The organism is Pseudomonas sp. C5pp, assembly GCF_000814065.1.
GTDB lineage: Bacteria > Pseudomonadota > Gammaproteobacteria > Pseudomonadales > Pseudomonadaceae > Aquipseudomonas > Aquipseudomonas asiatica.
This window is the reverse complement of record NZ_JWLN01000024.1, coordinates 1-98986: the sequence shown is the minus strand read 5'-3', so window position 1 is coordinate 98986 and position 98986 is coordinate 1. Positions and strand designations below refer to the sequence as shown.

The window sequence follows — 98986 nt, the reverse complement described above, 5'->3', positions numbered from 1 at the left end:
AAGCAACAGACAGGCTTTGTCAGTACCGGCCTCTTCGCAGCACAAGGCTGCTCCTACAGAACCTCACCAAACCAATGAGTCATGTGTTGTTCTATGAGAGCGGCCTTGTGTCGCGAAAGGGCCGCAGAGCGGCCCCGGAATTCAGCATCTAAGCTGTGATTCAGCACCCTCCCCTGGACGCACGCCCCATGCCCGAAGAACCCCGCCTCGACTGGCAACGCTGGCTCCCCGGCCTGGTCACCCTGCTCCACTACCAACCCGCCTGGCTGCCCAGGGACATCGCCGCCGGCCTGGTGCTCACCACCATGCTGGTGCCGGTGGGCATCGCCTATGCCGAGGCATCTGGCGTACCCGGCATCTACGGCCTGTACGCCACCATCATCCCGCTGCTGGCCTACGCCCTGTTCGGCCCCAGCCGCATCCTGGTGCTGGGCCCGGACTCGGCGCTGGCCGCGCCGATCCTGGCAGTGGTGGTGCAGTACGCCGCCAGCGACCCGCAACGGGCAATCGCCATCGCCAGCATGATGGCCCTGGTCGCCGGGGCGTTCTGTGTGATCGCCGGTTTGCTGCGCCTGGGCTTCATCACCGAACTGCTGTCCAAGCCGATCCGCTATGGCTACATGAACGGCATCGCCCTCACGGTGCTGATCAGCCAGTTGCCCAAACTGTTCGGCCTGTCGGTCGACAGCCAGGGCCCGCTGCGGGATACCTGGAACCTGATCCAGGCATTGCTCGCCGGCCAGGGCCATTGGCCAAGCTTCGTGGTCGGTGGCGGTAGCCTGGCGCTGATCCTGCTGCTCAAGCCGTTCAAGCGTTTGCCGGGCATTCTCATTGCTGTGGTGCTGGCCACGCTGGCGGTGAGCCTGCTGGGGCTCGACCAGCAAGGCGTGAAAGTGCTCGGCGAACTGCCACAGGGGCTACCCAGCTTCGTGTTCCCCTGGGTCAGCGATATCGATCTGGTGGAGGTGCTGCTCGGCGGCATCGCAGTAGCGTTGGTGTCGTTCGCCGATACCAGTGTGCTGTCACGTTCATACGCCGCGCGCATGAAGGCCCCGGTCAACCCCAACCAGGAAATGTTCGGCCTGGGTGTGGCCAACCTGGCCTCGGGGCTGTTCCAGGGCATCCCCATCAGCAGCAGCTCATCGCGCACCCCCGTGGCCGAAGCGGCCGGCTCGCAGACTCAGCTCACCGGTATTATCGGCGCGCTGGCGGTGACCCTGTTGCTGCTGGTGGCGCCCAACCTGATGCAACACCTGCCCAACAGCGCCCTGGCGGCAGTGGTGATTGCCGCAGCATTGGGCCTGTTCGAGTTCGCCGACCTCAAGCGCATCTTCCGCATGCAGCAATGGGAATTCTGGCTGTCGTTCACTTGCTTCGTCGGCGTAGCGGTATTCGGGGCCATTCCCGGTATCTGCATTGCCGTGGCTATATCGGTGATCGAATTCCTGTGGGACGGCTGGCGGCCGCATCATGCGGTGCTGGGACGGGTGGATGGCACCCGCGGTTACCATGATGTGCAGCGTTATCCACAGGCCCGACGCATTCCGGGGCTGGTGCTGCTGCGTTGGGATGCCCCGCTGTTCTTTGCCAATGCCGAAGAGTTCCAGAGCACGGTGATGGCGGCGGTGGATGCATCGCCTACCCCGGTACAACGGCTGGTGATCGCGGCAGAGCCGGTGACCAGCATCGATATCACCTCGGCGGACATGCTGGCCGAGCTGGACCGGGCGCTGGAGGCGCGGGGGGTGGAGTTGCAGTTTGCCGAGATGAAGGACCCGGTAAAGGACAAGATGCGGCAGTTCGAGTTGTTCGAGCATATGGGGGAGTCGGCATTTCATCCCACTGTTGGGGCAGCGGTGGACGCCTACCTGGAAGAGAGTGGGGTTGACTGGAAGCCCTAGGTTTTCCTGTACTGGCCTCTTCGCGGGTAAACCCGCTCCCACAAGAATTGCGTGATCCCATGGGCAACGCGATACCTGTGGGAGCGGGTTCACCCGCGAAGAAGCCCACGCCGCATCCGAAGCCGGTCAATCCAGATCAGCATGGCACTGGCATACACCGACACCGCCAGAAACAGCGCCATGCGCACGGCAAAGGCGCGGTACACATCCTGCCCGCCCGCGCTGTCCTGCACCGACTGCCCCAGCAAGATCAGCATGGTCGTCAGGCAACTCACCCAGTACGCCGGGCTTTGCCTGGTATCCACCGCCCGGTAAAGCCTGCGCCCCTGCCAAAGGACGAACAGCAGCACCCACAGGAAAAACATCCACAGGTGCACGAACAGGCTCAACGCGCCCCACATCAATATCGCCAGCAACCCGGCCAGCAAGGTCGAGCCGATCAGCTCGCGGCTGGCATGCCGCGCGCGGGTCTCACCGGCCTGCTGCCCAAGGCTCACTGCCTTCATGATCAGCGGCATGTACTGGTCCGGGGCGATCAGCGCCAGCAGGAAGGCCGGCATGACGATCAGGGTGGCACGCAAGGCAACCCAGCTCACCTGGTCACTGTCGAGCAGAGGCGGTGCCGGTTGCGCCGGCGCATCGGCCGGCTCGGGAAACAACACATGCGCCGCTGCCGTGCCCAGCACCGCCAGCAGCATGCCTTTGGCCAGCGCTTCGACCACCGACAGCGCCAGGCTGAAGTCGCTGGTGCCGGCGGCAGCGATCATGGTCAGGCCGATAACCAGCAAATTGGCCAACAGGCCATTGCCGCCTTTCAGTGCATAACGCAAGGTAAGGAAAACCCCCACGCTCACCAGCAACACCCCACTTACCGGGGCATGGCGCAGCAGCGGAATCAGCAGCAGCCCGCTGCCGCAGGCAAGCAGCACCAGCACCGCCAAGGCCGGTGCCGCACGCAGGGGCAAGGGCTGGCTGCGCATGGCCAGCAACAACACCGCGAACACCGGCGCCAGGATCGGTACCGGCAAGCCGATGCCGAAACTCACCGCCAGGCAAAGCGCCACGCCCCAGGCCAGGCGCAGGGCACGCAGGCGGCGTAGTTCAATAGGCATACGACAGCCAGCTCATCAGCCACATGAACAGCCGGCCCAGCAGGTTCAATGGGTTGCCCTCGCTTGGCAGGGCCATGACTTCGGCCTGGCCACCGACCCGCAATACGGTCTTGTCCTGCAACTGGTCACGCTCCAGTTCGACGATAACCGGGAAGCGCTGTGCGGAGCGCAGCCACTCGCGGCTGTTCTGTACGGTCGGCAACGTACCTGGCGGGGCACTCTGGCCTACGCTCACGCCGTAGCCGATGCTGCGAATGCGCCCCTTCAACACCGTGCCGGGCAGCGCATCGAGCACTACCAGCACCGGGGTTTCAGGGCGCAGCCGACCTAGGTTGTTCTCGGTCATGTCGGCACTTATCCACACGTCATGGATAGCGATCAGGGTCATCATCGGGCTGCCGGCGCCAACATAGTGGCCAACGTCGGTGCGCAGGTCGGTGATCAACCCGTCTGCATCGGCGCGTACCATGGTGCGCGCCAGGTCCAGCCGGGCTTTTTCCACATTGGCCGCCGCGCTGCGCAGTTGGGCGTTGTCGTCCTGCGCCCCACCCTGCTGCTCACGGGCCCGCTCAACTTCGGCACGGGCTGCGGCCACCTGGCTGATGGCCTGGTCGCGGGTGGCCTGGGCGCCCTCCAGGCGGCGCACCGACACCGTGCCTGGGTCTTCATCGATCAGGCGCTTGAGCCGCTCGGCGTCCTGCCGGGCCTTGCGCTCGTTGGCCTGGGCCGCCACCAGCGCCGCCTGGGCCGAGTCGATGCCAGCGGTGTGGGCGCCGATCTGCCGGCGTACCGTGTCCAGGTCGGCTTCGGCTCGGGCCAGGGCGATGCGATATTGCTCCTGGTCCAGTTCGAACAACACATCGCCCTTGCGCACTTCCTGGTTGTTGCCCACCGCCACACGCTTCACCTGCCCAGCCACCTCGGCACTCACCGGCACCACGTAGGCCTGCAGGCGGGCTTGCTGGGTATAGGGCGTGAAGCGATCGGCCAGCAGGTACCACAGCAGGCTCACGACAATCAGCAGCAGCACCCAGCGCATGCCGCGATCGGGGGCTGGCGGGGATGGCGTCGGCGTGGTGTCGCTCATTTCGTTTCACCTTGTGCATGTGCGCTGGGGCCTGGCTCGTCAAGCAGTTCACCCCAGTCGGTGCGTTGCTGCATCTGCTGGCGGGTGGCCGGGTCGATCGGTGCGCGGCTGGCGTCCCAGCCGCCGCCCAGGGCCTTGTACAGCGTCACCAGGCTGCTGACCGCATTGCCGCGACTGACCAGATAGCCGTCCTGTTGCTGCAGCAGCAGTTGCTGGGCGTCGAGCACGCGCTGGAAGTCGGCAAAGCCTTCGCGGTACTGCGAGCTGGCCAGGTTCAGGGAGCGCTGCGCGGCCTGCGAGGCCTGGTCGCGGATACTTGCGCTCTGCAGCGAGCGCACCAGCCCGCTGGCGGCATCGTCGGCCTCACGGGCGGCTTCGCGCACATCCTGGTGATACAGCTCGATCAGTTGCTGCAAGCGGGCATCTTCCACGCGCACAGCGTTCTTGCGTCGGCCGTAGTCGAACGGGTTCCAGATCAGGCTGGGCCCGGCGGCGATGTCGAAGGTATCGGGCAAATGATTGGCCGTGACGAAACTCCAGCCGATGCTGCCCAACAGGCTCAGTTGTGGATAAAGGTCGGCCTCGGCTACCCCGACCAGCGCCGACTGCGCCGCTACCGCCTGCTCGGCGGCACGGATGTCCGGGCGGCGCTGCAGCAGGCGGGCGGGCACATCCTGCAGCACGGCACGGTCCGGCAACGGCAACTGGCCGTGACCGGCATCCAGCTGTGGCAGCGGCCCGGGCGCGCGGCCCAGCAGCGAGCACAGCACGTTGCGCAGGGCATTGAGCTGGTTCTGGAACTCGGGGATGGTGGCCTGGGTAGCCAGATACTGGGTGCGCGCCTGTTGCCAGTCAAGTTCGTCGTTTTCGCCATGACGGAACAGCCGCTCGGTTATCTCCAGGCTGCGCGCCTGGCGGCGGGCGTTTTCTTCGGCGATGTCCAGCCGCGCCTCGGCGGTGCGCAGGGCAAAGTAGGTGTCGGCCACCTGCGCACGCAACAGCAGCATGGCATCGGCGTAATTGGCCTGGGAGGCGAAGTAGACGGCGTCGGCGCTTTCGATGGCGCGGCTGAAGCGCCCCCAGAAGTCGATTTCCCAGCCGATGTCGAAGCCCGCGCTGGATTGCCAGAACACCGAGTCGCGAGCGGTGGCTGTGCCGGACTGATCCTGCTTCAGGTAAAGGCTCTGCGCGCGCAGTTGCTGCAGCTGTGGATAACGCCCGGTCTGCACGATGGCCAACTGGGCGCGGGCTTCGGCAACGCGCAAACCAGCCACGCGCAGGTTGCTGTTATTGGCATCGGCCTCGGCGATCAAGGCATCCAGGGCAGGGTCAGCGAACACGGCCCACCACTGGCGCAGATCGGGCGCCGCAGCTTGCTGCCCGGCCTGCTCCAGCAGCGGGGTGTTCCAGGTGCCCAGCCACGGGTCCTGCGGCGGCTGGAAATCCGGGCCGACCTGGGTACAGCCCACCAACGCGGCAGCCAGGCTCAGTGCACAACCACACAAGCGTCCGGGCATGGCAGGCCTTGGCTTACGCCGACGGTTCGACGGGATTTTCCGGCACCTGCAGCGCCACCCACTGCCAGAACAGTACATAAGTGACGCCCAGGATCACCGGCCCGATGAACAGGCCGATGATGCCTTTGACCACCATGCCGCCCAATGCCCCGATCAGCACCACCGGCATCGGCACGTCCACCCCGCGCCCCAGCAGCAGCGGCTTGAGCACGTTGTCGGCAAGCCCGGCGACGAATGTGTAGATGGCGAAAATGATGGTCGCCACGGTAAAGCCTTCGACGTTGAAGATGTAGATGATCACCGGCACCGTTATCAACGTGGCCGGTGCCTGGGCAATCCCCAGCATGAGGATGACGATTGCCAGCATCCCCGCCCCCGGTACCCCTTTGATGACGAAGCCGACACCGATCAGCAGCATCTGAATGAAGGCAATGCCGATCACGCCCTGGGCCACCGCGCGAATGGTGGCGGTGCACAGCTTGGCCAATGGCTTGCCGCGCTCCTCCCCCGACACCCGCATGGCGATGCGCTGCGCCGCGATTTCGCCGCGATCACCGAACGCCATGATGATGCCCGAGACGATGATCGCCGCGATGAACAGCAGGAACGCGCCGCCTGCGCTGGCTGCTGCCCCCAGCACCGTGCGCCCGGCACCCTTGAGCTGGGGCATCCACTGGTTCAGCACACCGGCCATGTTTTCCGAGGCGGCCAGCCACAAGGCATGCACCTTCGGCCCGATCAGCGGCCAGGCCGCCACCGAGTCGGGAGGGGCCGGCACGGTCCAGGCCCCGCTTTTCAGCAGCGTCACCAGGCTGTCCACCGATTCGCCGATGGACATCACCACCAGGTAGATCGGCACCAGCAGCACGACCAGTACCAGCAGAACGACCAGCGTCGCCGAAAGCCCGTCCTTGAGCCCTGTGCGGCGCTGGATGCGGCAATACAACGGGTACAAGGTCACCGCCAGGATCACCGACCACAGCATCAGCTCCAGGAACGGCTGGAACGTCTGGAAGGCGAATATCACCAGCGCAGCCACCAGGCCGGCCTTGATGAGCACATCGAGCAAGCCCCGCGACAGGCGGCTGTCCATCTTGATACCCGGTTGCATGCTTCACCTCCGAACTCCAGGTGCGCCATGAGGCGCGATTCATTGGCCCGCTTCAGGGGCTGCCGGTGTGGGGCTGTCGTCACGCAACTGCCGCGCCAGGGCCATCATTACCAACGGCACTACCGCCATCGACAAGGTGATGGCCAGCACCAGCAGGTCATGCACCTGCTGCCCCAGCACCTGATGATCCAACGCCAGCTTGAACACCACGAAGGCAAACTCGCCGCCAGACGCCAGCACCACGCCCAGGCACAGCGCCTGGGCCTGGGTGAGCCCACCTGCGGTGCGGCCCAGGCCATACAGCAGCGGCAGCTTGATGACCACCAGCAGCAGGGTCAGCCCCAGCACCATTAACGGCATGCCGAACAGCAGGCGCAGGTCGGCGCTCATCCCCACGCCAACGAAGAACAGCCCCAGAAGCAAACCCTTGATGGGCTCGATCTGGGTTTCCAGTTCGTGGCGGAAAGGCGACTCGGCCATCAGGACGCCCGCCAGAAATGCCCCCAGCGCCATCGACACGCCCACGTGCTCCATCACCCAGGCGGTGCCCAGCACCACCAGCAAGGCGGTAGCGGTCGACAGCTCCGGCAGGCCCGAACCGACTGTCCATTTGAAGACAGGGGTCAACAGGTAGCGGCCAAAGATGATCAGCACACCTATGCCAACCACCACCGCCAGCACCGGCCAGGCACCTTCGTCGGCGGTACTGACATCACCACCGAGCAGTGGCACCACGGCAATCAGCGGGATCGCGGCAATGTCCTGGAACAGCAGGATCGCCACGGCCAGGCGGCCGTGCGGCTTGCCCAGGTCCTTGCGCTCGGCCAGTACCTGCAGGCCAAACGCTGTGGACGACAGCGCAAGGCCCAGGCCCAGCACGATGGCAGCCGGCTTCGACTGGCCGAACAGCCAGTACGCCAGCAGGCCAAGCACTACAGCACTCAGGCCCACTTGTAGCGAGCCGACGCCAAACAGCGCCCGGCGCATGCCCCACAAACGCCGCGGCGAAAGCTCCAGGCCGATGACGAACAGCAACATCACCACACCCATCTCCGACAGGCGTGCCACGTTATCCGGGTTGTTCAGCAGGCCAAATACCGATGGCCCTATGAGGATGCCCGCCAGTAGATAACCGGGCACCGCCCCCATTTTCAAACGCTGCGCCAGCGGTACCAGAAGCACCACGGCCAGCAGGAACACCACCGTCGCCTGCAACAGGCTGCCATCATGTGGCATAGGCTCGCACCCTCGCTGCTCCCCGCGGGGAGAGATCAGAAACGCTCTTCGACGACTTTGAACGGGTAGTTGACGGCCTTGTATTTGCCGATCTTGCCGCGCTTGGGCAACTTCACCAGCCCGTCGCGGGTGATGTCCTTGTAGGGAATGCGCGTCAACAGATGGCTGATGATGTTCAGCCGGGCACGGCGCTTGTCGTTGGAATGGGCCATGAACCACGGTGCCCATGACGAGTCGGAGGCGGCGAACATTTCGTCGCGGGCCCGGGTGTATTCATCCCAGCGTGTGTAGGACTTGAGGTCCATCGGCGACAGCTTCCACAGCTTGCGGCCATCGTTGATGCGGTCCTGCAGGCGGCGGGTCTGCTCTTCGGCGCTGACCTCCAGCCAGTACTTGATGAGGATGATCCCCGACTCGACCATCATCTTTTCGAACAGCGGCACCACGGTGAGAAACTTGCTGCTCTGCTCTTCACTGCAGAAGCCCATCACTCGCTCGACACCGGCGCGGTTGTACCAGCTGCGGTCGAAGATCACTACCTCGCCCGCGGCAGGCAGGTGGCCCAGGTAGCGTTGCACATACATCTGGCTCTTTTCCCGCTCGGTTGGCGCCGGCAGCGCCACCACGCGGAATACTCGCGGGCTGACGCGCTCGGTAATGGCCTTGATGGTACCGCCCTTGCCGGCGCCATCGCGGCCCTCGAAGACAATGCACACCTTCAGGCCCTTGGCCACTACCCATTCCTGCAGCTTCACCAGCTCCACGTGCAGCTGCTTGAGCTCCTTCTCGTACGCCTTGCCGCCCAGTTTCTCCGGCTGGTCCTTGGGGTCTCTCTTCCTGGACGACTTCGACATGGCACTCTCCTGAGGGCGAATGAAGAGTCAGTATGGTCGATCCATGGCAGTTTGCCGCTTCGCTTGTGGATTTCGCAGGCTTGCCTCTATCTCATTGATTCTGCGAGTGCTGGTGAGTGTTCCGGGGAGGATGTAGGAGCGGGTTTACCCGCGAATGCGTCATTGAATCTACCGACGCATTCGCGGGTGAACCCGCCCCCACAGGGTACGGGGTGCCTTCAAGGCCGGATTACTTGGCCAGTTTGTTGTAGCTGGTCATCAGGTTGCGGTAATCCGGAATATGGTTGGAGAACAGGGTCCCCAGCCCTTCGATGTCGTTGCGCCAGTCACGGTGCAGTTCGCAGGCCACGCCGAACCAGGTCATCAGTTGCGCCCCGGCGGCCTCCATGCGCCGCCAGGCCGAGTCACGGGTCAGTTCGTTGAAGGTGCCGGAGGCATCGGTGACGACGAATACCTCGAAGCCCTCCTCCAGCGCCGACAGTGCCGGGAAGGCCACGCACACTTCGGTCACCACGCCGGCGATCAGCAGCTGCTTCTTGCCGGTAGCCTTGACGGCCTTGACGAAGTCCTCGTTGTCCCAGGCGTTGATGTTGCCAGGCCGGGCGATGTACGGGGCGTCGGGGAACTGCTCTTTCAGTTCGGGCACCAGCGGGCCGTTGGGGCCGGTCTCGAAACTGGTGGTGAGAATGGTCGGCAGCTTGAAGTACTTCGCCAGGTCCGACAGGGCCAGGACGTTGTTCTTGAAGCGGTCGGGGTCGATGTCCCTTACCAGCGAGAGCAGGCCGGTCTGGTGGTCGACCAGCAGCACGGCGGCGTTGTTCTTGTCCAGACGCTTGTATTGGAAGGCCATGACGGGTTTCCTTGCGTTAGCGGGTTGGGAATATCAGCGTAGGCAAGGATGAAAGGTGGATGGGACCGTCAGTCGGTTCGCCTGCCAAGGCCGGCGATGGGGCCGCATGGCGGCCCCTACAATGCTCAGCCGAGCACCTTGCCAGCTACCTCATCGACCGCCACCTTGGTGATGGCGACGATCTTTTCGGCATCCTCCTGGTCCAGCACCAACGGCGGTGCGAAACCGAGAATGTCACCATGCGGCATGGCCCGGGCGATCATCCCGCGCTCAAGGCACGCTGCCGACACCTGTGGCCCGACTTTCAACGCCGGGTCGAACGCCGTACGCGCCTCGCGATCGGCCATGAACTCGATTGCGCAAAGCATGCCGTCACCCCGTACTTCGCCTACCAGCGGGTGGCCTTCGAAGGTTTCGCGCATGCGCCGGTTCAGGTATGCCCCCACCACTTCGGCATTCTCGGTCAGGTTCTCGCGCTCGAGAATATCCAGGTTGGCCAGCGCCGCCGCCGCGCAGATCGGGTGCCCGGAGTAGGTCCAGCCGTGGCCCATCGGGCCGGCCTTCTGCGAGCCTTCTTCGATCACGTTCCACACCTTCTCACCAACGATCACTGCCGACAGAGGCGCATAGGCGCTGGTCAGGCCCTTGGCCGTGGTGATCAGGTCCGGGCGGATGTCGTAGCGCTGGCTGCCCATCTTCGAGCCCAGGCGGCCGAAGGCGCACACCACTTCGTCGGCGATCAGCAGCACGTCGTAGCGATCGAGCACGGCCTGGATCGCCTTCCAGTAGCCTTTGGGCGGCACGATGATGCCACCGGTGCCCATCAGCGGCTCGCCAATGAACGCGGCGACGGTATCGGGGCCTTCTGCCAGGATCAATTGCTCCAGCTCGTCGGCGCAATAGCGCACGAAGGCCTGCTCGTCCATGTCGGCCGGTGCCTTGCGGTACCAGTGCGGGCAGACCGTATGCTTGACGCCCTCCACCGGCAGGTCGAAATGCTGGTGGAAGCTGGGCAGGCCGGTAAGGCTGCCAGTCATGATGCCCGAGCCGTGATAGCCGCGGTCGCGAGAGATGATCTTTTTCTTGAGTGGACGACCGAGGATGTTGTTGTAGTAGCGCACCAGCTTGACCTGGGTCTCGTTGGCATCGGAACCCGACAGGCCGTAATAGACCTTTTTCATCCCGGCCGGCGCCCAGTCGATGATGCGGCTGGAAAGCTCGATGATCGCTTCGGTCGAGTGGCCGACGTAGGTGTGGTAATACGCCAGCTCCTTGGCCTGACGATGGATCGCGTCAGCGACCTCGGTACGCCCGTAACCGATGTTCACGCAATACAGGCCGGCGAAGGCGTCGATCAGTTCGCGGCCTTCATGGTCACGCAGGCGGATGCCCTCGGCACCGGTGATGATCCGGCCCTTGAGCGCGCCGCTGGCGTGGTCATGGGCGTGGGTCGAAGGGTGCATGAAGTGGGCGCGGTCCTGTTCGAACAGCTGGCTGAAATCTTGGCTCATGGCAAACACTCCTTAGAACTGACCGTGGTGGTGCAAGCAAACGTATTTGGTTTCGACGAAGGGTTCGAAGCCCTCGCTGCCGCCTTCGCGGCCCAGGCCCGAGGCCTTCATGCCGCCGAACGGGATGGGGTGGCCGGTGAACTTGACGCCGTTGATCGCCACCATCGCGTGGTCGAGCCGGCGCACCAGCGGGTGCACGACATCGAGGCGGTTGCCGACGATGTAGGCAGCCAGGCCGTACTCGGTGTCATTGGCCATGGTGATGGCCTGCTCCAGCGTGTCGAACGGCATGACCCCGGCAATCGGCGCGAAGTTTTCTTCCTGGTAGATGCGCATCGCCGGCGTGACATCGGCGAGCACCGTCGGCTGGAAGAACCAGCCACCCAGCGCATGGCCCTCGCCACCGACCAGGCGCCGGGCGCCACGCTGCAGGGCGTCCTCGACCCGGGCCTGGGTGGCATCGAAGGCGGCCTGGTGCATCAGCGGGCCGACCTCTGCCGCTGTCTCCTCGCCATCGACCATCGCCGGGCCAACCTTCAGCGCCCGCACCGCTTCGGCGAAACGCATCAGGAATGCTTCGTACAACGGCCGCTGCACCATGATCCGGTTGGCCGCGCAGCAGTCCTGGCCAGACGTCTGAAACTTGGCGGCCACGGCCACCCGCACGGCCAGCTCCAGGTCGGCATCGGCGCAGACGATGAACGGCGCGTTGCCGCCCAGCTCCAGCGCCACTTTCTTCACATCCTGAGCCGCGGCTTGCAGCACCAGCTTGCCGACACGGGTCGAGCCGGTGAAGCTGACCGCCCGCACGCGGCTGTCGCGCACAAGGGTTTCCATGGCCATCTGCGGCTCGCCGATTACCACGTTGAACACCCCCGGCGGGAAGCCGGCGTCCTCTGCCAGCTGGGCCAGGGCCAGCGCCGAAAACGGTGTTTCGTGGGCCGGCTTGACCACCACCGTGCAGCCGGCCGCCAACGCCGCAGCCGCCTTGCGGGTGATCATGGCACTGGGGAAGTTCCACGGGGTGAGCAGCGCGCAGACCCCGACGGGCTCCTTCAGCGTACTCAGCTGGGCCCCCGGAATATGGCTGGGGATAGTCTGCCCGTTGAGGCGCCGGGCCTCCTCGGCAAACCAGGGAATGAAGCTTGCCGCATAGGCGATTTCACCGCGTGCTTCGGCCAGCGGCTTACCCTGTTCCTCGCTGAGAATGCGCGCCAGAGCCTCCTGGTGCTCGAGCATCAATTCAGCCCAGCGCCGCAACAGCGCAGCGCGGCTGTCCGGACTCTGCTGGCGCCAGGCCGGGAAAGCCCGCTGGGCGGCATCCACCGCGGCGACGATCTGCTCGTGGTCGAGCAGCGGCACATGGCCGATGACCTGGCGGTTGGCCGGGTCATGCACGGCGATGCTGTTGCCGCTGTGGCTGTGCAGCCATTGGCCATCGACGTGGCACAGGCTGTTGAATGGGTAGTGGTGTGACATGACTGTTCTCCATACCTCGTTGTCGTGGCGCCAGGTTCAGGCCAGTACGTCGGCGATCACCGCCAGGGTGTCGCCGCACTGCACCAGGCCGGGAAAGTGCCGGGCTGCGAGCAAGCCATCGCGTCGGGCGCGGTACTCGACCGGAGCGCTGCCGGTGCGGCGGATGTCATGGATACGGGCGATCACTTCGCCCTGGCTGACCGTTTCGCCCAGGTCGCGGCACATCTCCAGCAATCCGTCGTGCTCGCTGGCGATGAAGCAATCGCCATCGGGCATGTCCAACAGGGTTGTCTCGCCCTGCTCCACTTCGCCGGCAAGGATGCCGGCGTGAATCAGCACATTGCGCACGCCGCGCTCCGCCAGAGCCACGCTTTTCGCCGTGGAGGTGCCACCACCGCCCAGTTCGGTGGTGATGAACACCTTGCCCTGCTCTTCTGCCGCGGTGTCGTACATCGCCTGCGCATCCAGCTCGAGCATGCGCATGCTGTAGGGCGCGGCGAAGGCCTGCATGCCGGCTTCACAGCGTGCCTGCTGGGCCTTGTCGGGCAGCACATGGCATGCAGCGAACGGCAGGAAGTCGAGGGTGCGACCACCGGAGTGGATGTCCAGGACGATATCGGCCAACGGCAGCAAGGTGCGGCGGAAATAATCGGCGATCTTTTCCGTCACGCTGCCATCAGGCCGGCCAGGGAAGCTGCGGTTGAGGTTGCCCCGGTCGATCGGCGAAGTACGGGTGCCCGCCTGGAACGCCGGTGTGTTCATGAACGGCACGATGATCACCCGCCCGTTTACCTGCTCGGGCTGCAGCTGCTGAGCCAACTTGCTCAGCGCCACCGGGCCTTCGTATTCATCACCGTGATTGCCACCAGTGAGCAAGGCAGTAGGGCCATTGCCATTCCTGACCACCGTCAGCGGAATCATCACCGCCCCCCAGGCCGAGTCGTCACGCGAGTACGGCAGCTTGAGGAAGCCGTGCTGCACACCGTCCTGCTCGAAATCCAAGGTACAGGTGATCGGGTTGGCCACCGTGGCGGCGGCCTGTGCGATTGCATTCATGGGTCAGTCCTTCACGAACAGCTGGCGCGGCACGTTGCACAGGGTCTCGACCCCGGTCTCGGTGATGAGGATGCTTTCGGTGATCTCCAGGCCCCAGTCGTCCATCCACAGCCCCGGCATGAAGTGGAAGGTCATGCCCGGTTGCAGCACGCTGGTGTCGCTCGGGCGCAGGCTCATGGTGCGCTCGCCCCAATCTGGCGGGTAACTGATACCGATCGGGTAACCACAGCGGCTGTCCTTGTGTATGCCGAACTTCTCCAGCACACGGAAGAACGCCCTGGCGATGTCACCGGTGGTATTGCCTGGCCGCGCGGCATCGAGGCCGGCCGCGATACCTTCGACCACCGCCTTTTCGCCATCGAGAAAGTGTTGCGGCGGCTTGCCCAGGTACACGGTACGCGACAGCGGGCAGTGGTAGCGCTTGTAGCAGCCGGCAATCTCGAAGAACGTGCCGGCGCCGCGGGTGAACGGGGAATCGTCCCAGGTAAGGTGCGGCGCGCTGGCATCTGCGCCAGTCGGCAGCAACGGCACGATGGCCGGGTAGTCGCCGCCATGGCCATCGACACCGAGAATGCCGCTGCGGTAGATCTCGGCCACCAGCTCGTTCTTGCGCATGCCGGGCTCGATGCGTTCGAGGATGCACCCGTGCATCTGTTCGACGATGCGCGCGGCGATACGCATGTATTCGATTTCCTGCGGCGACTTGACCGCCCGCTGCCAGTTGACCAGCCCGGCGGCATCGCTGAAGCGCGCCTGCGGCAAGTGCTTGCACAGCGCCTGGTAGGCCGCCGCGCTGAAGTAGTAGTTGTCCATCTCCACGCCGATGCTCAGGCCGCCCCAGCCCTTGGCCAGAATCACCTCCTGGCACAGGTAGTCCATCGGGTGGCGCTCGCGTGACTGCACATAGATGTCCGGGTAGCCGACGATGTTGTCGTGCAGCATGAACACCGTGCGTCTTGCGCCATTGGCGTCCTGGCCGCGGCCAAACCAGATCGGCTCGCCATCGAGCGCCAGCAGCACGCACTGGTGCACGTAGAACGACCAGCCGTCATAGCCGGTGAGCCAGGCCATGTTCGATGGATCGGTAACTAGCAAAAGCTCCAGGCCCTGTTGCTGCATGGCAGCGCGGGTCTTGGCCAGGCGCTGGGCGTACTCCTGCCGGCTGAACGGCAGGTTGACCACTGTCTGTGACATACGGATGCCCTTCTTGTGAGTGGGTTGCGAAAACTGTCAGCTGTGAAACGCCAGGCCTTTGTGGGCGGCGATTGCGCGTTCGAAGGCAAGGTTGGCGATGGCGGTGTCCTGGGCCCCGGTGCCTGTCAGGTCGCACAGGGTGACCTCTTCGGCCTGCGCACGGCCCGGGTGCAGGCCGGCGATGATCTGGCCCAGCTCGGAATGAACGGCCTGTTCGCTGACCGCGCCAGCGCGCAAGGCGTGGTGCAGTTCGCCCAGCACGCGGGTCTGGCTCAGGCGGTCGGCGACATAACGGTCGAGCCGGGCCAGGGCCGTGGGCGCGATCTCGTTCTTGTGCTCGGCATCCGAGCCCATGGCAGTGATGTGCAGCCCCGGTTGCAGGTGATGCGGCTGGATCAGCGGCTCGCGGCTGGGGGTGCAGGTGATGGCGATATCGACCGCCTGCATGGCCTGGTCGACACTGTCGCAGGCCTGTACCTGCAGTTGCCCATCGCGCCCCAGGTCATCACATAACGCTGCGGTTCTCTGCGCATCGCGCCCCCACACCTTGACCTGCTCGATCGGCCGCACCAGGCGCAGTGCCTGCAGCTGCAGGCGTGCCTGTTCGCCACTGCCGATCAAGGCCACGCTGCGGCTGTCCTGCCGCGACAGCCAGCGGGCAGCCACCGCACCGGCTGCAGCGGTGCGCACGGCGGTGAGGTAGCCATTGTCGAGGAGCAAGGCATCGAGCAGGCCAGTGCGGGCCGACAGCAGCATCATCATGCCGTTGAGGCTGGGCAGGCCAAGCTTGGGGTTGTCGAAAAAGCCTGGGCTGACCTTGATCGCGAAACGCTCCAGCCCAGGCAGGTAGGCGGTTTTCACGTCCACCTCGCCGTTGTGCTCGGGCACATCCAGGCGCAGGATCGGCGGCATCGCCACATTGGCCGTGGCAAGCAGGGCAAAGGCCTGCTCGATGGCATCGATCGCGTCGCGGTCGAGGGTAATGCAGCTACGCAGGTCGGCTTCGCTGAGCAAGGTGATGGCCGGCATTCGAATACCTCCAGTGAAGGAACGTGAATTTCAGGCGTCGCCGCCGTTGATGACGCGCTGATGCTGTGCGCTGTCGACGTTGCGCCCGCTGACCACCACCACCACCGGGCCGCGGGCCGTCACCAGGCCGTCGAGCAGCGCGGCGATGCCGACTGCGCCGGCACCTTCGAGTACCAACCGTTCGTGCTGGTAGGCATGGCGCATGCCATTGGCGATCGACGCTTCCGGCAGCAGGTGGAGTTGGTCGAGCAGACGCTGGGTCATGTTCAGGGTGTGCTGGTTGCCCAGGCCGATGCCGCCGCCGAGCGAGTCAGCGAGTGTCGGCAGCTCCTCAACCTCGACCGGCCTGCCGGCCTGCAGGCTGGCGTACATCGCCGCGCCGCGCTGTATGCTGATGCCATGGGTGGTGATCGCCGGCTTGATGCTTTTCATGGCCAACGCCACACCTGCGAACAGGCCACCACCGGAGAGCGGAATCAGCACCTGCTCCACCTCGGGCAACTGCTCGATGATTTCCAGGCCCAACGTGCCCTGGCCGGCGATGACCTGAGGGTGATCGAAAGGTGGGATCAGGGTTGCGCCCTGTTGGTCGGCATGTTGTTGCGCGGCGTGCTGGGCATCGTCCTGGGAGTGGCCGACGATGCACACTTCGGCGCCCAGATCGCGGATGGCCTGGACTTTGTTGGCTGGCACCAGTTGCGAAAGAAACACGGTTGCCTTCACGCCCAGTTGCGCAGCAGCGTGGGCCACCGCCCGGCCGTGATTGCCGGTGGAGGCCGTAACCACGCCGCAAGCGCGTTGTTCAGCGCTGAGTGCGGCGATGGCATTGCTGGCGCCGCGCAGCTTGAAGCTGCCGGTGGTCTGCAGGGCTTCGAGCTTCAGGTAGACCGGCGTGCCCAGGTGCCGTGACAGGCTGGGGGAAAGTTCCAGCGGCGTGCTGCGCACCAGGCCGTGGATACGCTGGCGGGCGAGGTAGAGATCGTGAAGCGAGAGCGCTGACATGACCGGGACCCAACAAGTGAGCTGATGTTGGGCGGAGTGTATGAGGCGAAAATTGTCGTGATGAATGTACTAGGGCAATTTGCCGGGGAATTTGTTTTTGCCTGTACCGGCCTCTTCGCGGGTAAACCCGCTCCCACAGGTTCCGTGCGGGGTTCAGGAAATGCGCGATTCCTGTGGGAGCGGGTTTACCCGCGAAGAGGCCGGTACAGGCCGCTCAAAGCTCGTGGATCTGCGGATACTGCCCGAACAACTCCCGCATATCTCCAAAGGCCTGGCGCAGCTTTGCCTCGGAACACTCGGCGCCCACGCACAAGCGCACGGCCCGTGGCCGCGGTGTACCGCGCACCAGGAACGGCTCCGGCGGCGTCACCGCAATCTGCCGGCGGCGCAAGGCACGCACCAGGCTGTCCACTTCCCAGCGCTCGGGAATGTTCAGCCAGGCACCCAAGGCATGGGCGTGCTGACCACGCACATACTCCCCCAAGTACTCACGCAACAACGCCTGACGCTCGCCCAGCAAGGTGCGCTGCAGCGCCACCAGCTGCGCCGCGCGCCCGTCGTTGATCCAGCGCGATGCAATCTCCGCCACCAGGGGCGTGGCCATCCAGCTGTTGACCCGCAAGATGCTCTCGGTGCGCAGCGCCAGCCGCTTGGGCATGGCCAGATAGCCCACGCGCAGGCCGGTAAGCACCGATTTGGTCATGCTGGTGCAGTAGAACGACAGCTCCGGCGCATAGGAACTGAGCGGCCTGGCATGGCTGCCACCCAGTAGCGGCCCATAAACGTCATCTTCGATGATATGCACGCCAAAGCGCCGGGCAATTTCGGCAATCTCCTGGCGCCGGCTGTCGGGCATCAGGCTGACGGTCGGGTTGTTGAGGTTGGGTGTGCACACCAGCGCGGTCACCCGCTCGTTGCTGCAGATGTCCTCGAAATGTTCCGGGTTGATGCCCTCGCGGTCCATCTCCAGGCCCTTGAGGGTGAAACCGAGCACCTGTGAATTGCCGATCACGCCATGGTCGGTCAACCCCTCGCACAGCACCACATCATCCGGCCCGGCCAGCGAGGCCAGGGCCAGGAAGATGGCGTGGGCGGCGCCGTTGGTTACCAGCACATCGTCACGCTCGACCTGCATGCCCAGGCCGGCAAGCCAGCGCACCGCGGCCTCGCGGTGGCTCTCGAACCCGGCGATGGGCCGGTAGGCATGGATCCACGGCTGCTCCTCTTCCACGGCCAGCTCGGCGCAAGTGTCGCGCCAGATGCGCTCATGCACCTGGGTGTGCAGGATGCGGGTGATGGAGAAGTCGACCAGGGTACGCTCGGGCAGGTCGATGATGTCATCGGACACGCGGTCGCTCATGCGCCGGCTGACGAAACTGCCACGGCCGATCTCGCAACGTACCAGGCCTTGGCGCTCGAGTTCCTTGTAGGCATTGGTCACGGTCTGCACGCTGATGCCCAAGGCATCGGCTACCTGTCGCTGCGGTGGCAGGCGCTGGTCATGTACCAATACGCCGCGCTCGATCTCGCCGGTGACGGCCTGGACCAGGATCTTGTATTTGGACTCGCCGATGCGGGCCGCGTCCAGGGCTGCCTTCCAACTGTTCATCATGATGTTCGCTTCGCTTGCCGGGGCCAGGGTCACAGCATCCCCCGTACAAGTGCTTCGGGCAATTGTCCTAGTGCAATGCCATCGCCGTTTCAGCTTTTGTATGCTCGCCCCAAGGTCGAACTCCCGCTGCCTGGCAGCCTCGAACAAAAGACCGACCTGCTATCGCTGTTTTGCTCCACTGCCTCCTAACACAGAGCCGTCGACGACGGTTTTTATAACAAACAGGAGCTTCATTGATGAGCCAGCCTTTCAACGTTCCACGCCCCTTCCAGCGCCTGCTGATGGCCTGTGCCGCCGTCGGTGTGCTCGCCAGCGCCCAGGCCGCCAGCCTGGACGAGATCAAGGAAACCAGCCGCATCCGCATCGGCTACGCCAACGAAACCCCGTTCGCCTTCACCGAAACCGATGGCCGTGTAACCGGTGAGTCACCGGAAATCGCCAAGATCATCTTCGAGAAAATGGGCATCAAGCAGGTCGATGGCGTGCTCACCGAGTGGGGTTCGTTGATCCCGGGCTTGCGCGCCGGGCGCTTCGATGTGATTGCAGCAGGCATGTACATCACCCCCGCACGCTGCAAGCAGGTGATCTTCACCGACCCGCAGTACGCCCTGCCCGACACCCTGCTGGTGGCACAGGGCAATCCGAAAAACCTGCACAGCTACGCCGACATCGCCAGGAACCCGGACGTGAAGCTGGCGATCATGGCCGGCACGGTCAACCTCGCCTATGCCCGCGACTCCGGCATCACCGATGCGCAGATCCTTCAGGTGCCGGACACCACCGCCCAGTTGCAGGCCGTGCGTGCCGGCCGCGCCGATGCCGCCGTGGGCACCCAGCTGACCATGAAGGGCCTGGCGAAAAAGGGTGGCGACAAGGTCGAGGCGATCAGCGACTTCACGGATGACCCGGCCCACACCGGCTACGGTGCCCTGGCCTTCCGCCCCGAGGACAAAGCCCTGCGCGACGCGGTCAACGCCGAGATGAAGAAGTGGCTGGGCAGCGAGGAGCATCTGAAGACCGTCGCGCCGTTCGGCTTCGACCGCAGCAACGTGACTGACAAGACCGCCGCCGAGCTCTGTGCCCAGCAGTGAATCGAGGTGGCATGGCGCTTGCCGTGCCATTCCCTGTGTAATCCGATTATTCAGGTCGAACCATGGGTGAATTGATACCGTTGTTACTGCAAGGCGCCTGGATCACCATCCAGGTCACCTTCTTCGGCTCGCTGCTGGCCATCGTCGCCGCGATCCTCGCTGCCCTCGGCCGGCGTTCGTCATGGCGGCCATTGAGCTGGCTGTGCGTGGCCTACATCGAGCTGTTCCGCGGCACCTCGCTGCTGGTGCAGTTGTTCTGGCTGTTCTTCGTATTGCCGCTGCCACCGTTCAACGTCGAACTCAGCGCCTACACCGTGGCCATCGTCGGCCTCGGGCTGCACATCGGTGCCTACGGTGCCGAAGTGATGCGCGGGGCGATCAGCTCGGTGGCCAAGGGGCAGTACGAAGCCTGCACCGCGCTGAACATGCCCGCCACCACCCGTTTCCGGCGGATCATCCTGCCGCAGGCATTGCTGGCGGCCATCGCACCTGGCACCAACCTGCTGATCGAACTGCTGAAGAACACCTCGCTGGTGTCGCTGATCACCCTGTCGGACCTTAGCTTCCGCGCCCGTCAGCTGGACCAGGCGACCTTCCAGACCCTGGAAATCTTCAGCCTCACCCTGCTGCTCTACTTTGTCCTGGCGCAGGTCATCAACTTCCTCATGCGTCGGGTCGAACGGCGCCTGAGCCGCGGTCGCCTGCGGGGGAGCCTGTCATGAATTTCTGGGACTGGAACTACGTCGCGCAAATCCTGCCCGACTTGCTGCAGGCGTCGCTGAAAACCCTGGGCATCACCTTGGTTGGCTTCCTGATCGCAGTGGTGCTGGGCCTGTTCCTGGCCATCGCCCGACGCAGCCGCCAGGCCTGGCTGTCGTGGCCGGTGGCATTGCTGATCGAGTTCATCCGCAGTACGCCGCTGCTGATCCAGGTGTATTTCCTCTACTACGTGCTGCCCAACTACGGGGTGAACATGACGGCCATGCAGGCCGGCATCATCGGTATCGGCGTGCACTACGCCTGTTACCTGGCCGAGGTTTACCGCGGCGGCCTCGACTCGGTGGCGCGCAGCCAGTGGGAAGCGGTGGTCGCCCTCAACTTCGCGCCGTGGACCGCCTACCGGGCAGTCATCCTGCCCCAGGCGATTCGCCCGATCCTGCCGCCGTTGGGCAACTACCTGATCGCCATGCTCAAGGACACCCCGGTGCTGTCGGCCATCACCGTGGTGGAAATCATGCAGCAGGCCAAGAACGTCGGCTCCGAAAGCTTCCGCTACCTCGAGCCGATCACCCTGGTCGGTCTGTTCTTTCTGGCCTTGAGCGTCGCTCTGGCCTACCTCGTTCGGCGCCTTGAAGTGCGCCTGGAGCTCCGCTGATGATCGCCCCTGTGACCCACTTCGCCACTGCCACCGCCACCCAGCCGCTGGACACCCACATGCCCACACCGGCCATTGCCCAACCGATCGTCAGCTTCAAGGACGTGACCAAACGCTACGGCAGTTTCACCGTGCTCGACGGCCTCAACCTCGATGTCGCCCCCGGCGAAAAGGTGGCGATCATCGGCCCCAGCGGTTCGGGCAAATCGACGTTGCTGCGGGTACTGATGACGCTTGAGGGCATCGACCAGGGCATGATCGAAGTCGATGGCGAATCGCTCACCCACATGCCCGGGCGCAACGGCGAGCAGCTCATCGCCAACGAGCGCCATGTACGCAAAGTGCGGGCGAAGATCGGCATGGTGTTCCAGAGTTTCAACCTGTTCCCGCACATGAGTGCCTTGCAGAACGTGATCGAAGCCCCGGTCCAGGTACTGGGCGTGAAGCCCTCCGAGGCGCGCGAACGGGCTGCGGAGCTGCTGGAGATGGTTGGCCTGGGCAACAAGTTCGAGCATTACCCGTCGCAATTGTCCGGAGGTCAGCAACAGCGCGTGGCGATTGCCCGGGCGCTGGCGATGCGGCCCAAGGTGATGCTGTTCGACGAAGTGACCTCGGCGCTGGACCCGGAACTGTGTGGCGAGGTGCTGAACGTGATCCGCCGGTTGGGCAGCGAACACAACCTGACCATGCTGATGGTGACGCATCAGATGGGCTTTGCCAGGGAGTTCGCGGATCGGGTGTGCTTCTTCTACAAGGGGCAGATCCACGAACAGGGGACGCCGGCGCAGATCTTCGAAAACCCGCAACAGGAGCGGACCCGGGCGTTCCTGAGTGCAGTGCGAGAGGCGAACTGACCGGCGATCGTCGCGTCAGTACTCGCGCCGCTTGCGAAACGCCCAGCGCCCCACCAGCACGGTGAAGGTCGCCACCAGGGCCACCAGCACCCAGAAACCATGGGGGTTTTCCGCCAGCGGCACACCCCCGACATTCATGCCGAAGAAGCCGGCGATGATGTTGATGGGCAGCGCCAGCACGGTCACCACAGTCAGGGTGAACAGGGTGCGGTTGGTCTGTTCGTTGAGCTTGGCGGCGATTTCTTCCTGCAACAGCTTGATCCGCTCACCGAGGGCGGTGAGGTCGCTGATCACCAGGGTGAACTCTTCTGTGGCCGCGCGCAGCTGGCGTATGTCCTGTTCCTGCAGCCAGTCGGGCGGCCGGTTGAGCAGGCGCAGCAGCGCCCCCGGCTCCAGCGCCAGCAGGCGCTGCAAGCGCACCAGCACCCGGCGCATGCTGCCCAGTTCGGCGCGGTTGTCGCTCAGGCGCTGGGACAGCAACTGGTCTTCGATGCGGTCGACGCTGGTGGTGGTTTCACGCACGATCTGGGTCAGCACATCGCCCTGGTCGCGCAACAGATGGACCAGCAACTCGATGGACGAATGAAAGCGCTCGCCATGCTTGACCGACGAGCGCAGCTTGTCGACCGAATGCAGCGGCTGCAACCGCGCGCTTACCAGCAACTGGCTGCTGGCGCAGGCCCACAGCGTGGAGATGTCCGAGGACACCAGGCCGAAGTTGAACACCACATCGTTGACCACCGCCAGCAGCGCCGAGTCGGCGTGTTCGATACGGGTCGAGCGCGAACCTTCGCGCAGGGTTTCGAAGAAGGCTTCGGGCAACTGCAGGTGGGTGCGCAACCAGCGTTCGCAGGCAGCGTGGGCCAGGTTCAGGTGCACCCAGAGAAACTCGCCAGGTTCCAGCGGCTGGCCGAGCGTGCGCAACAACTGCGCCGAATCGATTTCGCGCCCCGGCTGGCCAGGGCGGAAGGCGAAGGCGTAGAGCAGGCCGAACAGGTCGTGGTCCTGCGGCAGATGCAGCGCGGGATGGCCCATTCGAACTCGCAATGAGGCACGGGGAGATGGCAGAAAGGTTGCTGAATATTCGTTGCAGTCAGATGACAGCTGGATAGCTGAAAGCCCTTTGGGCTGCGCTGTCGCGTAGAGAGCCGAATTCGCAAGCGGTCCGCATACCCTGTGGGAGCAACTGTCTTGCTCAAATTCTAAAAGTTGGCGCAATCCCCTGTGGGAGCGGCTTTAGCCGCGAAGAATCCAACGCGGTGCATGGCACCGGCTGCGCCGGTGTTCGCGGCTAAAGCCGCTCCCACAGGGTCCCTGCTAATTCAATGAGTTATGTGCAGCCTTATGAGAGCGGGCACGCCCGCTCCCACAGGATGCGCAGTGCGAAACCTGAGAAAGCGCAGCCATCACTTCACAAATTCCTGAACTGATTATTTGCCCGCAGCGATTTTTCCCCTCGCCAACCGCCACCAGAATCGCTTCACCACAATCACAAGAACCGTGAGGCCACTCCCGTGGACCAGACACTCCAGGTACGGCAAGCCGCCGCCGACCTCGTTGCGGCGTTCGCCAGCAACGACACCGCTCGCTATTTCGCCTGCTTCAGCGAAGACGCCACCTTCCTTTTCCACACCCTGCCGCAACCGCTGCTGTCGCGCCATGCCTACGAGCAACTCTGGGCCCAATGGCAGGCCGACGGGTTTGCCGTGCTCGCCTGCGAATCGGGCAATGCCCAGGTGAGCCTGCAAGGTGACGTGGCGATCTTCATGCACGATGTGGCCACGCACATCCGCATCGCCGGCGAAGAACACCAGTTGAGCGAGCGCGAGACCATCGTCTTCCGCCGCCACGGCGAACGGTGGCTGGCCTGCCACGAGCACCTGTCGGTCGTATCGCCGGCCTGATCCCCTTTACGCGGCCCTGCCGCCCTGCCATCGCACCCACAAGAAGGCCCGCGCACTGCGCCGGCCCACAACAACCGCGCTGGAGCATCACCATGAGCCACTCGACCGGTATCGAGACCAACGGCGTCGAACAGATCCCCGACGATCAACGCGACGCCTCCCCGCTGGACCTGTTCCGCCTGATCTTCGGCGGCGCCAATACCTTCGCCACGGCCGTGCTGGGCAGCTTCCCGGTGCTGTTCGGGCTGTCGTTCCAGGCCGGCGTGTGGGCGATCCTGCTCGGCGTCAGCGTGGGCGCGCTGATCCTCGCGCCCATGGGCCTGTTCGGCGCGCTCAACGGCACCAACAACGCGGTGTCGTCGGGTGCGCACTTTGGCGTGCACGGGCGCATCGTCGGTTCGTTCCTGTCGCTGCTCACCGCGGTGGCATTCTTTTCGCTGTCGGTGTGGAGCTCGGGCGACGCCCTGGTCGGCGGTGCCAAGCGCCTGGCCGGCCTGCCGGAAACCGACCTGACCCTGGGCCTGGCCTATGGCCTGTTCGCGGTGCTGGTGCTGGTGGTGTGTATCTTTGGCTTCCGCTTCATGCTGTGGGTCAACAAGATCGCCGTGTGGGCCTCGAGCCTGCTGTTCCTGCTGGGCATCGTTGCCTTTGCCGGGCCGTTCGACGCCGGTTATGCGGGTAGCGTAAACCTCGGCCAGGCGGGCTTCTGGGCGGCATTCGTCGGTGCGGCGATCCTGGCCATGAGCAACCCGGTGTCGTTCGGTGCATTCCTCGGCGACTGGTCGCGCTACATCCCGCGTGAAACACCCAAGGCGCGCATCATGCTGGCGGTGATCGCGGCCCAGGGCGCGACACTGATCCCGTTCCTGTTCGGCCTGTGCACCGCCACCCTGGTGGCCACCCAGGCGCCGGACTACATCGCCGCCAACAACTACGTCGGTGGCCTGCTGGCGGTGGCGCCAAGCTGGTTCTTCCTGCCGGTGTGCCTGATTGCGGTGATCGGCGGCATGTCGACCGGCACCACCGCGCTATACGGTACTGGCCTGGACATGTCCAGCGTGTTCCCACGCCTGCTCAGCCGTGCCGGCGCCACCCTGCTGATTGGCGTGCTGGCGATCGGTTTCATCTTCATCGGCCGCTTCACCTTCAACCTGGTGCAGAGCGTGTCGACCTTCGCTGTGCTGATCATCACCTGCACCAGCCCGTGGATGGTGATCATGATCCTCGGCCTGATCACCCGCCGCGGCTTCTACCATGCCGACGACCTGCAGGTGTTCACCCGCGGCCAACGTGGCGGCCACTACTGGTTCCTGCATGGCTGGAACTGGCGCGGCATGGGGGCGTGGATCCCCAGCGCGGCGGTGGGCCTGTGCTTCGTCAACCTGCCAGGGCAGTTCGTCGGCCCACTGGGCGACCTGGCCGGCGGCATCGACCTGAGCCTGCCGGTCACCCTGGGGCTGGCCGGTGTGCTGTACCTGCTGCTGCTCAACCTGTTCCCCGAACCTGCCGGCGTGTATGGCCCCCAGGGCCCGCGTTGGGTGCGTTGCAAAAGCACCGCGCACTCGCCGGTAACCACCGCCGAAACGGCCTGACTGGAAACCGACCATGACCACTTCCCACTACATTGCCGGCCGCTGGGTCGAAGGCCAGGGCAGCGACTGCATCAGCGTCAATGACCCGGCCCTTGAGCAACCGTTTGCCGAACTGATGGCCGCCAGCGTCGCCCAGGTAGACCAGGCAGTGACCGCTGCCCGTGACGCCCTGCCCGCCTGGAAAAGCACCAGCGCCAGCGAACGCGCCGCCTACCTGCGCGGCTTTGCCGAACAGCTCGGGCAGCGCCGTGAAGCGTTGATCACCTTGCAGATGCGCAATAACGGCAAGCCACGTCACGAGGCGGAAATCGACCTGGACGACGCCATCGCCACCTTCGGCTACTACGCCGAACTGGCCGAGCAACTGCCATCGAAGAACCGCGATGTGCCGCTGGCTGCGCCGGGTTTCAGCGCTCGCACCCGCCTGGAACCGGTGGGCGTGGTCGGCCTGATCGTGCCGTGGAATTTCCCGCTTGTGACCAGCGCCTGGAAGCTCGCCCCGGCCCTGGCCGCTGGTTGCACCGTGGTGCTCAAGCCATCGGAGGTCACCCCGCTGATCGAACAGGCCTACGGCCAGATCGCCGATGCCCTGGAGCTGCCGGCCGGGGTGTTGAACATCGTCAACGGCAAGGCCGAAACCGGCGCTGCACTGAGCAACCACAATGGCCTGGACAAGCTGTCGTTCACCGGCAGCAATAGTGTCGGCAGCCAGGTAATGCGCAGCGCTTCGGCGCAGTGCCGGCCGGTGACGCTGGAGCTGGGCGGCAAGTCGGCGATCGTGGTGTTCGATGATTGCGACGTGGGTCAGGCAGTGGAATGGATCGTCGCCGGCATCACCTGGAACGCCGGGCAGATGTGCTCGGCCACTTCGCGGCTGCTGGTGCAGGACGGCATTGCCGATGCATTGCTGCCGCGTTTGCAGGCCGCACTGGAACAGCTACGGGTCGGTAATCCATTGACCGAAGAGGTCGACATGGGGCCGCTGACCAGCCAGGCGCAGTGGCTGAAGGTGGCCGGCTACTTTGCCACGGCGCGGGAAGAAGGCCTGCAGTGCCTGGCCGGTGGCAAGGCGCTGGACCGGGATGGCTGGTTCGTCAGCCCGACGCTGTATGCCGACGTGCCGAAAGACAGCCGCCTGTGGACCGAGGAAATCTTTGGCCCTGTGCTGTGCGCGCGTCGCTTTGCGACCGAGGAACAGGCGATTGCCGAGGCCAACGATAGCCGCTTCGGGCTGGTGGCTACGGTGTGCTCCGCCGACCTGGAGCGCGCCGAGCGGGTGGCCGATGCGCTGGAGGTTGGCCATGTGTGGATCAACTCGGTGCAGGCGGTGTTCGTCGAGACCTCGTGGGGTGGCACCAAGGGTAGCGGGATCGGGCGTGAGCTGGGGCCTTGGGGGTTGTCGGCCTACCAGTCGGTCAAGCATGTGACGCGTTGTCTGGGTTGAGATTTCCGGGGCCGCTTTGCGGCCCTTTCGCCGGCAAGCCATGTGCCATCCCTGTGGGAGCTGGCTTGCCGGCGATCGAGGGCGAAGCCCTCGCCTTGGCCCCTCAGATGTAAGACTTTTCCCAACCTGAAACCAAATGCTTCAGCTGGAAGTAGCTTGGGAATTATCCTACCCGCGCCGCAGCCGTTTCTCTGTTGTTGAACAGGAGCATCAGGGCTAATTTCCCTGGGTCGTCAAAAATGGCGACCGGGTGTGAGAGCCCGTGCTGATCTGGTTGCAACCTCAACGGTAGCTGTGCGCGGGCAGGCTTGGTCCTGGCCGGGTTCCTAGGTCTCCGGTCTCTCACCCCGCGTACGGCTGCCACCCGATCCTGTGAGAGGGAATGAGGTGGTAGCTCCTGACCGACCTAGGGAAACGCAATGAATAAACTTGTGCCCGATCCACCTGTAAAACCTGGCTCCCGCCCGTTCTACACCATCAACAACGACTTGCCCTCACCCGAGGCACTTCGTTACGTCTCGCAATTGCTGCTCGGCATTGAGGACACCCTCGACGAATACATCTGCGCCAACGCTGGCGAACCGGGCATCGGGTTGTTGGTCAATACCGTGCATAACGTGCAAATGACCCGGGCGCTCAACCAGTTGCTGTTGAACCGCGAGTAAGGCCTGGAATTGATGCCGGGCTCACCGGCCTCTTCGCGGGTAAACCCGCTCCCACAGGGATAGCGCAGGCCTGAAGGGCAGCACCGTACCTGTGGGAGCGGGCTGGCCCGCGAAGAGGCCGGTACAGGCTTCACAGGATATGTCGCAAAAAAGCCATTTCGAGAACACGTTTGGCAAACATGTCGCTGGCAGCGACACATTGACAAAACGTGTCGCCGAAATCACAAAATAGCGACACATTCCTTCCCGATCAGGCGCTCGTGTATGACTGCTTCCCACCTACCCTGGCAGGCCGACAAACCGTTCAATCAGCTTCCTGCCTTGCCACCAGCCACTGAACTGGAAACACGGGCAGTGCTCAAACGCTGCATCGAAGCACGTACAGCCTTGGGGGAGCTGAAACAGGCCGCTGAACTGATCCCGAACCAGACGATGTTGATCAACACCCTACCGTTACTGGAGGCCAAAGACAGCTCGGAAATCGAAAGTATCGTCACAACGACTGACATGTTGTTTCAACACGCACAAGATAGTGACGGACATGCAGACCCCGCCACCAAGGAAGCGCTTCGCTACCGAACCGCTCTGTATCGTGGTTTCCAGTCACTTTCCGAACGCCCCCTGTCCACTGGGACAGCAGTCGAGATCTGTCGTACGCTGAAAGGCGTGAACATGGACGTACGCCGTGTTCCAGGCACACAGCTCGCCAATGACCGCACGGGTGAAGTCATCTATACGCCGCCAGAAGGTGAAAGCCATCTACGCGACTTGCTCGCAAATTGGGAGCGTTTCCTGCACAACGAAACCGAGCTGGACCCTCTGGTGCGCATGGCCGTGGGGCACTATCAGTTCGAAGCTATTCACCCATTTTCCGACGGCAACGGTCGTACCGGTCGCGTGCTCAATATTCTTTTTCTCATTGAGCAAGGTCTGTTGAACCTGCCCATCCTTTACCTGAGCCGTTTTATCATCGCCAATCGCAACGACTATTATCGACTGCTACTTGATGTTACGCGAGAGCAAGCCTGGGAGCCTTGGTTGTTGTACATGTTGAGTGCGGTCGAGCAAACCGCTAGATGGACAAGCGCCAAGATCACCGCTATCCGCAGCCTTGCCGAGCACACCACTCAATATGTACGCGAGCGATTGCCTAAAATCTACTCGCGCGAGCTGGTCGATGTCATTTTTGAACAGCCCTATTGCCGTATTGGCAACATCGTTGAAAAGCAGATCGCTCAGCGACAGGCCGCATCACGCTATCTACAAGATCTGGCGGGAATAGGCGTCTTGCAGGAGATGCAAGTAGGCAGAGAAAAGCTGTTCATTCATCCAAAGCTGATGCAGCTGCTGGTCCGTGACAGCAACGAATTCAGATATTACGAATGATCACCCCATCCGATATTGGATTGGGTAGTAAGGCGGGATACCGGGGCCACTTTGCGGCTCTTCGCGGGCAAGCCCGCGAAGAGCTGGCACAGGCGACACAAAACTCTGCGTCCGCGTGACTTTGCCCGCCCACCGCAAAGTCCCACATCCTGGTACCCCCACAATCACAACACCAGGCCGGACCACCCATGCACCCTCAACGCACCGCCTTGCACAACGAACTGCACGCCCGCCCGTCGCTGTATTTCGACGGCCCGGCGCATGTCTTCCACCTGGCCTTGCTCGGCGGCGATGCTGCCTGTGCGGCACTGCTGCAACGATGCTGCCCGGATGCCCTGGACACCGCAGCCGCCCAAGGCATCACCCGCCTGGATGGTCATCCGTTCAAGTGGGAACGGCACACCGAGTTCTTCACCCTGACCCTGGTGGTGCCCTGCACTCCCGCCGACACCGAGTGGCAAACGCTGCCGCCGGTGCTGGCCGAGGCTATCGCCCCGCAAGCGGCGCAAGTGATCAATGCGGTGCAGGTGCTGGTCCGTGACGAACACGAACTGGACCTGCCCCACTACGGTTTCAAGGACCCGTGCGGCTCCTGCGTCGGCGGTGGCGATGCGGTGGTGTGGAGCGATTTTCGCCTGACCGAGGACGGCACCAACCGCTTCCTGTTCATCAACCGTCGCCTCAATGCCTACCGACAGGGCCGCATGATCCGCCGTCTGCTGGAGATCGAGACCTACCGCATGATGGCCTCGCTGACCCTGACCACGGCCAAGGACCTCAGCCAGGAACTGGATGCCTTCGACAAGACCCTGGTCAACCTCTCGGAGCGAAGTGCCGGTGTCGATGACCATGATTCCAAAGGCTTGCTGGAAGCCATTGCCCACCTGTCACGCCAGGTGGTCAGCCGTACGGTGAAAACCCGCCACCGCTTCGGCGCCACGCAAGCCTATGCGCAACTGGTGTTCGAACGCCTGGGCGAGCTGCGGGAAAGCCATGTGGGCGACTGCCAGCGCCTGGGGGTTTTCATCGAACGCCGGTTCAAGCCGACCGTGCGCTACTGCGCGGCCACCGAGCAGCGCCTGGAGCAGCTGGCAAAGAATGTGGCCAACCTGGGCGACCTGTTGCAGGCGCGGGTACAGGTGGAAATGGAAGAGCAGAACGCCGGGATCCTGCGCAGCCTCAATGCCCGGGCTGATGCCCAGGTGAAGATTCAACGGGCGGTGGAGGGGCTGTCGATCATTGCCATCACCTACTACCTGCTGAACTTGTTCAAGCTGCTGTATGGCGGGCTGAATGTGCTGGGGTTGGGGCTGACGGCGCGGGATGGGCTGTTGGCCATGGCGCCGCCTGTGCTGTTGGTGTTGCTGGTGATTTTGCTGAGGATCAGGCAGGCCAAGCAGCATTGAGGCAGGGGGCTGCCTTGCAGCCCAATCGCCGGCAAGCCAGCTCCCACAGGTACTGCGTATGGCTTGAAGTCGACGCGGTCCTTGTGGGAGCTGGCTTGCCGGCGATTGACTTCACACCGACTCGTCAGCCGAGCGAGCGCCCTCCTGCACCAACACCATGCTCTGCGGCGACGACAGGGCAATACCTTCATCACGCAGGCGCCCAAGGATGGTGAACAACAGGTCACTGCGCGTACCGGACACCTGCCGCGGCCCCGCCACGTAACCACTCACACCTATCACCATGCCGCTGCTGGTCAGGTCCTTGAAGGTGACCGAGGTAGCTGGCGCATCCAGAATCGCCTCGTGCTCCTGGTAAGCCGCCAGCAGCAGTTCACGCACGCGGTTGGCATCGGTCTCCAGCGGCATGGTCAGGGTAATGCCGACCACGCCCAGGGCGTTGCCCATGGTCACGTTACGCACGTTCTGCGAGATGAACTGCGAGTTGGGCACGATAACCGTCGAGCGGTCGGACATCTGGATCTCGGTGGCGCGCACGTTGATACGGCGAATGTCGCCCTCGACACCCGCCAGGCTGACCCAGTCGCCCACCTTGACCGGGCGCTCGGTCAGCAGGATCAGGCCGGAAATGAAGTTCTGCACGATCTGCTGCAAGCCGAAACCGATACCCACCGACAGGGCACTGACCACCCAGGTCAGGCTGGTGAGGTTGATGCGCAGGGTCGACATCACCAGCATGGCCAGGAAGATGAAGCCCAGGTAACCCACCAGAGTCACCAGCGAGGCACGCATACCGGCGTCCATGTCGGTTTCCGGTAGCAGGCGATCGCTCAGCCAGCGCTTGACCACACGGATGGCGAACAGGCCGCCGAGGAACATCACCACTGCCAACAGAATGTCCTGGGGGACAATGTTCATGTTGCCCAGCAGCTTGCCGCCGGTCTCGTCCCAATCACCCAGGCTCAACAGCAGTTCGCTGGGGCTGGTGCCCGACGGCATCAGTGCCAGCAACAACGCCAGGAACAGCACCACGGTGCGGCCGATACCGGCCAGGATGGTGCTGGCCTGGGCCTGGTGACGTGGCGCCAGGCCCAGGGTCGAGGCCAGCGCCAGGCCGCCGGGCTGGCGGGGCGACAGCAGGGTTTCGCAGAGGTCGCCAAAGAACGTGGTCAGCAGGTAGGCACAGGTAATCACCAGGCTGACCCACAGCAGCTTGGCGGTGAGGAAGTAGGCGAGTGTCAGGTAACCGGCGAGCAAGGCCAGCAGGATCAACGTAAGCCAGATCACCATCACGAACGGGATCAGCCCGGCCAGGCCTGTGGGGCGCTCCAGGTCATGCTTGCGCAGGGTGCGGCGGTAACGCAGCAGCGCACCGGCGAAGGTGAACGCCACTACCAGCGCGGTCAGGCCGTTGACCGCCACGGTCAGCGCCAGGCTGGCACCGATCACGCTGTTGATGCGTTCCATGGTCATCATGACCATCAGCGCCAACGCCAGCACCTTGGGGAACCAGCCCAGGGCGCTGGCCACTTCATCGTGAATAGGCGGCAGGCGCCAGGACGGACGCTGCAGCATCAGCATGGCGCGGCCCAGGCCGGTGATGAAGGCACTGAACACCACCAGGGCAAGTACATGATTGGCCAGGCTGGCGATATCGGCGCCCAACTCGGCGCTGCTCTCCAGCCCCCAACGCAGCAGCGAGACCGAGCCGGCGATGGTGCCCAAGGTTGCCAGGCTGACACCCAGCGCCAGCGCACTGCGGCGCAGGCGGCCTTCGGGCAGCCAGCTGACCATGGCGCCGGCGAGAAGGCGCTCGAGCACGCGGCGCACCAAGGTCCAGACCAGGATTGCCGCCACCAGGCTGGTAATGAACAACCAGCGATTTTCAGCGCTGAAGGCACTGCCGATGGCATCAGCCGTCTCACCACGCAGGTCTCGCAGGCGTGCAACATCGTCCTGGGTGGGGCGAATGATGCTCTGCCAGAATGCCGGGGTCAGCGGTGAGGCCGCGCGGCTGGTGATCTGCGAGTTGAACTGGCTGCGGCGCAGGTTGACGATTTGCGTGGACAAGTCGCGCGCCGACTGGGTCAGCTTGGAGGCCTGGCCCTGCTGCGCCACCAAGGCCTTCTTCTCGGCCTCCAGCGCTTTACGCTGCTGGGTCAGGGTAGCCGCCTCGTCCGGCTGGACCGGGCCGATGACCTTGAGCTTGTCGTCGACTTTTTCAACATCAGTGGTGCGCAGGGCAGTCAACGCGTCGGCCTGACGCTGCACCTGCATTGCACCCAGGCGCAACTGCGAAAGCAGATCGTCATTGGCGTCGCTGGTAACGCCCTGGCGTATCTGGTCCAGCCGCTCGCTCAACTGCTCGATGCTGGCGTTTTCATCCAGCGCGTCCGCTTCGGCAACCGCCAGATTGGACAATGGCGTGGCCGGGGCCGACCAGGCCGGGCTGGCAATGGCCAGCATCAGGGCCATGAAAACCATCAGGCCTGGACAATAACGGGCAAGGCTGACACGCCTCATCGAATATTCCTCTTTACAATTCGATTTGGCGGGTGATTCTACGCGGCTTCACGCGATCAGGAGAGTGCCGTTTCTCGTTTGAGCAACTGCTGTTTGCGCTCGATGCCCCAGCGGTAACCACTGATGTCGCCGTCGCGGCGGACCACCCGATGACAGGGGATGGCCACGGCGATGTGGTTGGCCGCGCAGGCCATGGCCACCGCACGCACCGCCTTGGGCGCGCCGATGCGCTCGGCGATGTCGGTGTAGCTGACCCGGCTGCCGGCCGGCACCTCGCGCAGGGCTTGCCACACCCGCTCCTGGAACGCAGTGCCTTGCACATCCAGTGGCAGGGCCAGGCCCAGCGCGGGTGCTTCGACGAATCCCACCACCTCGGCGACCAACCGTTCGTAAGCACTGTCGCCGCCGATCAGGTGGGCCTTGGGGAACTGGTCCTGCAGATCGTGCAGCAGGGCCTCGGGATCGTCGCCCAGCAGGATCGCGCAAATGCCCTTCTCGCTCTGGGCCACCAGGATGGCACCCAAGGAGCATTGGCCAAGGGCGAAGTGGATGGTTGCCCCGGCGCCGCCGGCGCGGTATTGCCGCGGACGCATGCCCAGGCGCTGGTCGGCGCTTTCGTAGAAGCGGCTGTTGGAGTTGTAGCCGGCGTCATAGATGGCATCGGTGACAGAGCGCTGGCCATCTTCCAGGTGGGCGCGCAGGCGCCGGGCACGGAAAGCGGTGGCATAGGCCTTGGGGGTCAGGCCGGTTTCGGCCTTGAACAGGCGATGCAGGTGAAAAGGGCTGACGGCCAGTTGGGCGCTTAGTTGGTCGAGGCTGGGTGCCGGGTCGATGGCTTCGATCAGGCGGCAGGCGCGGGTGACCAGCTGGCTATGGCGGGTAGCGCTGGTGCTGGCGGTGCAACGTTTGCAGGCGCGGTAGCCGGCGGTTTCGGCGGCAGCTGGGGTGTCGTAGAACTCGACGTTGGTTCGCTTGGCAAGACGCGATTTGCAGCCGGGGTGGCAGTAGATGCCGGTGGTGCGCACGGCGTAGACGAAGTGGCCGGTGGCGGCGGTTTCGCGGGATTCTACGGCTTGCCAGCGTTGGTCGGGGGTGGTGTAGGGGTTCATTGGTAAATGTCCAGATAGGTTGTTGCCTGTGCCGGCCCTTTCGCGGGTAAACCCGCTCCCACAAGTACTGCATAGCCTTTCAAGGCTGTGGATATCCCTGTAGGAGCGGGTTTACCCGCGAAGAGGCCGGCACAGGCAGTGCAAAACTTCAAGCCCGCCACAGGTACCAGGCCGCCACGGTTCGGTATGGGCGCCAGCCGCCACCCAGCGAACGCATTTGCGCCGGCGTCGGCGCCTTGTCCAGCCCCTTCAGCCGCCGATACCCCTCGCGTACGCCAAAATCGTCGACCGGCAGAACGTCCGAACGCGCCAGGCTGTAGATCAGCAACATCTCCACCGTCCACCGCCCTACCCCGCGCAATGCCACCAGCCGTTCGATCAACGCCTCGTCAGCCATGGCCAGCGCCTCTTCCCGGCTCGGCACCAGGCCATCCAGCCGGCCTTGGGCAATACCCTGGATCGTCGCCATCTTGCTCGCGGAAAAACCACAGGCGCGCATGGTTTCCGGTGTAACCGCCAACAACTGCTCCGGCCCTGGGAAAGCAGCCTCCGGGAACAACGCCAGCAAGCGCCCAAGAATTGCCTCGGCAGCACGGGCATGCAGTTGCTGGTAGGCAATCGCCCGCACCAACACCTCGTAAGGCTCACGCCCCGGCGTGGCCTGGTGCAGGCAAGGCCCGGTCGCCTCGATATGCCGCGACCAGTCCGGGTCGAGCGCCGCAAGGTATTCGGTGGCCTCGCGGTACGCGTCAGGCGAAAGGTTGGCCAAGATCATGGCACCTCCATCAAGTCGATTGCAGGTCCAGCTTAGCGCAGCCGTTCATCGGGCAAACGCCGGTTCTTGCGCGACTAATTCCTGGCATGCCATTGCTCCGCGCCAGCATCCCCGCATAGAATTGAGAACCATTCACAATCGCATGTATCCACAGGACCGGGCCTTCGCCAAGATGCAGATCAACGACACGCTCAAGCCGACCGAGGTCGCTCTGCTCTACCAGGCCCACCACAGCTGGCTTAGCGGCTGGCTGCGCAGCCGGGTCGGTTGCAGCGAGCACGCCGCCGACCTGGCCCAGGATACCTTCGTGCGGCTTTTGCGGGCGCGCCAGCTGTCGCCGCTGAAGAAGCCACGCGCCTACCTCAGCAGCATCGCCCGTGGCCTGATGATCGACCAGTTCCGTCGCCGTGCGCTGGAACGGGCCTACCAGGAAAGCCTGGCTCACCTGCCCGAAGCCGAAGTGCCCAGCGAAGAAGATCGACTGGTCATCCTTGATACCCTGGCGCGCCTCGACCAAGCCCTGCACCAGCTGAAACCGCGTGCCCGCCAGGCATTCCTGCTGGCTCAGCTCGACGGTTTGAGCATCGTGCAGATCGCCCTGCGCCTGGGTGTGTCGCGGGCCACCGTCGAGCGGGACCTGGCCAAGGCCCTGGGCGTCTGCTACCGGTTGCGCTATGCCGACGCCTGACAGCGCGCCCGCGCAGGCGCAGGTCGACCAGGCCATCGACTGGTTGGTGAAGTTGCGCTTCGACAGCCCCTGCCCGCGTACCGAGCAGCAGTTCCAGCACTGGCTGGCCAGCCATCCACACAACCCCTTGGCCTGGCAGCGGGTCAGCCACCTCAGTGACGAACTGGCCGGGCTGCCCAAGGGCCTGAGCCGCCGCACTCTGGATGGCAGCCAGCGCCAGCGCATCAGCCGCCGCGACCACCTCAAACTGCTGGCCGTGCTGGCCGTGGGCGGCAGCCTGGGCTGGGCCGCGCGCGAACCGCTGGGCATACCCCAGCTGCTGGCCGACAGCAGCACCGCCACTGGCGAGCGCCGCCAACTGCAAGGCAGTGATGGCAGCCGCATCCAGCTCAATACCGCCAGCGCCATCGACCTGCGTTACAGCGCCGAGCAGCGCCGGCTGCAACTGGTGCGTGGCGAGGTGAGCCTGGACAGCAATCCCAACGATAACCGCCCGTTTCGCATCGACACCCGCGTTGGCCAACTTGCCACCCTCGACGGCCAACTGCTGCTGCGCGAGAACGACCAGGGGCTGTTGCTGGCCGTACGCCGGGGCGACGTCACGCTGTTCCCCACCTCGGCCTCGCCACGTCGGGTGCTGCCAGGCGAAACCTTGCAGGTGTGGGCGAGCGGCAGCTTCCAGGCGGTGACGCTGCACAGCGACCCCTGGGGCTGGACCGACGGCGTGCTCAGCGTGCAGCAGATGCCGCTGGGCGATTTCATCGCCGAGCTGGCGCGCTACCGCCCGGGCCTGCTGCGCTGTGCTCCCGAAGTGGCAGACCTGAAGGTGTCCGGTACCTACCAGCTGGCCGACACCGGGCAGATCCTGCAGTTGCTCACCCGCAGCCTGCCGGTGCGGGTCGACTACCGCACGCGTTATTGGGTGAGCATCGGTGCGGCCTGAAAAAATTCCGAAAATAAATGAGGTGGAATCTCATTCTCGTCCGGCCTGAAGGAACAAAACCCGAAAAGTGGTCTTCACAACCTTCAGGAGCGCTTCATGATTGCCCCGTGTTCCCCTCGCAACGACAGGCTGCGCCGTGCCGTGCGCGCGGCCGTGTTCGGCCTTGGCCTGGCAGCTGGCGGTACCTTCCCGGCCATGGCCCAGGCTGCAACAGCCAGCCAGAGCCAGCAGACCGACTGGAACATTCCGGCCGGCCCGCTGGCCCCCGCGCTGGACCAGTTGGCCCGCCAGGGCGGCCTGAGCCTGTCGTTCGACGCGAACAGCCTGCAGGGCAAGACCACCCGAGGGGTGCAGGGCCGACATGACAGTGCGGGGGCGCTGTCGATCCTGTTGCAGGGCAGCAACGTGCAGGTCCAGCAGGAAAGCGCAACCAGCTTCCTGCTGATCCCGGCACTGGATGTGGGAAACGCCCTTGAGCTGGGCGCGACCAGCATCTCCAGCGATCGTCTGGGCGAAACCACCGAGCACACCGGCTCCTACACTACCGGCGAAGTGACCATCGGCAAGATGCCGCAAACCCTGCGCCATACTCCGCAATCGGTCAGCGTGATAACCCGCCAGCGCATCGATGACCAGAACATCACCAACCTGACCAACCTGCTGGAGCAGACACCCGGCGTGGTGGTCAACTACACCGACAGCGAGCGAGTGCAGTACTACTCGCGTGGCTTTGCCATCGATGCCATCCAGTACGACGGCGCCACCGTGGTGCAGAGCAGCGGTGGCGGTTCGTTCATCCAGACCGACTCAGCGTTCATCGACCGCGCCGAAGTGCTGCGCGGCGCCACCGGCATGCTGCGTGGCGCCGGCAACCCGTCGGGCACGGTGAACCTGGTGCGCAAGCGCCCGACCCATGACTTCCAGGCTACGGGCAGCGTGACCCTGGGCTCGTGGAATGCCCAGCGCTACGTGGCCGATATCTCTGGCCCGCTGACCGAAACCGGCAACGTGCGCGGGCGGGTGATCGCCGTGCATGACGACCGCGACCTGTTCCAGGACTCACGCATGGAGCGCAAGGAAGCATTCGGCGGCTCGCTGGCCTTCGACCTGGACGACAGCACCACGCTGACCACCGGTCTCGAGTGGACCAAACTCGACGCCACTGGCGCCTGGGGCAACCTGCCCGCCGACGCCAGCGGCGCCCCCCTGCCCTTCGGCCGCAGCACCTACCTGGGCGCCGACTGGAACCGCTGGGACCGCAGCAACCTGAACACCTTTGCCGAACTGGAACACCGCTTCGACAACGACTGGACCCTGAAGCTGATGGCCCTGCGTACCCACTTCGAGCTGGACGACCATGGCTTCAAGCAAACCTATATGGAGCGCGCACCGGCCAACCTGAATCCCACCGGCAACCCGTACCTGATGCGATACCAGGTTACCGAAGGCGACGGCGGCGAGAGCCTGCAGAACAATCTGAGCGCCACCCTCAACGGCCCGTTCGACCTGTTTGGCCGCACCCACGAGTTGATGGTCGGGGTCGAGCGGATCCGCAACGACTCCTACGCCTCGGCCACCAACCGGGTGATTTCCGGGCTGTACGACATCCGCTACTGGGACCCGAAAACCAGCCTGCCCGAGCCGGACATCGACATAACCGCCCACCCGGTGCGCACCCGTACCACCCAGCAAGCCGCACACGCCACCTGGCGCATTTCGCTGGCCGAACCGCTGACCGCGATCATCGGCGCACGGGCCAACTGGTATGACTACGAGCAGGAAAACAACACCGGTGCCAACGGCAAGTTCAGCGTCGACGAGAAGATCGTGCCGTACGCGGCGCTGATCTACGACCTGAATGACAACTTCAGCGTGTACGCCAGCTACACCGAGATATTCAGCCCGCAGACAGTGGTGGACAAGAACAACTCGGTGCTCGACCCGATCATCGGCGAAGCCTACGGAACGGGCATCAAGGGCGAGTTCTACGATGGCCGGTTGAACACCAGCCTGGCGTTTTTCCGTATCAACCAGGTGGGTACACCGGTGGATGACATGTCCACGGAGATCGGCTGCAACGGCACCACCGGCCGCTGCAAGATCGCCTCAGGCAAGAGCCGCAGCGAGGGCATCGACCTGGAGATTACCGGCGAAGTGCTGCCGGGCTGGCAGGTCACCGGCGGCTACACCTACAACACCACCGAGTACCTGAAGAACTCGGCAGCCACCAATGGCAACGCGATCCGCACCACCGACCCGGAGCACATGCTGCGGCTGTTCACCAGCTACCGCCTGCCGGGCACGCTGGACGCCTGGACCATTGGTGGCGGCGTGCAGGCGCAGAGCGACATCTATTCCGAAAGCGGCACGGCCAAGGCGACCCAGGCGGGGTATGCGGTGTACAACGGCATGCTCGGTTATCGCATCAACGACAACTACTCAGTGCAACTGAACGCCAACAACATCTTCGACAAAAAGTACTACCGGCAGATCGGTACCACGGCGACGGGGTACTACTGGGGCGAGCCACGCAATGTGTCGGTGACCTTGCGCGGGAGTTTCTGACAGGCATTTGCCTGACCGGCTGTGCGGCCCCTGTAGGACCGCGCAGCCCTGAAGGACATCAGTCCGCCACCGCCCGCAACCGCCCCGCGCGCCGGTACGACTGCCGGGCAAAGCACACGAACAACCCGGCCATCAACGCCAGTGCGATAGGCAGACCATGCGGCGCCACATCCATTGCCGCACCGCTCACCAAGGGCCCGACCAGGCTACCCACACCCCACAGCAAACCCACGCTGGCATTGGCGGTAACCAGGTCCTGCCCCTTGAAGCGCTGCCCGATCAGTACCAGCGCCAGGGTATAGATGCCGCCTGCCACGGCGCCCAGCAGCACCAGCAGCGGCCATAGCAACCAGGTCAGGTTCAGCAGCCAGGGCAGGCCGATACCGATCGCCATCGCCAGCAGCCCGCATACCAGGTGCAGCCCGGTGCGCTCCACCCGGTCGGCCAACCAGCCAAGCGGCAACTGGAACAACATGTCACCGGCAAACACGACGGTCACCATCAGCGCCGCCACGCCCACGGCAAAGCCATGGCTGGTGGCATACACCGGCAGCAACGACAGCACCACGGCATCGAAGAACGAGAAGAACAGCACCGCCACGCACAACGCCGGCGCCACACGGAAGAAACCGGCCAGGCCGAAGCTCTTTTCACCCTCTTCATGTTCGACATGGTCGTTGGGTACGGTCAGCACGATGCACAGCAGCGCCAGGCCATAGCAGGCGGTGACCACACCGGTGATCCACGGGCTGTCGGCGCCCAGCACCGCCAGCATGGCCGGGCCGAGCACTTGGAAGCCGGTGAAGCTGGTGGCGTACAGGGCCATGATCTTGCCGCGGTTGTGCTCCGGGCACAGTTCGTTGACCCACGACTCGCCAAGGATGATGGCGATACCCATGCCCAGCCCCAGGCCCAGGCGCAACAGCGCCAGCTGCCACAGCGAGCCGAACGCCGACTCGAGCAAGGCAATGCTGAGCGTGCACAGGCTGAAGCACAGCAGGTAGATGGTGCGCCGGGTCAGGTGGCGACAGCAGGCGTCGACCAGGAACGCCGAGAGCATCATCCCCGCAGCGGGGATGGCCGAGATGATGCCGATTTCCAGGGTGCTCGCACCGGCTTCATGCAGGCGCAACGACACCAGCGGCAGGCTGGCCCCCAAACTGAAACCCACGACCGAAACGGCGAACAACAGGCCCGCCAGCAAACGCATGTTCATGTACCACTCCTTGCAAACCGAAAAGACGTGCAGACACAGGCGCGCACGCCAGGGCGGCGAGCGACGCGAAAGCGCAGATCAGTTCAGGCGAGGTGTGGTGAGAAGGTGAAGGCAAACAGCACGCTGCGGCGACGCTTGAGCACCGTGTCGCTCGGCCACGCACGACGCAGGGCCTGGAAGGCAGGCTGGCGGGCGTTTGGCAGGAGCTGGGTACGGCACATTGCTTTGACTACTACGCAGGTGGTTGAAGAAAGGGCGGACTCTAGGCCAAGGGTGGTCACGTCGTCAAATTTCGCGGAACAACCGCCTTGCATGGCCTCCAGACTTGCGCGGGCCCTTGTAGGAGCAGCCTTGTGCTGCGAAGAGGCCGGCAAGACAACAAATTATCTTCGGCAGTAATGGCCTCTTCGCAGCACAAGGCTGCTCCTACAGGTTCTATGCATGCTTTCAGCGCTTGCCGGTACTTGGCAAGAACACCGCCAGCAACCCGAACAAAGGCAGGAACGAACACACCTCGTACACGTACTCGATGCCACGCAGGTCCGCCACATACCCCAGCAAGGCCGCACCGATGCCACCAAAGCCGAACATCAGCCCGAAGAAGATCCCGGCAATCATGCCCACGCTGCCCGGTACCAGCTCCTGCGCATACACCACGATCGCGGAAAACGCCGAAGCCAGGATAAAGCCGATCACCACGCTCAACACGGTGGTCCAGAACAGATCGGCATACGGCAGCACCAGGGTGAACGGCGCCACGCCAAGGATCGAAAACCAGATCACGGCTTTGCGCCCGATGCGGTCACCGATCGGCCCGCCAAAGAAGGTACCCGCCGCCACCGCACCAAGGAACAGGAACAGGTGCAGCTGCGAGCTGGCCACCGACACATCGAACTTCTCGATCAGGTAGAAGGTGAAATAGCTGGTAAAGCTGGCCATGTAGAAGTACTTGGAGAACACCAGCAGGCCCAGCACGATCAGCGCCGCCACCACCCGCCCGCGGGAAATGCCGTGGGTCGCCTGCACAGCCTTGCGCGCCTTGGCCTGGTTGAGGTGCTCCTTGTACCAGCCACGCAGCATCAGGGTGACGCCGAGAAAGAACAGCGCAGCCAGGCCGAACCAGGCCACGTGGCTCTGGCCGAACGGAATGACAATGGCTGCCGCCAGCAGCGGCCCCAAAGCCGACCCGGTGTTGCCACCGACCTGGAAGGTCGACTGGGCCAGGCCGAAGCGCCCGCCCGATGCCAGGCGCGCAATACGCGAGGTTTCCGGGTGGAAGGTCGACGAGCCGATACCCACCAGGGCCGAGGCCAGCAGAATCATCGGGAAGCTGCCGACGAAGGCCAGCATCACGATACCCACCAGGGTACACAGGGTGCCCAGTGGCAGCAGGTTCGGTGCCGGTCGGCGATCGGTAAAAAAGCCGACCCAAGGCTGCAGCAGCGAGGCGGTGATCTGGAACGTCAGGGTGATCATGCCGATCTGGGCGAAACTCAGGTCGTAGTTGGCCTTGAGCATCGGGTAGATCGCCGGCAGCACAGACTGGATCAGGTCATTGATCAGGTGCGCCAGGGCGCAGAAACCGATTATGCGCATCACCAGCGGCGTGGCTTGGCTCGCTGCCGCACTGGTGGGCGCCGTGGAGGCGCTACTGATAGCCATGTGCCTGAATCTCCATCCGTAGTTTGGGATCCGATTATCGGAAAACAAATAGATACATAGCTACCTTTTATTTCCTTGGTCCGCGACACACTTGAAAATGGTTCTCAATATAATTAGCATCCTTGGCCAAAATACCCGTCATCGTTGGGCGAAACGGCCCTAATCGCGAGCACACCAACCCCATGAGCCCAATGCCCGTTCGCGTCCGTCCACGGCAGATCAACGCGCACCGCAGCCATCTGGGCAAATGGCTGGCGCTATTGTTCCTCCTGGGGCTGGCTGCTACCGCCTACCTGTACTGGCCGCTGATACAGCGCCTGGGCAGCGAATTGCATACCGATGCAGGTGAGCGCCGCAGCATCCGCCTGGCCGATGGCACCACCCTGCACCTGGGCAGCGCCAGTGCGATGAACGCCGACCTGCGTGGCCGCACGCGCCAACTGCACCTGGTGCAGGGCCGGGTATACCTGGAAGTGATGCTCGACGGCAGGGCCATGGAGATAGCAGTGGGCGACGCGCGCATCCAGGTGTTCGGTACCCGCCTGCAGGTCGCCCGCCATGCAGGCCATGACGAACTCGTGGTGCTCAGTGGCAAGGCCATGGTTATCCAAGGCAGCGAACAGCGCATGGTATCGATGGGTGAGCGGGTAACCTTCGATAGCGCGCATATCGGCCCGGTACGGAAAGCCGACCTCAAGGCCGCCGATGGCTGGCGCAGCGGGCAGTTGAAAGCCGGCGACATGCCGTTGGGCAAGGCAGAACCCGGGCCTGGCCGCTAAGTTTTTGAAAGCGTGCAAATTTTTTTTGAAATGAGTGTTGACAGGGGGGCCGTTCAAGAGAATAATGCGCGCCATCGGCTACATAGCTCAGTTGGTTAGAGCATAGCATTCATAATGCTGGGGTCCGGGGTTCAAGTCCCTGTGTAGCCACCATACAAGACGAAGGGCTTACCGCAAGGTAAGCCCTTTTTCTTTGCCTGCGGAAAATTACCACAGGCCTGCACCCTTCCCGTACAGGGCATGCAATTGCCACCTCAACGCATTCCGGTCACCGCCACGGCCAGGCCCAACCCGATCAGCGCCAGGCCGATTACCCGGTCCACCAGCCTTTGCCGCTCGATCATCGCCTCGCGCAATGCCGTACTGGAGAAAAATACCGCCACCAGGCTGAACCACACCCAGTGAGCAATGGACATGAAAGCGCCGTAGGCAAAATCCAGCGCCAACGAGCTGCCCGGTTGCACTACCTGGGTGAAGGCACTGATCACGAACAGCATGGTCTTGGGGTTGAGGGCGTTGGTCAGAAAGCCCGTGCGCAGGGCCTGCGTTACGCTGGCTGCGGTTGCGGCAACCCCGTCGAGGCTGATGCGCCGGGTGTTGGTCATCGACTGGAAACCCAGGTAGACCAGGTAACCCGCGCCCAGCACTTTCATGCCCAGGAACAGGGTCGGGCTCTGGCTGATGATCACCGCGATGCCCAGCACCGTGTACAGGACGTGCACCTGCACTCCCAGGGCAATGCCCACGGCAGCAGCCAGCCCGGCCTTGCGGCCCTGTGCATAACTGCTGCGGGTGACCATGGCGAAGTCGGCACCGGGGCTGATGACGGCGAGCAGGGTGAACAGGGCGACGGCAATGAGTTCGGTCATGCTGGTGGCTCTCGATAGGCGATGGAAATGCACAGACCATGTAATTATCGAGAGCTTATAGCCCAGGAAAAATCGATTTATAGTGAGGCAAATCTGATAGCTTTCCTCACAGATATCTAGAGCCTGTGTCGGCCCCTTCGCGGGTAAACCCGCTCCTACAGGGGCGGCGCATCACCTGTGGGAGCGGGTTTACCCGCGAGAGGCCGGCACAGACAAACAGGAATGCCATGAAACTGCCGCCACTCAATGCCTTCCGCTACTTCGACATCGCCGCCGAAACCGAGAGCTTCGTGCGCGCCGCCGAGCACCTGCATGTCACCCATGGCGCGGTCAGCCGCCAGGTGCGCCTGCTTGAAGAAAGCCTTGGTGTGGAGTTGTTCGAGCGCCGCAACCGGGCCATTTTCCTCACCCCTGCCGGCCGTGCCTTGCAGGGCACTACCCAGGCGATCTTCGAGCAGCTCGAAGGCGCCGTGCAGCGTTTGCAACAACAGGCCCGCGACAACGTACTGGTGCTGTCGTGCGAGCCGACCATCGCCATGCGCTGGCTGATCCCGCGCCTGCCCCGCTTCCACGCCGCCCATCCCGACCTGCAGTTGCACCTGGTGGCCGCTGGCGGGCCATTGGACTTCGCACGTAGCGGTGTCGACCTGGCAATTCGCCGCGATGACTTCCACTGGGACAAACAGCTGTACAACCAGAAGATCTGCGACGAATGGATCGGCCCGGTCTGCCACCCCACCGTCCCCCTCCAACTCGAAGGCCAGCGCCTGCTGCACAGCGCCACCCGCCCCGGCGCCTGGCCCAACTGGCTGCGCCTGAGCGGCCAACAGGTCCGGCACACCGAGCGCAGCGACTACCAGCACTTCTACCTGTCGATTCAGGCCGCCAGCGCCGGCCTGGGCCTGGCCATGGCCTCAGCCCTCATGGTGCGCGACGAACTCGACAATGGGCAGTTGCAGGCACCGTTCGGCTTCGTGCGTGACGGCTCGGCCTACCACCTGCTCAGCCCCTTGCCGCTGGAAGACGACGGCAAGCGCCAGCGCTTCGCCACGTGGGTGATGGGCGAATGCAGGAGCTGCCTGGCTCATCTGGGCTTGATACAGAACGACGACCCCGCACGGCCGTCACCACCCCAGGTACGGTAACCCGCGGTATCCACATGAATACGCCCGGAGGGGTAGCGCCCCAGGCCCATGTTCCAGGCCTGGCCGTATTGCTGCCAGAACCGGCACAGCGGGTTGGGGTCCGCCCAGTCGGGCAGCAGGATATCGACAGCGAACGCCCGGGTATGGGCGCTGTTGGCCGCCCCGCCGGCGCAGGCATTCAGGCGCGGGGCTCGATAGGCTGAAACCACCTCGAACTGACGCAGGATGCCCTGGTCATGAAGCGTCTTTATCAGCGAGAGCGTCGAGCGCACTGCCGGCCAGTTGCTGGCGGGCGGCACGGCGAAGGGGGACGCGTGGCACTGCTTCCAGTCCGAAGCCGAACGCAGCAGCTGATGGATCGGCACCACGCCATAAAGACGGGCATCCACAAGCATCTCGCGAAATGGCCGTGTCTGATGGTCCCCGGCCCATTGCGCGAACAACCAGATATCACGCTCATCGGCCTGCGCTCCTGCACCCAACATGCCCAGCACCAGCGGCAGCCATCCTGCCCTTTTCATCCCTGCTCCCCTTGCCACAGTATGTACCACGCTGCCGAATACGGTTGCGCCCAACAAGGAGTTAAGCATGCACAAGATGGCATTACCGAGCCTTGCCGCACTGGCCTTCAGCGGCCTTGCAGCCGCCGATGCGCGAATCGACCTGGGCGACGCCCAGCGCGTCACCCGCCTTTTCGCCTTCCCCAACAACTGTCACGTGATCTGTTATCGCGACTGGACCCTGGAGCAAACCGTAGAACACTATCTGACACAGAGCGTACGCCGCGACGGCCATGCCGCGGCCCAGGTGCATGTAAGCCGCGACAACGATCGCCTGCACGCAACCATCAGTGGCGTACCCGCCAACTATGCAAAACCCCTGCGCAAGCTGCTCGACAGTGGTGAACTGGCCTATCAGGCGGCCACCCGGCTGAACGAGGACGGCAAATGGTCCTACGACTGGTATCTGTTCCTGCCGCTGGGCATGGCCCTGCAGAACCGCCGCAGCATCGAACTGCTGCACTTCCCGCCGGACTACTCGCTAACCCAGGCCCAGGACTACCTGCGCTCCAACACCACCGACCGCTGGGCCGAGCTGTTGACATTCAATGGCGTCGACGCCAGCCAGACCCCGGCCTACCAGACCATCATCGATATCGCTCCCATCGCCGCACCCGCCAGCGCGGGTGAAACGCTGAAGGAAACCTACAGCTACTTCAAGGACTACCAGGTGCGCATGGTCAGCGAGATGACCCTGCAAAACCCCGCCAGGCCTCTGCCGATGGTGGCATTCGGCGCGCCGGTACGCAGCTGGATCCAGCAGCAGTACGGGCCGCAGGTGAATGTGCTGGGCCTGGTCAGCATCAGCCCGCAGGCAGGTGCCAAGGTACCGGTACTGGGTGCCAACCACCCTAGTGCCATCTGGTATGCGGCAAACAAGGATAGCCACGGCGGCGACCAGGATGCAGCTGATGCTGCCGGCTTGAAAATGATGGGGCAGGACCTGACGGCGGCCTGCTGGCAGGCAGGGATGGGGCGCAATCAACGGGCCGATGCCAAGCTGACGCTGGATGCCTGCTCGACCAAGTGGCAGGTTACACAGAAGAAACAGACCTGCGAGCTGTTCTTCCGCACCATTCGCAAGTACACGCCGGAGCAGGCGGCGGCAAAATGCAATACCGGCAGCGTGACCAGAAGCCTGCGCGACCTGGCCAAGCCGATGGAGGCTCAGCCACAGGACCTGTGATTGAAGCCCGCGCTGCTCAATCTTCGAGCAGGGTGCAGGCCATCACCAAGGCGTCTTCACGGCCGCCGGCAACCGGGTAATAGTCGCGGCGGCGGCCGATTTCGTTGAAACCAAAGCGTTCGTACAAACGATAGGCCGACTGGTTGCTGGCACGCACTTCCAGGAAGCACTCGCGGCCATTGAGCTGGTAGGCCCGGGCCATCAGATGCTCGAGCAGCCGCAGGCCCAGGCCGCGGCCCTGGTTTTCCGGCTTGACGGTGATGTTGAGCAGGTGGGCCTCGTCGATGATCACGTTGATCACGCCATGGCCCACCTGCTGCTGGCCGTCGAACATCAGCCAGACTTCATACGATTTGAGCGCATCCTGAAAGATCCCTCGAGTCCAGGGATGACTGAACGCGGCATATTCGATCTTAAGTACGGCATCCAGATCCGCCTCGGTCATCCGGCGGAAGCTGATCGAGTCACTCATTCAACGCTCTTCCAGCGCGCCATCAGCTGGCGCATGGCTTTCCAGACGTCCGCCTTGCGCTGCGGCTCGTCCATCAACAGTTCAAGGCCCGGCAAGGCCCAGGCTTCGCCCAGGCCCTCGAGCTTCAGGGTTTGGTAATAGGCTTCGCCGTCGACATTGGCGGCAAAGCGCAGCGCCGGCAGGCCGACCAGCCACAGGCAGGTGCACGGGGCGTCCTCCAGGCGCGCCTGGACAAAGCCCTGGACAAAATCGCGCGCCGCCTCCGGGCCCTGGTCCATGTTGCCGCGCACCAGCAGCGGCCAGCGCACCGGCTCGCCGATGATCTGCGGTGCGTCGGGCAGGCCGGCGGCGCGCAGCATGTCCTTGAGCAGCAAGTACGACGGGTCGCGGCTCTGGAACGGCTGGCCGGTGGCCAACTCCACCAGCAGCAGGCAGCTGCCGGCTCGCAGCAGCTGCAGCGAGAAGCGCGGGGGTGGCACCATGGCCGGGCGCGGTGGCGTGGCTTGCTCCTCGGCCTCGACTGGCTTGGCGGCCGGCTTGGGCGCACTGCCCGGGCGCGGAATCTCGATTTTCGGCCGCTCGCCGGAGCGGGCCTGTGGGGTGACTGGCGCCTCGTTGGCAGCCGGTGCCGGCCTGACGTCGAAGTCGAGGTCCTCGACCGGCGCCACCGGCAGCAGCAGCTCGGGCCGCGACGGTGCGGCGAACGGCAGTTCGGCGCGCGGCAGCCAGTGCACCACTTGCATGGCGGAAAGGTAGGCGCGGCGACGGGGTTCGGTGAGCAAGGGGCGGGGTTCCGAGGGGTGGAGACAAAGGGCCATTCTAACGCCGTTGGCATTCGAGTGCCGCAACTGGTCGGCGGATTTTTATTGCCTGTACCGGCCCTTTCGCGGGTGAACCCGCTCCCACCGGTACTGCGCAAGGCCCTGTGGGAGCGGGTTCACCCGCGAAAGGGCCAGTGAATCCCGCACAACGACAAAGGTTATCTCTCAATACAGACCAAGGGGTGAAAACCTACCCCCCGGATGCAGTACAATCGCCCCCTTTTTCTTGGCAACGAGTCGAAGCCAATGATCGAACCCAAGCGCGTCCTGCGCGCCCTAGCCGAACACTGGGCCCTGATCGAGCCGCTGTGCGAGCGTTTCGACCAGGGCACCCTGAGCCTGGTCGAATTGCGTCAGCATGTGGCCCGCCAGCAGGTCGAGAGCACCCCGCAGGACATCACCCAGCTGCTCGACGTGTGGATCCGCCTGGATATCCTGGTCCCGGTGGCCAAGAGCCCGAACCGTTTCGAGCTCAACGCGCAGATCCACGACTTCCTCGCCTACCTGCGCCGCGAACACCGGCTGGGCCTGTGCCTGGAGATCGAAGCCTACCTGCGCCACCTGGAGCGCCTGGCCGGGCATATCCAGGACGCCTTCGACAACCGCGACAGCGACGACCTGGCGCGCCAGCTGCGCCTGCTCGACATGCGCGTGCGCGATGTACTGAAGAAGCTCGACAACGACGAACAGGCACTGGTGGCCGTGGCCGAGCGGGCCAAGACCAGCAACCGCCAGATCCCGCTGCGCCAGCGCTATGCCGAAGTACTGGCGACCTGGGACGAGTATGTCGAGCCGATGATCCAGCTGGTCAACGCCGACGGCGCCTTCGAACAGGGCGTGCGCAAGGTCGAGACCGTGCTGCTGAAGCTGCTGGGTGAACAGGCGCGCCTGGGCCACCTGGTCGACGACGACATGCTGCTGCGCACCCATGCGCGCATCCTGGAAATGCAGACCAGCGCCCAGCTGACCCTGCGCCACGCCCGTGAATTGCTGCTGCCGCTGCGTGAAGAAGCCCGCCGGCACAACGCCGTGACCCGTGGCGCCGCACTGGCCCTGTCGGTGATCCGGCGCAAGGGCATCGACGCCGTACCGCAAGCGGCCATGCCGATGTTCACCCGCCCGCAAAGCACCTTCCTCGGCAGCGCCAGCCAGGTCGAGGCCTATGTCTACGCCCTGGCCCGCTTCGAGCCCAAGCCGGCACGCTTCCCCAAGGCCCACAAGACCCAGTCCGGCGCCCTGCCCCGTGCACCGCGCACGGTCAAGGAAATGGCCGAACGCTGCGAACAGGCCCTGCCGCTGCCCGACCTGATGGTCTGGCTGCTGGAGCAGGAACCCGAAGGCGCCACCGACGAGCTGCTGTACTGGTTCTCGCGCCTGTCGCGGGAAAAGCGCTTCAAGCGCGAACGCCTCGACCGCCGCGAGTACATCACCCAGGAACACCTGGTCAGCCTGCGCTCGTTCGCCCTGACCTCCAGCCGCGAAGACGCCGCCAGCGCGCCTACCGAATCCAACGCGAGCCCAGCCCATGCATCTTGATCTTTCCGAACTGTCCCAGCTCGCGCCGATCTTCCGCGAGCTGTTCAAAGGCTTCCACGTCAGCCGCCGCGACCCCGAGCTGTACGCCCAGCTGTCGAACTTCCAGGACCAGTACCGCACCCTGTTCAAGGCCCTGGGCTTCGAACTGGTGTGCGACACCCGTGGCTTCTACTACTTCGTGCCGGACATGACCGCCGCGCAGGTCAACAAGACCGCGCAGCGCCTGTCGCTGTTCACCTTCATCCTGGTCGAACACCTGGCCGACCAGGGCCGCGACCCGATGGCCGTGCTCGATGGCGGCAGCATCGGCCGTGACGAACTGCCCTCGCTGCTGGACAAGTACCGCGACCTGTTCCTGCAGGCCGAAGTGCAGACCGTGGACGAGCTGGAAGAAAAAATCCTGCGCCGCATGACCCAGCTCGGCTTCGCCTTCGAGGAAGGCGGCATCTACCGCTTCCTGCCGCCGATGCATCGCTTCCTCGACGTGTGCCTGGCCGTGCAGCAGGACCGCGACCTGGCGGCCACCCTGCACAGCGACCTGCCGCTGCCGACCCCGGTACTGGTCGAGGAAGAAAGCCCCGAAGAACTCAACCGCACCGACGACCCGCTCGACCTCAGCCCCTTCGAGGGCGAGGAAAGCGAAGAGGAAGCCCTGGCCCGGGCCATCCGCGAAGAGCAACAGGAGATTGACGCATGAGCCAGGAACGCTACGGCATCCGCCGCTTCGCACTGCTCAACACCGCCGGCTACAGCCTTGGCCTGTTCCCGCTGGAGCACCCACTGTCGGTATACGGTGCCAACAACCTGGGTAAATCGGCGTCGATCAACGCCCTGCAGTTCCCGATCCTGGCGCGCATGTCGGACATGAGCTTCGGCAAGTACAGCCTCGAGCAGTCGCGCCGCTTCTACTTCGCCAGCGACACCTCGTACATTCTCTGCGAACTGAGCCTGCCCCACGGCCCGCACGTCATCGGCGTTGTCGGCCGCGGCCCGGGCGGCGGTTTCGGTCACCAGTTCTTTGCCTACAAGGGCGAACTGGACCTGGCTCACTACCAGAAGAACGACACCTGCCTGCGCCAGAAAGAGCTGTTCACCAACCTCGAGCGCCTGGGGATCAAGGCCTACGAGCTGAAGCCGGACGAACTGCGTCGTCTGCTGGTCGGTGGCCACACCTCGGTGCCGCTGGACCTGACCATGATCCCGCTGCGCTCGACCAGCGAGCAAAGCCTGAAAACCTTCCGCGCGCTGTTCATCAACCTGCTGCACATGCGCGAAATCACCGCCGCCAAACTCAAGCAGCTGTTCCTCGACGCTTTCGAGCACAGCCTGCGCTCCGGTAGCGTCGACTACATCGCCGCATGCGAGGAAGCCTTCCGCGACGTGCGCCGCATGGAACAGGACTACAACGCCCTGGTCGCCGCCGGCCCGCTGGTCGAGGCCCTGGCCGGTGGCGTGGCCCAGCGCGACATCCTGCGCGGCAAGCTGCACCGCATTTCGCCAGTGCTCGACACCCTGCTGGGCACCTGGCAGGAATACGCCATGGCGCGCAAGGAAGAGCTGGTGATCCAGGCCGAGCACTACCGTGGCGAGCAGGACCGCCTGCAGAACGACCAGCGCGGTGGCACTCAGGAGCTGATGCGCCTGGAGCGTGAAATCACCGGTATCCAGCGCTGGCTGGGCGAGCTGTCGGTGCTCAAGCACCGCTTCGCCCTGGTCGATGACGTCAAGGTGCTGGAGCAGCAACTGCTGGCGGCCAAGGACGCCCACGACGAACTGGCCGGCGCCCTGGCCCAGTCGCGGCAGTTCAGCGCCGAAGACCTGGACGAACGCGTCCGCGACCTGGAAAAGCGCCTGAAGCAGGTCAAGCAACAGCTCGACCACGCCGACAACAACAGCTACGCCCGCCTGCGCGAAGAGTTCTCGCAGCAGGACGTCGACCGCCTGATGCGCCTGTTCAATGGCGCGCTGTTCAGCCTGCCGCTGGGTGACCGCGGTATCGAACTGGACGACAGCGACCTGTGGGTAAAATCGCTGGAAGCGGTGCTCGACGGCTTCAAGGGCGAACGCTTCGAAGCCCCGGGCCTGTCCATCGACCTGTCGCACATCGACCCACCGGCACTGCAGGCCCTGGCCGACCGTGCCGCCCTGCGTGACCAGAAAGAGCGCCTGGAAAAAGAGCTGAAGCAGCTCAAGACCCAGCAAGCCGTGGCCGCCGACCGCTCCGCCTCCAAGGCGCAGACCGAAGCCCTTTACCAGGAAGTACTGGACGCGCAGAAAGCGCTGGAAGACTTCCGCCGCAGCGAAACCCTGGCCGCGGAAGAGCCCGAGAAGCTGGAACAGCTGTCGCAGCTCGAAGCCGCCCAGGACGAACTCAAACGCTCCAGCGACGCCTTCACTGAACGTGTCCAGCAGCTGTCGGCCAAGCTGCAGCTGGTCGGCCGGCAGATCGGCGACCTCGAGGCCAAGCAGCGCACCCTGGAAGACGCCCTGCGCCGTCGCCAGCTGCTGCCGGCCGACCTGCCCTACGGCACGCCATACATGGAAGCCATCGACGACTCGATGGACAACCTGCTGCCACTGCTCAACGACTACCAGGACAGCTGGCAGAGCCTGCAGCGGGTGGACAACCAGATCGAGGCGCTGTACGCCCAGGTGCGCCTGAAAGGCGTGGCCAAGTTCGACAGCGAAGACGACATGGAACGCCGCCTGCAGCTGCTGGTGAATGCCTACGCGCACCGCACCGACGAAGCCCTGACCTTGGCCAAGGCCCGCCGCGCCGCGGTCACCGACATCGCCCGGACCCTGCGCAACATCCGCAGCGACTACGACAGCCTCGAGCACCAGCTGGCCCTGTTCAACCGCGAGATCAACAAGCGCCAGGTATCCAACCTGGAGAGCTTCCGCGTGGTGCTGGCGCCGAACAAGGAAGCGCTCAAGCACATCGACCAGATCATCCACAGCGCCGGTCAGTACGAAGAAGGCGAAACCCTGTCGGTATTCGACCTGACCCAGAGCGCCGAGCAGGACAACAAGAACGAAGAGGCCAAGGAATACCTGGCACGGCTGGTGGCGGCCAACCACAACCAGCTGGGCCTGAAGGACCTGTTCGAGCTGGCGTTCGAGATCACCAAGGTCAACGGCCAGCCGGTGATCCATGCCGACATCGACGGCGCGGCATCCAACGGCACCACCATGACCATCAAGGCGCTGACCAACATGTACCTGTTGCTGCACCTGATGGACCGCGACCTGGCCGGGCGTATCCGCCTGCCGTACTACCTGGACGAAGCGGCGGACATCGACGAACGCAACCAGGCTGCACTGCTGGAGACCAGCCTGCAGCTCGGCTTCGTGCCGATCCTGGCGAGCGTGAAGCCGCAGGTGTCGGCGCGCGTGGCGATCGACCTGGAAGGTGGCAGTGGGCCGAATGGCATCTACATCGACGAGGCGGACTGGAAGTTCATCAGCCGTCGGGATGAGGTGAAGGCGGTTGTGCGTGAGGATCATCAGGCCGAAGAGTTGGCCTGATATCGGAGTAGTGGGGCCGCTTTGCGGCCCTTTCGCAGCACAAGGCTGCTCCTACAAGGTATGCATACGCCGATCAATGTAGGAGCAGCCTTGTGCTGCGAATGGAGGCCAAAGGCCTCCCCAAAAATCTACCAAGCTATCAATGAGCCCAAGGCAGAATCGGAATCGCGGTCACCGCATTCTGCGGGCTGCCTTCGATCATGCGGTCGCTGTACACCAAGTACACCAGCGTATTGCGCTTCTTGTCGAGGAAGCGCACCACCTGCATGGTCTTGAACACCAGCGAGGTGCGTTCCTTGAACACTTCCTCGCCATCCTTCAGCTCACCCTTGAAGTTGATCGGCCCGACCTGGCGACAGGCAATCGATGCCTCCGCCCGGTCCTCCGCCAGCCCCAGCCCACCCTTCACGCCGCCGGTCTTGGCCCGCGACAGGTAGCAGGTCACGCCCTCGACCTTGGGGTCGTCGAACGCCTCGACCACAATGCGGTCATTCGGCCCGAGGAACTTGAACACGGTGGACACCTGGCCGATTTCCTCGGCCCCGGCCAGCATTGGCAGCACCAATGCCGCCACGCCGATTACCCGCTTCAGCACGCTCATACCAGCACCAGGTTGTCGCGGTGCACCAACTCCGGTTCTGCGCTGTAGCCCAGCAGGCTTTCGATGGCATCGGATGGCTGGCCGATGATCTTCTGCGCCTCAAGGGCGCTGTAGTTGGCCAGCCCACGGGCTACTTCCAGGCCGTCCGGGCCGACGCACACCACCATCTCGCCACGACGGAAGCTGCCCTGCACGGTCTTCACGCCAACCGGCAGCAGGCTCTTGTTGGCCTGGCGCAGCGCCTGCACGGCACCGGCATCCAGCACCAGGGTGCCACGGGTCTGCAGGTGGCCGGCCAGCCACTGCTTGCGCGCGGCAAGCATGCCGCGCTCGGGCGACAGCAAGGTACCCAGGCGTTCGCCAGCCTTGAGGCGATCCAGCACGCGCTCGATGCGGCCACCGATGATGATGGTGTGGGCACCGGAACGGGCAGCCAGGCGCGCGGCGCGCAGCTTGGTCTGCATGCCGCCACGACCCAGCGCGCCACCGGTACCGCCGGCCACGGCATCCAGTGCCGGGTCGTCGGCGCGAGCCTCGTAGATCAGCTGGGCTTCGGGGTTGTTGCGCGGGTCGGCGTCGAACATGCCATCGCGGTCGGTGAGGATCACCAGCAGGTCAGCCTCGACCAGGTTGGCCACCAGCGCCGCCAGGGTGTCGTTGTCGCCGAAGCGGATCTCGTCGGTGACCACGGTATCGTTTTCGTTGATCACCGGCACCACGCCCAGGTCGACCAGCGTGCGCAGCGTGCTGCGGGCGTTCAGGTAGCGCTTGCGGTCGGACAGGTCGTCATGAGTCAGCAGGATTTGCGCGGTGTGCTTGCCGTGCTCGCCGAAGCTCGACTCCCAGGCCTGCACCAGGCGCATCTGGCCGATCGAGGCAGCCGCCTGCAGCTCGTTCATCGCACTCGGTCGCGACGTCCAGCCCAGCTGGCTCATGCCGGCAGCCACGGCCCCGGAGGAGACCAGTACCAACTCCACGCCTGCCTCACGCAGCGCGACCATCTGCTCGACCCAAACGGCCATGGCACCGCGATCGAGGCCTTTGCCATCGGCGGTCAGCAGAGCACTGCCAATCTTCACGACCCAGCGCTTGGCGCCCGTCACCTTGCTTCGCATCTTCTTCCAACCTATGTCGAATCTGTAGATACCGTGGATACAAAAACGCCGCTCCAAAGAGCGGCGTTTAGTGTACTGCAACCGGTCAGTCGCGCACGTAAATGATTTCCGGGCCGTCTTCGTCGTCCTCGAAATCATCGTCCCAACCGTCATCGTCGCCGATGTCGTGCACGCTCTTGACACCAGTACGGCGCAGGGTACGGGCGTCGTCCAGGGCCTGCAGCTGGGCACGGGCTTCGTCTTCGATGCGCTGGTCGAGGTCGGCCAGCTCTTCGGCGTAGGCCGGGTCGTTGGCCAGGCGGTCGGCGCGGTCTTCGAGGTAGCGCATCAGGTCGTGGCTGAGCTTTTCGGTGCCCTGCTTGGAGATGGCCGAAATCACGTAGACCGGGCCCTCCCACTGCAGGCGCTCGACCACTTCCTTGACCCGCTCGTCGCGCTCGTCATCCATGACCATGTCGGCCTTGTTCAGCACCAGCCAGCGCTCACGCTCGGCCAGCGACGGGCTGAAGCGGGTCAGCTCGTTGACGATGACTTCGGCGGCATCGGCCGGGCTGCTTCCATCCAGCGGCGCCATGTCCACCAGGTGCAGCAGTACGCGGGTACGCGCCAGGTGCTTGAGGAAGCGGATACCCAGGCCGGCGCCCTCGGAAGCACCTTCGATCAGGCCGGGAATGTCGGCGATGACGAAGCTCTTCCAGCGGTCGACGCTGACCACACCCAGGTTCGGCACCAGGGTGGTGAACGGGTAGTCGGCCACTTTCGGCTTGGCGGCCGAAACCGAGCGAATGAAGGTGCTCTTGCCGGCATTTGGCAGGCCCAGCAGGCCGACGTCAGCCAGCACTTTCATTTCCATCTTCAGGTCACGCTGGTCGCCTGGCTTGCCCGGGGTGGTCTGGCGCGGTGCACGGTTGGTGCTGGACTTGAAGCGGGTGTTGCCCAGGCCGTGCCAGCCGCCTTGGGCGACCATCAGTTTCTGGCCCGGGGTGACCAGGTCACCGATCACTTCCTGGGTGGAGGCGTCGATCACGGTAGTGCCGACCGGCACGCGCAGGTACAGGTCGTCGCCTTTCTTGCCGGTGCAGTCGGTGCTGCCGCCGTTGGCGCCACGCTGGGCCTCGTGGTGACGGGTGTAGCGATAGTCGACCAGGGTGTTGAGGTTTTCGTCGGCGATCATGTACACCGAACCACCGTCGCCACCGTCACCACCGTTGGGGCCACCGTTCTCGATGAATTTCTCGCGACGGAAGCTCATGCAACCGTTGCCACCGTCACCGGCCTTGACCCGAATGGATACTTCGTCAACAAACTTCATTCAAAACCGCCTCTCGCCTGCTGGCGAGTTGAATACCTGAAAAACCTGAGGCTCTTGCAAAAATGAGCGCGGCGGCCCCGTACGACCGTAGAAACCCACGCCGGCAGCCCATACAAACAGCTTTGCAAGAGGCTCACCACAAACGAAAAAGCCCCGTCGCATGACGGGGCTTCTGGAGCGACGTCGCGATTAAGCGGCGACGATGCTCACGTAACGGCGCATGAACTCGCCTTTTTTCTCGAACTTGATCACGCCTTCGATCTTGGCGAACAAGGTGTGATCCTTGCCCATGCCAACACCGTAGCCAGCGTGGAATTCGGTGCCGCGCTGACGGACGATGATGTTGCCTGGCTTGATAACCTGGCCGCCATACATCTTCACGCCAAGGCGTTTCGATTCTGAGTCGCGACCGTTACGAGTACTACCACCAGCCTTCTTGTGAGCCATGGTTCAATTCTCCAAATAAATTCAGGGGATCTAGGGGATTAAGCCTGGATACCGGTGATTTTGATCTCGGTGAACCACTGGCGGTGGCCCATACGCTTCATGTGGTGCTTACGACGACGGAACTTGATGATGCGAACCTTGTCGTGGCGGCCTTGCGAAACGACTTCGGCCACTACTTTAGCGCCAGCAACAACTGGAGCACCGATGGTGACTTCTTCACCGTTGGCGACCAGCAGGACGCGATCGAAGGTCACGGATTCGCCAGTGGCGACTTCCAGTTTTTCGATCTTGAGGAATTCACCTTCAGCGACTTTGTACTGCTTGCCGCCGGTAACGATTACTGCGTAAGACATGGTATTTCTCCGATAATCCTGCTCACCCAGCGCTTTATATGATGAGTATTGGCTGGCATGGCTGCACAGGGCTGGAACGGCCCGGCGCAATTGCGTAAGGCAGGTGCTGCCCAGGAAGTTAGGGTGCGCGATTGTACGCAACCGCGGTTTTGCTTGCAAGTGCCGCCCCCGGGGCGCTGGCACCGCGCCTTGACACACCGGGACCCGCGACCTAGCATGCCGCGCAACCTCACTGGAGCAGCCGATGCAACCCCAATCCTTCTACCGCGCGGTGGCTGATGATTTCAGCGCCGTCGACGAGATCATCAAGAAGCAGCTGACCTCGCGCGTGCCGCTGGTATCGAAGATCGGCGACTATATCACGTCCGCCGGTGGCAAGCGCCTGCGCCCCCTGCTGGTGCTGCTGTGTGGCAAGGCCCTGGGCCGCGAAGGCGACGACCTGCGCCTGCTGGCTGCCACCATCGAATTCCTGCACACCGCTACCCTGCTGCACGACGACGTGGTCGACATGTCCGGCATGCGCCGTGGCCGCTCCACCGCCAATGCCCTGTGGGGCAACGCGCCGAGCGTGCTGGTGGGCGACTTCCTCTATTCGCGCTCGTTCGAGATGATGGTCGAACTGGGCTCGATGCCGGTCATGCAGATCCTGTCCAAGGCCACCCGCGTGATTGCCGAAGGTGAAGTGCTGCAGCTGTCGCGGGTACGCGACGCCAGCACCACCGAGGAAGTCTACATGGAGGTCATCCGCGGCAAGACCGCGATGCTGTTCGAGGCTTCGACCCACAGCGCCGCCGCGCTGGCGGAAGCCACCGACGAACAGCGCGAGGCCCTGCGTACCTTCGGTGACCACCTGGGCGTCGCGTTCCAGCTGGTCGACGACCTGCTGGACTACAAGGGCGACTCGCAGACCCTGGGCAAGAACGTCGGTGACGACCTGGCCGAAGGCAAGCCTACCCTGCCGCTGATCTACACCATGCGCGAAGGCACCGCCGAACAGGCTGCGCTGGTGCGCCAGGCGATCCAGAAGGGTGGCCTGGAAGACCTGGAGCAGATTCGCGTGGCAGTCGAGGAGTCGGGTGCTCTGAAGTACACGGCGGAGCTGGCGCGTGACTATGTGAAGCGTGCCATCCAGTGCCTGGAAGTGCTGCCGGCCAGCGAATATCGTGATGCGCTAGTCGAGTTGAGCGAGTTTGCTGTCGCGCGTACTCACTGATAGACCGAGTCGTCTTCATTCGCGGGCAAGCCCGCTCCTACAGGATTGCGTCGCCTGTATGAGCTGGCTTGCCCGCGATGCTTTTGTCCGGACATAATCACTTCTGAAAAAATACCTTATACAATTCGGGTTTTTAACCGCCCGTCTGTTTGTTTGAGGAACCGAAGTGAGCACTCTGCCACCCTGCCCGAAATGCAACTCCGAATACACCTATGAGGATGGCACTCAGCTGATCTGCCCTGAATGCGCCCACGAGTGGTCGGCCAGCGGCGACGCCGAAGCGGCCAGCGACGAGGTGGTGAAGAAGGACTCGGTCGGCAACATCCTGCAGGATGGCGACACCGTCACCGTGATCAAGGACCTCAAGGTCAAGGGCTCGTCCCTGGTGGTCAAGGTCGGCACCAAGGTCAAGAACATCCGCCTGTGCGACGGCGACCACGACATCGACTGCAAGATCGACGGCATCGGCGCCATGAAGCTGAAGTCCGAGTTCGTACGCAAGGTCTGATTTTCCAAAAAACCGCCAATTGGCGCTTGCTATTCAGATAATAAGAATTATTCTCATTGGGACTGCTATCCAAGGAGAATAGCCATGACTTATCTGATCGACGCCTGGCTGGACCGCCCTCACCCCTACCTGCGCATTCTTCATCGGGAAACCGGCGAAGTGTGCGCGGTGCTTGAAGAAGAAGCGCTCGACGAGCTGCGCGACCAGGGCGACCTGGACATGAGCGGGCTGAACTCGAGTGAACCGGGGGTGCTCAAGGAGCTGGTGCGGAATCTGTTTCTGTTCTGCTATGCGCGGGCGTTGCGCCCCGGGGGGACAGACTGGAATTGAGGCCAGCAGGACCGGCCTCTTCGCGGGTGAACCCGCTCCCACAGGGACTCCACAGCATTTGAATCCTGCGCTGTACCTGTGGGAGCGGGCTTGCCCGCGAATGGGCCGCAAAGCGGCCCCGAGGGCATTACAGAACGTCGAGCAGCTCGACGTCGAACACCAGCACGCTGTGCGGCGGGATGCTGCCAACGCCTTGGGCGCCGTAGGCCAGCTCGCTCGGCACGTACAGGCGCCATTTGCTGCCAGCGTTCATCAGCTGCAGGGCTTCGGTCCAGCCAGCGATCACACCACCTACCGGGAATTCAGCCGGCTGACCACGGTCGTAGGAGCTGTCGAACACAGTGCCGTCGATCAGGGTGCCGTGGTAGTGGGTGCGCACATTGTCTTCGCGGGTCGGCTTGGCGCCTTCACCTGCGGTCAGTACTTCGAACTGCAGGCCCGAAGCCAGGGTGGTGATGCCGTCACGCTTGGCGTTCTCGACCAGGAATGCCTTGCCAGCGGCAGCAGCGGCTTCAGCCTTGGCAGCTGCTTCGGCTTGCATCACTTCGCGGATGACCTTGAAGCTGGCCGACAGGTCGGCTTCGCTGACGCGGCTGTCGGCGCCGTTGAAGGCATCGGTCAGGCCAGCCAGGATGGCTTCCAGGCTGACGCCCGGTGGCGGGTTGTCGCGCAGCTGGCCGCCCAGCTGACGGCCGATGCCGTAGCTGACGCGCGTTTCGTCGGTGGACAGGTTGAGTTCGGACATTGTCGTGCTCCACTGCAGGGCGCAGTGAAGCCGCGCCCTTGATGAAAAGGGCGAGCAGCCTAGCACACTGGGGCGCTGCGAGCAGCTACCAGGCCGAGCGCTGGGAAATCGGCACCTTCAAGTCTTCTTCCGGGTGCGTGCCCATGCCGCACATTTCGTCCTGCACCGACCAGTGCACCAGGTTCATCGAGACCATGGGGATGGTTTGCAGCAACTTGCGTGCATCCTCCACCGAATGCACGCGCAAGCGTTCACCACGTGTGTCGGAGAGAGGATGGGGGTGGCCTTTGATCCGCGCTTCGAGAAGGTAGTCACCGCCTTCGATGGCGATCAGGTTCAGTTCGTCGACATGGCCAGCCCTGGCCTCGGTGTTGAGCTGATGCAGGTTCATGAGAGCACCTCGCGATGGGAACCACGCATGAGAGCTCATTTTTTGTACAGAAAGGGCGAATGCACAAGGCATGACTGACGCCGCTCGTCAGTTGGACCGTGTCGGCCTCTTCGCGGGCTTGCCCGCTCCCACAGGGATTGCGAAGAGGCCTGAAAGGTTCAGTGCTTGGTCAGCTTGTCCAGATAACCCATGCAGAATGCCGAGACCACGAAGGTCATGTGGATGATCACGTACCACATCAGGTAATCGGTGGAGATGTTCTGAGCGTCCATGAACACCCGCAGCAGGTGGATGGACGAAATGGCCACGATCGATGCGGCAACCTTCATCTTCAGCGACGAAGAGTCCATCTTGCCCAACCAGTTGAGCTTTTCCTTGCTCTCGTCGATGTCCAGTTGCGAGACGAAGTTCTCGTAGCCGGAGATCATCACCATCACCAGCAGGCCGCCCACCAGCGACATGTCGATCAGCGACAGGATCACTAGGATCAGGTCGGCTTCGCTGAGGGCGAAGACGTTGGGCAGGACGTGGACCACTTCCTGGAAGAATTTCAGCGCCAGGGCCAGCAGGCCAAGTGACAGGCCGAAGTAGATGGGGGCGAGCAGCCAGCGCGAGGCATACATCGCATTTTCGAGGATACGTTCCATGGAGTGTCGGGACTCATCAGGTGACTAAAAAAGCGACGGCGAGTATAGCCAGCCACCTGTTACAGCAAAAGCCCGGGGCTGCCATGCAGCCCATTCGCTTGTAGGAGCAGCCTTGTGCTGCGAATGGGCCGCAAAGCGGCCCCCTGCATCAATCAGGTCTCAGGATGAAACTGGTAATCCCCCAGATTCCGACACCGCTCACCATTGATCCGCCGCAACTGCGCCTGCAAATGCAAACACCAGATCTGCGGATCCTCGGCCACCTGATACCCATGCAAGGTCAGGCTGTCGACAATGGCATTGAGTACCGATTCGGCCACCAGCGGCCCATGGAACGGCCCTTGGGCCTTGATCGCGGACGGTTGTTCACCGGCCATGCCGGCGGCGAACAGCAGCGTCCACATGCCGTTATCCCCGGCCAGCGGACGGATGCTGCATTCGATGCGGGTCACCAGGCCCAGGCACTGGCGTGTGAGGCTGAGATTGCGCATGGCCGCGCCCCCTCCAAAAAGCCTTGTTCAGCCTGAACCTCAGGCTGTTTCCATCCTGAACGCTGTTACCGTCCTTAAGTTCCAGCATAGAAGAACGGTACAGAAAGATGGAAAACCGGCGCTGAACGGTAGCACATCGCCGCTAGCGCCGGTTTCTTGACTCAGGCCGGCTTGGCCTGGGCAATTACTTCTTCCAGGCGTTCTTTCTCCGCCTTCTCGATTTCTTCCTCGCTGATCATCTCGGCAATCTCACGCAGGCGCTCCACCACCCGCGCGTTGACGCTGCCTTCGGTGAACTGGCCCTTGTCATCCAGCACACCGGCCTCCTCGCCCACCAGCAGGCTCAACGCCTCGTCGGCCTGGCTGACCGCGTACACGTGGAACATGCCGTTCTCCACTGCCTGCAGCACACGCTCGTCGAGCATCAGCGTGGCAACGTTGGCACGCGGGATGATCACCCCCTGCTCGCCGGTCAGGCCACGCGCCTCGCACAGGCGGAAGAAGCCTTCGATCTTCTCGTTGACCCCACCCACCGCCTGCACTTCACCAAACTGGTTGATCGAGCCGGTAATAGCGAAGCACTGCTTGAGCGGCGTGCGCGACAAGGCCGAGATCAGCGTGCAGGCTTCGCCCAGCGAGGCGCTGTCACCGTCCACATAGCCGTAGGACTGTTCCAGGGCGATGCTCGCCGAGATCGCCAGCGGGAACTCCTGGGCATAGCGGCTGCCCAGGTAGCCGGTGAGGATCATCACACCCTTGGAGTGGATCGGCTGCCCGAGGTTTACCTCACGCTCGATGTCGACGATACCGCTGCCGCCCGGGTACACGGTGGCGGAGATACGCGCCGGCATACCGAACGCCGAATCACCCACTTCCAGCACGGTCAGGCCGTTGCACTTGCCGATGGCCGCGCCTTCGGTGTCGATCAGGATGATGCCGGCGAGCATGTCGTCCAGAACCCGCTGCGAAACACGCCCGGTGCGGGTGGCCTTGGCCTTGAGCGCACGCTCGATGTGCCCGGCGTCGGTCATTTCGTCACTGGCCAGCTGGCGGATGAAATCAGCTTCGCTGACCAGCTGGAACAGGTCGCCGATACGTGCCGACAGGCGCGACTGGTTTTCTGCCAGGCGGGCGCTGTAGGTGGCCAGGCGCGCCACCGCGTCACTGGTCAGTGGCGCCATGCCCTCTTCGTTGGTGCGGGTGCGCAACAGCTGGGCGAACTGCTCCAGGTTCTCATCGACCATGGGCATGTCTTCGTCGAAGTCCACCAGCACCCGGAACATTTCCTGGAAGTCCGGGTCGTGGTCCTGCAGCGCGTAGTAAAGCTGGCGCGAACCGATGATGACCAGCTTGATGTTCAGCGGGATCATCTGCGGCGTCAGGCTGACGGTAGCCACCCGCCCCAGCTCGCCCAGTGGCGACTCCATCTTCAACTTGCGCGACTGCAGCGCACGCTTGAGTGCGTCCCAGACGAACGGCTCGCCCAACATCTTCTCGGCTTCCAGAATCAGGAAGCCGCCGTTGGCGCGGTGTAGCGCGCCTGGGCGCAGCTGACGGTAAGAGGTGTACAGCGCACCCTGGTCGGTGCTGTATTCGATACGGCCAAACAGGTTGTCGTAGGTCGGGTGCGGCTCGAACACCACCGGCGCACCGCCATCGGCGTGGTGGCCGACCACCAGGCTTGGGGCGTACTGCTCTTCCAGCAGCTTGCGCGCGGCCGCGTCGGTCTTGCTGTCATCGACCAGTTGCTCGACCACGGTACGCAGCAGGTTCAGCTGCACCGACTGCAGGTAGGCGCAGACCGCAGCGTTCTCGGCGTACTTCTCCGACAGCGGCGCCAGCAACGGCTGCAGGGCCAGGGTGATGGTTTCCTCGTTGAGCTGGCGCAGCTGGTTGTTCGACTCGCGTTTCCATTGCGGCAGGCTGGCCAGCTCTTCGTTCAGGCGCTCCTCGAGCAGGGCGATATCCTCGTGGAACTGCTCGCGCACCTCTTCCGGCAACTGGGCGAATTCGGCTTCATCCAGCGCCTTGCCGTCGGCCATCGGGGTGAAGGCGACGTTGCTGGCGTCGCGGTACAGGGCCACGTCCTTTTCCAGCGAGGCGCGCTCGATCACATCCAGGGCGCGGTCGTAACGCTGGTTGAAGGCGCGGTCGATGGCGCCTTTCTTCTGCTGGTACGACGGGTGCTCGAATACTGCAGGGAAGGTCGACAACAGGTTGTCGATCAGCCCGTTCATGTCGGCGATGAACGCCCCGGCGGTGCCGGACGGCAATTCCAGTGCGCGGGGTTCACGCGTGTCATCGAAGTGGTTGACGTAGACCCAGTCGGCCGGGGTTTGCTGACGCTTGCCCTCGGCCTTGAGGTAGCGCTTGACGAACGAGAAGCGGCCGGTGCCGGGCTCGCCCATCACGTACACGTTGTAACCAGGGCGCGGCATGGCCACGCCAAACTGCAGGGCCTCGACAGCACGCTCCTGGCCCAGGACTCCGCGAAACGGCTCCAGATCGTCGGTATTGGTAAAGGCAAACTGCTCGGGGGAGAAACGCCGGGTCAGGGCTTCAGGCGCGAGACGCAGGCGCGCAGCGACAGGATCGGGCATTGGGTTTCCTTACTTCGGCGGGGCAGATACGCAGCATTCTGGCGCTGCCCGCGCGCGCCTTGCAAGGCTCCGCGGGACTTTATGTCGCAGCCGGTGCGGGTCATGCAACAGCAAATTTTTCGCAATCAACAACGCAACTCTTAGATCGTGCCTAAACTCCAAGCTGCGCGGGTGGGTGAAAAGCTTTCCCGACCTGGCAACCGAGTTGCCAGAAACCCTGACCCTTGGTTAAGTCAAATAGAGAACAAATGCTATGAAACGGATTCTTCTGGGTACTCTGTTCACCGTGGTCTCGATCAATGCCATGGCCGAAGCGCCAGGCGGCCCGAACTGCGGCTGGGGCAACATGCTGTTCGAAGGCCAGCGCGGCACTCCGGCACACTTCCTGGCTTCCACCACCAACGGCACCTCCGGTAACGCCACCTTCGGCATGACCTCCGGCACCAACGGCTGCTCGACCAAAGCGTCGCTGACCTACGGCGGCAAGTCCTGGTTCGCCATGAACGGCATGATGAATGAGCTTTCCGAAGACATGGCCATGGGCCAGGGCGAAGCACTGACCACCTATGCCGTGGTTCTCGGCGTGGCCCCTGAAGACCGTGGCTACTTCGCATCGGTCACCCATCAGCACTTCAACCAGATCTTCAGCAGCGCCGACGTCACTGCCGAAACCGTCCACAGCAACACCCTGGCTGTTCTGAAGAACGACCCACGCCTGGCCAAATACGCAACCGAGGCCTGAGTGCAGCTCCTCCCGCCCCGGCCCCGGGGCGGGTTTCGCCTTTTTTCGGCATCGTTAAGAAGTAGTTGCCCGACATGCTCAAACGCTTCGTATCCCTGGCGCTGTGTGCCTGCGCCCCTGTTCATGCCGCGCCTGTGCTGGACCAAGGCCGTGTCCAGCAACTGGCCAACACCCCTTACTGGATTGCCCTGGGCCATTACGAAACCGCCAAGCTGGGTGGTTGGCGCAGCTACGTGGATGATGATGCGTTCTTCCTTGCCGAGGACGGCGCGCACCACCCCGACCAAGAGCTGCAAGCCACGGTCGAAGCGCTGTACGCCCCGGCCAGCCTCGGTGACAAACATGCCCAGTGCGTATTCCCGGCGCGCACCCGCTGGCTGCGCGAACAGCTCGACCTGCAAGACTTGCCGCAACCTGACTGCCAGGAGTTCACCACCTGGTACCAGTCGATCGACCCACACAGTGCGGCGCTGATCTTCCCGGCGGCCTACCTGAACAGCCCGTCATCGATGTTCGGCCACACCTTGCTGCGCATCGACCAGTCCAACACCCGCAGCGACGACACCACGCTGCTGAGCTACGCAATCAACTTCGGCGCCTACATCGAAGGCAGCGACAACAGCATCCTGTATGCCTGGAAGGGCCTGATGGGTGGCTACCCGGGCCTGTTCGCGCTGATGCCCTACCAGGAGAAACTGTCCGAATACCGCAGCCTGGAAAACCGCGACCTGTGGGAGTACCAACTGGACCTGACCCCGGAAGAAACCGGGCGCATGGTCGAACATGTGTGGGAGCTGAAGCAGATCCAGTTCGACTACTTCTTCTTCGATGAGAACTGCTCGTACCGCCTGCTGGAGCTGCTGCAAGTGGCCCGGCCGGGCCTTGACCTGACCTCGCAGTTCCCGCTGACCGCCATCCCGACCGACACGGTGAAGGCCGTGAAGCAGTCCGGCATGGTCGCCAGCGAGACGTACCGCCCCTCTCGCGAACGTGAACTGCTGGCCCGGGCCGAGCCGCTCGATCACGACGAAAAGCGCCAGGTGCTGGCTGTAAGTGCCGACACCGGGCAACTGCAGAGCCCCGAATTCAAGGCCCTCCCCCGCCAGCGCCAGGCGCTGGTGCAGGACGCCGCGTACCGCCTGGAGCGTTACCGTGCCAATGGCCAGGAGCGCGACCCTGGGCAGGCGAAACGCAGCTTCGAACTGCTGCGGGCAATCAACAGCAACCCGCCCCCGCCCCTGCAGATCGAACGCCCAGGCCTGCCCGAGGACGGCCATGACTCGCGCACCTGGCAGCTGGGCGTAGGCACCCGCGAAGACCGCGCCTACGCCGAGTACGGCCTGCGCATGGCCTACCACGACCTGAATGACAACGCCTATGGCTTCCCGCTGGGGGCGCAGATCGAGATCCTGCAGCTGAAGCTGCGCCAGTACGAAGGCAATGACTGGCAGGTGCAGCGCCTGGACCTGGCCACCATCCGCTCGCTGACACCGCGCAACGAGCTGCTCAAGCCCTGGTCGTGGCAGGTGGCCGGCGGGCTGGAGCGCGTGCCGGGCAAGCATGATGACGAAGTGCTGGTAAGCCATGTGAACGGCGGGGCCGGCGGCACCTGGCAACTGGCCGACGGGTTGCTGGGCTTTGCCCTGGGCACGCTGCGGGTCGAGCACCACAATGATTTTGCCCAGTTCATCGCCCCGGCGGCGGGCTTCAATGGCGGGCTGCTGTGGCGCAACGGGCTGGGCAACATGACGCTGGAGGCCAAGGGCGATTATTTCACCAATGGCGAAGTACGGCGCAGTGTGAGCCTGAACCAGCAATGGGAGATCAGCCAGAACCTGGGCCTGCGGTTGAGTGCTTCGCGAGAGTTCAGCCACCTGGCCACGGCGCAGAACGAGGTGATGCTGGAGTTGAAGTGGTATCACTACTGAGGCTGCTTTGCGGCCTTTCGCGGGCATGCCCGCTCCCACAGGTACCGCACTGGCCTCGAATCCTGGGGTGATCCTGTGGGAGCGGGCGTGCCCGCGAATGGGCCAGTGAGGTCAGCAGAGCAGTGTGAACCAACCGACTCTTTGACACTGTTTTAACGGCTCCCCGACAAATCGCCACCTAGACTTTCCAGTATCAACCGGAGGGTTTTGTGGTTATGTCGCGGTACTGGTTCGGCGTGTGCATGGCGTTGTTGCTGTCTGGTTGCGAAACCACCCACGAGCAGATGGTCCACCAGGGTTATCCCCCCGCCTATGCCGATGGCTTCCAGGACGGCTGCAGCAGCGGCCGACAGGCGGCAGGGCTGATGGTCGGCGCTTTTCGCAAGGACGTGCCGCGCTACCTGCACGAGCGCCAGTACGAAAGCGGCTGGGACGACGGTTTTCGCCAGTGCCACGCCATGCAGAACAGCGAAGAACAGCGCCAGTACCACGAGCGCTTCTGGGACCAGCGCGAGCGCGACTGGGAGCAGGAAAAGGACCGCGACGCCGCACGCGCCTATCGCCACAACTGAGTCGCAAACGGACATCCCTTGAAACCGGCGGCCTGCGATGATGGTCTCCTGCAAAAGGAGGCCCCGCATGAGCCGAGCATTCGTCAACGAAGACCAGGCCGCCGCCCAGGCTGATCAGCCGGTCGAGCGACGGGTCAGCGAACAACCCAACTACGTGACCGCCAGTGGCCTGCGCCAGCTGCAGGAGCGCGTGACCGAGCTGAATGCCCTGCGCAGCGAACTGCAGGCACAAGGTGAACGTGGCGACAAGCAGCGGCTGGCGGATACCGAACGGGACCTGCGCTACTTCAGCGCGCGAGTGCAAAGCGCCCAGGTTGTGCCGGCGGCGACGTCGCGCAGCAGGGTGCAGATTGGCAGCCGGGTGCGGTTTGTCGATGCGCAGGACCAGGAACATGTGGTGCGGCTGGTGGGCGAGGATGAGGCGGATGCCGGGCGGGGGTTGATAAACTGGGGTTCGCCGTTGGGGCGGGCTTTGCTCGGGGCAGGGCCAGGGGATGAGGTGGTCTGGCGGCGGCCGGTGGGGGAGCAGGTGATCGAAGTTATCGAAATTGATGGTGGGCCCTAGGGGCCGCTACGCGCCCCATCGCCGGCAAGCGCGGCTCCCACAGAAAGCGCGCAGCGCTCAAGCCTTGTACAGTACCTGTGGGAGCCGCGCTTGCCGGCGATGGGCTGCAAAGCAGCCCCCAGGGCCTCGAATCAGACCACGCCCTGCGCCAGCATCGCATCAGCCACTTTCACGAAGCCCGCGATGTTCGCACCTTTGACGTAGTTGATGCTGCCATCCGCCTCTTCGCCGTAATGCACGCAAGCATGGTGAATCGACTGCATGATGTTGTGCAGCTTGCTGTCCACCTCACCGGCAGTCCACAGCAGGCGCATGGCGTTCTGCGACATCTCCAGGCCCGACACGGCCACGCCGCCGGCGTTGGAAGCCTTGCCCGGGGCGTACAAGATGCCGGCCTCCAGGAAGATATCCACAGCCTCCAGGGTAGTCGGCATGTTGGCGCCTTCGGCCACGCAGATGCAGCCATTGCGCAGCAAGGTGCGGGCGTCTTCGGCGTCCAGTTCGTTCTGCGTGGCACACGGCAGGGCGATGTCGCACGGCAGGCTCCACGGGGTCTGGCCCTTGCGGAACTCCAGGCCGAACTGCGCGGCCAGTTCGCTGATGCGGCCACGCTTGACGTTCTTCAGCTCCATCACCGCATCCCACTGGGCATCGGTCAGGCCAGCTTCGGCGTACAGGGTGCCTTCGGAGTCGGACAGCGAAATCACCTTGCCGCCCAGGTCCATGACCTTGCGCGCGGCATACTGGGCCACATTACCCGAACCGGAAATCGCCACGCGGCAGCCATCGATACGCTTGTCCTGGCGCTTGAGCATTTCCTCGGCGAAGTACACGCAGCCGTAGCCGGTGGCTTCCGGGCGGATCAGGCTGCCGCCGTAGGTCATGCCCTTGCCGGTCAGCACCGAAGTGAACTGGTTGGCCAGGCGCTTGTACTGGCCGAACATGAAGCCGATTTCGCGGGCACCCACGCCGATATCACCGGCCGGGACGTCCAGGTCAGCGCCGATGTGGCGGTACAGCTCGCTCATGAACGCCTGGCAGAAGCGCATGACTTCGGCGTCGCTCTTGCCTTTGGGGTCGAAGTCCGAGCCGCCTTTGCCGCCGCCCATGGGCAGCGAGGTGAGAGAGTTCTTGAACACCTGCTCGAAGGCCAGGAACTTCAGCACGCCCAGGTTGACCGACGGGTGGAAGCGCAGGCCGCCCTTGTACGGGCCGATGGCGCTGCTCATCTGGATGCGGTAGCCGCGGTTGACCTGCACCTTGCCCTGGTCATCGACCCAGGATACGCGGAACAGTACGGCGCGCTCGGGCTCGACCATGCGCTCCAGAATGCCGGCCTGCAGGTAATGCGGGTTGGCCTCGAGGAATGGCCACAGGCTGCGCAGCACTTCTTCCACAGCCTGGTGGAATTCAGGTTGGGCCGGATCGCGTTGCTTCAGGCGCGCTAGGAAATTGTCGACAGATTCGATCATGGTAGACATCTCACCAAGAGGATGGACTTATTGGTTTTTTTTCAGGAATGTACCAAGAAGCAATCGCACCGGAATAGGGCGAAATGTCGTTTTTTTGAAATTATTTGGTGCGTTTTCTATAAGTGTATACAAATTCGCTATCAGCGTTGGCCTCTTCGTGGGTAAACCCGCTCCCACAGAGGAGCTGCGCAAGCCCGAGAGCTATGGGCATCCCTGTTGGAGCGGGTTTACCCGCGAAGAAGCCAGCACCACTTTCCAGCCAGGCACAAAAATGGGGCCACAAAGGGCCCCATTCTTGTGCATCAGAACACCGGCTTACTGGGCCAGCTTCTTGTGCCGTACACGGTGCGGCTGGGCAGCAGCATCGCCCAGGCGCTTCTTGCGGTCGGCTTCGTACTCGGTGTAGTTACCCTCGAAGAACACCACGTTCGAGTCGTCTTCGTACGCCAGGATGTGGGTAGCCACACGGTCCAGGAACCAACGGTCGTGGGAGATCACGATCGCCGCGCCCGGGAAGTCCAGCAGGGCTTCTTCCAGCGAACGCAGGGTTTCGACGTCGAGGTCGTTGGACGGTTCGTCGAGCAGCAGGACGTTACCGCCCTCCTTCAAGGTCAGGGCCAGGTGCAGGCGGCCACGCTCACCACCGGACAGGTCCTTGACGAACTTCTGCTGGTCGCCACCCTTGAAGTTGAAGCGGCCCACATAGGTACGCGACGGGATCTCGTAGTTGCCGATGCGGATCATGTCAGAGCCGTCGGAAACCTGCTGGAACACGGTCTTGCCGCCGTCCAGGTCTTCGCGGCTCTGGTCGACGCAGGCCAGCTGCACGGTTTCACCGATCTCGATGCTGCCCGAGTCCGGCTGTTCCTTGCCCATCAGCATGCGGAACAGGGTCGACTTACCGGCACCGTTACCACCGATCACACCGACGATGGCGCCTTTAGGCATGGAGAACGACAGGTTGTCGATCAGCACGCGGTCGCCGTAGCCCTTGGTGACGTTCTTGAACTCGATGACCTTGTCGCCCAGGCGCGGACCGGCCGGGATGTAGATCTCGTTGGTTTCGCTGCGCTTCTGGAATTCCTGCGACTGCATTTCTTCAAAGCGCTGCAGACGTGCCTTAGACTTGGACTGGCGGGCCTTGGCGCCTTTGCGCACCCACTCCAGTTCCTCTTTCATGGCCTTTTCGTGGGCGCTCTGCTGCTTGGATTCCTGCGCCAGACGCTCGGACTTGGCTTCCAGCCAGCCCGAGTAGTTGCCTTCGTACGGGATACCGGCGCCGCGGTCCAGTTCCAGGATCCAGCCAGCGACGTTGTCGAGGAAGTAACGGTCGTGGGTAATGGCTACCACGGTGCCCGGGAAGTCGTGCAGGAAGCGCTCCAGCCAGGCCACCGAGTCGGCGTCCAGGTGGTTGGTCGGTTCGTCGAGCAGCAGCATGTCGGGGGCCGACAGCAGCAGGCGGCACAGGGCCACGCGGCGCTTCTCACCACCGGACAGGTGCTCGATGCGTGCATCCCAGGCCGGCAGACGCAGGGCGTCGGCGGCAACGTCCAGCTGGCGCTCCAGGTTGTGGCCGTCAGCGGCCTGCAGGATGGCTTCCAGCTTGGCCTGCTCGGCGGCCAGCTTGTCGAAGTCGGCATCCGGTTCGGCGTAGGCAGCATAGACCTCGTCCAGGCGTGCCTGGGCGTCCTTGATCACGCTGACCGCTTCCTCGACCACTTCGCGCACCGACTTGTTCGGGTCCAGTTGCGGTTCCTGTGGCAGGTAGCCAACATTGATGTCGGGCATCGGACGGGCTTCGCCGTCGAATTCCTTGTCGACGCCCGCCATGATCCGCAGCAGGGTCGATTTACCCGCGCCGTTCAGGCCGAGCACGCCGATCTTGGCGCCCGGGAAGAACGACAGGGAAATGTTCTTGAGAATTTCCCGCTTCGGCGGCACGACCTTGCTCAGCCGATGCATGGTGTAGACGTATTGAGCCAAAACCAAGCCCTCTAATCAGATAGGTAAAGACATCGACGATCGCCCCGGCGCGCTGGCCAGGGGATGTATTTACGGGGTGTCATTGAACAAAGTCGCCCATTCTACGCCAACGCGCGGCGTTGCATAGGAGGGGCGGATGGTGGGGGGGGGTAGGACCGGGGAGAATCTATTGCCTGTGCTGGCCTCTTCGCGGCTAAAGCCGCTCCCACAGGTACTGCACAGTTCTCGAAGGCAGTGATAATCCCTGTGGGAGCGGCTTTAGCCGCGAAAGGGCCGGTACAGCTGCAGATGACTCAGACGTGACGCTGCTTGGCCTTGCCCCGCGGCAAGCGGCAACGGTCGCCCTGCTCGGCCAGGCGCGCGGCCCAGGCGGACTTCACGCTGAAGCCACCGCTACGAGCCGGCTGCTGCTCGGCAGCTTTGGCCGGTTTGGCGGCCGCAGGCACGCTGACAACCTTGGCCGCCGGCTTGACCTCGGCCACGGTAACAGCCGGCTCAACTGCCGCCTTGGCGGTCTTGCGCAGTTCGGCCAGCGATGGGCTCTTGCTCTTGGCGACAGCTGCCGCCTCGGGTTTGCTCAGCGAACGCTGGCAAGACTTGCAGGATACGTCCTCGGTCACGGCAGTGCTGACAAGGGTCTGACTGCTGCGCCCGCAGGCGGAATCGAGGCCATTGGAGGAAAAGTGAGTAACCAAAACCGAACATCTCCGATGCGTTGTCATTTGAAGCGGGCGCTATTCTCGCACAGGTTGCAGGGGCTTGCCGAACCACCGGGCAGGCACCACCGGTCACATCGGCTGGCACTTTGCCATAATCCTAGGCATGCTAGCCCGTTTCGGGTGTCCGGCCTTATAGTGCGCCACCGCGGTCTGGCAACCAGACACCGGCACACACCGTGCATGATCCATCCCTGCCATCGCCAGCCCAATCGCAGGATCAACGCTTGACCAATCTTACTCATCCGTCGACATTGCGTTCCGCGCCACAGGCGCCCGTGGCCTCGCTGCGCGGGTCGATCAAGGGTGCGCTGGCGCTGCTGGCCCTGATCCTGCTGGGCCTGCTGCTGTGGCAGCTGTTCGCCCAGTTCAACCATACCCAGGCCGACCTGCGCAAACAGAGCCTGGACGCCACCGCCGAACTGGCCGACCACCTGAGCCTGAACATGGCCCTCAAGGCGCAACAGGCCGTGAATGTGGTGCAGCCCTACGTCAAGGCGCCGACGCCCTCGGCCCTGCCCAGCCTGCTGGGCACCCTTCGCGAGCGCCTGCCGGCCCTGCAGAGCATGGCCTGGCTGGACGCTACCGGGCAGGTGCAGGCCGACAGCCTGGCCGGCAGCCCCGACCGCCATTTGCTTGACGAGCTGCTGAGGCTGAACCAGGGCAGCCCGTACTTCTTCACCAATTCGGGCGACAACCGCACCGTCTACCTATTGCTACGCCAGGCCACCGAACAAGACCGCGGCTACTGGCTGCTGCGCCTGTCGCCGGACTACTACCGCACCCTCACCCTCCACCTGGATGGTGCGGGCCACCCGCTGTGGCTGTTGGAAAACAGCCGCAACGGCGAGGTACTGCAAAGCCATGCGCCGGCCGTTACCAGCAACGAACCGCTGCAAAGCGTGATGCTGGCTTTCATCGACAACAGTACCTGGCAGTTGCGCGGCCTGTTCGACGCCAAGCTGGCCCAACAGAAGCTGCTGCCGGCGCTGCTCGGCAAATGCCTGCTGGTGCTGTTCTGCGCCCTGCTGCCGATGCTGGCCCTGGTCAACATGCGCCGCCGCCAACGGGCGCTGCAGGACGACCGCCGGCGCTATCAGGAAATCTTCGAAGGCACCGGCGTGGCCTTGTGTGTGCTCGACCTGTCCAGCCTGCCCGGCCAACTCGACCGTTACCACCTGCGCAACCGTGCCGCGCTCAAACACAGCCTGGCCCTGGACCCCAACCTGCGCCGCTCGCTGCTGCTGGAGCTGAAGATCACCGAGATCAACCAGGTGGCCCGCCAACTGTTGAACATCGACAGCCACGAAGGTGCCTGGCAGCGCCTGATCGATGGCACTGGCGATGGCCGCGACAGCATCGGCATGCAACTGATCGACGCGCTGATCGAGCAGCGCCCGCTGCTGGAGCTGGAGGTGCGCCTGCCGGCGCCGCTGGGTGGCGAGCTGCACCTGTGGCTGATGGCCCGCCTGCCGCAGCAGCGCCGCGACTACCAGGCGGTCATCCTCAGCATCAGCGACATCACCAGCCGCAAGCAGGTGGAGCTGTCGCTGCTGGAGCGCGAGAGCTTCTGGTCGGACGTGGTGCGCACCGTGCCCGACCAGTTGTATGTGCAGGACGTGCTCAGCCAGCGCATGATCTTCAGCAACCGCCACCTCGGCCAGACCCTGGGCTACGACCGTACCGAGCTGGCGCATATGGGCGAGCGCTTCTGGGAGCTGCTGCTGCACCCCGAGGATGCCACGCACTACCAGGCGCTGCGCCAGCAACAGCGCGACAGCGGCCATGACCAGCCGCTGCACTGCCAGTTGCGTTTCCGCCACCGCGATGGCGGCTGGCGCTGCTACGACATCCGCGAACAAGTGCTGACCCGTGACGCCGACGGCCTGGTGACACGCATCATCGGTGTGGGTAAGGACGTGACGGTGCAGATCGAGGCCAGCCAGTCGCTGCGCGACAGCGAGCAGCGCTACCGCATGCTCGCCGAAAGCATCAGCGACGTGATCTTCTCCACCGACAACCTGCTCCAGCTCAACTACGTAAGCCCCTCGGTGCAAAGCGTGCTGGGCTACCAGGCCGACTGGATCTTCGCCAACGGCTGGCAGTCGATCATCGCCAACCCGTCCCAGCTCACCGGCATCTACAGCCTGATGGAGCGCGTCAGCAAGGCCATGGGCGACGCGGCCCAGCTGGCCCAGCTACGCAACCAACTGCCCACCCAGCTGTTCCTTTTCGACTGCCTGCGCGCCGATGGCCGCAAGATCCCCATCGAACTGCGCCTGGTGCTGGTGTGGGACGATGAAGAGCGCTTCGAAGGCGTGCTCGGTGTTGGCCGCGACATCAGCCAGCAACGCCGTGCCGAGAAAGACCTGCGCATGGCCGCGACGGTATTCGAGCACTCCACTTCGGCCATCCTCATCACCGACCCGGCGGGCTATATCGTCCAGGCCAACGAAGCGTTCAGCCGCGTCAGTGGCTACGCCGTCAGCGAGGTGCTCGACCAGTTGCCGGGCATGCTTACCGTCGACGAGCAGCAGGAAGGCCACCTGCGCTACGTGGTGAAGCAGCTTTACCAGCGCGGCAGCTGGGAGGGCGAAATGTGGCTCAAGCGCCGCGACGGCGACCACTACCCGGCCTGGGTCGGCATTACCGCAGTGCTGGACGACGAAGGCGACCTTGCCAGCTACGTGTGTTTCTTCACCGACATCAGCGAGCGCAAGGCCAGCGAACAGCGCATCCACCGCCTGGCCTACTACGACGCCCTCACCCACCTGCCCAACCGCACGTTGTTCCAGGACCGTCTGTACAACGCCCTGCAGCAGGCCGAGCGGCAAAAGGCCTGGGTGGTGCTGATGTTCCTCGACCTGGACCGCTTCAAACCGATCAACGACTCCCTCGGCCACGCTGCCGGCGACCGCATGCTCAAGGACATGGCCCAGCGCCTGCTGGCCTGTGTGGACAACGACGACACCGTGGCGCGCATGGGCGGCGACGAGTTCACCCTGCTGCTGCAACCGCGCGCTACCCGCGAGATGGCACTCAACCGCGCCATCCACGTGGCCGAGAACATCCTCGGCAGCCTGGTGCGGCCGTTCGTGCTGGAAAACCGCGAGTTCTTCGTTACCGCCAGTATCGGCATCGCCCTCAGCCCGCAGGACGGCAGCGAGCTGAGCCAGCTGATGAAAAACGCCGACACCGCCATGTACCACGCCAAGGAGCGCGGCAAGAACAACTTCCAGTTCTACCAGGCGGAGATGAACGCCAGCGCCCTGGAACGCCTGGAGCTGGAGAGCGACCTGCGCCATGCCATGGAGCAGAACGAGTTCATCCTCTACTACCAGCCGCAGTTCAGTGGCGACGGCAAGCGCCTGACCGGCGCCGAAGCCCTGCTGCGCTGGCGCCACCCGACCCGCGGCCTGGTCCCGCCGGGCGACTTCATCCCGGTGATCGAAGAACTGGGCCTGGTGGTGGACGTGGGCGACTGGGTGCTGCGCGAGGCCAGCCGCCAGCTCAAGGCCTGGCACAAGGCCAAGGTGCGCGTGCCCAAGGTGTCGGTGAACATCTCGGCGCGGCAGTTCTCCGACGGCCAGCTGGGCACGCGCATCGCCACCATTCTGGAAGAAACCGGCCTGCCACCGGCGTGCCTGGAGCTGGAGCTGACCGAAAGCATCCTGATGCGCGAAGTGAACGAAGCCATGCAGATTCTCGCCAGCCTGAAAAACCTCGGCCTGAGCATCGCGGTGGACGACTTCGGCACCGGTTATTCGTCGCTGAACTACCTCAAGCAGTTCCCGATCGACGTGTTGAAGATCGACCGCACCTTCGTCGACGGCCTGCCCGAAGGCGAACAGGATGCGCAGATTGCCCGGGCGATCATCGCCATGGCCCACAGCCTCAACCTGGCGGTGATCGCCGAAGGGGTGGAGACCCACGAGCAGCTGGAGTTCCTGCGCGAGCATGGTTGCGACGAGGTGCAGGGCTACCTGTTCGGACGGCCGATGCCGGCGCATCAGTTCGAGGCGCAGTTCGCCAACGAGAAGCTCTTCATGTTCCATTGACCCCGACGCCTCCTGGCGTGCGCGTACTCTGTAGGAGCGGCCTTGTGTCGCGAAAGGACCGCAACGCGGTCCCGACAATTTCGGCGGCAACGCTGCAATCGCGGGGCCGCTGCGCGCCCCTTTCGCGACACAAGGCCGCTCCTACAGGGACCGCGCCCGGCCTGAGAAGCGCACCTGTAAAAACGGACCTGCGAGTCAACTCCAGTTCCCACCCAGCCCAGAAACGGCGCGGGATGCAACGTGAAGCCCATTGGTCCGCGACTTGATGCCACTTCATATGCCAGCCGCGGATCAATCGGTTAGAATGCCCCCCCAATTCACCCCGATCCTTGAGGACCGCCATGTTCAGCCGTGATTTGACCATTGCCAAGTACGACGCCGAGCTCTTCGAAGCCATGCAGCAAGAAGCTCTGCGCCAGGAAGAGCATATCGAGCTGATCGCTTCGGAAAACTACACCAGCCCGGCAGTCATGGAGGCCCAGGGCTCGGTCCTGACCAACAAGTACGCCGAAGGCTACCCAGGCAAGCGCTACTACGGTGGTTGCGAGTACGTCGACGTCGTCGAGCAGCTGGCCATCGACCGTGCCAAGGAACTGTTCGGCGCCGACTACGCCAACGTCCAGCCGCACGCCGGCTCCCAGGCCAACGCCGCCGTCTACCTGGCCCTGCTGTCGGCCGGTGACACCATCCTGGGCATGAGCCTGGCCCACGGTGGCCACCTGACCCACGGTGCTTCGGTAAGCTCCTCGGGCAAGCTGTACAACGCCATCCAGTACGGCATCGACAGCAACGGCCTGATCGACTACGACGAAGTCGAGCGCCTGGCCGTCGAGCACAAGCCGAAGATGATCGTTGCCGGCTTCTCGGCCTACTCGCAGGTTCTGGACTTCGCCCGCTTCCGCGCCATCGCCGACAAGGTCGGTGCCTACCTGTTCGTCGACATGGCCCACGTTGCCGGCCTGGTTGCCGCTGGCGTGTACCCGAACCCAGTTCCGTTCGCCGACGTGGTCACCACCACCACCCACAAGACCCTGCGCGGCCCGCGCGGCGGCCTGATCCTCGCTCGCAAGAACGAAGAGATCGAGAAGAAGCTGAACTCCGCCGTCTTCCCTGGCGCCCAGGGTGGCCCGCTGGAGCACGTCATCGCTGCCAAGGCCATCTGCTTCAAGGAAGCCCTGCAGCCTGAGTTCAAGGCTTACCAGCAGCAGGTCGTGAAGAACGCCCAGGCCATGGCCAGCGTGTTCATCGAGCGTGGTTTCGACGTGGTTTCCGGTGGCACCCAGAACCACCTGTTCCTGCTGTCGCTGATCAAGCAGGAAATCTCCGGCAAGGACGCTGACGCCGCCCTGGGCAAAGCCTTCATCACCGTCAACAAGAACTCGGTACCGAACGATCCACGTTCCCCGTTCGTCACCTCGGGCCTGCGTTTCGGCACCCCAGCCGTTACCACCCGTGGTTTCAAGGAAGCCGAGTGCCGCGAGCTGGCTGGCTGGATCTGCGACATCCTGGCTGACCTGAACAACGAAGCGGTGATCGACGCCGTGCGTGAGAAGGTCAAGGCCATCTGCAAGAAGCTGCCGGTTTACGGCAACTGATTGGCGATTGCCTGACAGGAAAAAGCCCGGCCTAGTGCCGGGCTTTTTCGTTTTCAGGTGGCGAATCCTGTGGGAGCGGGCGTGCCCGCGAAGAAGACGACTCGGTGGATGGCACCGGCTGCGCCGGTATTCGCGGGCACGCCCGCTCCCACAGGTTATGATTGCGTTCCTCCCTTCAAGCACGGGCCCTACCTTGACCAGAGAGCAACTTGAAACCCACCAGGTCCCGATCTATTTCGTCGCCGTGCTCGCCGCCGTCACGTTCGGCCTGCTGACAAGCGACACTGCACAGCTCCTGAAGGCGCTGGTCACACCCGCCATCGCCGTGCTGATGTACGCGATGTTCCTGCAGATCCCCTTCCTCGACTTGCGCCAGGGTCTGGGCAACCGCCGCTTCACTTCCGCCCTGCTGCTGGCCAACTTCGTCCTCGTGCCGCTACTGGTATGGGCCATCACCCGCGGGCTGGTCGAGCACCCGGCGATCCTCATCGGCGCGCTGCTGGTGTTGCTGACACCGTGCATCGATTACGTGGTGGTTTTCACCCACATCGGCAAAGGCGACTCCCGCCTGACCCTGGCCGCCACCCCTGTGCTGCTGTTGGTACAACTGGCAATGCTGCCGCTCTACCTGGCCCTGATGCTGGGTGACAACAGCAGCGTCGCCATTTCCATCACCCCGTTCGTGGAAGCCTTCGTGCTACTGATCGTGCTGCCGATGGTCCTCGCTGTACTCACCAGCGCCGGCGCCCGTCGCTCACGCACGGTCTCGACCTGGAACGACGCCTGGGCGTGGATGCCGGTACCGGCCATGGCTCTGGTGCTGGTGGTGGTCATCGCCTCGCAGATTGCCGTGGTACTGCGTGATTTCGACCGTTTGCTGCCGGTGATTCCGGTGTACATCGGCTTCGTGCTGCTGGCGCCAGTGCTCGGGTTCGTTGCGGCGCGCTTGCTGCGCTTGCCGGTGACCGAGACACGCTCGGTAACCTTCAGCGCCGCCACGCGCAACTCTCTGGTAGTGCTGCCGCTGGCGCTGGCGTTGCCGGAAGACATGCGCGGTTTGGCGGCGGCAGCTGTGATTACGCAGACATTGGTGGAACTGCTAGGCGAACTGGTCTACGTAAAGGCGATACCCCGGTTTGTGCGCTGACGCGGGGCGTCAGCCGCTTTGGGTCAGGAGCGCTCAGGGCACACGGCAAACACCTGTACCTCGACCAGGTAACCCTCTCCCAAGTCTGCGCCTACGCAAGCCCGTACTGGTTTCGGACAACCCTGCAACCAGGCGTCGTACACCTCATTGACCAGGTCGAAGTGGCTGTAGTCGGCAATCCATAACTGAACCCGGGTCAAATGTTCCTTGCCGACGTTGGCCTCAGCCATCAGCCCATCGATCGTACTCAACGCCTGGCGCAACTGCCCCTGCACATCCTGCTGCAGGTCGTCCGCGACCACGCCAGCCGTTTCGAACAGGCCCCTGTAGCAGACCGCCAGCGACATCCGTTCGCCTTGTCCATACCGTTCGATCATCAAGATTCCTCCTATTAGCCCATCTGGTTGAGGCAGACGACTTTGGGCTGGGTCATGTCCTCGTAGGCGAACCGCACCCCCTCGCGCCCAAGGCTCCCATATTTGGAGCCACCGAATGGCATGGCATCGAAGCGGTAGTCGGACGAGTCGTTGATCATCACGCCACCCGCCTCGATACGCCGCGCCAGGCTCAATGCCAAGGACAGATCGCGGGTAAACACACCGGCGTGCAAGCTGTACTCCGGGGCGTTGGCCAATGCAATCGCCTGCTCGATATCCTCGAAAGGCGCCAGCATCACCACCGGTGCGAATACCTCTTCACGCCACAGCCGGCTGCCATGGTCAACGCTTTCCAGCACCGTCGGCACATAGGTAGCCCCTTGCCGCTTGTGGCCGCAGAGCAGGCGAGCGCCGCCCTGAAGAGCCTGGCTCACGCGCTCTTCAATCTGCCGTGCCGAGCCTTCGGTGATCATCGGCCCCATGTCGGTTTCGCGCAGGCCAGGATCACCCACCACCATCGTCTGGGTCAAGGCAACGAAGCGCTGGCGGAACGCCTCATAGATCGAAGCGTCCACCAGGATGCGCTGGGTGCCGATGCAGTTCTGCCCGGCTGCCCAGAACGCGCCAGATACACAAGACTCGACAGTGGCCTCGAGGTCGCAGTCCTTCAGTACCAGCACCGGGGCGTTGCCACCCAGGTCCATGGCCAGTTTCTTCAGGCCCGCCCCGCGGGCAATCTGTTCACCCGTGGCGAAACCGCCGGTGAAGGAAATCATCCGCACTTCACGCACGGCCACCAGGGCCTTGCCCAGTTCGGCACCGCCAGTGGCCACGGTGACGACGGCCTCTGGCAGCCCCGCGTCGACCAGGTACTGCACCAGCTTCAAGGCAGAAAGCGGGGCCAGCTCCGAGGGTTTGAGAATGACCGCATTGCCCCCGGCAATCGCTGGCCCCAACTTGTGCGCCACCAGGTTGAGCGGGTCGTTGTACGGCGTGATGGCCAGGATCAGCCCCAGCGGCTCGCGTGTGAACCAGCCCTGACGCGATTCGGAGCCTTCGTAGGCATCGAACGGCACCACCTCGCCGGCATTGCGCCGCGCTTCCTCGGCAGACAGCTTGAGCGTGTTGATGCAGCGTTTCACCTCCTTCTCGGCCTGACGCAGGGTCTTGCCCGCTTCGTCGACAATCAGGCCGGCAAAATCCGCGGCGTCACGTTCGATCAGCCGGGCCGCCTGCTCCAGGATGCTCGCGCGACGGTGCCGAGGCAGCGCAGCACTTTCGTGCACGCCCTGCCGAGCACGCACGAGCAGACCTGGCACGGCATCGGCAGCAAGGTTGGCGACGCTGCCGACCAGGCTACCGTCGAACGGGCTGTACACATCGATCAAGGCGGGTTGCTGGACGGCTACCCGGGACACGGAAGTCAGGCTCATGAAGGTTGCTCCTCAGGCCGAGCGGCCAGCAGTGTGGATAGCGACGATATCCGACAACAGGGCGAATGCCGTTTCGACACGCCCCGCACCCGGGCCGGACACGGTTACAGCGCCCAGCAATTCGGTATTGAACGCAACCGCATTGGTGGCACCGGAAATACCCGCCAGAGGGTGGTTGCCGGGCAACAGGCGCGCTTCGACGCTGGCACGCACCGAACCATCGGTTTCACGGCTGGCACTGCCGATCAGTTTCCAGCGCTGGCCCGCCGCCTGCGCTTGCTGGATAGCAGCGCTATCGAGGCTGCTGATCCCGCTGCAGGTCACATCACTCACCTGCAAGCAAGCGCCGAGCAGCTCGTTGGCGAGGATCACCACTTTCAGGCGTACGTCATACCCCTCCACATCGGCGCTCGGGTCCGCCTCGGCATAGCCAAGTGCTTGCGCCTGGGCCACTGCATCGGCAAAACCGAGTCCCTCTTCCATACGCGTCAGCACATAGTTGGAGGTGCCGTTGAGGATGCCCTCGAACCCCACCAGGCCTGCGCCGGCCAACGTCTGGCGCGCCATGCGCAGCACCGGCGTTCCGCTCATGACCGCGCCTTCGTACTCGAACGACACACCATTGGCCTTGGCCAGGGCCTTCAGCGCCGCAGCATGCAAGGCGATCGGCCCCTTGTTGGTAGTGACCACGTGCTTGCCAGCTTCCAGCGCCCAACGGCAGAAGGTTGCCGCCGGTTCACCGTCCTTGGGATTGGTGAATGTGGCCTCGGCGATGATGTCGGCACCGGACTGCTTGATCACCGATTCGTTGAACGCTTCAGCCGAACCTTGCGGGATCTGCGCCAGCGCCCCCTTCTGAGCAGGCAGGGCAGCCAGCGTGGCCGCATCCAGGCCGTTGCGGTCGATTGCCGAACCCAGGAACAGGTCGGTGACGCCAACGATCTTCAGGCCAAAGCCCAGCTCTTGCTGCCAGCGCGCATTGCGTTCGGCGATCAGTTGGGCCAGGGCACGGTTCACACCGCCAAAGCCAACAAGTGCAATTTTGTATTCGGTCATGGTTCGCTGTCCTTTCCAGGCGGTTGGTCGATGGGGACAAGCGTAAGAGCCGTGCAATGCCAGTTGAATATGGCAATCCGCTGTATTTACTGGCCAATCTGACCAGTAGCCGATGCACGCCTGAGCGCCGCCGGAATGCAAAACGCCGCCAGGGCGCAAACCCGGGCGGCGTTGTTGTAGCAATGGGCCAAAAGGCAAACGCGCGTCTCAGATCACCGTGGCCAGGACGAACGATGTCACGGTGTTCTCGACCCCAGGCATGGCGGCAATCTCCTTCCATACATGGTGCACCCGTTCCGGGCTGGAAGCCTCGACGCGCAGCAGCAGGTCGAATTCGCCGCTGAGCACTTCACACTGGATCACCTCGGGGATCTGGCGCAACGCATCGAGCACAGCCTCTCCGCGCATGCGGTCGTAGCGGTAGACGAAGATGACCGCGTTGATCAGCGAGGTCGGTCGTCGCCCTTCACCGATACGCAGGGTATAGCCCTGGATGGCCCCGTCACGCTCCAGGCGCTCGATGCGCTGGCGTACCGCATTACGTGACAGGTTCACCTTGAGCCCCAGTTCGGCATGGGCAATGCGTGCATTGGCGGTGAGTTCGGCGAGAATTCGCTCGTCCAGGGGGTCGAGGATGCGCTTCATCGTCCTGCCTGCAACCGGGCCAATATCTCATGAACCCCCGCCAGGTCCTCTGGCGCCAGCAGCGGCCCACTGCCCGCGCTGCCAACACCACAGGCCGGCACCTCGCCATGCCAGGCCCCAAGCTCCGCCAGCAACCCGGCAGACTTTTCCGGGGCAAACTGGCCCAGCGTGACGATCGGCGCACCAATGTTGCGCCGGTGCAGGCGCCCGGCGAATGCCCCGGTGGCAGCGTGTGGGTCTACTGCGCAGCCGGTTTCCTGGAACAGCGTGACGATTTCTTCGCGAATGAGCGCGTCATCCACGGCGTAGGAGTCGAACAGCATGCGCGCGTGCAGCCACTGGCGGTTGCCGATGCTCAACTCGCCACAATCCTCGAAATGCTCCATCAGTGCCCGGGTCGCCCCACCATCGCGGTCATACAGCTCCCAGACGAAACGTTCCAGGTTGGAGAACAGCGAAAAGTCCATGACCGGCGACAAGGTCTGGCTGGTGGAACCACGGCTGTAGCGATTGCAGTGGATGAACCGGTGCAAGGCATCGTTGCGGTTGGTGGAAACAATGATCTGGTTGATTGGCAGGCCCATTTTCTGGGCAATGAACCCCGCGTAGATCTCGGCAAAACTGGCCGTGGGGATGCTGAAACCCACCGGCCGAATCCCCCCACCCAGCTGAAGCGCCGCGTGAAAATAGAACACGATCTGCGCCAGCACGCCGACCCAGTTGGTCGAGTTGAAGCTCACGGGAATCAGCCCGGGGCACGGCCATGCACGCAGCAGCGCCGACACCAGTGACTGGCAGTCATCGAAGCTGCCGTCCACGGCCACGCAGCTCACGCTTTCGGAAGCGGCACTGCGCATCACCGCCGCCCGGTCGGCCGGTGTCCCGGCACTCGGGTAAAGCGCCAGCAAGCGTGCCGTAGGGCAATGCCGCAAGGCTTCGATAGCGGCCACCGCCGTATCGCCGTTGCTGGCACCGACCAGCATGACCCGTTCGCAATCGGGGCCCAGGAAATGGCGGATGAGCCGCGCCTGCAACTGCGCGGCGAAATCCTTGGAGGAACGGGTAGGCCCGTGAAACAGCTGCAGGATCCATTCGTTATGGCCAATCTGCTGCAACGGTGCGATGCCACGGTGCTTGAAGCCGCGGTAGCTGTCGCTTACCAGCGCCCTCAGGGTCGGCTCATCGAGCGTGTCGCCGACAAACGGCGCCATTACCCGCCAGGCCAGTTCGTCGAACGGCAACCACGACCAGCTGGCAATATCCTGCTGGCTGAACGTCGGCACCGCAGTCGGCACGTAAAGCCCGCCATCGTCGGCCAGCCCGGAAAGCAGCGCCGTGCGGAAATCAACCCGTGTCTCGTTGCCGCGCGTGGATGTGTACTGCATCGGTGCTCCAGGTAAATATTTGATTAACGGTGGGCCATCGCCACCAACCAGTGGCTGAAGGCTTGGGCATCCGTGGACAACGCCTCACCCAGGCCACGTACCAGGTAAAACGACTCGCTCGCCTCGATGCGCTGCGCAAAAGGCGCCACCAGGCGCCCCTCCTGCAGCAAGTCCTCGACCAGCGACGAGCGCGCCAGTGCCACCCCAAGCCCCAGTTCCGCCATGCGCAAGGTCGCCACCAGGGTGTCGAACTGCAGGCCGCTGGAAGAATCGACCTGATCGGCGCCTACCCGCTCCAGCCAATAACCCCACCCCTCCTCGTAACCCAGCACGTGCAGCAACGGGACGCGGGCCAGGTCGCGCGGCTCGCGTAGCGGGGAGCCGGCAATCAGCGCAGGCGAGCAGACTGGCACCAGCAGGTCGCGGGTCAGGCGCTGCGCCTCCACGCCAGCCCACTGGCCGCTGCCCCAGCGGATTTCCAGGTCATCCTCTGCATCCAGTTCCTTGACCCACAGGTTGCTGATGTAGCGGATGTCCACCTGTGGGTGCGAACGGCGAAAATCGGCCAGGCGGGGCGCCAGCCAGAAATGCAGGAACGACAGGCTGCCGCGCACTTTCAGGGGCCGACGCTGGCGTTGCCCGAAAATTTCATTGGTGCCTACCGCCAGGCGGCTTATCGCATCCTGCACCACCGGCAGGTAGGACTGGCCTTCTTCGGTCAACCCCAGCCCCCGGGGCAGGCGCTTGAACAGCGCCACCCCCAACTGGCTCTCCAGGTGGCGGATCTGCTGGCTCACGGCCCCTTGGGTGAGGTGCAGTTCCTCGGCTGCATGGGTGAAGTTCAGGTAACGCGCCGACACTTCGAAGGCTCTGAGCCAGTTCAAGGGGGGCAGGGTTTTCTGGGTCATCGGCGGTTTCTCGTGGCAACGTTCCGGTGCCCTAGTATCACCCTGCTCTGGCGGCCTCGGAACCTGTTGCCAAGGCTTCCGGTTGCAGCGGGCGACGGTCGCGGTACTTGCGGGTCAGCCAGTAGGCCAGGTAACACCAGGCGATAAATGGAAGACCGAAGTACAGGGCCACGCGCTGTGCCGGGTCGAAGGCAATGCCGACGCAGGCCAGCACGCAGCAGAAGATGGCCGCCAGCGGCACGAACGGGTAGCCGCGCACGCGGAACTTGAGGTCTTCGAGCTTGCCGCCATTGGCGATGTAATGGCGACGGAATGCCATCTGGCTGGCCGCGATGCTGATCCACACCACCACCACCGCCAACCCGGAAATGGACACAAGCGCCAGGTAGATGGTGTCGGGGGCAAACACACTGCTCAGCAGCGAAGCCATACCACCCGCCATGCTCAGGACGATGGCATTGAACGGCGTGCCACGACGCGACAGCGCCGCGTACCGGCGGGGCATGTTGCCTTGGTCGCTGAGGGTCCACAGCATGCGCGCCGCAGCATAGAGCCCGGAATTGGCTGCCGACAGCAACGCAGTGATGATGACGAAGTTCATGATGTCTGCGGCATAGGGGATACCGATCATGGCAAACACCATCACGAACGGGCTTTCAACCAACCCTGCCTGTTCACGTGGCAACAAGGTTGCCAGCACGAAGATGGTACCGACGAAGAACAGTGCCAGGCGCAGGACCGTGGTACGGATGGCCTTGGGTACGTTCTTTTCCGGGTCGCGGGTTTCGCCGGCGGCGATGCCGATCAACTCGGTACCCGAGAACGCGAAGGCCACCGCCAGCAGGGTCATGGCGATCGACCAGAAGCCCGTAGGGAACAGCCCCTCGCGGGTGAAGTTGCCCAGCCCGACACTGTGCGCCTGGGTAATTTCGAAAACGCCCAGGATCGCGCCGCCGCCCACCACCAGAAAGGCGATAACCGCCAGCACCTTGATCAGTGACAACCAGAATTCGGTTTCGGCAAACGACCGCACCGAAATGATATTGCTGATGAACACCGCAAACCCGAACAGCGCACTCCATATCCACACCGGCGTATCGGGGAACCAGCGCACCATCAGGATACCGGCGGCGGTGAATTCCGAGCCGATGGCCACGGTCCAGGTCAGCCAGTACATCCAGGCCACCATGTAGCCTGTTCCCGGCCCGAGGTAGCGCGTGGCGTAACTGCTGAACGAGCCGACTTCCGGCATGTGTACCGCCAGTTCGCCCAGGCACATCATCACCAGGTAGACCATGATCGCGCCGAGGATATAGGCGATGACCGCCCCCAGCGGGCCCGCCTGATTGACGGTGTAGCCCGACGTCAGGAACAGGCCGGTACCGATGACACCGCCCAGCGCCAGCATGACGATATGGCGGGTTTGCATATCCTGCTTGAAGCTATGCGTCGAAGCATTTCTCGTTGTCGTTGTCTGCAGGGACATTGTGGTTTACTCATGAAAGTTGGCGGGCAAGGACGTTGCAACGACCTCGTCTTGGCAGAGCGAAGCGAATTGCCTTGCATATTGTTTTTGTTCGACTTCATGAAATGGCACCCACCGCAAGGAGCGGGTGCTACACGCCTGCCTCAGGCCTGTGCTTCGGCCAGGCAGGCGTCTTCGTCACCGTGCAATTCCTTTGCTGCGGCCAACTCCTGGCGCACCGATGCACAGGCCTGTGCCAGGTCTGCCAGCAGGTCCTCGGTGTCCTCGATGCCCACCGAAATGCGCACCAGCCCTTCGGAAATGCCCAGGGCCAGCCGTTCTTCGAGGGTGTTTTCCACATGGCTGGTTGTACGCGCCGGACCGTAGATGGTTTCTACCGCGCCCAGGTTGCCCGCCCGATGGGCGTATTTCAGGCGCGGCAGCAGCCGCGCTACGGTGGGCATGCCACCTTTGAGCACGAAGCTGACAATGGCGCCGAAGCCACGCATCTGCGCTTTGGCAATCTCATGGCCCGGGTGCTGGGGCAACCCTGGGTAGTTGACCGCTTCGACCAGCGGTTCGGTAGTCAGGTAATGCGCCAGGGCCTGGGCACTGGTCTGTTGCTGACGCAGGCGCAGGGCCAGGGTCTTGATACCGCGGATGATCAGGTAGGCGGAAAACGGGTCCAGCGCCGCACCGTTGATCTCGCGGTAGTGGCGCACCTGGGCCATCAACGACTCGGCACCGCACACCACCCCGCCCAATACATCACCGTGCCCGGACAGGAATTTGGTGGCACTGTGCACCACTACATCCACGCCCAGGGCCAGCGGGTTCTGGTTCAGCGGGGTGGCGAAGGTGTTGTCGGCCACCACCACGGCGCCAGCCTTCCGGGCGGCAGCGCTCAGGCGCTGGATGTCCAGTACCTTGAGGGTGGGGTTGGTAGGGGTTTCCAGATACAGCAGGTCGCAACCCGCGGCGATCTCGCGTTCCAGCGCTTCGGTGTCGAGGGTGTCGCACAGGCAGACCTGCACGCCCATGCGCGGCAGGAACTCTTCGAAGATCTTGTTGGTACCGCCGTAACTGTCGCGGGTCGATACCACACGCTTGCCGCTTGAGAGGAAGGTATGCAGCACGGCACTGATGGCTGCCATGCCGCTGCTGAATGCCACCGCCGACTCGGACTGTTCCAGCTCGCAGAGCTTGGCTTCCAGGGTAGCGACTGTCGGGTTGCTCATGCGGCTGTAGATGTAGCCGGGCAGCTTGCCCTGCGCCACGTCGTACCAGGCATCGATGTCGTTGTAGCCGTAGGCGGCACTGACCACGATCGGGGTCTGGGTAGCGTTGTACGGGTGCTGAACCTGCTCCCCGCTCCACACCACACGCGTACCGATACCGGCCGCTGCATTGCCCTCGAATTTCTCGTTCTTGTTCATATCCGGTTCCCGCACCGCTGAGTTGTGTACACCGATTCGGCATCGGCTTTCAGCGGACTATAGGGGCATGGCGGGGCGACTGAAAAACGATGGAATCCGGGTCTGAGTAACGTTTTTTTTAATGGCTGGGGCCGAGCGGGTGCGGAAGCCGCCCTGCCCCTTCAAGGCTTTACGCCAGGTTGCGTTTCAGCTCGGCGATATGCTCCGGGCCAATGCCACAGCAGCCACCGATCATGCTGGCACCCCGTTCACGCCAGTCGCTGGCCCATGCCAGGTAACCCGGCGGGTCAAGGTCTTCGCGCAGCTCATCCAGGCCGTCGTTGGCGGTGGCTTCCTTTGGCTGTGGCGGGAAGGCGTTGGCATAGGCGCCAATGGCGATGTCGGCGTTGTGTCGCTCGATTACCGAGCGCGCTACATCCAGTGCAGCGCCAATGACCTCGGGCTGGCTGCAGTTGAACAGCACGGCCGCCGCGCCCAGGCCGACCACGGCTTCGATCGCATCGGCCACCGGCTCGCCGGAACGCAGGCGTGGCACCTCGTCGACTTCTTCGTCCTGCAGGGTGAACGACACCCAGAACGGCCTGCCGTCTGCCGGCAATTGGCCGTGAATGGCTCGCACCTCGGCAACCGAGCTCTGGGTTTCGGCCAGCCACAAGTCAACATGCGGGGCCAGGCCCTGCAGCAACGGGACCAGCACCTCCTCGACGCGCTCGGGCTGGAACAGGTCCGGGCGATAGGAGCCGAACAGCGGCGGCAGCGAGCCCGCCACCTTGACCGGGTGTGCTGCGGCATCGGCGGCATGCCGCGCCAGCTGGCCTGCGATATTGGCCAGTTGTCGGCCGTCCTTTGCAAAACGCTCTTCGCCGATGTGGAACGGCACCACCGCATAGCTGTTGCTGGTAATGACCTGGGCACCGGCAGCGATGAACGCTGCGTGCACACGAACCACCGCTTCCGGTGCCTCGCTCAGCGCCAGCGCCGACCACTCGGGCTGACGAAACGGCGCCCCACTGCGCTGCAGCTCACGGCCCATGCCACCGTCGAGAATTACCATCGCTCGCTGTTTCATATAACTACTCTAAAGGTGCTTATGAATAAAATTCATTATGTAGGTGACATTTATAACTATTAAATACCGCTTCCTATAATTGGCCAACATTTCAGGTATGTCCATGCGATTTTCTACTGTGCTCGGTGCGGGCCTTGTGCTGCTCGCAACTGCTTCCCAGGCCTTTGCCGGTGCCACGCTGGAGCGGGTTGAATCGCGCAAGGAACTGGTCAATGTCCTGATGGAAAGCTACCCACCGTTTTCCTTCCTCAATGACCAAAACCAGCTGGACGGTTTCGACGTGGATGTGGCCAAGGCCGTGGCGGACAAGCTCGGCGTCAAGCTGCGCCTGGAAACCCCTTCGTGGGACGTGATCGCCGCAGGCCGCTGGAGCGGCCGCTACGACATCTGCATCTGCTCGATGACCCCGAGCAAGGCCCGCGCCGAAGTGTTCGACTTCCCGGTGGAGTACTACGCATCGCCTGCGGTGATCGTGGTCAACGCCAAGGATGAGCGCATCCATGGCGCCAAGGACCTGGAAGGCCGCAAGGTAGGCCTGACCAGTGCATCGAGCTACGAGAGCTACCTGAACAAGAACCTGGTGATCGAAGGCGACGAAGACAAGAAGATCGAATACCCCTTCGATTTCGTGCAGATCGCGCCCTACGACACCGACAACGTCGCCTTCCAGGACCTTGGCCTGGGTGCCGGCGTACGCCTGGACGCCATCCTCACCAACCTGGTGACCGCGCAGCCGCGCCTGGACCAGGACAAGCGCTTCAAGCTGGCAGGTGCCCCGCTGTATGAAGAGCCGAACTCGGTGGCCATCGAGAAAGGCGACCCCGAGTGGGATGCCAAGGTGCGCCAGGTGTTTGCCGAGTTGAAGGCTGACGGCACCCTGGCCAAGCTGTCGCAGAAATGGATTGGCGCCGATATCAGCAAATGAGCACCTTCCCCTCCTCCCCCAAGCCCGTGGCCAAGCCCACGGGTGCCGGCCTGTTCGGCTTTCGCACCCGGCTGCTGCTGACCTGGCTGGCGCTGTTTGGCCTGTTCGTTGCGTTTTTCCTCAGTTTCGATCTGAAGTTCTCGATCATCCTGGAGAAGTTTCCGAACCTCGCCGGGTTCAAGCTGGGGCCCAACGGCTTTCTGCAAGGCGCGGCACTGACCCTTTTCCTGTGCCTGTGCTCGATGGTGGTGTCGGTGCTGTTCGGCTTCGCCGCCGCGCTGGCGCGGTTGTCGAACAGCGCGGTGCTGGTGGGTGTCGCCAGCTTCTACACCTCGTTCTTCCGCGGCACACCCCTGCTGATCCAGATTCTGCTGATCTACCTGGGGCTGCCACAGCTGGGCCTGGTACCGGGCGCCATCAGCGCCGGCATCATCGCCTTGTCGCTGAACTACGGGGCCTACCTGAGCGAAATCTTCCGCGCTGGCATCCTCGGCGTCGCGCGCGGGCAACGTGAAGCGGCACTGGCGCTGGGCATGCGCACTCCGCAGATCTTCTGGCATATCGTCCTGCCCCAGGCCATGCGGGTGATCATTCCGCCTACGGCCAACCAGTTCATCTCGATGCTGAAGGATTCATCGCTGATATCGGTGATGGGGGTATGGGAGGTGATGTTCCTGGCGCAGTCGTACGGGCGGTCGAGCTATCGATACCTGGAGATGCTGACCACGGCGGCGGTGATCTACTGGGTGCTGTCGATCCTGCTCGAGCTGGTGCAGGCGCGGCTGGAGCGGCATTTTGGCAAGGCTTACCAGCGCTAGGGGCCAGGCTGGGTTGGCAGCCCCCCCTTATTGAACTGCACGTAAACTCATTGAATTAGCAGGGACACTGTGGGAGCGGCTTTAGCCGCGAACACCGGCGCAGCCGGTGCCATGCACCGCGTTGGATTCTTCGCGGCTAAAGCCACTCCCACAGCGTTACAGCGCCTTCATTTCAGCAATATCCCGCGCCACCTGATCAGCCGATTGGTCAAACATCGCCTGCTCCTGCGCATCCAGCGGCAACTCGATCACCCGCGCCAGCCCCTCCTCTGCCAGTACACAAGGCACACCCATGGCAATATCCGTGCGCCCGTACTCGCCTTCCAGGATCGCCACCGCCGGCAAGATGCGGTTTCGCCCGTTGGCGATCGCATCGACCATCTGCGCAATCGCCACGCCCGGCGCATCGCAGGCGCTGCCCAGCTTCTTCAGCCCCAGGATCTCGCCACCACCCTTGCGGGTGCGCTCGACGATCTGCTCGATCTGCTCACTGGACAGGAAGTGCGACAACGGCACCGAACCGATCTGGCAGTAGCGCATCAGCGGCACCATGCTGTCGCCATGCCCGCCCAGCACCAGCGCCGTGATATCCCGGGCAGAGAACCCGGTCTGCTCGGCGATGAAACACTTCATGCGTGCGGTATCCAGCACCCCCGCCTGGCCGAACACCTTGGTGCGCCCCTGCCCGCTCAGGCTCCAGGCGCGATAGGTGAGCACATCGACCGGGTTCGACACCACCAGCACGGTCGCAGTTGGTGCATGCAGCTTGATGTCGGCCATGATGCCGTCGAGGATTGGCAGGTTGATACTCAGTACATCCTGACGCGACTGCCCCGGCTTGCGCGGCACGCCTGCGGTGATGACCACCAGTTCAGAGCCGTCCAGCATTTCAGCCTTTGCCCCGCCGTGAACCCGGGTATCGGAACCCGACTCGACTGCCGCCTGCCACACATCCAGCGCCTTGCCTTGCGCCATCTCGCCCTGCACATCCATCAACACCAGCTCACGGCACAACTCTTCCCGAGCGATGATCTGCGCCGCCGCCTCGCCGACCATGCCGGCACCCACGATTGTCAGTTTGTTCACACGACACCTCCCAGCGGCGCGCGCCACCAGGAACACGCCTGCAATACAGAGAAGTATCGCCTGCTGAGGCGAAAAGACCACACAAAGGCAAATGGAAGCGGTACGCGTACCCCGTGGGAGCGGCTTTAACCGCGAAGAATCCAACGCGTTGCCTGGCACCGGCTGCGCCGGTGTTCGCGGCTAAAGCCGCTCCCACAAGGACCGCGCCACCTTCGAGTGCAGTGCAGTACCTGTGGGAGCGGCTTTAACCGCGAAGAATCCAACGCGTTGCCTGGCACCGGCTGCGCCGGTATTCGCGGCTAAAGCCGCTCCCACAAGGACCGCGCCACCTTCGAGTGCAGTGCAGTACCTGTGGGAGCGGCTTTAGCCGCGAAGAGGCCGGTGCAGGCTGGCCTAGAACTCGAAGGTACTGGACAAGCTCACCTGCCGCGCATCGCCAATGGCCACAAAGTACTGGTTCACCGCCAAGCGCCCACAGAGTCACTGCTAATTCAACCGACCCTGTCCTTGCACGGCGATTTTCCATCTGGCAAGGTTGCCAGCAGAACGCCCACCGACTGACCAGCGGTGCCCCACATCAAAGGAAACCTGACCTGTCACTGCAACCCTCCGTTCGCCGTGATCTGCTGATTCTGTGGCTTTCCATTGCCGCAGTTGCGCTTGTGCTGGGATGGCTGCTGCTGATAATCAGCCGCCAAGGCGCCGGCCCTCAGATTGCGCAGGCGCGCCAACTCACCTCGACCAGTTGCCAGGCGCTCCAGGCGGGTGCGGCACGGGTTCGCCAGCAGCTCCCGCCTGCACAAGACCACCCTGATCTCATGCCCCCCTCTGCCGCACAGGCAGTGCTGGATTTGGCACTGCGCGATCAGCCGGGCATGGAGGGCGGCTTCTGGCGAGCGGATGCGGGTGTGGTGGCCTACGCCTTCCCAACCTACGACGGCACGGGAATCAAACGCGACCCGCCGAGCGCCGAGTTGCAGCGCATTGCCTCCACGGCCCAGCGTGCGCAGGATTCTGCAGGCCTGGTGGCGGATGTGCGACCGGGCTTACGCGAAGCCGTGGCTTTCGCCGCCTGCCCAGTTCAGGCCTATGACCGGCAGCTGATCGCCTGGACCCTGATGCGCGTTCCGCTGTTGGCCACAGAAACAGTCAATACCTTGATACTCGCGGTAAGCCTGCTGCTGGCGCTGGTCGTTGTCTCCGGGGCATGGCTGGGCTGGATGATTTCGCGTTGGCAGCGCCAGTCGGCGCATTTGCGAAAGCAACTGGCCCAGTCCGAACGCCTGGCCACGCTGGGGCGCGTTTCCGCCGGGCTTGCACACGAGATCCGCAACCCTTTGGGCACGATGCGCATGAAGGTGGAAAACGCGATGGCTGCCCCGGCTGACCGGCGCGAAGCACGTGTGGTTGGTGCCCTGGAGGCCGTACTTTCGCAAACGGCACGGCTGGAGACGCTGGTGTCGAGCCTGTTGGCATTGACCCAACCTTTCCGCGCCGAGCGCCAGGCAGTTGACCTGCAGGAATGGCTGGAGGAGCGGCGTAATGCCCACGCCGAAGCAGCGCAAAAGAAAGGCGTACGAATAACACTGGCCGTTGAACCGGAGCTGACCGCTAGCGCGAAGCAAGTTGCGCTGTTCGACCCGACACAAATGGCGCGGGTCTTTGACAACCTGCTGCTCAATGCGCTGGCGCACACGGAAGAACGCGGTGAAATCGAGCTCGGTGCACATCGCACGCACCGCGGCACATTGCTGTTGTGGGTGGCGGACGATGGTTCCGGCATTCCGAATGACCTGCGCGATACACTGTTCGAACCGTTCTCCACCAACCGCGCTGGAGGTACCGGCCTGGGACTGGCGCTGGTGCGCGAGATCGTGCAGGGTCACGGCGGGCGGGTCGGTCTCGCCGAGTCGGCCAAAGGAACGCGCATAGAGATGGAGCTACCGTGGCCCGAATCCTGATCGTCGACGATGACGCCGCATTCCGCGACAGCCTTGCAGAAATGCTGCAAGACCTGGGGTATACGGTGCTGCAGGCTGAAACCACCGATGCAGGCCTGCACAGGCTGCGCACCGAGGACGTGGATGCGGCCATCGTCGATCTGCGCCTGCCGGGCGAGGATGGCCTGGTGTTCCTGCGCCGCGCGGCGCGCATCTCGCAGGTGCCTTGCATCATGCTCACCGCCTATGCGAGTGGCGGCAACACCATCGAGGCGATGAGCCTGGGCGCGTTCGACCACCTGACCAAGCCCGTGACCAGGGCCGCCCTGATCGAGACGCTCGAACGGGCCCTGCGACGGGCAGCCAACACCCCAGACAACCCCCAGGCGGCCGGGGCATCACCTGCCGCACAAGAGCCCGTGGATGGCACCGAACTGGTCAGCAGCAGCGAGGCCATGCGCCAGGTCTTCAAACGTATCGGGCTGGCCGCGAACTCCGATGCCACTGCGTTGATCCTGGGCGAGACGGGCACAGGCAAGGAACTGGTCGCGCGTGCCTTGCATCGCAACAGCGGGCGAGCCACCGGCCCCTTCGTCGCCGTCAACTGCGCGGCGATCCCGGCCGAACTGATGGAAAGCGAGCTGTTCGGTCATGTCAAAGGCGCGTTCACCGGTGCCATCACTGAACGCACCGGGCGCTTTCGCGAGGCCGATGGCGGCACCCTGTTCCTCGACGAAATAGGCGATATGCCGCTGGCCACCCAGGCGAAGATCCTGCGGGTGCTGCAGGAACGCGAGATCACCCCCGTGGGCACCAATCGTGCCCAGCCGGTGAACGTGCGCATCATCGTGGCCACCCACCGAGACCTACCCAGCGCAGTCAAGGAAGGGCGCTTCCGGGAAGACCTGTGGTACCGCCTGCAGGTAGTACCCCTGTGGCTGCCACCGCTGCGTGAGCGCCTGGGCGACGTGCTGCTGCTGGCCGAACACTTTCTACGCCTGCTGGGCGGCGACTCGCCCAAGCGGTTGAGCGCGGCGGCAGCCCGGCTGCTGCTGGCCTATTCCTGGCCGGGCAACGTGCGCGAACTGCGCAATGCCATGGAGCGCGCGGCCATCCTCAGCCACGGCCCGGTCATCGATGCCGAACACATCGGGTTGCAGACGGCGGCGGCGCCCACCTCGGGCCTGGACATCGACTGGGAAGGCCCAATGGCACAGGCCGTTGCCCAGCTGGAGCGCGAAATGATCGTGCGCGCCCTGGCTGCGACGGCGGGCAACCGCGCAGAGGCGGCGCGGCGCCTCGGTCTGTCTCGCCAGCAGCTCTACCGCAAGCTGGCCGAGTTCGATCTGGACTAACCCTTCGCCCGCAAAAGGGGTGTCCGATTCCGTGACACCTTAGCGTCACGGAATCGGACGGCACATCACTCCTGTCAATCATAAGTGATTGATTTAATTAATATTTTTACCTGGCATGGTGTTTGCGCTACGGGTTGGGTGTTCCCAACCCAAAAGAGCTTCTCCAAATGTCCAGGTATTTCATCGCCACATCTCTTGCACTGGCAATTGGCCTGGGTAGCCTCAGCGCGCATGCCATGCCGCCCGCCGCCGCCCATCTGCCTCCAACACCGCATCAAGGTGTGGAAACACCTGGCCTGGTGAGCCAGTACGTGGTGGAAGGCCAGGTGCAACGGCTGCTCATCAATCCCTATGGTGAGGTCGACGGGCTGCGCCTGAGCGACGGGACCATTGCAAAGTTTCCACCGCACATGGCCGATGCGCTCACAGCCACGGTCAAAGTGGGGGACGCCGTCCGCATCATCGGGCGGGCGGAAACGCGAGGCACGGTCAAAGCCGACGCCATCATCCACGCCGACAGCGGGCGCACCGTGTACGACCAGCCGCCATCGGTCGGCGAAGGCCGAGCCCTGCCGCCACACCTGCGCGCCCAGCGCCTGCAGCCCCAACAGGTGGAAGGCCAGGTGGAGACCGTGCTCACTGGCCCACGGGGCGAGGCCAACGGCGTCATCCTGAGCGATGGCAGCATCGTACGTTTCCCGTCAGAAAGCCTGCGTATTTCCGTGCAGACGGGCGCACCGTTCGCAGCATCCGGGCTGGGCACGCGCAATGCGTTTGGCACCGCTTTGGAAGCGGTAAGCATGGGCACCACGTTATCCACCCTGCAACCGCTCTATGACCGCGCGCCATAAGGGAATGCCGCTATGCACCCGGCAACACCTTCCATAACTCCGGCGCATGCCAGCTCACGGCGCTGGCTGTCCGGCCTCAACTTCTTCCTGGCCGATGTCCGTGACGGCCTGGGCCCCTTCCTCGGTGTGTTTCTGGCCAGCCACGGCTGGCGAGCCGATGACATCGGCTACGTGATGGCCGCCGGCGGCATCGCAGGCATGTTGGCGACCACGCCGATGGGCGCGTGGATCGACGCCTCGCGCCACAAACGACTGCTTCTGGCAAGCGGCGCCATTGCACTCATTCTCGCCACGGCAGCGCTTTGGACGGCGCCAACGTTCGGCGTCGCCGTCGCCTCTCAAGTGGTGACGGGTGTTGTGGGTGCGTTGATGGGCGCCGGCATCATGGGCATCACCTTGGGCATCGTTGATCAGAAAGACTTGTCTCGGCAGCTCGGCATCAACGAAGCCTGGAACCATGCCGGCAACGTGGTAGCGGCAGCCTTGGCCGGGCTGGCAGGCTACCGCTGGGGGCTGTCAGCCGTATTCGTCCTGATGGCCCTGATGGCGTGCGCGGCTCTTGCCTGCTTGCGCAAGATCGATCCACATGACATCGATCATGAGCGTGCCCGCGGTGGTGACCTCACTGGCAACCAGCCTGCGCAAGGTAGCAGCCCCTCGCCTTCCATGGTGCGGGTTTTGACGCACTCGCGCGAGCTGGGCCTGCTCGCGATCACCATGCTGCTGTTCCACCTTGGCAATGCCGCGATGCTGCCCTTGCTGGCACAGTCGGTTGTCACGCGTGGGCTGGCCGACCCCAGCGTGTTCACGGCATCCACCGTCATCGTGGCGCAGCTGGTCATGATTCCCGTGGCGCTTTGGGCCGGGCGGCATGCCTCTCGGCACGGGTATCGGGCACTGATCCTTGCCGCCCTCCTGGCCTTGCCCTTGCGCGGGCTGATCGCCGGTTGCTGGGAGTCCCCTTGGGCCCTGATTCCGGTACAGGCCCTTGATGGAATCGGGGCAGGCCTGCTGGGTGTCGCCTTGCCTGGGCTTGTCGCTTCCATCCTGCGCGGCACTGGGCACATCAATGCAGGGCTTGGTGCAGTGATGACGATACAGGGAATAGGCGCGGCCATGAGCCACGCACTCGCCGGCTGGATCGCGCAACATTTCGGCTATGGCACAGCCTTTGTCGTTCTGGGTATCGTGGCTGCAATCGGGCTACTCACCTATCAGACAGGCCTTAGGAAGGGACACCCAAGCCGGCAATTGCCAGCTCAGCCAAATAACGTTGACACGATATAGCGTGCTGCATGTCATCCACCAAAGGCTGGCACCCGGCCAAGCCGCGCCAACTCATTCATTCACCTGAGTAAACTGCATGCCTGTATTTGATCCATCCTCGCTCATCTGGGCCGTCGCCGCCGTTGCGACCGGTGGGGTAATCCTGCGCCCCTGGCGGGTGCCGGAATATGTCTGGGCAGTCGGCGCCGCTGTATTGCTGACCGCGTTTGGCCTGGTGCCACTACCCACGGCCCTCGGCGCTGTCGCCGAGGGCGGCGATGTTTACCTGTTTCTGATCGGTATGATGGTGCTGGCCGAACTGGCACGCCAGGAAGGGCTGTTCGACTGGCTGGCCATGTACGCGGTGCAGCATGCCCGGGGCTCCGGCCAGCGCCTGTTCGACCTGGTATTCCTGGTGGGGGTACTGGTAACGGTGTTCCTCTCCAACGATGCCACGGCGGTGGTGCTGACCCCAGCGGTGTACGCCGCATGCCGGGCGGCCAAGGCCGAGCCGCTGCCTTATCTGTTCATCTGTGCCTTCATCGCCAATGCCGCCAGCTTTGTGCTGCCCATTTCCAACCCGGCCAACCTGGTAGTGTTCGGCAGCCAGATGCCGCCGTTGCTGGATTGGCTGCGGCAGTTCACCTTGCCGTCGCTTGCGGCCATCGGCCTGACCTACCTGGTGCTGCGGCTGGCCCAACGCAAACAGATACGCCAGCCCCTGGCAACGACTATCGACATGCAACCGCTGTCCAGCGGTGCACGCTTGTGCGCGCTGGGTATCGTGCTGACAGGCGCCCTGTTGCTGCTGACTTCCGCCCTGGACCGGCAGCTCGGCTTGCCCACCTTTTGCGCCGGCATCGCCACGGCCGGGCTGATCCACCTGCGCCAACGGCGCAACCCGATGCCGGTGCTCAAAGGTGTGGCATGGGGCGTACTGCCGTTGGTCGCGGGCCTGTTCGTGCTGGTGGAAGCGGTGGCACAGACGGGTGTGATCGAGCACCTGGCCCATGGTTTGGCCGCGCAGGCGCGCAGCTCCGAGACCCAGGCGAGCTGGGGCGCCGGTGTGGTAGCGGCTATCGCCGGCAACCTGATGAACAACCTGCCGACCGGCCTGATCGCGGGCTCCGTTGGCCATATTGTCGATTTACCCGCGAGAACCACTGCGGCGCTGCTGATTGGCGTCGACCTCGGGCCGAACCTGTCGATTACCGGCTCCCTGGCCACTTTGCTCTGGCTGGTTGCCGTTCGCCGTGAAGGCGAACACGTCGGTGCCTTGGACTTCCTGCGCCTGGGGGCGCTGGTAATGCCGCCTGCCTTGATCGGGGCGTTGGGGTTGCTTCATTTGTGAAGCGCTCGCAAGCGGTACGCATACCGTGGGGGGGAGCGGGCGTGCCCGCGAAGAATCCAACGCGGTGCCTGGCACCCGCTGCGCCGGTGTTCGCGGCGGTTCGACGCCTCGACACACCCGCTCCCACAAGGTCACTGCCAACTCAATGAGTTATGTGTTGTGGAGATCGTGGGAGGCGCCCAGCCTGCTTGGCACCACGTTCGGGCTGGGCCTGGCGTTCGGGCCAATGGTCAGCGGCATGCTGATCGAACAGTTCGGCTGGCGCTCGATCTTCGTCAGCACCGCGGTCCTTGCTGCGATCTCGCTGCTGGCGGCGTTGTCACGGATGCGCGAAAGTTTCAACCCCGAAGCGCCCAAGCTGGACCTGCCCGGTGTGCTTGCCTTCTCGAGCATGCTCGCACTGTTTACCACTGCGATCATCCTGGGGCCGCAGGCCGGCTGGCGCTCCCCGCTGATCCTGGGCCTGTTCGGCGGCGCGGCACTGAGCTTGCTGGCGTTCGTGACCATCGAGCTGCGCGCCAGGCAGCCGATGCTCGAGCTGAGCCTGCTGAAATACCCGCGCTTTGTCGGGGTGCAGATTCTGCCGATCGGCACCTGTTATTGCTACATCGTGCTGATCGTATTGCTTCCGTTCCGCTTGATCGGCGTAGAAGGCATCGCCCCGATGCACAGCGGCCTGACCATGCTGGCACTGTCGGCGCCGATGCTGGTGGTCCCGCTGCTGGCCGCCTGGTTGACCCGCTGGGTAAGTGCTGGCGTGCTGTCGGCTGCAGGCTTCCTGGTGGCGGCCGCGGGGTTGTACCTGTTGGCCCATGCCGCTATTGGCGATTACCAGCAACTGGTGCTGGCAATGCTGGTGATTGGTATTGGCACCGGTTTCCCTTGGGGCCTGATGGACGGGCTGGCGGTTAGCGTGATCCCCAAAGAGCAAGCAGGCATGGCCGCCGGTATCTTCAACACCACCCGCGTGGCGGGCGAAGGTGTCTCCCTGGCGATCACCATCGCCCTGCTCACCGCGTTGGTAGGTAACAGTCTTGGGCGCGTACTACCTGCCGGCGATTACAGCGAACTGGCGCAGCGCCTGGTGATGGGCGACCTGGGCCAGGTTCAGGGCGTCGATCCGATGCTGCTGCAGGCCGCGTATCTGGACGGTTTCGGCACCTTGGTGCTGGTGCTGATCGGGTTCACCGTGTTGTCGGCTGGAGCGGCGTTCTTCTTGCTTGGTCAAGACGAGCAGGCAAGGCGTGCCAAAGCGCCTCACAGCAGCCTGCCAGCCTCCGATTCGGTGCGGGGCTGACGACGGCATGGCGATTACACGCGACAACGGGATCTTGCCTAACGCTCAGGGGCCTGGCCGCTTCGCTCCGTCACCTTCCCACACTGCTCACTGGCCAGACGGCTGATGATCCGGGTCACCTGATGGATACCGGCCGTGTTGCGAAAG

The 98986-nt window shown here is 63.8% G+C and carries 84 protein-coding genes, 1 tRNA gene and 2 pseudogenes; 39 read left to right on the top strand and 48 right to left on the bottom strand.

Annotation, left to right across the window (positions count from 1 at the left end; all coding sequences use genetic code 11):
• The first annotated feature begins 188 nt into the window (after positions 1-188).
• Positions 189-1901 carry a SulP family inorganic anion transporter gene (locus RR51_RS19375; RefSeq protein ID WP_039614412.1) on the top strand — a complete coding sequence of 571 codons (1713 nt, stop codon included), beginning with the start codon at positions 189-191 and terminating at the stop codon, positions 1899-1901.
• 89 nt (positions 1902-1990) lie between these two features.
• Here the strand turns inward: RR51_RS19375 and RR51_RS19370 are convergent, their stop codons facing one another.
• The 14 genes from RR51_RS19370 to ehuR form a co-directional block, all read right to left on the bottom strand.
• The gene (locus tag RR51_RS19370) at positions 1991-3013 is read right to left on the bottom strand and encodes a DUF2955 domain-containing protein (protein WP_015268935.1); all 1023 of its coding nucleotides are present in this window, start codon (positions 3011-3013) and stop codon (positions 1991-1993) included.
• Complete coding sequence (locus RR51_RS19365) at positions 3003-4100, bottom strand: HlyD family secretion protein (protein ID WP_024086253.1); 1098 nt, start codon at positions 4098-4100, stop codon at positions 3003-3005. The genes RR51_RS19370 and RR51_RS19365 overlap by 11 nt, the downstream gene beginning before the upstream one ends.
• The gene (locus tag RR51_RS19360; RefSeq protein WP_039614411.1) at positions 4097-5617 is read right to left on the bottom strand and encodes an efflux transporter outer membrane subunit; all 1521 of its coding nucleotides are present in this window, start codon (positions 5615-5617) and stop codon (positions 4097-4099) included. Before RR51_RS19360 ends, RR51_RS19365 begins: the two co-directional genes overlap by 4 nt.
• Positions 5618-5630: 13 nt before the next feature.
• A complete protein-coding gene (locus RR51_RS19355) occupies positions 5631-6728 on the bottom strand; it encodes an AI-2E family transporter (RefSeq protein ID WP_013970855.1) in 1098 nt (365 codons plus the stop codon).
• Between the two features lie 39 nt (positions 6729-6767).
• On the bottom strand, positions 6768-7964 hold the full coding sequence (locus RR51_RS19350; protein ID WP_039614410.1) for a monovalent cation:proton antiporter-2 (CPA2) family protein: 1197 nt from the start codon (positions 7962-7964) through the stop codon (positions 6768-6770).
• A 35-nt stretch (positions 7965-7999) separates the two neighbouring features.
• A complete protein-coding gene (gene ppk2 / locus RR51_RS19345) occupies positions 8000-8818 on the bottom strand; it encodes a polyphosphate kinase 2 (protein ID WP_003256373.1) in 819 nt (272 codons plus the stop codon).
• A 229-nt stretch (positions 8819-9047) separates the two neighbouring features.
• Positions 9048-9668 (bottom strand): isochorismate family cysteine hydrolase YcaC, encoded by a 621-nt coding sequence (gene ycaC / locus RR51_RS19340; protein WP_010951959.1) that lies wholly within the window; start codon positions 9666-9668, stop codon positions 9048-9050.
• 125 nt (positions 9669-9793) lie between these two features.
• Positions 9794-11179, bottom strand: a complete 1386-nt coding sequence (locus RR51_RS19335) for an aspartate aminotransferase family protein (RefSeq protein ID WP_039614409.1) — start codon at positions 11177-11179, stop codon at positions 9794-9796.
• A gap of 12 nt (positions 11180-11191) precedes the next feature.
• A complete protein-coding gene (locus RR51_RS19330; RefSeq protein WP_039614408.1) occupies positions 11192-12658 on the bottom strand; it encodes an NAD-dependent succinate-semialdehyde dehydrogenase in 1467 nt (488 codons plus the stop codon).
• A 36-nt stretch (positions 12659-12694) separates the two neighbouring features.
• Complete coding sequence (doeB, locus tag RR51_RS19325) at positions 12695-13714, bottom strand: N(2)-acetyl-L-2,4-diaminobutanoate deacetylase DoeB (protein WP_052261083.1); 1020 nt, start codon at positions 13712-13714, stop codon at positions 12695-12697.
• A 3-nt stretch (positions 13715-13717) separates the two neighbouring features.
• Positions 13718-14908, bottom strand: a complete 1191-nt coding sequence (gene doeA, locus RR51_RS19320; protein ID WP_039614407.1) for an ectoine hydrolase DoeA — start codon at positions 14906-14908, stop codon at positions 13718-13720.
• A 36-nt stretch (positions 14909-14944) separates the two neighbouring features.
• On the bottom strand, positions 14945-15937 hold the full coding sequence (locus tag RR51_RS19315) for a cyclodeaminase (protein ID WP_039614406.1): 993 nt from the start codon (positions 15935-15937) through the stop codon (positions 14945-14947).
• Positions 15938-15967: 30 nt separating this feature from the next.
• The gene (gene eutB / locus RR51_RS19310; RefSeq protein ID WP_039614405.1) at positions 15968-16939 is read right to left on the bottom strand and encodes a hydroxyectoine utilization dehydratase EutB; all 972 of its coding nucleotides are present in this window, start codon (positions 16937-16939) and stop codon (positions 15968-15970) included.
• 214 nt (positions 16940-17153) lie between these two features.
• On the bottom strand, positions 17154-18548 hold the full coding sequence (gene ehuR / locus RR51_RS19305) for a MocR-like ectoine utilization transcription factor EhuR (RefSeq protein ID WP_031324447.1): 1395 nt from the start codon (positions 18546-18548) through the stop codon (positions 17154-17156).
• 239 nt (positions 18549-18787) lie between these two features.
• Here ehuR and ehuB point away from each other — a divergent pair, with 239 nt between their 5' ends.
• The 4 genes from ehuB (at position 18788) to ehuA (ending at position 21871) form a co-directional block, all read left to right on the top strand.
• Positions 18788-19642, top strand: a complete 855-nt coding sequence (ehuB, locus tag RR51_RS19300) for an ectoine/hydroxyectoine ABC transporter substrate-binding protein EhuB (protein ID WP_024086249.1) — start codon at positions 18788-18790, stop codon at positions 19640-19642.
• Between the two features lie 62 nt (positions 19643-19704).
• Positions 19705-20364, top strand: coding sequence for an ectoine/hydroxyectoine ABC transporter permease subunit EhuC (gene ehuC, locus RR51_RS19295; protein ID WP_013970844.1), 660 nt, complete (start codon positions 19705-19707; stop codon positions 20362-20364).
• Positions 20361-21017 carry an ectoine/hydroxyectoine ABC transporter permease subunit EhuD gene (ehuD, locus tag RR51_RS19290; RefSeq protein ID WP_003256382.1) on the top strand — a complete coding sequence of 219 codons (657 nt, stop codon included), beginning with the start codon at positions 20361-20363 and terminating at the stop codon, positions 21015-21017. Before ehuC ends, ehuD begins: the two co-directional genes overlap by 4 nt.
• Positions 21018-21076: 59 nt before the next feature.
• Positions 21077-21871: an ectoine/hydroxyectoine ABC transporter ATP-binding protein EhuA gene (gene ehuA, locus RR51_RS19285; RefSeq protein WP_220467664.1), complete on the top strand. Its 795-nt coding sequence runs from the start codon at positions 21077-21079 to the stop codon at positions 21869-21871.
• Between the two features lie 15 nt (positions 21872-21886).
• Here ehuA and RR51_RS19280 read toward each other — a convergent pair whose 3' ends face one another.
• Positions 21887-22906, bottom strand: a complete 1020-nt coding sequence (locus RR51_RS19280; protein ID WP_024086247.1) for a transporter — start codon at positions 22904-22906, stop codon at positions 21887-21889.
• A gap of 479 nt (positions 22907-23385) precedes the next feature.
• Here RR51_RS19280 and RR51_RS19275 point away from each other — a divergent pair, with 479 nt between their 5' ends.
• The 6 genes from RR51_RS19275 (at position 23386) to RR51_RS19250 (ending at position 30268) form a co-directional block, all read left to right on the top strand.
• Positions 23386-23775: a YybH family protein gene (locus RR51_RS19275; RefSeq protein ID WP_015268917.1), complete on the top strand. Its 390-nt coding sequence runs from the start codon at positions 23386-23388 to the stop codon at positions 23773-23775.
• Positions 23776-23867: 92 nt separating this feature from the next.
• A complete protein-coding gene (locus RR51_RS19270; RefSeq protein WP_039614404.1) occupies positions 23868-25367 on the top strand; it encodes a purine-cytosine permease family protein in 1500 nt (499 codons plus the stop codon).
• 13 nt (positions 25368-25380) lie between these two features.
• A complete protein-coding gene (locus RR51_RS19265) occupies positions 25381-26811 on the top strand; it encodes an aldehyde dehydrogenase family protein (protein ID WP_039614403.1) in 1431 nt (476 codons plus the stop codon).
• A 419-nt stretch (positions 26812-27230) separates the two neighbouring features.
• Entirely contained in the window at positions 27231-27476 is a 246-nt protein-coding gene (locus RR51_RS19260; RefSeq protein ID WP_024086246.1) for a hypothetical protein, read from the top strand.
• 264 nt (positions 27477-27740) lie between these two features.
• On the top strand, positions 27741-28862 hold the full coding sequence (gene fic, locus RR51_RS19255; RefSeq protein ID WP_039614402.1) for a protein adenylyltransferase Fic: 1122 nt from the start codon (positions 27741-27743) through the stop codon (positions 28860-28862).
• Between the two features lie 188 nt (positions 28863-29050).
• The gene (locus RR51_RS19250; RefSeq protein ID WP_039614401.1) at positions 29051-30268 is read left to right on the top strand and encodes a DUF3422 domain-containing protein; all 1218 of its coding nucleotides are present in this window, start codon (positions 29051-29053) and stop codon (positions 30266-30268) included.
• A 111-nt stretch (positions 30269-30379) separates the two neighbouring features.
• On the opposite strand, the gene RR51_RS19245 is transcribed toward RR51_RS19250, so the two are convergent.
• From RR51_RS19245 to RR51_RS19235, 3 genes are all read right to left on the bottom strand, one after another.
• A complete protein-coding gene (locus tag RR51_RS19245) occupies positions 30380-32791 on the bottom strand; it encodes a DUF3772 domain-containing protein (RefSeq protein ID WP_039614400.1) in 2412 nt (803 codons plus the stop codon).
• 56 nt (positions 32792-32847) lie between these two features.
• Positions 32848-33900 carry a bifunctional DNA-binding transcriptional regulator/O6-methylguanine-DNA methyltransferase Ada gene (ada, locus tag RR51_RS19240; RefSeq protein ID WP_039614399.1) on the bottom strand — a complete coding sequence of 351 codons (1053 nt, stop codon included), beginning with the start codon at positions 33898-33900 and terminating at the stop codon, positions 32848-32850.
• A 148-nt stretch (positions 33901-34048) separates the two neighbouring features.
• Positions 34049-34675, bottom strand: a complete 627-nt coding sequence (locus RR51_RS19235) for a DNA-3-methyladenine glycosylase family protein (protein ID WP_039614398.1) — start codon at positions 34673-34675, stop codon at positions 34049-34051.
• Positions 34676-34847: 172 nt separating this feature from the next.
• On the opposite strand from RR51_RS19235, the gene RR51_RS19230 reads away from it, so the two are divergent.
• The 3 genes from RR51_RS19230 (at position 34848) to RR51_RS19220 (ending at position 38871) form a co-directional block, all read left to right on the top strand.
• Positions 34848-35363: a sigma-70 family RNA polymerase sigma factor gene (locus tag RR51_RS19230; protein WP_039614415.1), complete on the top strand. Its 516-nt coding sequence runs from the start codon at positions 34848-34850 to the stop codon at positions 35361-35363.
• On the top strand, positions 35350-36306 hold the full coding sequence (locus RR51_RS19225; protein WP_039614397.1) for a FecR domain-containing protein: 957 nt from the start codon (positions 35350-35352) through the stop codon (positions 36304-36306). The genes RR51_RS19230 and RR51_RS19225 overlap by 14 nt, the downstream gene beginning before the upstream one ends.
• A 96-nt stretch (positions 36307-36402) precedes the next feature.
• Positions 36403-38871 (top strand): TonB-dependent siderophore receptor, encoded by a 2469-nt coding sequence (locus tag RR51_RS19220; RefSeq protein WP_039614396.1) that lies wholly within the window; start codon positions 36403-36405, stop codon positions 38869-38871.
• Between the two features lie 58 nt (positions 38872-38929).
• Here the strand turns inward: RR51_RS19220 and RR51_RS19215 are convergent, their stop codons facing one another.
• The 3 genes from RR51_RS19215 to RR51_RS19210 form a co-directional block, all read right to left on the bottom strand.
• On the bottom strand, positions 38930-40087 hold the full coding sequence (locus tag RR51_RS19215; RefSeq protein WP_039614395.1) for an MFS transporter: 1158 nt from the start codon (positions 40085-40087) through the stop codon (positions 38930-38932).
• A gap of 83 nt (positions 40088-40170) precedes the next feature.
• A complete protein-coding gene (locus RR51_RS31295) occupies positions 40171-40308 on the bottom strand; it encodes a hypothetical protein (RefSeq protein ID WP_177328675.1) in 138 nt (45 codons plus the stop codon).
• 226 nt (positions 40309-40534) lie between these two features.
• Positions 40535-41749 carry an MFS transporter gene (locus RR51_RS19210; protein WP_023661338.1) on the bottom strand — a complete coding sequence of 405 codons (1215 nt, stop codon included), beginning with the start codon at positions 41747-41749 and terminating at the stop codon, positions 40535-40537.
• Positions 41750-41931: 182 nt separating this feature from the next.
• Here RR51_RS19210 and RR51_RS19205 point away from each other — a divergent pair.
• Together RR51_RS19205 and RR51_RS19200 are read left to right on the top strand one after the other, a co-directional pair.
• Positions 41932-42504: pseudogene (locus RR51_RS19205) on the top strand (FecR family protein); the annotation flags it as partial.
• A gap of 100 nt (positions 42505-42604) precedes the next feature.
• A tRNA-Met gene (locus RR51_RS19200) sits at positions 42605-42681 on the top strand.
• Positions 42682-42782: 101 nt separating this feature from the next.
• Here RR51_RS19200 and RR51_RS19195 read toward each other — a convergent pair.
• The gene (locus RR51_RS19195; RefSeq protein WP_039614393.1) at positions 42783-43397 is read right to left on the bottom strand and encodes a LysE family translocator; all 615 of its coding nucleotides are present in this window, start codon (positions 43395-43397) and stop codon (positions 42783-42785) included.
• A 227-nt stretch (positions 43398-43624) separates the two neighbouring features.
• Between RR51_RS19195 and RR51_RS19190 the strand changes: the two genes are divergently transcribed.
• The gene (locus RR51_RS19190; RefSeq protein WP_039614392.1) at positions 43625-44542 is read left to right on the top strand and encodes a LysR substrate-binding domain-containing protein; all 918 of its coding nucleotides are present in this window, start codon (positions 43625-43627) and stop codon (positions 44540-44542) included.
• On the opposite strand, the gene RR51_RS19185 is transcribed toward RR51_RS19190, so the two are convergent.
• Entirely contained in the window at positions 44482-45063 is a 582-nt protein-coding gene (locus tag RR51_RS19185) for a YcbK family protein (RefSeq protein WP_023661340.1), read from the bottom strand. The two genes, RR51_RS19190 and RR51_RS19185, sit on opposite strands and share 61 nt — an antisense overlap.
• Before the next feature lie 67 nt (positions 45064-45130).
• On the opposite strand from RR51_RS19185, the gene RR51_RS19180 reads away from it, so the two are divergent.
• Complete coding sequence (locus RR51_RS19180; RefSeq protein WP_013970828.1) at positions 45131-46288, top strand: hypothetical protein; 1158 nt, start codon at positions 45131-45133, stop codon at positions 46286-46288.
• 16 nt (positions 46289-46304) lie between these two features.
• Here the strand turns inward: RR51_RS19180 and rimI are convergent, their stop codons facing one another.
• Both rimI and RR51_RS19170 read right to left on the bottom strand, forming a co-directional pair.
• On the bottom strand, positions 46305-46760 hold the full coding sequence (gene rimI, locus RR51_RS19175; RefSeq protein WP_013970827.1) for a ribosomal protein S18-alanine N-acetyltransferase: 456 nt from the start codon (positions 46758-46760) through the stop codon (positions 46305-46307).
• Positions 46757-47542, bottom strand: coding sequence for a hypothetical protein (locus RR51_RS19170; RefSeq protein WP_024086238.1), 786 nt, complete (start codon positions 47540-47542; stop codon positions 46757-46759). Before RR51_RS19170 ends, rimI begins: the two co-directional genes overlap by 4 nt.
• Before the next feature lie 285 nt (positions 47543-47827).
• On the opposite strand from RR51_RS19170, the gene mksB reads away from it, so the two are divergent.
• The 3 genes from mksB to mksF are packed head-to-tail and all read left to right on the top strand — an operon-like array spanning position 47828 to position 52645.
• Positions 47828-49117, top strand: a complete 1290-nt coding sequence (mksB, locus tag RR51_RS19165) for an Mks condensin complex protein MksB (protein ID WP_024086237.1) — start codon at positions 47828-47830, stop codon at positions 49115-49117.
• On the top strand, positions 49107-49814 hold the full coding sequence (gene mksE, locus RR51_RS19160) for an Mks condensin complex protein MksE (protein WP_013970824.1): 708 nt from the start codon (positions 49107-49109) through the stop codon (positions 49812-49814). The genes mksB and mksE overlap by 11 nt, the downstream gene beginning before the upstream one ends.
• Positions 49811-52645: an Mks condensin complex protein MksF gene (gene mksF, locus RR51_RS19155; protein WP_015268901.1), complete on the top strand. Its 2835-nt coding sequence runs from the start codon at positions 49811-49813 to the stop codon at positions 52643-52645. The genes mksE and mksF overlap by 4 nt, the downstream gene beginning before the upstream one ends.
• Positions 52646-52784: 139 nt before the next feature.
• Here mksF and RR51_RS19150 read toward each other — a convergent pair whose 3' ends face one another.
• The 5 genes from RR51_RS19150 to rplU all read right to left on the bottom strand — a co-directional run bounded on the left by RR51_RS19150 (position 52785) and on the right by rplU (position 56473).
• Entirely contained in the window at positions 52785-53246 is a 462-nt protein-coding gene (locus tag RR51_RS19150; RefSeq protein WP_003256322.1) for a CreA family protein, read from the bottom strand.
• Positions 53243-54361 carry a glutamate 5-kinase gene (gene proB, locus RR51_RS19145; RefSeq protein ID WP_015268899.1) on the bottom strand — a complete coding sequence of 373 codons (1119 nt, stop codon included), beginning with the start codon at positions 54359-54361 and terminating at the stop codon, positions 53243-53245. Before proB ends, RR51_RS19150 begins: the two co-directional genes overlap by 4 nt.
• Before the next feature lie 85 nt (positions 54362-54446).
• A complete protein-coding gene (cgtA, locus tag RR51_RS19140) occupies positions 54447-55673 on the bottom strand; it encodes an Obg family GTPase CgtA (RefSeq protein ID WP_013970821.1) in 1227 nt (408 codons plus the stop codon).
• Between the two features lie 189 nt (positions 55674-55862).
• On the bottom strand, positions 55863-56120 hold the full coding sequence (gene rpmA, locus RR51_RS19135) for a 50S ribosomal protein L27 (RefSeq protein ID WP_003247464.1): 258 nt from the start codon (positions 56118-56120) through the stop codon (positions 55863-55865).
• A 38-nt stretch (positions 56121-56158) separates the two neighbouring features.
• Positions 56159-56473 (bottom strand): 50S ribosomal protein L21, encoded by a 315-nt coding sequence (gene rplU, locus RR51_RS19130; RefSeq protein ID WP_003247466.1) that lies wholly within the window; start codon positions 56471-56473, stop codon positions 56159-56161.
• Between the two features lie 244 nt (positions 56474-56717).
• On the opposite strand from rplU, the gene RR51_RS19125 reads away from it, so the two are divergent.
• The 3 genes from RR51_RS19125 to RR51_RS19115 all read left to right on the top strand — a co-directional run bounded on the left by RR51_RS19125 (position 56718) and on the right by RR51_RS19115 (position 58524).
• Complete coding sequence (locus RR51_RS19125) at positions 56718-57686, top strand: polyprenyl synthetase family protein (protein ID WP_003256318.1); 969 nt, start codon at positions 56718-56720, stop codon at positions 57684-57686.
• A gap of 166 nt (positions 57687-57852) precedes the next feature.
• Complete coding sequence (locus RR51_RS19120; protein WP_009686103.1) at positions 57853-58194, top strand: zinc ribbon domain-containing protein YjdM; 342 nt, start codon at positions 57853-57855, stop codon at positions 58192-58194.
• Between the two features lie 84 nt (positions 58195-58278).
• A complete protein-coding gene (locus RR51_RS19115) occupies positions 58279-58524 on the top strand; it encodes a PA4570 family protein (protein ID WP_003256316.1) in 246 nt (81 codons plus the stop codon).
• Between the two features lie 127 nt (positions 58525-58651).
• Here the strand turns inward: RR51_RS19115 and RR51_RS19110 are convergent, their stop codons facing one another.
• From RR51_RS19110 to RR51_RS19090, 5 genes are all read right to left on the bottom strand, one after another.
• Positions 58652-59269: an FKBP-type peptidyl-prolyl cis-trans isomerase gene (locus RR51_RS19110; protein WP_003256315.1), complete on the bottom strand. Its 618-nt coding sequence runs from the start codon at positions 59267-59269 to the stop codon at positions 58652-58654.
• An 85-nt stretch (positions 59270-59354) separates the two neighbouring features.
• Entirely contained in the window at positions 59355-59660 is a 306-nt protein-coding gene (locus tag RR51_RS19105; protein WP_013970818.1) for a DUF6482 family protein, read from the bottom strand.
• 158 nt (positions 59661-59818) lie between these two features.
• Positions 59819-60307: a TIGR00645 family protein gene (locus tag RR51_RS19100; RefSeq protein WP_003247486.1), complete on the bottom strand. Its 489-nt coding sequence runs from the start codon at positions 60305-60307 to the stop codon at positions 59819-59821.
• A 152-nt stretch (positions 60308-60459) separates the two neighbouring features.
• A complete protein-coding gene (locus RR51_RS19095; RefSeq protein WP_003247487.1) occupies positions 60460-60798 on the bottom strand; it encodes a PA4575 family protein in 339 nt (112 codons plus the stop codon).
• 161 nt (positions 60799-60959) lie between these two features.
• Entirely contained in the window at positions 60960-63398 is a 2439-nt protein-coding gene (locus RR51_RS19090) for a Lon protease family protein (protein ID WP_013970817.1), read from the bottom strand.
• 253 nt (positions 63399-63651) lie between these two features.
• Between RR51_RS19090 and RR51_RS19085 the strand changes: the two genes are divergently transcribed.
• The 4 genes from RR51_RS19085 (at position 63652) to RR51_RS19070 (ending at position 67205) form a co-directional block, all read left to right on the top strand.
• On the top strand, positions 63652-64140 hold the full coding sequence (locus RR51_RS19085; protein ID WP_003256313.1) for a DUF3015 domain-containing protein: 489 nt from the start codon (positions 63652-63654) through the stop codon (positions 64138-64140).
• A 74-nt stretch (positions 64141-64214) separates the two neighbouring features.
• Positions 64215-66068: an Lnb N-terminal periplasmic domain-containing protein gene (locus RR51_RS19080; RefSeq protein WP_038408669.1), complete on the top strand. Its 1854-nt coding sequence runs from the start codon at positions 64215-64217 to the stop codon at positions 66066-66068.
• 215 nt (positions 66069-66283) lie between these two features.
• The gene (locus tag RR51_RS19075; RefSeq protein ID WP_013970815.1) at positions 66284-66640 is read left to right on the top strand and encodes a hypothetical protein; all 357 of its coding nucleotides are present in this window, start codon (positions 66284-66286) and stop codon (positions 66638-66640) included.
• Between the two features lie 67 nt (positions 66641-66707).
• A complete protein-coding gene (locus tag RR51_RS19070; protein ID WP_039614391.1) occupies positions 66708-67205 on the top strand; it encodes a GreA/GreB family elongation factor in 498 nt (165 codons plus the stop codon).
• Positions 67206-67336: 131 nt separating this feature from the next.
• Here the strand turns inward: RR51_RS19070 and gdhA are convergent, their stop codons facing one another.
• The 3 genes from gdhA to RR51_RS19055 all read right to left on the bottom strand — a co-directional run bounded on the left by gdhA (position 67337) and on the right by RR51_RS19055 (position 71355).
• Positions 67337-68677 carry an NADP-specific glutamate dehydrogenase gene (gene gdhA, locus RR51_RS19065; RefSeq protein WP_015268894.1) on the bottom strand — a complete coding sequence of 447 codons (1341 nt, stop codon included), beginning with the start codon at positions 68675-68677 and terminating at the stop codon, positions 67337-67339.
• A gap of 315 nt (positions 68678-68992) precedes the next feature.
• The gene (ettA, locus tag RR51_RS19060) at positions 68993-70660 is read right to left on the bottom strand and encodes an energy-dependent translational throttle protein EttA (RefSeq protein ID WP_015268893.1); all 1668 of its coding nucleotides are present in this window, start codon (positions 70658-70660) and stop codon (positions 68993-68995) included.
• Positions 70661-70953: 293 nt separating this feature from the next.
• Positions 70954-71355: a hypothetical protein gene (locus RR51_RS19055; protein ID WP_024086234.1), complete on the bottom strand. Its 402-nt coding sequence runs from the start codon at positions 71353-71355 to the stop codon at positions 70954-70956.
• Positions 71356-71603: 248 nt separating this feature from the next.
• On the opposite strand from RR51_RS19055, the gene RR51_RS19050 reads away from it, so the two are divergent.
• The 3 genes from RR51_RS19050 (at position 71604) to RR51_RS19040 (ending at position 78176) form a co-directional block, all read left to right on the top strand.
• Positions 71604-75434, top strand: a complete 3831-nt coding sequence (locus RR51_RS19050; RefSeq protein WP_039614390.1) for a sensor domain-containing protein — start codon at positions 71604-71606, stop codon at positions 75432-75434.
• 341 nt (positions 75435-75775) lie between these two features.
• The gene (glyA, locus tag RR51_RS19045) at positions 75776-77029 is read left to right on the top strand and encodes a serine hydroxymethyltransferase (protein ID WP_003256308.1); all 1254 of its coding nucleotides are present in this window, start codon (positions 75776-75778) and stop codon (positions 77027-77029) included.
• A gap of 193 nt (positions 77030-77222) precedes the next feature.
• Positions 77223-78176, top strand: coding sequence for an arsenic resistance protein (locus RR51_RS19040; RefSeq protein WP_039614389.1), 954 nt, complete (start codon positions 77223-77225; stop codon positions 78174-78176).
• A gap of 23 nt (positions 78177-78199) precedes the next feature.
• Here the strand turns inward: RR51_RS19040 and RR51_RS19035 are convergent, their stop codons facing one another.
• From RR51_RS19035 to RR51_RS18995, 9 genes are all read right to left on the bottom strand, one after another.
• Positions 78200-78523, bottom strand: coding sequence for a RidA family protein (locus tag RR51_RS19035; RefSeq protein WP_052261084.1), 324 nt, complete (start codon positions 78521-78523; stop codon positions 78200-78202).
• 44 nt (positions 78524-78567) lie between these two features.
• Positions 78568-79986 carry an aldehyde dehydrogenase family protein gene (locus RR51_RS19030; RefSeq protein ID WP_039614387.1) on the bottom strand — a complete coding sequence of 473 codons (1419 nt, stop codon included), beginning with the start codon at positions 79984-79986 and terminating at the stop codon, positions 78568-78570.
• 12 nt (positions 79987-79998) lie between these two features.
• Positions 79999-81042 carry a homoserine dehydrogenase gene (locus RR51_RS19025; protein WP_013970806.1) on the bottom strand — a complete coding sequence of 348 codons (1044 nt, stop codon included), beginning with the start codon at positions 81040-81042 and terminating at the stop codon, positions 79999-80001.
• A 207-nt stretch (positions 81043-81249) separates the two neighbouring features.
• Positions 81250-81687 (bottom strand): Lrp/AsnC family transcriptional regulator, encoded by a 438-nt coding sequence (locus tag RR51_RS19020; protein ID WP_015268886.1) that lies wholly within the window; start codon positions 81685-81687, stop codon positions 81250-81252.
• A complete protein-coding gene (locus tag RR51_RS19015) occupies positions 81684-83072 on the bottom strand; it encodes a threonine synthase (protein ID WP_039614386.1) in 1389 nt (462 codons plus the stop codon). The genes RR51_RS19020 and RR51_RS19015 overlap by 4 nt, the downstream gene beginning before the upstream one ends.
• A 23-nt stretch (positions 83073-83095) precedes the next feature.
• Complete coding sequence (locus RR51_RS19010) at positions 83096-83980, bottom strand: LysR substrate-binding domain-containing protein (RefSeq protein ID WP_013970803.1); 885 nt, start codon at positions 83978-83980, stop codon at positions 83096-83098.
• Between the two features lie 37 nt (positions 83981-84017).
• A complete protein-coding gene (locus RR51_RS19005) occupies positions 84018-85466 on the bottom strand; it encodes an amino acid permease (protein ID WP_024086232.1) in 1449 nt (482 codons plus the stop codon).
• A 143-nt stretch (positions 85467-85609) separates the two neighbouring features.
• Positions 85610-86881, bottom strand: coding sequence for a cystathionine gamma-synthase family protein (locus RR51_RS19000; protein WP_013970801.1), 1272 nt, complete (start codon positions 86879-86881; stop codon positions 85610-85612).
• A 169-nt stretch (positions 86882-87050) separates the two neighbouring features.
• Positions 87051-87935 carry a homocysteine S-methyltransferase family protein gene (locus tag RR51_RS18995; protein WP_177328676.1) on the bottom strand — a complete coding sequence of 295 codons (885 nt, stop codon included), beginning with the start codon at positions 87933-87935 and terminating at the stop codon, positions 87051-87053.
• Between the two features lie 118 nt (positions 87936-88053).
• Between RR51_RS18995 and RR51_RS18990 the strand changes: the two genes are divergently transcribed.
• Both RR51_RS18990 and RR51_RS18985 read left to right on the top strand, forming a co-directional pair.
• Positions 88054-88875, top strand: coding sequence for an ABC transporter substrate-binding protein (locus RR51_RS18990; protein ID WP_003256303.1), 822 nt, complete (start codon positions 88054-88056; stop codon positions 88873-88875).
• Complete coding sequence (locus RR51_RS18985; RefSeq protein WP_039614384.1) at positions 88872-89693, top strand: amino acid ABC transporter permease; 822 nt, start codon at positions 88872-88874, stop codon at positions 89691-89693. Before RR51_RS18990 ends, RR51_RS18985 begins: the two co-directional genes overlap by 4 nt.
• 156 nt (positions 89694-89849) lie before the next feature.
• Here the strand turns inward: RR51_RS18985 and RR51_RS18980 are convergent, their stop codons facing one another.
• On the bottom strand, positions 89850-90779 hold the full coding sequence (locus tag RR51_RS18980; protein ID WP_039614383.1) for a malate dehydrogenase: 930 nt from the start codon (positions 90777-90779) through the stop codon (positions 89850-89852).
• Between the two features lie 818 nt (positions 90780-91597).
• On the opposite strand from RR51_RS18980, the gene RR51_RS18975 reads away from it, so the two are divergent.
• The 6 genes and pseudogenes from RR51_RS18975 to RR51_RS18950 form a co-directional block, all read left to right on the top strand.
• The gene (locus RR51_RS18975; RefSeq protein WP_236693280.1) at positions 91598-92740 is read left to right on the top strand and encodes a sensor histidine kinase; all 1143 of its coding nucleotides are present in this window, start codon (positions 91598-91600) and stop codon (positions 92738-92740) included.
• Complete coding sequence (locus tag RR51_RS18970; RefSeq protein WP_039614382.1) at positions 92725-94074, top strand: sigma-54-dependent transcriptional regulator; 1350 nt, start codon at positions 92725-92727, stop codon at positions 94072-94074. Before RR51_RS18975 ends, RR51_RS18970 begins: the two co-directional genes overlap by 16 nt.
• Before the next feature lie 167 nt (positions 94075-94241).
• Entirely contained in the window at positions 94242-94925 is a 684-nt protein-coding gene (locus RR51_RS18965; protein WP_039614381.1) for a hypothetical protein, read from the top strand.
• Between the two features lie 12 nt (positions 94926-94937).
• A complete protein-coding gene (locus RR51_RS18960; RefSeq protein WP_052261082.1) occupies positions 94938-96212 on the top strand; it encodes an MFS transporter in 1275 nt (424 codons plus the stop codon).
• 76 nt (positions 96213-96288) lie between these two features.
• Positions 96289-97542 carry an arsenic transporter gene (locus tag RR51_RS18955; protein WP_039614380.1) on the top strand — a complete coding sequence of 418 codons (1254 nt, stop codon included), beginning with the start codon at positions 96289-96291 and terminating at the stop codon, positions 97540-97542.
• Positions 97543-97723: 181 nt separating this feature from the next.
• Positions 97724-98839: pseudogene (locus RR51_RS18950) on the top strand (MFS transporter); the annotation flags it as partial.
• Between the last annotated feature and the right edge of the window lie 147 nt (positions 98840-98986).

Bases quoted from the DNA above. Each gene is read 5' to 3' on its own strand.
- RR51_RS19375 (WP_039614412.1), top strand. From the start codon at position 189: ATGCCCGAAGAACCCCGCCTCGACTGGCAACGCTGGCTCCCCGGCCTG.
- RR51_RS19370 (WP_015268935.1), bottom strand. From the start codon at position 3,013: ATGCCTATTGAACTACGCCGCCTGCGTGCCCTGCGCCTGGCCTGGGGC.
- RR51_RS19365 (WP_024086253.1), bottom strand. From the start codon at position 4,100: ATGAGCGACACCACGCCGACGCCATCCCCGCCAGCCCCCGATCGCGGC.
- RR51_RS19360 (WP_039614411.1), bottom strand. From the start codon at position 5,617: ATGCCCGGACGCTTGTGTGGTTGTGCACTGAGCCTGGCTGCCGCGTTG.
- RR51_RS19355 (WP_013970855.1), bottom strand. From the start codon at position 6,728: ATGCAACCGGGTATCAAGATGGACAGCCGCCTGTCGCGGGGCTTGCTC.
- RR51_RS19350 (WP_039614410.1), bottom strand. From the start codon at position 7,964: ATGCCACATGATGGCAGCCTGTTGCAGGCGACGGTGGTGTTCCTGCTG.
- ppk2 (WP_003256373.1), bottom strand. From the start codon at position 8,818: ATGTCGAAGTCGTCCAGGAAGAGAGACCCCAAGGACCAGCCGGAGAAA.
- ycaC (WP_010951959.1), bottom strand. From the start codon at position 9,668: ATGGCCTTCCAATACAAGCGTCTGGACAAGAACAACGCCGCCGTGCTG.
- RR51_RS19335 (WP_039614409.1), bottom strand. From the start codon at position 11,179: ATGAGCCAAGATTTCAGCCAGCTGTTCGAACAGGACCGCGCCCACTTC.
- RR51_RS19330 (WP_039614408.1), bottom strand. From the start codon at position 12,658: ATGTCACACCACTACCCATTCAACAGCCTGTGCCACGTCGATGGCCAA.
- doeB (WP_052261083.1), bottom strand. From the start codon at position 13,714: ATGAATGCAATCGCACAGGCCGCCGCCACGGTGGCCAACCCGATCACC.
- doeA (WP_039614407.1), bottom strand. From the start codon at position 14,908: ATGTCACAGACAGTGGTCAACCTGCCGTTCAGCCGGCAGGAGTACGCC.
- RR51_RS19315 (WP_039614406.1), bottom strand. From the start codon at position 15,937: ATGCCGGCCATCACCTTGCTCAGCGAAGCCGACCTGCGTAGCTGCATT.
- eutB (WP_039614405.1), bottom strand. From the start codon at position 16,939: ATGTCAGCGCTCTCGCTTCACGATCTCTACCTCGCCCGCCAGCGTATC.
- ehuR (WP_031324447.1), bottom strand. From the start codon at position 18,548: ATGAACAGTTGGAAGGCAGCCCTGGACGCGGCCCGCATCGGCGAGTCC.
- ehuB (WP_024086249.1), top strand. From the start codon at position 18,788: ATGAGCCAGCCTTTCAACGTTCCACGCCCCTTCCAGCGCCTGCTGATG.
- ehuC (WP_013970844.1), top strand. From the start codon at position 19,705: ATGGGTGAATTGATACCGTTGTTACTGCAAGGCGCCTGGATCACCATC.
- ehuD (WP_003256382.1), top strand. From the start codon at position 20,361: ATGAATTTCTGGGACTGGAACTACGTCGCGCAAATCCTGCCCGACTTG.
- ehuA (WP_220467664.1), top strand. From the start codon at position 21,077: ATGCCCACACCGGCCATTGCCCAACCGATCGTCAGCTTCAAGGACGTG.
- RR51_RS19280 (WP_024086247.1), bottom strand. From the start codon at position 22,906: ATGGGCCATCCCGCGCTGCATCTGCCGCAGGACCACGACCTGTTCGGC.
- RR51_RS19270 (WP_039614404.1), top strand. From the start codon at position 23,868: ATGAGCCACTCGACCGGTATCGAGACCAACGGCGTCGAACAGATCCCC.
- RR51_RS19265 (WP_039614403.1), top strand. From the start codon at position 25,381: ATGACCACTTCCCACTACATTGCCGGCCGCTGGGTCGAAGGCCAGGGC.
- RR51_RS19260 (WP_024086246.1), top strand. From the start codon at position 27,231: ATGAATAAACTTGTGCCCGATCCACCTGTAAAACCTGGCTCCCGCCCG.
- fic (WP_039614402.1), top strand. From the start codon at position 27,741: ATGACTGCTTCCCACCTACCCTGGCAGGCCGACAAACCGTTCAATCAG.
- RR51_RS19250 (WP_039614401.1), top strand. From the start codon at position 29,051: ATGCACCCTCAACGCACCGCCTTGCACAACGAACTGCACGCCCGCCCG.
- RR51_RS19245 (WP_039614400.1), bottom strand. From the start codon at position 32,791: ATGAGGCGTGTCAGCCTTGCCCGTTATTGTCCAGGCCTGATGGTTTTC.
- ada (WP_039614399.1), bottom strand. From the start codon at position 33,900: ATGAACCCCTACACCACCCCCGACCAACGCTGGCAAGCCGTAGAATCC.
- RR51_RS19235 (WP_039614398.1), bottom strand. From the start codon at position 34,675: ATGATCTTGGCCAACCTTTCGCCTGACGCGTACCGCGAGGCCACCGAA.
- RR51_RS19230 (WP_039614415.1), top strand. From the start codon at position 34,848: ATGCAGATCAACGACACGCTCAAGCCGACCGAGGTCGCTCTGCTCTAC.
- RR51_RS19225 (WP_039614397.1), top strand. From the start codon at position 35,350: ATGCCGACGCCTGACAGCGCGCCCGCGCAGGCGCAGGTCGACCAGGCC.
- RR51_RS19220 (WP_039614396.1), top strand. From the start codon at position 36,403: ATGATTGCCCCGTGTTCCCCTCGCAACGACAGGCTGCGCCGTGCCGTG.
- RR51_RS19215 (WP_039614395.1), bottom strand. From the start codon at position 40,087: ATGAACATGCGTTTGCTGGCGGGCCTGTTGTTCGCCGTTTCGGTCGTG.
- RR51_RS31295 (WP_177328675.1), bottom strand. From the start codon at position 40,308: ATGTGCCGTACCCAGCTCCTGCCAAACGCCCGCCAGCCTGCCTTCCAG.
- RR51_RS19210 (WP_023661338.1), bottom strand. From the start codon at position 41,749: ATGGCTATCAGTAGCGCCTCCACGGCGCCCACCAGTGCGGCAGCGAGC.
- RR51_RS19195 (WP_039614393.1), bottom strand. From the start codon at position 43,397: ATGACCGAACTCATTGCCGTCGCCCTGTTCACCCTGCTCGCCGTCATC.
- RR51_RS19190 (WP_039614392.1), top strand. From the start codon at position 43,625: ATGAAACTGCCGCCACTCAATGCCTTCCGCTACTTCGACATCGCCGCC.
- RR51_RS19185 (WP_023661340.1), bottom strand. From the start codon at position 45,063: ATGAAAAGGGCAGGATGGCTGCCGCTGGTGCTGGGCATGTTGGGTGCA.
- RR51_RS19180 (WP_013970828.1), top strand. From the start codon at position 45,131: ATGCACAAGATGGCATTACCGAGCCTTGCCGCACTGGCCTTCAGCGGC.
- rimI (WP_013970827.1), bottom strand. From the start codon at position 46,760: ATGAGTGACTCGATCAGCTTCCGCCGGATGACCGAGGCGGATCTGGAT.
- mksB (WP_024086237.1), top strand. From the start codon at position 47,828: ATGATCGAACCCAAGCGCGTCCTGCGCGCCCTAGCCGAACACTGGGCC.
- mksE (WP_013970824.1), top strand. From the start codon at position 49,107: ATGCATCTTGATCTTTCCGAACTGTCCCAGCTCGCGCCGATCTTCCGC.
- mksF (WP_015268901.1), top strand. From the start codon at position 49,811: ATGAGCCAGGAACGCTACGGCATCCGCCGCTTCGCACTGCTCAACACC.
- RR51_RS19150 (WP_003256322.1), bottom strand. From the start codon at position 53,246: ATGAGCGTGCTGAAGCGGGTAATCGGCGTGGCGGCATTGGTGCTGCCA.
- proB (WP_015268899.1), bottom strand. From the start codon at position 54,361: ATGCGAAGCAAGGTGACGGGCGCCAAGCGCTGGGTCGTGAAGATTGGC.
- cgtA (WP_013970821.1), bottom strand. From the start codon at position 55,673: ATGAAGTTTGTTGACGAAGTATCCATTCGGGTCAAGGCCGGTGACGGT.
- rpmA (WP_003247464.1), bottom strand. From the start codon at position 56,120: ATGGCTCACAAGAAGGCTGGTGGTAGTACTCGTAACGGTCGCGACTCA.
- rplU (WP_003247466.1), bottom strand. From the start codon at position 56,473: ATGTCTTACGCAGTAATCGTTACCGGCGGCAAGCAGTACAAAGTCGCT.
- RR51_RS19125 (WP_003256318.1), top strand. From the start codon at position 56,718: ATGCAACCCCAATCCTTCTACCGCGCGGTGGCTGATGATTTCAGCGCC.
- RR51_RS19115 (WP_003256316.1), top strand. From the start codon at position 58,279: ATGACTTATCTGATCGACGCCTGGCTGGACCGCCCTCACCCCTACCTG.
- RR51_RS19110 (WP_003256315.1), bottom strand. From the start codon at position 59,269: ATGTCCGAACTCAACCTGTCCACCGACGAAACGCGCGTCAGCTACGGC.
- RR51_RS19105 (WP_013970818.1), bottom strand. From the start codon at position 59,660: ATGAACCTGCATCAGCTCAACACCGAGGCCAGGGCTGGCCATGTCGAC.
- RR51_RS19100 (WP_003247486.1), bottom strand. From the start codon at position 60,307: ATGGAACGTATCCTCGAAAATGCGATGTATGCCTCGCGCTGGCTGCTC.
- RR51_RS19095 (WP_003247487.1), bottom strand. From the start codon at position 60,798: ATGCGCAATCTCAGCCTCACACGCCAGTGCCTGGGCCTGGTGACCCGC.
- RR51_RS19090 (WP_013970817.1), bottom strand. From the start codon at position 63,398: ATGCCCGATCCTGTCGCTGCGCGCCTGCGTCTCGCGCCTGAAGCCCTG.
- RR51_RS19085 (WP_003256313.1), top strand. From the start codon at position 63,652: ATGAAACGGATTCTTCTGGGTACTCTGTTCACCGTGGTCTCGATCAAT.
- RR51_RS19080 (WP_038408669.1), top strand. From the start codon at position 64,215: ATGCTCAAACGCTTCGTATCCCTGGCGCTGTGTGCCTGCGCCCCTGTT.
- RR51_RS19075 (WP_013970815.1), top strand. From the start codon at position 66,284: ATGTCGCGGTACTGGTTCGGCGTGTGCATGGCGTTGTTGCTGTCTGGT.
- RR51_RS19070 (WP_039614391.1), top strand. From the start codon at position 66,708: ATGAGCCGAGCATTCGTCAACGAAGACCAGGCCGCCGCCCAGGCTGAT.
- gdhA (WP_015268894.1), bottom strand. From the start codon at position 68,677: ATGATCGAATCTGTCGACAATTTCCTAGCGCGCCTGAAGCAACGCGAT.
- glyA (WP_003256308.1), top strand. From the start codon at position 75,776: ATGTTCAGCCGTGATTTGACCATTGCCAAGTACGACGCCGAGCTCTTC.
- RR51_RS19035 (WP_052261084.1), bottom strand. From the start codon at position 78,523: ATGTCGCTGGCGGTCTGCTACAGGGGCCTGTTCGAAACGGCTGGCGTG.
- RR51_RS19030 (WP_039614387.1), bottom strand. From the start codon at position 79,986: ATGAGCCTGACTTCCGTGTCCCGGGTAGCCGTCCAGCAACCCGCCTTG.
- RR51_RS19025 (WP_013970806.1), bottom strand. From the start codon at position 81,042: ATGACCGAATACAAAATTGCACTTGTTGGCTTTGGCGGTGTGAACCGT.
- RR51_RS19020 (WP_015268886.1), bottom strand. From the start codon at position 81,687: ATGAAGCGCATCCTCGACCCCCTGGACGAGCGAATTCTCGCCGAACTC.
- RR51_RS19015 (WP_039614386.1), bottom strand. From the start codon at position 83,072: ATGCAGTACACATCCACGCGCGGCAACGAGACACGGGTTGATTTCCGC.
- RR51_RS19010 (WP_013970803.1), bottom strand. From the start codon at position 83,980: ATGACCCAGAAAACCCTGCCCCCCTTGAACTGGCTCAGAGCCTTCGAA.
- RR51_RS19005 (WP_024086232.1), bottom strand. From the start codon at position 85,466: ATGTCCCTGCAGACAACGACAACGAGAAATGCTTCGACGCATAGCTTC.
- RR51_RS19000 (WP_013970801.1), bottom strand. From the start codon at position 86,881: ATGAACAAGAACGAGAAATTCGAGGGCAATGCAGCGGCCGGTATCGGT.
- RR51_RS18995 (WP_177328676.1), bottom strand. From the start codon at position 87,935: ATGGTAATTCTCGACGGTGGCATGGGCCGTGAGCTGCAGCGCAGTGGG.
- RR51_RS18990 (WP_003256303.1), top strand. From the start codon at position 88,054: ATGCGATTTTCTACTGTGCTCGGTGCGGGCCTTGTGCTGCTCGCAACT.
- RR51_RS18985 (WP_039614384.1), top strand. From the start codon at position 88,872: ATGAGCACCTTCCCCTCCTCCCCCAAGCCCGTGGCCAAGCCCACGGGT.
- RR51_RS18975 (WP_236693280.1), top strand. From the start codon at position 91,598: ATGCCCCCCTCTGCCGCACAGGCAGTGCTGGATTTGGCACTGCGCGAT.
- RR51_RS18965 (WP_039614381.1), top strand. From the start codon at position 94,242: ATGTCCAGGTATTTCATCGCCACATCTCTTGCACTGGCAATTGGCCTG.
- RR51_RS18960 (WP_052261082.1), top strand. From the start codon at position 94,938: ATGCACCCGGCAACACCTTCCATAACTCCGGCGCATGCCAGCTCACGG.
- RR51_RS18955 (WP_039614380.1), top strand. From the start codon at position 96,289: ATGCCTGTATTTGATCCATCCTCGCTCATCTGGGCCGTCGCCGCCGTT.